Source organism: Burkholderia cepacia (assembly GCF_029962485.1).
In the GTDB taxonomy this organism is placed as follows: domain Bacteria; phylum Pseudomonadota; class Gammaproteobacteria; order Burkholderiales; family Burkholderiaceae; genus Burkholderia.
Genome location: NZ_CP073637.1, coordinates 3,122,261 through 3,236,945 on the forward strand (window position 1 = coordinate 3,122,261; position 114,685 = coordinate 3,236,945).

General features: G+C 66.3%; 103 protein-coding genes, 1 tRNA gene and 1 pseudogene (2 of these 105 cut by a window edge). 41 read left to right on the forward strand and 64 right to left on the reverse strand.

Annotated features, from left to right (window positions below):
• The 6 genes from mug to KEC55_RS14585 all read right to left on the reverse strand — a co-directional run.
• Positions 1-365: the 5' portion of a G/U mismatch-specific DNA glycosylase gene (mug, locus tag KEC55_RS14560; RefSeq protein ID WP_282505985.1), read on the reverse strand. It extends 166 nt beyond the left edge of the window; 365 of the gene's 531 nt are visible here — the first part of the coding sequence; the start codon lies at positions 363-365; the stop codon falls past the left edge of the window.
• 598 nt (positions 366-963) lie between these two features.
• On the reverse strand, positions 964-1,242 hold the full coding sequence (locus tag KEC55_RS14565) for a PAAR domain-containing protein (protein ID WP_348995072.1): 279 nt from the start codon (positions 1,240-1,242) through the stop codon (positions 964-966).
• A gap of 10 nt (positions 1,243-1,252) precedes the next feature.
• Positions 1,253-1,654: a hypothetical protein gene (locus KEC55_RS14570; protein WP_282505986.1), complete on the reverse strand. Its 402-nt coding sequence runs from the start codon at positions 1,652-1,654 to the stop codon at positions 1,253-1,255.
• On the reverse strand, positions 1,651-7,638 hold the full coding sequence (gene tssI, locus KEC55_RS14575) for a type VI secretion system tip protein TssI/VgrG (RefSeq protein WP_282505987.1): 5,988 nt from the start codon (positions 7,636-7,638) through the stop codon (positions 1,651-1,653). The genes KEC55_RS14570 and tssI overlap by 4 nt, the downstream gene beginning before the upstream one ends.
• Positions 7,639-8,236: 598 nt before the next feature.
• The gene (locus tag KEC55_RS14580) at positions 8,237-8,800 is read right to left on the reverse strand and encodes a single-stranded DNA-binding protein (RefSeq protein ID WP_282505988.1); all 564 of its coding nucleotides are present in this window, start codon (positions 8,798-8,800) and stop codon (positions 8,237-8,239) included.
• 100 nt (positions 8,801-8,900) lie between these two features.
• A complete protein-coding gene (locus KEC55_RS14585) occupies positions 8,901-10,088 on the reverse strand; it encodes an MFS transporter (protein ID WP_048025666.1) in 1,188 nt (395 codons plus the stop codon).
• A gap of 265 nt (positions 10,089-10,353) precedes the next feature.
• On the opposite strand from KEC55_RS14585, the gene uvrA reads away from it, so the two are divergent.
• Both uvrA and KEC55_RS14595 read left to right on the forward strand, forming a co-directional pair.
• Positions 10,354-13,239 carry an excinuclease ABC subunit UvrA gene (gene uvrA / locus KEC55_RS14590; RefSeq protein ID WP_176049655.1) on the forward strand — a complete coding sequence of 962 codons (2,886 nt, stop codon included), beginning with the start codon at positions 10,354-10,356 and terminating at the stop codon, positions 13,237-13,239.
• A gap of 244 nt (positions 13,240-13,483) precedes the next feature.
• On the forward strand, positions 13,484-14,569 hold the full coding sequence (locus KEC55_RS14595) for an AI-2E family transporter (protein ID WP_282505989.1): 1,086 nt from the start codon (positions 13,484-13,486) through the stop codon (positions 14,567-14,569).
• Positions 14,570-14,660: 91 nt separating this feature from the next.
• Here KEC55_RS14595 and purU read toward each other — a convergent pair whose 3' ends face one another.
• The 5 genes from purU to KEC55_RS14620 form a co-directional block, all read right to left on the reverse strand.
• The gene (gene purU, locus KEC55_RS14600; protein ID WP_282505990.1) at positions 14,661-15,545 is read right to left on the reverse strand and encodes a formyltetrahydrofolate deformylase; all 885 of its coding nucleotides are present in this window, start codon (positions 15,543-15,545) and stop codon (positions 14,661-14,663) included.
• A gap of 56 nt (positions 15,546-15,601) precedes the next feature.
• The gene (locus KEC55_RS14605; RefSeq protein WP_282505991.1) at positions 15,602-16,468 is read right to left on the reverse strand and encodes an NUDIX hydrolase; all 867 of its coding nucleotides are present in this window, start codon (positions 16,466-16,468) and stop codon (positions 15,602-15,604) included.
• 5 nt (positions 16,469-16,473) lie between these two features.
• A complete protein-coding gene (locus tag KEC55_RS14610; RefSeq protein ID WP_176049651.1) occupies positions 16,474-17,088 on the reverse strand; it encodes a LysE family translocator in 615 nt (204 codons plus the stop codon).
• Between the two features lie 42 nt (positions 17,089-17,130).
• Complete coding sequence (locus KEC55_RS14615; RefSeq protein WP_282505992.1) at positions 17,131-17,697, reverse strand: adenine phosphoribosyltransferase; 567 nt, start codon at positions 17,695-17,697, stop codon at positions 17,131-17,133.
• 82 nt (positions 17,698-17,779) lie between these two features.
• The gene (locus KEC55_RS14620; protein ID WP_282505993.1) at positions 17,780-19,786 is read right to left on the reverse strand and encodes a monovalent cation:proton antiporter family protein; all 2,007 of its coding nucleotides are present in this window, start codon (positions 19,784-19,786) and stop codon (positions 17,780-17,782) included.
• Between the two features lie 125 nt (positions 19,787-19,911).
• Between KEC55_RS14620 and kdsD the strand changes: the two genes are divergently transcribed.
• From kdsD to KEC55_RS14675, 11 genes are all read left to right on the forward strand, one after another.
• Positions 19,912-20,895, forward strand: coding sequence for an arabinose 5-phosphate isomerase KdsD (gene kdsD / locus KEC55_RS14625; RefSeq protein WP_282505994.1), 984 nt, complete (start codon positions 19,912-19,914; stop codon positions 20,893-20,895).
• The gene (locus KEC55_RS14630; RefSeq protein ID WP_176049647.1) at positions 20,895-21,431 is read left to right on the forward strand and encodes a KdsC family phosphatase; all 537 of its coding nucleotides are present in this window, start codon (positions 20,895-20,897) and stop codon (positions 21,429-21,431) included. The genes kdsD and KEC55_RS14630 overlap by 1 nt, the downstream gene beginning before the upstream one ends.
• 3 nt (positions 21,432-21,434) lie before the next feature.
• Positions 21,435-22,049, forward strand: a complete 615-nt coding sequence (gene lptC / locus KEC55_RS14635; protein WP_176049646.1) for an LPS export ABC transporter periplasmic protein LptC — start codon at positions 21,435-21,437, stop codon at positions 22,047-22,049.
• Positions 22,050-22,069: 20 nt separating this feature from the next.
• Complete coding sequence (gene lptA, locus KEC55_RS14640) at positions 22,070-22,735, forward strand: lipopolysaccharide transport periplasmic protein LptA (protein WP_282505995.1); 666 nt, start codon at positions 22,070-22,072, stop codon at positions 22,733-22,735.
• Positions 22,732-23,508, forward strand: coding sequence for an LPS export ABC transporter ATP-binding protein (lptB, locus tag KEC55_RS14645; protein WP_059233172.1), 777 nt, complete (start codon positions 22,732-22,734; stop codon positions 23,506-23,508). The genes lptA and lptB overlap by 4 nt, the downstream gene beginning before the upstream one ends.
• A gap of 170 nt (positions 23,509-23,678) precedes the next feature.
• Positions 23,679-25,184, forward strand: coding sequence for an RNA polymerase factor sigma-54 (locus tag KEC55_RS14650; protein ID WP_282505996.1), 1,506 nt, complete (start codon positions 23,679-23,681; stop codon positions 25,182-25,184).
• 158 nt (positions 25,185-25,342) lie between these two features.
• Positions 25,343-25,702, forward strand: a complete 360-nt coding sequence (hpf, locus tag KEC55_RS14655; protein WP_006477786.1) for a ribosome hibernation-promoting factor, HPF/YfiA family — start codon at positions 25,343-25,345, stop codon at positions 25,700-25,702.
• A gap of 195 nt (positions 25,703-25,897) precedes the next feature.
• A complete protein-coding gene (locus KEC55_RS14660; protein WP_034195643.1) occupies positions 25,898-26,410 on the forward strand; it encodes a PTS sugar transporter subunit IIA in 513 nt (170 codons plus the stop codon).
• 129 nt (positions 26,411-26,539) lie between these two features.
• Positions 26,540-27,508 (forward strand): HPr(Ser) kinase/phosphatase, encoded by a 969-nt coding sequence (gene hprK / locus KEC55_RS14665; RefSeq protein WP_011353227.1) that lies wholly within the window; start codon positions 26,540-26,542, stop codon positions 27,506-27,508.
• Positions 27,509-27,583: 75 nt separating this feature from the next.
• Positions 27,584-28,492, forward strand: a complete 909-nt coding sequence (rapZ, locus tag KEC55_RS14670; protein WP_282505997.1) for an RNase adapter RapZ — start codon at positions 27,584-27,586, stop codon at positions 28,490-28,492.
• A gap of 27 nt (positions 28,493-28,519) precedes the next feature.
• A complete protein-coding gene (locus tag KEC55_RS14675) occupies positions 28,520-29,155 on the forward strand; it encodes an LON peptidase substrate-binding domain-containing protein (RefSeq protein ID WP_176049642.1) in 636 nt (211 codons plus the stop codon).
• A 50-nt stretch (positions 29,156-29,205) separates the two neighbouring features.
• Here the strand turns inward: KEC55_RS14675 and mutY are convergent, their stop codons facing one another.
• Both mutY and mutM read right to left on the reverse strand, forming a co-directional pair.
• The gene (gene mutY / locus KEC55_RS14680) at positions 29,206-30,312 is read right to left on the reverse strand and encodes an A/G-specific adenine glycosylase (RefSeq protein ID WP_282505998.1); all 1,107 of its coding nucleotides are present in this window, start codon (positions 30,310-30,312) and stop codon (positions 29,206-29,208) included.
• Between the two features lie 24 nt (positions 30,313-30,336).
• Positions 30,337-31,164 carry a bifunctional DNA-formamidopyrimidine glycosylase/DNA-(apurinic or apyrimidinic site) lyase gene (mutM, locus tag KEC55_RS14685; RefSeq protein ID WP_176049640.1) on the reverse strand — a complete coding sequence of 276 codons (828 nt, stop codon included), beginning with the start codon at positions 31,162-31,164 and terminating at the stop codon, positions 30,337-30,339.
• 86 nt (positions 31,165-31,250) lie between these two features.
• Between mutM and KEC55_RS14690 the strand changes: the two genes are divergently transcribed.
• From KEC55_RS14690 to hisC, 8 genes are all read left to right on the forward strand, one after another.
• Positions 31,251-33,074: a tetratricopeptide repeat protein gene (locus KEC55_RS14690; protein ID WP_282505999.1), complete on the forward strand. Its 1,824-nt coding sequence runs from the start codon at positions 31,251-31,253 to the stop codon at positions 33,072-33,074.
• Entirely contained in the window at positions 33,074-33,697 is a 624-nt protein-coding gene (gene lolB, locus KEC55_RS14695; RefSeq protein ID WP_282506000.1) for a lipoprotein insertase outer membrane protein LolB, read from the forward strand. Before KEC55_RS14690 ends, lolB begins: the two co-directional genes overlap by 1 nt.
• Positions 33,698-33,722: 25 nt before the next feature.
• Positions 33,723-34,604, forward strand: a complete 882-nt coding sequence (ispE, locus tag KEC55_RS14700; RefSeq protein WP_282506001.1) for a 4-(cytidine 5'-diphospho)-2-C-methyl-D-erythritol kinase — start codon at positions 33,723-33,725, stop codon at positions 34,602-34,604.
• 55 nt (positions 34,605-34,659) lie between these two features.
• Positions 34,660-34,736: transfer RNA gene (locus KEC55_RS14705), tRNA-Gln, on the forward strand.
• A gap of 44 nt (positions 34,737-34,780) precedes the next feature.
• Positions 34,781-35,743: a ribose-phosphate pyrophosphokinase gene (locus KEC55_RS14710; protein ID WP_176049636.1), complete on the forward strand. Its 963-nt coding sequence runs from the start codon at positions 34,781-34,783 to the stop codon at positions 35,741-35,743.
• A 161-nt stretch (positions 35,744-35,904) separates the two neighbouring features.
• Positions 35,905-36,510: a 50S ribosomal protein L25/general stress protein Ctc gene (locus KEC55_RS14715; protein WP_176049635.1), complete on the forward strand. Its 606-nt coding sequence runs from the start codon at positions 35,905-35,907 to the stop codon at positions 36,508-36,510.
• A 120-nt stretch (positions 36,511-36,630) separates the two neighbouring features.
• Positions 36,631-37,230 (forward strand): aminoacyl-tRNA hydrolase, encoded by a 600-nt coding sequence (pth, locus tag KEC55_RS14720; RefSeq protein WP_006477776.1) that lies wholly within the window; start codon positions 36,631-36,633, stop codon positions 37,228-37,230.
• Between the two features lie 118 nt (positions 37,231-37,348).
• Positions 37,349-38,416, forward strand: coding sequence for a histidinol-phosphate transaminase (hisC, locus tag KEC55_RS14725; protein WP_282506002.1), 1,068 nt, complete (start codon positions 37,349-37,351; stop codon positions 38,414-38,416).
• A gap of 83 nt (positions 38,417-38,499) precedes the next feature.
• Here the strand turns inward: hisC and KEC55_RS14730 are convergent, their stop codons facing one another.
• The 3 genes from KEC55_RS14730 to rsmD all read right to left on the reverse strand — a co-directional run bounded on the left by KEC55_RS14730 (position 38,500) and on the right by rsmD (position 40,049).
• Entirely contained in the window at positions 38,500-38,766 is a 267-nt protein-coding gene (locus KEC55_RS14730; RefSeq protein ID WP_006477774.1) for a YfhL family 4Fe-4S dicluster ferredoxin, read from the reverse strand.
• A 59-nt stretch (positions 38,767-38,825) separates the two neighbouring features.
• Entirely contained in the window at positions 38,826-39,323 is a 498-nt protein-coding gene (gene coaD / locus KEC55_RS14735) for a pantetheine-phosphate adenylyltransferase (RefSeq protein WP_021163047.1), read from the reverse strand.
• A gap of 111 nt (positions 39,324-39,434) precedes the next feature.
• On the reverse strand, positions 39,435-40,049 hold the full coding sequence (rsmD, locus tag KEC55_RS14740) for a 16S rRNA (guanine(966)-N(2))-methyltransferase RsmD (protein ID WP_282506003.1): 615 nt from the start codon (positions 40,047-40,049) through the stop codon (positions 39,435-39,437).
• Positions 40,050-40,266: 217 nt separating this feature from the next.
• On the opposite strand from rsmD, the gene ftsY reads away from it, so the two are divergent.
• The gene (gene ftsY / locus KEC55_RS14745; RefSeq protein ID WP_282506004.1) at positions 40,267-41,424 is read left to right on the forward strand and encodes a signal recognition particle-docking protein FtsY; all 1,158 of its coding nucleotides are present in this window, start codon (positions 40,267-40,269) and stop codon (positions 41,422-41,424) included.
• An 85-nt stretch (positions 41,425-41,509) separates the two neighbouring features.
• Here ftsY and maiA read toward each other — a convergent pair whose 3' ends face one another.
• Positions 41,510-42,154 (reverse strand): maleylacetoacetate isomerase, encoded by a 645-nt coding sequence (gene maiA / locus KEC55_RS14750; RefSeq protein ID WP_282506005.1) that lies wholly within the window; start codon positions 42,152-42,154, stop codon positions 41,510-41,512.
• 179 nt (positions 42,155-42,333) lie between these two features.
• Here maiA and ybiB point away from each other — a divergent pair, with 179 nt between their 5' ends.
• Positions 42,334-43,308, forward strand: coding sequence for a DNA-binding protein YbiB (gene ybiB, locus KEC55_RS14755; protein ID WP_282506006.1), 975 nt, complete (start codon positions 42,334-42,336; stop codon positions 43,306-43,308).
• A gap of 368 nt (positions 43,309-43,676) precedes the next feature.
• Positions 43,677-45,326, forward strand: a complete 1,650-nt coding sequence (gene leuA / locus KEC55_RS14760) for a 2-isopropylmalate synthase (RefSeq protein ID WP_282506007.1) — start codon at positions 43,677-43,679, stop codon at positions 45,324-45,326.
• Positions 45,327-45,468: 142 nt separating this feature from the next.
• Here the strand turns inward: leuA and KEC55_RS14765 are convergent, their stop codons facing one another.
• Both KEC55_RS14765 and KEC55_RS14770 read right to left on the reverse strand, forming a co-directional pair.
• The gene (locus tag KEC55_RS14765; RefSeq protein WP_176049628.1) at positions 45,469-45,852 is read right to left on the reverse strand and encodes a nuclear transport factor 2 family protein; all 384 of its coding nucleotides are present in this window, start codon (positions 45,850-45,852) and stop codon (positions 45,469-45,471) included.
• Between the two features lie 44 nt (positions 45,853-45,896).
• Complete coding sequence (locus tag KEC55_RS14770; RefSeq protein ID WP_282506008.1) at positions 45,897-46,466, reverse strand: acyloxyacyl hydrolase; 570 nt, start codon at positions 46,464-46,466, stop codon at positions 45,897-45,899.
• A 362-nt stretch (positions 46,467-46,828) separates the two neighbouring features.
• Between KEC55_RS14770 and rpoH the strand changes: the two genes are divergently transcribed.
• From rpoH to KEC55_RS14800, 6 genes are all read left to right on the forward strand, one after another.
• Entirely contained in the window at positions 46,829-47,764 is a 936-nt protein-coding gene (gene rpoH, locus KEC55_RS14775) for an RNA polymerase sigma factor RpoH (protein WP_282506009.1), read from the forward strand.
• A 373-nt stretch (positions 47,765-48,137) separates the two neighbouring features.
• Positions 48,138-48,425 (forward strand): cytochrome oxidase putative small subunit CydP, encoded by a 288-nt coding sequence (gene cydP, locus KEC55_RS14780; protein ID WP_201752315.1) that lies wholly within the window; start codon positions 48,138-48,140, stop codon positions 48,423-48,425.
• Positions 48,415-49,995: a cytochrome ubiquinol oxidase subunit I gene (locus tag KEC55_RS14785; RefSeq protein WP_124452095.1), complete on the forward strand. Its 1,581-nt coding sequence runs from the start codon at positions 48,415-48,417 to the stop codon at positions 49,993-49,995. The genes cydP and KEC55_RS14785 overlap by 11 nt, the downstream gene beginning before the upstream one ends.
• A 31-nt stretch (positions 49,996-50,026) precedes the next feature.
• On the forward strand, positions 50,027-51,163 hold the full coding sequence (gene cydB, locus KEC55_RS14790) for a cytochrome d ubiquinol oxidase subunit II (protein ID WP_282506010.1): 1,137 nt from the start codon (positions 50,027-50,029) through the stop codon (positions 51,161-51,163).
• A gap of 57 nt (positions 51,164-51,220) precedes the next feature.
• Positions 51,221-51,343 carry a cytochrome bd-I oxidase subunit CydX gene (cydX, locus tag KEC55_RS14795; RefSeq protein WP_166723818.1) on the forward strand — a complete coding sequence of 41 codons (123 nt, stop codon included), beginning with the start codon at positions 51,221-51,223 and terminating at the stop codon, positions 51,341-51,343.
• 567 nt (positions 51,344-51,910) lie between these two features.
• On the forward strand, positions 51,911-54,394 hold the full coding sequence (locus tag KEC55_RS14800; RefSeq protein WP_282506011.1) for a family 20 glycosylhydrolase: 2,484 nt from the start codon (positions 51,911-51,913) through the stop codon (positions 54,392-54,394).
• A 153-nt stretch (positions 54,395-54,547) separates the two neighbouring features.
• Here the strand turns inward: KEC55_RS14800 and nagE are convergent, their stop codons facing one another.
• From nagE to KEC55_RS14855, 11 genes are all read right to left on the reverse strand, one after another.
• On the reverse strand, positions 54,548-56,317 hold the full coding sequence (gene nagE, locus KEC55_RS14805; RefSeq protein WP_282506012.1) for an N-acetylglucosamine-specific PTS transporter subunit IIBC: 1,770 nt from the start codon (positions 56,315-56,317) through the stop codon (positions 54,548-54,550).
• Positions 56,318-56,406: 89 nt separating this feature from the next.
• Positions 56,407-58,989, reverse strand: a complete 2,583-nt coding sequence (ptsP, locus tag KEC55_RS14810; RefSeq protein WP_282506013.1) for a phosphoenolpyruvate--protein phosphotransferase — start codon at positions 58,987-58,989, stop codon at positions 56,407-56,409.
• Positions 58,990-59,004: 15 nt separating this feature from the next.
• Positions 59,005-60,012 (reverse strand): SIS domain-containing protein, encoded by a 1,008-nt coding sequence (locus KEC55_RS14815; RefSeq protein WP_282507536.1) that lies wholly within the window; start codon positions 60,010-60,012, stop codon positions 59,005-59,007.
• Entirely contained in the window at positions 60,005-61,108 is a 1,104-nt protein-coding gene (nagA, locus tag KEC55_RS14820) for an N-acetylglucosamine-6-phosphate deacetylase (protein ID WP_282506014.1), read from the reverse strand. Before nagA ends, KEC55_RS14815 begins: the two co-directional genes overlap by 8 nt.
• 98 nt (positions 61,109-61,206) lie before the next feature.
• Positions 61,207-61,941: a GntR family transcriptional regulator gene (locus tag KEC55_RS14825; RefSeq protein WP_176049620.1), complete on the reverse strand. Its 735-nt coding sequence runs from the start codon at positions 61,939-61,941 to the stop codon at positions 61,207-61,209.
• A gap of 319 nt (positions 61,942-62,260) precedes the next feature.
• The gene (locus KEC55_RS14830) at positions 62,261-65,464 is read right to left on the reverse strand and encodes an error-prone DNA polymerase (protein WP_282506015.1); all 3,204 of its coding nucleotides are present in this window, start codon (positions 65,462-65,464) and stop codon (positions 62,261-62,263) included.
• Between the two features lie 6 nt (positions 65,465-65,470).
• Positions 65,471-66,994: a Y-family DNA polymerase gene (locus tag KEC55_RS14835; RefSeq protein WP_282506016.1), complete on the reverse strand. Its 1,524-nt coding sequence runs from the start codon at positions 66,992-66,994 to the stop codon at positions 65,471-65,473.
• On the reverse strand, positions 66,927-67,634 hold the full coding sequence (gene imuA, locus KEC55_RS14840; protein ID WP_059233139.1) for a translesion DNA synthesis-associated protein ImuA: 708 nt from the start codon (positions 67,632-67,634) through the stop codon (positions 66,927-66,929). The genes KEC55_RS14835 and imuA overlap by 68 nt, the downstream gene beginning before the upstream one ends.
• 270 nt (positions 67,635-67,904) lie before the next feature.
• Positions 67,905-68,699 (reverse strand): ABC transporter ATP-binding protein, encoded by a 795-nt coding sequence (locus KEC55_RS14845; protein WP_124452114.1) that lies wholly within the window; start codon positions 68,697-68,699, stop codon positions 67,905-67,907.
• A 1-nt stretch (position 68,700) separates the two neighbouring features.
• Entirely contained in the window at positions 68,701-69,597 is an 897-nt protein-coding gene (locus KEC55_RS14850) for an ABC transporter permease (protein WP_282506017.1), read from the reverse strand.
• Positions 69,598-69,736: 139 nt separating this feature from the next.
• The gene (locus tag KEC55_RS14855) at positions 69,737-70,702 is read right to left on the reverse strand and encodes an ABC transporter substrate-binding protein (RefSeq protein ID WP_282506018.1); all 966 of its coding nucleotides are present in this window, start codon (positions 70,700-70,702) and stop codon (positions 69,737-69,739) included.
• A 333-nt stretch (positions 70,703-71,035) separates the two neighbouring features.
• Here KEC55_RS14855 and KEC55_RS14860 point away from each other — a divergent pair, with 333 nt between their 5' ends.
• Positions 71,036-71,344 carry a VF_A0006 family four-cysteine protein gene (locus KEC55_RS14860; RefSeq protein WP_176049613.1) on the forward strand — a complete coding sequence of 103 codons (309 nt, stop codon included), beginning with the start codon at positions 71,036-71,038 and terminating at the stop codon, positions 71,342-71,344.
• 93 nt (positions 71,345-71,437) lie between these two features.
• On the opposite strand, the gene KEC55_RS14865 is transcribed toward KEC55_RS14860, so the two are convergent.
• On the reverse strand, positions 71,438-72,253 hold the full coding sequence (locus KEC55_RS14865; protein ID WP_174986233.1) for a MetQ/NlpA family ABC transporter substrate-binding protein: 816 nt from the start codon (positions 72,251-72,253) through the stop codon (positions 71,438-71,440).
• Positions 72,254-72,458: 205 nt separating this feature from the next.
• Positions 72,459-74,096 (reverse strand): methyl-accepting chemotaxis protein, encoded by a 1,638-nt coding sequence (locus tag KEC55_RS14870; RefSeq protein WP_282506019.1) that lies wholly within the window; start codon positions 74,094-74,096, stop codon positions 72,459-72,461.
• 214 nt (positions 74,097-74,310) lie between these two features.
• On the opposite strand from KEC55_RS14870, the gene KEC55_RS14875 reads away from it, so the two are divergent.
• The gene (locus KEC55_RS14875; RefSeq protein ID WP_282506020.1) at positions 74,311-74,601 is read left to right on the forward strand and encodes a YciI family protein; all 291 of its coding nucleotides are present in this window, start codon (positions 74,311-74,313) and stop codon (positions 74,599-74,601) included.
• 140 nt (positions 74,602-74,741) lie between these two features.
• On the opposite strand, the gene KEC55_RS14880 is transcribed toward KEC55_RS14875, so the two are convergent.
• The 5 genes and pseudogenes from KEC55_RS14880 to KEC55_RS14900 form a co-directional block, all read right to left on the reverse strand.
• Entirely contained in the window at positions 74,742-75,359 is a 618-nt protein-coding gene (locus KEC55_RS14880; RefSeq protein ID WP_282506021.1) for an SCO family protein, read from the reverse strand.
• Positions 75,360-75,377: 18 nt separating this feature from the next.
• Complete coding sequence (gene cyoE / locus KEC55_RS14885) at positions 75,378-76,280, reverse strand: heme o synthase (protein WP_176049610.1); 903 nt, start codon at positions 76,278-76,280, stop codon at positions 75,378-75,380.
• Between the two features lie 8 nt (positions 76,281-76,288).
• Complete coding sequence (locus KEC55_RS14890) at positions 76,289-77,401, reverse strand: COX15/CtaA family protein (protein ID WP_176049609.1); 1,113 nt, start codon at positions 77,399-77,401, stop codon at positions 76,289-76,291.
• A gap of 25 nt (positions 77,402-77,426) precedes the next feature.
• Complete coding sequence (locus tag KEC55_RS14895) at positions 77,427-78,053, reverse strand: SCO family protein (protein WP_282506022.1); 627 nt, start codon at positions 78,051-78,053, stop codon at positions 77,427-77,429.
• A gap of 60 nt (positions 78,054-78,113) precedes the next feature.
• A pseudogene (locus KEC55_RS14900) lies at positions 78,114-78,822 on the reverse strand (SURF1 family protein).
• Positions 78,823-78,906: 84 nt separating this feature from the next.
• Between KEC55_RS14900 and KEC55_RS14905 the strand changes: the two are divergent.
• Positions 78,907-79,116 carry a twin transmembrane helix small protein gene (locus KEC55_RS14905; RefSeq protein WP_282506023.1) on the forward strand — a complete coding sequence of 70 codons (210 nt, stop codon included), beginning with the start codon at positions 78,907-78,909 and terminating at the stop codon, positions 79,114-79,116.
• Between the two features lie 174 nt (positions 79,117-79,290).
• On the opposite strand, the gene KEC55_RS14910 is transcribed toward KEC55_RS14905, so the two are convergent.
• The 8 genes from KEC55_RS14910 to KEC55_RS14945 all read right to left on the reverse strand — a co-directional run bounded on the left by KEC55_RS14910 (position 79,291) and on the right by KEC55_RS14945 (position 86,362).
• Positions 79,291-80,148, reverse strand: a complete 858-nt coding sequence (locus tag KEC55_RS14910; protein ID WP_059233128.1) for a cytochrome c oxidase subunit 3 — start codon at positions 80,146-80,148, stop codon at positions 79,291-79,293.
• 138 nt (positions 80,149-80,286) lie between these two features.
• Positions 80,287-80,487 carry a DUF2970 domain-containing protein gene (locus KEC55_RS14915; RefSeq protein ID WP_021163748.1) on the reverse strand — a complete coding sequence of 67 codons (201 nt, stop codon included), beginning with the start codon at positions 80,485-80,487 and terminating at the stop codon, positions 80,287-80,289.
• Positions 80,488-80,503: 16 nt separating this feature from the next.
• Positions 80,504-81,112 (reverse strand): cytochrome c oxidase assembly protein, encoded by a 609-nt coding sequence (locus tag KEC55_RS14920; RefSeq protein ID WP_282506024.1) that lies wholly within the window; start codon positions 81,110-81,112, stop codon positions 80,504-80,506.
• Positions 81,113-81,147: 35 nt separating this feature from the next.
• Positions 81,148-81,288 (reverse strand): cytochrome oxidase small assembly protein, encoded by a 141-nt coding sequence (locus tag KEC55_RS14925; protein WP_282506025.1) that lies wholly within the window; start codon positions 81,286-81,288, stop codon positions 81,148-81,150.
• Between the two features lie 81 nt (positions 81,289-81,369).
• Positions 81,370-82,977: a cytochrome c oxidase subunit I gene (ctaD, locus tag KEC55_RS14930; protein WP_021163746.1), complete on the reverse strand. Its 1,608-nt coding sequence runs from the start codon at positions 82,975-82,977 to the stop codon at positions 81,370-81,372.
• A 43-nt stretch (positions 82,978-83,020) separates the two neighbouring features.
• On the reverse strand, positions 83,021-84,619 hold the full coding sequence (gene coxB, locus KEC55_RS14935; RefSeq protein ID WP_175847423.1) for a cytochrome c oxidase subunit II: 1,599 nt from the start codon (positions 84,617-84,619) through the stop codon (positions 83,021-83,023).
• Positions 84,620-84,676: 57 nt separating this feature from the next.
• Complete coding sequence (locus KEC55_RS14940; RefSeq protein WP_282507537.1) at positions 84,677-85,201, reverse strand: DUF2244 domain-containing protein; 525 nt, start codon at positions 85,199-85,201, stop codon at positions 84,677-84,679.
• Between the two features lie 195 nt (positions 85,202-85,396).
• Positions 85,397-86,362, reverse strand: a complete 966-nt coding sequence (locus tag KEC55_RS14945) for a methyltransferase domain-containing protein (protein ID WP_282506026.1) — start codon at positions 86,360-86,362, stop codon at positions 85,397-85,399.
• 81 nt (positions 86,363-86,443) lie between these two features.
• Here KEC55_RS14945 and KEC55_RS14950 point away from each other — a divergent pair, with 81 nt between their 5' ends.
• Both KEC55_RS14950 and trmL read left to right on the forward strand, forming a co-directional pair.
• Positions 86,444-87,241, forward strand: a complete 798-nt coding sequence (locus tag KEC55_RS14950) for a ComF family protein (protein ID WP_282506027.1) — start codon at positions 86,444-86,446, stop codon at positions 87,239-87,241.
• Positions 87,242-87,346: 105 nt separating this feature from the next.
• Positions 87,347-87,817 (forward strand): tRNA (uridine(34)/cytosine(34)/5-carboxymethylaminomethyluridine(34)-2'-O)-methyltransferase TrmL, encoded by a 471-nt coding sequence (gene trmL, locus KEC55_RS14955; protein WP_282506028.1) that lies wholly within the window; start codon positions 87,347-87,349, stop codon positions 87,815-87,817.
• A gap of 34 nt (positions 87,818-87,851) precedes the next feature.
• Here the strand turns inward: trmL and KEC55_RS14960 are convergent, their stop codons facing one another.
• From KEC55_RS14960 to KEC55_RS14980, 5 genes are all read right to left on the reverse strand, one after another.
• On the reverse strand, positions 87,852-88,376 hold the full coding sequence (locus KEC55_RS14960) for an O-acetyl-ADP-ribose deacetylase (RefSeq protein ID WP_282506029.1): 525 nt from the start codon (positions 88,374-88,376) through the stop codon (positions 87,852-87,854).
• 92 nt (positions 88,377-88,468) lie between these two features.
• Positions 88,469-89,467: an NAD(P)H-dependent glycerol-3-phosphate dehydrogenase gene (locus tag KEC55_RS14965; RefSeq protein WP_176049601.1), complete on the reverse strand. Its 999-nt coding sequence runs from the start codon at positions 89,465-89,467 to the stop codon at positions 88,469-88,471.
• Between the two features lie 25 nt (positions 89,468-89,492).
• On the reverse strand, positions 89,493-89,975 hold the full coding sequence (secB, locus tag KEC55_RS14970; protein WP_011353285.1) for a protein-export chaperone SecB: 483 nt from the start codon (positions 89,973-89,975) through the stop codon (positions 89,493-89,495).
• Between the two features lie 107 nt (positions 89,976-90,082).
• Positions 90,083-90,343, reverse strand: coding sequence for a glutaredoxin 3 (gene grxC / locus KEC55_RS14975; RefSeq protein WP_006477722.1), 261 nt, complete (start codon positions 90,341-90,343; stop codon positions 90,083-90,085).
• On the reverse strand, positions 90,340-90,762 hold the full coding sequence (locus KEC55_RS14980) for a rhodanese-like domain-containing protein (RefSeq protein ID WP_124452157.1): 423 nt from the start codon (positions 90,760-90,762) through the stop codon (positions 90,340-90,342). The genes grxC and KEC55_RS14980 overlap by 4 nt, the downstream gene beginning before the upstream one ends.
• Positions 90,763-90,896: 134 nt before the next feature.
• Between KEC55_RS14980 and gpmA the strand changes: the two genes are divergently transcribed.
• The 3 genes from gpmA (at position 90,897) to KEC55_RS14995 (ending at position 94,298) form a co-directional block, all read left to right on the forward strand.
• Positions 90,897-91,643: a 2,3-diphosphoglycerate-dependent phosphoglycerate mutase gene (gpmA, locus tag KEC55_RS14985; protein ID WP_282506030.1), complete on the forward strand. Its 747-nt coding sequence runs from the start codon at positions 90,897-90,899 to the stop codon at positions 91,641-91,643.
• A gap of 256 nt (positions 91,644-91,899) precedes the next feature.
• A complete protein-coding gene (locus KEC55_RS14990; protein ID WP_282506031.1) occupies positions 91,900-93,441 on the forward strand; it encodes a S41 family peptidase in 1,542 nt (513 codons plus the stop codon).
• 104 nt (positions 93,442-93,545) lie between these two features.
• Positions 93,546-94,298, forward strand: a complete 753-nt coding sequence (locus KEC55_RS14995) for a HesA/MoeB/ThiF family protein (RefSeq protein WP_282506032.1) — start codon at positions 93,546-93,548, stop codon at positions 94,296-94,298.
• A 68-nt stretch (positions 94,299-94,366) separates the two neighbouring features.
• Here the strand turns inward: KEC55_RS14995 and ptsP (KEC55_RS15000) are convergent, their stop codons facing one another.
• The 7 genes from ptsP (KEC55_RS15000) to KEC55_RS15030 form a co-directional block, all read right to left on the reverse strand.
• Positions 94,367-96,139, reverse strand: coding sequence for a phosphoenolpyruvate--protein phosphotransferase (gene ptsP / locus KEC55_RS15000; protein WP_282506033.1), 1,773 nt, complete (start codon positions 96,137-96,139; stop codon positions 94,367-94,369).
• 201 nt (positions 96,140-96,340) lie between these two features.
• Positions 96,341-96,610: an HPr family phosphocarrier protein gene (locus tag KEC55_RS15005; protein WP_011353292.1), complete on the reverse strand. Its 270-nt coding sequence runs from the start codon at positions 96,608-96,610 to the stop codon at positions 96,341-96,343.
• A 73-nt stretch (positions 96,611-96,683) separates the two neighbouring features.
• On the reverse strand, positions 96,684-97,154 hold the full coding sequence (locus KEC55_RS15010; RefSeq protein ID WP_282506034.1) for a PTS sugar transporter subunit IIA: 471 nt from the start codon (positions 97,152-97,154) through the stop codon (positions 96,684-96,686).
• 231 nt (positions 97,155-97,385) lie between these two features.
• Positions 97,386-98,342, reverse strand: a complete 957-nt coding sequence (gene gshB, locus KEC55_RS15015) for a glutathione synthase (RefSeq protein WP_282506035.1) — start codon at positions 98,340-98,342, stop codon at positions 97,386-97,388.
• 27 nt (positions 98,343-98,369) lie between these two features.
• Positions 98,370-99,659 (reverse strand): glutamate--cysteine ligase, encoded by a 1,290-nt coding sequence (gene gshA / locus KEC55_RS15020; RefSeq protein ID WP_282506036.1) that lies wholly within the window; start codon positions 99,657-99,659, stop codon positions 98,370-98,372.
• A 245-nt stretch (positions 99,660-99,904) separates the two neighbouring features.
• Positions 99,905-101,419 carry an ammonium transporter gene (locus KEC55_RS15025; protein WP_282506037.1) on the reverse strand — a complete coding sequence of 505 codons (1,515 nt, stop codon included), beginning with the start codon at positions 101,417-101,419 and terminating at the stop codon, positions 99,905-99,907.
• Positions 101,420-101,456: 37 nt separating this feature from the next.
• Positions 101,457-101,795 carry a P-II family nitrogen regulator gene (locus KEC55_RS15030; protein ID WP_038711752.1) on the reverse strand — a complete coding sequence of 113 codons (339 nt, stop codon included), beginning with the start codon at positions 101,793-101,795 and terminating at the stop codon, positions 101,457-101,459.
• A 355-nt stretch (positions 101,796-102,150) separates the two neighbouring features.
• On the opposite strand from KEC55_RS15030, the gene KEC55_RS15035 reads away from it, so the two are divergent.
• Together KEC55_RS15035 and KEC55_RS15040 are read left to right on the forward strand one after the other, a co-directional pair.
• A complete protein-coding gene (locus tag KEC55_RS15035) occupies positions 102,151-102,402 on the forward strand; it encodes an accessory factor UbiK family protein (RefSeq protein ID WP_006489451.1) in 252 nt (83 codons plus the stop codon).
• A 295-nt stretch (positions 102,403-102,697) separates the two neighbouring features.
• Positions 102,698-104,296, forward strand: a complete 1,599-nt coding sequence (locus tag KEC55_RS15040; protein ID WP_282506038.1) for a YifB family Mg chelatase-like AAA ATPase — start codon at positions 102,698-102,700, stop codon at positions 104,294-104,296.
• A 333-nt stretch (positions 104,297-104,629) separates the two neighbouring features.
• Here KEC55_RS15040 and KEC55_RS15045 read toward each other — a convergent pair whose 3' ends face one another.
• On the reverse strand, positions 104,630-105,202 hold the full coding sequence (locus tag KEC55_RS15045) for a hypothetical protein (protein WP_282506039.1): 573 nt from the start codon (positions 105,200-105,202) through the stop codon (positions 104,630-104,632).
• A gap of 161 nt (positions 105,203-105,363) precedes the next feature.
• On the opposite strand from KEC55_RS15045, the gene KEC55_RS15050 reads away from it, so the two are divergent.
• Positions 105,364-105,900 (forward strand): TlpA disulfide reductase family protein, encoded by a 537-nt coding sequence (locus KEC55_RS15050; RefSeq protein WP_043187181.1) that lies wholly within the window; start codon positions 105,364-105,366, stop codon positions 105,898-105,900.
• Between the two features lie 104 nt (positions 105,901-106,004).
• Here the strand turns inward: KEC55_RS15050 and KEC55_RS15055 are convergent, their stop codons facing one another.
• The 6 genes from KEC55_RS15055 to KEC55_RS15080 all read right to left on the reverse strand — a co-directional run.
• Positions 106,005-107,360, reverse strand: coding sequence for a sigma-54-dependent transcriptional regulator (locus KEC55_RS15055; RefSeq protein ID WP_282507538.1), 1,356 nt, complete (start codon positions 107,358-107,360; stop codon positions 106,005-106,007).
• Between the two features lie 105 nt (positions 107,361-107,465).
• Positions 107,466-109,496, reverse strand: a complete 2,031-nt coding sequence (locus KEC55_RS15060) for a sensor histidine kinase (protein WP_282506040.1) — start codon at positions 109,494-109,496, stop codon at positions 107,466-107,468.
• A gap of 4 nt (positions 109,497-109,500) precedes the next feature.
• A complete protein-coding gene (locus KEC55_RS15065; protein WP_282506041.1) occupies positions 109,501-110,790 on the reverse strand; it encodes a dicarboxylate/amino acid:cation symporter in 1,290 nt (429 codons plus the stop codon).
• Between the two features lie 375 nt (positions 110,791-111,165).
• The gene (locus KEC55_RS15070; RefSeq protein ID WP_282506042.1) at positions 111,166-112,860 is read right to left on the reverse strand and encodes a cation acetate symporter; all 1,695 of its coding nucleotides are present in this window, start codon (positions 112,858-112,860) and stop codon (positions 111,166-111,168) included.
• 11 nt (positions 112,861-112,871) lie between these two features.
• The gene (locus tag KEC55_RS15075; RefSeq protein WP_282506043.1) at positions 112,872-113,177 is read right to left on the reverse strand and encodes a DUF485 domain-containing protein; all 306 of its coding nucleotides are present in this window, start codon (positions 113,175-113,177) and stop codon (positions 112,872-112,874) included.
• A 414-nt stretch (positions 113,178-113,591) separates the two neighbouring features.
• A protein-coding gene (locus KEC55_RS15080) for a CaiB/BaiF CoA transferase family protein (protein WP_282506044.1) crosses the window boundary here: on the reverse strand, positions 113,592-114,685 show its 3' portion. Its footprint extends 112 nt past the window's final position; the window shows 1,094 of its 1,206 coding nt (coding positions 113-1,206); the start codon falls outside the window, past its right edge; it ends in the stop codon at positions 113,592-113,594.

Below are 114,685 nucleotides of genomic sequence, written 5' to 3' on the forward strand. Positions count from 1 at the left end.
CGCTGCCCCGACAGCGCCGAGTACGCGGCCTTGCCGAGAAAGGCGATGAAGCGCGGCCGGTAACGCACGATCTTCTGCTCGAACGCGGCGGCCGCGGCGACGAATTCCGCGCGAGAGAGTTGGTCGGCACTTGCCGTCGGCCGCGTCACGACCGCCGTCAGGCCGCAGCCGTACTGGAGGATCGCGCGATCGTCCTGCGGCGCGATTTCCGTCGGCGTGAAGCCCGCGAGATGGATCACGCGCCAGAAGCGGTTGCTTCTCCCCGCGAAGTGATGCCCGGTCGCGGCCGCGGTCAGGCCGGGATTGATCCCGCAGAACAGCACGTCGAGATGATCGACGATGAGGTCGGGAAGTTCGTCAGCCACGTTTTACCCGGAGTGCGATGTGCAGGAACAGGAACGCCGTAAACGAAGCAAGGCCCGAAGGCCCTGGCCAAGCAAACGGCTTGACTCGGACATTCGGGCCCATCGTGATGCGGGATGCCGACTGGGCGATCAGAATGATTAGCGGAACATGACGCTGTAAAAAATCTGCCAACCTCTTGAAACGCCACAAATTCCAATGACCGATGGTGGCCACATGTAACGAGCCTTCCAGCAAAGCCTTGGCAAGCCCTTTGTATGCTGACCGATGCGGTGGGAATCATGAACCCTCGCGCCCCGAACAGTGGGCTGCTCATCACCGAATCGACTACCTCGCTCAAGATTCATATCTTATAGGCAGCCGTATACGATAACAAGCGCATCATACTCTCGGCGCAGCGATTGCTTCATGACTAACTTCAGTCGAAGAACAAGCACTCCCGCAGAGACTCGCAAGGATATTCCCTTGTCGAAGGCTACGCTAGCCACCTCATCATTTAGCATATCTTACAAAACTTCGGTCCCAACAGAGACGTCGGTACCGCAGGCAGGCATTCGGTAACGGTAGCTCGGCTCCTCCGACAGCGAGAGCCTGTCAGATTCAACTACTCACGACAAACGTCTGTTGAGTCGCTATTAGCGCGGCACCACACGCGGTCTTCATCCCATCCAGTGCTACCGGCCGACCATCTATCGCATACTGGTTCGAACCCTGAACAATGGGAAAGACACCACTGCACTTCGGGCACGCAACCATATGTCCAATGCCGGCTGGCGGGCGACCGTTTAGGTCGGCACGCTCGAAGCCTTCAAGCACCAAGCCGCCGTGATCCGTTGAATCACCCTTGCGAATGATCGGCTTTGTCAATGCAGCCTCCACGTCGTGCTATCTATCCGAACAATTTACGTAGTCCTTCAAAAATCACGGACCTCTCAATGTACCCAAAAGCAGAAATCGCGCACACAACGCCAATTGCCGAGTACAGCAACACCATTTTGTTGATCGACACCATATCCGCCCATGATGCCTTTGTAAGCACCGCAAGAATAAGTGCCGCCGCGATACCACCAGCGATGATAACTACTGGAAAAATTGCGCCAGACGGAATCGCAGCCTTCACCCATGCCATCGGATAAGACAAAATCATTGCCGATAAAAATGCGACCACGAACGCAACGACGGCGAACAAAAGCGAGACAACCCCGAAATCCCGAATGGAGAGCACCCCAATCAATACCCCACCCACAATTGCAGCAGTCAAGCTTGCTCCAAGCAACTCAGAGAATCTCACTTTTTATCTCCTTGACACCCCATATACTTAAATATGTTTGCGTCAACTTTGCCCCACAGCGAATCTGCGGCCCATTCATTAATTTTCGGGAGATATCCGGTTCCCTCTCCGTATGTATGGATGCTGATCGAATTGCCGTCATCCGATACCCAGCGCCTGACAATCCCTGGCGAAAGCAAGTGACGCCCCGGCTCGGTAACGTTAATCACCGTCGCGCCACCGTCCTTGACAACATGATGCACGTACCCTACCGGTAGCGCAAAGCTTTCTTGTCCATTCTTGATGGGTTCCCCTGAAGCACCGGGAGCGGGATATCGAAGCAATCCTTCAACGGCACTCTTGTAGTTACATTTCGAGTTCGTCTTTTGACAAGAATTAACTACATTGTATGAATGGAACCTGGAATTTGATTCATCAAATGACGGAACTCCATCCGCATCAACACCGGTAACACCATCCTTACCTACCGTATACAATCCAAGCGGATCGTATTCAGAGGCCGGATTCGATTCCGCATAGGCAAATTTGTTTAAACCGCCAATGATCCCAATCGGATCTTGATTAATATACCGCCCCACTTGAGGATCGTAATATCGGTATCGGTTGTAGTACAAGCCGGATTCCAGATCACGATACTGCCCCGGGAATCGAATCGGGTTATCAATTTCATCCGCAATGTGCGTCCGTGCTTGACCATAGCCTTTGAGATCAACAGCCCACACCACCTTACGCTCGTCATCAACCAGTTCTTGCGGGGTACCTAAATGATCGCTTAGATAGTGATAGCGCTTACCACCCTCGAGCTTTGCCAGCGGGCCCTGATGGTCTGGATGGGGAATATACGTAATCACAGAATCATCGCGAGGCGACGCACCCGCGCGCACCTCCTGCAACATCCAATCACCATCCCAGGTGAACAACGTCGTTCGAGGTGCTTCGTTTGCTGGCGTGTGGATCTTCGCAATTCGTCGACCAATTGCGTCGTATCTGTATTCGGTTCGAGCGCCGTCAGCATGCTCAACTCTTGAGAGCTGATGCGCTCCGTCATACCAGTATCGCGTCGAGCGCGGCGCAATCGTGACTTCTTGCGCCGCTGACACATCTTGTCTGGACAATAGCCTACCCATCAAACTCGATGTGGATTGTGGAAGGGACTCTTCTCGCCCAGTTTGTACGGTCTGTCCGATCCGGTTGCCATGCCCGTCGTAAACGAACTCGAATAGCGTGCGCGTCTCGCCGTTCGCATCAACAAAACGCGATAGCCGATCGCCGATCACGTTCGGCCCAATCACAGCAGCGGACTCCAGCGTCGCGCCGTTTGCACTTTGCGCCAACAGGTTCCCCGCGTGATCGTACTGGAACGCTTCGTTTGTCACGTCGGCGCTTGCTTCCCCTCCTGTTTGGGCGATACCAATCAATCGGGCAAGCGGATCATAGTGGTAGCGCTTGTCACCACGCCAAGCGTCCGCCAGCCGGGTCAATTGACCACTTCGGTCATACTCCCATGTACGCCATGGTCGTGGTTCTGCGCGTGGCTCGCCGCGCTCGTCGAGGTCCTGCAATCGTTGTGATGCCAACTGACCGGCATCGGTGTATTGGAAAAGCTGCGCGACCGGCCCCTGCGTACTCTGGATCGTTCGATGCAGTTCATCTCGCTCAAAGCTCGCCAGTGCCCCGCCATCCAGCAGCAATCCGTGGATATGTCCGCGACCGTAGCGCTGCCAAGTCAGCACGCCCCCGTCCGGTAGCAGGGTCTGGCCGCGGTTGCCAATCGCGTCAAGTTGATGCTGGAGTCTCCAGACGCGACCGTGGTGCGCTTGCAGCTCTGCGACTCGTCGCCCTGCGGCATCGTATTCGTACGTGATTTGTGACTCATCGCCGGCCGCCGGTCGATGGCGCAGTTGCTTGAGCAAACCTCGTTCGTCATAGATGAACGCCGTGCTTGTCCCATCGCCAAGTCGCCGCTCGATCGGACGGCCAAGATTGTCGTACAGCAGGACTGTGCGCATTTGCCCGTCTTGGCCGTAATCGATTTGCTCGATCTGTTCACCTGCAGCGTTATATGCAACCTGCTGTCGACGGCCGTCAAATCCAGTCTGCTCCACGATACGTCCCTGAGCGTCGTAACGGAACGTACAGCGCTCGCCTTTCGCGTTCGTCAAACTCGCAAGCCGCCCGAGCTCATCGTATTGGAACGCGGTCCGCCCCCCCATTGGATCGAAGACGCCAACAGATTGGCCATACTCATCCCATGTCACACGCGTCGTCCGCCCAAGTGGATCGACATGTGCAATTGCCCGTCCTGCTTGATCGTACTCGGTCTTCCAGACGCCAAGCCCAGCGGGTTCCAGAGCTGCCGGCTTTCCTGCGGCGTTGCCGTGAAATTTGTTCGTTTGACCCAACGCATTCGTCTGGCTGGTTAGGCGACCGAATTCATCGTGAGAATATTGTGTCGTAAAACCCGAACAGTCTGTGCGGGCAATCAATTGACCAGCCTCGTTCCATTGCGTACGAGTCACGTTACCAAGCGCATCCGTGTGCGTGACCGGTAGGGCATTCTCGAACACGGTGCTTGCAGAATTCCCCAGCGGATCGATTTCCCTTACAAGATGCCCGTCAGCGTCGTACTCGCGCTGCCAGATCTGGCCAGCCGGATCCGTGATGCGCACGGGCAGGCTCAAATCGTTGTATTCGATTCGCGTCAAGTGACCCGCGGCATCCCGAATTGCGACCGGGCTACCCTGCGCATCGCATACCGCTTGAGTTGTTCGGCCAAGCGCGTCCGTCCGACCGACAATGTTGCCGGTTTCGTCAAATTCGGTCGTCTCGGTGCTGCCGTTCGGGTACGTGATCTGGTCGACCGCCCACAGCCCGTTGTACCGATATGTCGTAGCGTTCCCAAGCATGTCGGTGACACGCGTCATCCGAACCGACGCCTGGTAGTCGAAGCGTGTGTCGCGCGTGACTATTGGCTTGCCGTCTTCGTTTCGAGTATATGCGTAGGTGCGTACGCAGCGCGATTGCGGTGTATCGCCGTCCCATTCAGAGACGAAGACTGCGCCCGCCGGCATCTCGTAGCGAGTCAGCAGGTGATGCTGATACGCGTACCGCCAAGTTCGATTACTCTGATCGACCGCCTGGATCAGGTCGCCATTTTCATCGTAGCGATATGCAGCGAGTTTCCGTTTCGAATCGCCATGCCCATCTACCCAATGGACTTCAGTGATGCGGCCGGCTTCATCGTGTTGGCACGTCACCGTATGGACGTTATTTCGTACTTCCTGCAGGCTACCCGTCGACGTATAACCGAACGTCAACGCTTGGCCATCTCGCGTTTCATATCGAGCGAGTTGCCAACGCAACTCGTCGAGCGGGTGCTGTTCGTATGTTTCGACGATTCCGCTCGGGAAGCGAATCACGTAACGATGACCATTTTCGTTATCGTCGAGTCGTGCAAGAGTATATTTCTCGACTGGATGGAAATGTTCCTGGCCCAGTTCAAGTAGCGGGAACTGCAGTTGACGGCCGTCGATGTCAAAATAGACAAGCCTTGAAGCCCCAGCGGTCGTCTGCAGTTGAATTTCGGTTGAATACTGCAGCTTCCAAGCAACGCCAAAACCACCTGTCCGCTGATCGGCGCTGCGGTACCGCCGATTCCATCGGATCGGTACCCGCCCAGGTAGCGTGAAATCATCGTGCGTCAGCAGCTTCTGGCCGGTCGCTACATCGACAGGGTGCGCCGATTGAGTCTTTTTGGCACACTCCGCACAATCAGCCTCGGTCACGGGCGCAAGGCCCTTCGCGCTGCCGCCGCTTTGCGTTACCGGTCCTTCGAGATAAATGCCCTTGCCCTTGAGATGGATGCCTGCAGCATCAATCGTAACCGCCCCCCCGGGGCCGATCAGTTGCGCAGTCGACGAACCCGACAGACTCGCCTGGCCCTGATCTGTAATCCTGATCTGGTTGCTATCCGCGCTTGTGACGTGATCCGGGAGTTGCGGACTGAAATCCGGTGAGGCATCGAGCGGCGCATCCTGATCCTTCTTGACTGCGTCCCCGACCGCCTTGCCGCGCACCGTTACCGTATAAGTATGACCTACGTGCGCGGTCCAATCCTGTACGACGCGATCCGTTCGGCTCATTCCGACCGTGCTCGCCATCTGCAGCACGACATTGCGCAAGAACAGACCGCCGACGTTGACGTTGTAGGCAAGCCCAACGTTGAGCATCTTGCCGAGACCAACGCTTTGTACCGATGCCAGCCCAACCGTCTCGACCTTGACACCTCCGGTCGAAAGCGTCCAGTTCCGGCCGATCTGCGCTTTCTCGTCCTGTCCCACAGATTTTTGTCGATCGACACCAACCGAATGTGACTCGTCGTTTTCGACCTCGATGCGCTGATCCTTCTCCGCATGCAGCCACACTTCTTCCTGTCCCTTCCTGTCTTCGAAGCGAAGCGCGTTGGCTGTATTGACATCACCGCCCGTGCTTGAGCGCGTCAATATCCCGCTCTGCGTTGCGTTTGCCGGCAAACTCCACGGCGGCGTATTCCGGGCGTTGTAGACAGATGAGATGATCAGAGGACGATCAGGATTTCCGTCACCGAAAACGATGACGACTTCGTCGCCGATGCGGGGCAACTGAATCATCCCGAAGCCTGCGCTCGCCCATGGCTGTGAGACGCGCACCCAACACGAACTACCCTGATCGCTTTTGCCCAGCCGGTCCCATGGGAACTGCACTTTCACGCGACCGAGTTCGTCGGTGTAGATTTCCTGACCTTGAGGGCCAACCACGGTAGCGGTCTGGACGCCGATAATTGCCGGTCGAGGAATCGTCAGAAGTGGACGGTAAGGGATCTTCTTGCGAATGCAGCGGAATTCGTTGGTGTACGTTGCGACGCCGGGCTGCGCCTGATAGTTGTTCGTACCGTGATGTCGGACCCAGGTCACCAGAAACTGGCGATCCTCGGGCTGCGCGCGCTCATGGTCATAGTGGGCCTCGATCTGTACGTAGCGATCGGGCTCAATCCGCCGGCAATGAGTGGCGCCGACGAAAAACTTGCTGTGTGCGGCGAGTGCTTCAGTGCGGAACCTCGCCAACTGTTCGCCGCGGTCGCTGTCAGGGAAGCCGTGGGCGCCCAGATAATCATAGACTTCGTAGTTGTCGACTTCGCCCTGGTTGATGCCCGTGTCGCGCTCGACCAAGCGTCTCGCAGCCGGTGCCTTGTAGTCAGCGGTTTTGAGCATCGTGCTGCCGGACGTCAATTGCCGGCGCGCAACGAACGACGTGACCACTTGTTCATCGTCTAGTATTTCGTCGGTCGAGTACCGCAGCAAAGGACTACGCCCGGAGATCGGCTGGGCGTTCGTTGACGTATCGGTAATGATCAGTGTGTGAGCATCTTTCTTGTGTTCAAAATAGAAGAACAGGCCTTCTTCCTGTATGAGACGCAAAGCGAATGCCAGATCCGTTTCCTTGTACTGCGTACAGTAGCTGCGGTTCGCGGTCGGCTTCAGTAGTCGTATCTCTACATCGCCGAACTTTCGATAGCGTTGAAATACTGCAATCAGAATTTCTTCGACCGTTTGCTCTTGGAAGATTCTGATGTCCTGCCGCCGATCCATGAACGCGATCCATGGCCGAGCAGTCGCTTCGTAGATCGCGAGGCCACCGTCCATGCCTGTGTGCTCAAAATCCGTCACATAGCCGTGGAAGTAACGCTCCTCGGAGCTGGCAATCGCATCGGTCAATTGCAGGGTTACTGTGACCGGCTTGCCGATCAGCTTCTTGAGCTCGATGTTCGGATCCTGCGAAGCCAGCTTGAGCTGAATCTCGAACAACTGACCTAGCCCTTCCTCGCCTCGAAATTCAGTCAATACGAGGTCGGACCGTCCAGACAGCGGTGTCTTGATCGTGAAGAGTCGGTTATTTTGAAGCGCAAAGAATTGCTTCGCGATCTCGGCAAAGGAGAGCGGCGGCATACGTTATCGTCCTGTCTTGTTGGTCTAGCTGGACTTGGAGGCGGCCCGCCCCCTACAAACGAAATGCCCCCTACAAGTGGCGAGCATTCACACCATCATAAGATCATACCGAATGCTGATTGTCAGGAAGTGCAAACTTTTCGAGATAAACGGTGCCATATCATTTTTGCATCGCCATGAGATGGAATTTGTTTATCAGTGCGCGTCAACTTAGAGAGTGTTTCAAAAAGAGTGGTCTGGTCGCTGAAGCGTTCGCCAGCCCGAGCGCTTCGGCTCGATGGTGAATGCTCCTTAGTCGAAGCCCACGCGCACTGAGCTTCGCGACGAGATATTCCGCGATCTCTGGAACTGGCAAACCCAGTGGGTCTCCGTGCACCAAGAGAGGTTAGCGTTCGCCGTTCTCAAGACGAACTTCACGAATTGCGTATTGGGTCACGCTAGGCTCCATTCGACGAATGGAACCCATTTTTTACCGATTAGGTATGTTCCGCCTAGATCGAAAAATGTGTAAACGAAAAAAGACCCGAAGATCCAAGCTAAATCGTTGATTTAGCCCAAAAAATCGGGTCTATCCTTACACTAGGAACTAACGTTCCGCCTAGAACGGAATATCGTCGTCCATCTCGTCGAAGCCGCCGCCGGCCGGTGCGCTCGGACGGCTTTGCGCGCCGCCGCCAGTACCGCCACGCGCCGCGCCGCCGGCACGACCGCCGCCGCCACCGCCACGTTCCATCTGCTCGCCGCGACCGCCGCCGCCGCCGCCGCCGCCACCGTAGCCGCCGCCGTAACCGCCTTCGTCACCGCCGCCACCGCCGCCGCCGCCCGCACCGCGGCCGCCGAGCATTTGCATCTGTTCGGCCACGATTTCGGTCGAGTAACGATCCTGGCCGTCCTGGCCCTGCCACTTGCGCGTGCGGATGCGGCCTTCGATATAGACCGACGAACCCTTCTTCAGGTATTCGCTGACGATTTCCGCCAGACGGCCGAAGAACGCGACGCGATGCCACTCGGTCATTTCCTTGAAATCGCCGCTTGCCTTGTCCTTGTAGCGGTCGGTCGTCGCGAGACGGATGTTCGCAACCGCGTCGCCGCTCGGCAGGTAACGGACTTCAGGATCGGCGCCGAGATTGCCGACGAGGATGACCTTGTTGACGGATGCCATGTGTTTCTCCAGTAAATTCGATGCCGGGCCGCCGGCGCATATTGCCGGGACGGCCCACCGGGCAAGCCGGCGCGCGGCCGGCGCCTGCCCGAAATAAGGTTCAGGCCTTGCGCGGCGGCGCTTTCATGCTGGCCGCGATTATAAGCCACGCGGCCACGAGCCCCGAACACGTATAGAAGACCGTGTTGGCGCCCCCGTGCTTCAGCAGCCAGCCGCCCACGATGCCGCCGAGCGCGAGCCCGATCGACTGCGTGGTGTTGTAGACGCCCGTGGCCGCGCCCTTGCGCGAACCGGGCGCGAGCTTCGACACGAGCGACGGCTGCGACGCTTCCAGAATGTTGAAACCGAGGAAGTAGACGAAGAGAATCGCCGCCACAATCAGGATGGTATGCGGTGCGCTGCCGAGCAACAATTGGCCGATCAGGATAGCCAGAATGCCACCGAGCAGCACCGGCTTCATCTTGCCCCGTTTTTCCGCGACGATGATCGCCGGGACCATCATCACGAACGCGAGCCCCATCACCGGCAGGTAGACCTTCCAATGCGCGGCGACCGGCAGCCCGCCGTCGACCAGCAGGCGCGGCACGACGAGGAACAGCGCCGTCTGCGTCGCGTGCAGCACCAGCACGCCGAAGTTCAGGCGCAGCAGCTCGACGTTGTGCAGCACCTCGGCGAACGGCGCGGGCACGTGCACGGGCTTCGCCGCGTCGGGCACGATCCACAGCACGACGCCGATCGCGAGGATCGACAGCACGCCGACGATCGCGAACAACCCGCTCATCCCGACCCAGTGGAACACGATCGGCGCGCCGACGATCGCGACCGCGAACGACACGCCGATCGAGCCGCCGACCATCGCCATCGCCTTCGTGCGGTTCTGCTCGGAGGTCAGGTCGGCGATGAAGGCGAGCACCGCGGACGACACCGCGCCCATCCCCTGGATCACGCGGCCGACGATGATCCACGTGATGTCGTGCGCGGACGCGGCGACGAAGCTGCCGATCGCGAAGATCACAAGGCCCGTGGCGATCACCGGCTTGCGGCCGAACTTGTCGGACGCCCAGCCGTAGAAGATGTAGAACAGCGACTGCGTGACGCCGTAGGCCCCGAGCGCGAGGCCGACGAGCAGTACGTTGTCGCCGCCCGGGATGGTTTTCGCGTAGACCGAGAACACCGGCATGATCATGAACAGGCCGAGCATGCGCAGCGCGAAGATCGCCGCGAGCGACGTGGTCGCGCGCAGTTCGGGCGCAGTCATGCGGGAAGACGTGGCAGACGGATTGGACATCGGGAATGAATTTCGAATGATCGGAGTGTCCGCCCGGCGGCGGGCGGCGGAAGATCAGGACCGGCGGCCCGGGAGGCCTGGCGGGCGACACGTCGGGGCAGGATGCTGACGGCCCGCGGGCCGCCCGGAACCGTGCGGCGCGACCGCTTTCCCCGGTGCGGGTGTCGCCTTGCTGCCACCTGCTGTAAAGGCTGGGGGCCGTAAACGACGGTCTCGAAAAGCCGTTATAGTAGCAGGTTTGGTTCCCTCCATTTTCGCCAGGTTCATGGAACAGATCCGTATCCGTGGGGCGCGCACCCACAACCTGAAAAACGTCAATCTCGACCTGCCGCGCCACAAGCTGGTCGTGATTACCGGGTTGTCCGGGTCGGGCAAGTCGTCGCTCGCGTTCGACACCCTTTATGCCGAAGGCCAGCGCCGCTACGTCGAAAGCCTGTCCGCGTATGCCCGCCAGTTCCTGCAACTGATGGAGAAACCCGACGTCGACCTGATCGAGGGCCTGTCGCCCGCGATCTCGATCGAACAGAAGGCGACGTCCCACAACCCGCGTTCGACCGTCGGCACGGTCACCGAAATCCACGACTACCTGCGACTTTTGTACGCACGTGTCGGCACGCCTTACTGCCCCGACCACGAGATCCCGCTCGAGGCGCAGAGCGTGTCGCAGATGGTCGACGCGGCGCTCGCGTTGCCCGAGGAAACCAAGCTGATGATCCTCGCGCCCGTCGTCGCCGACCGTAAGGGCGAGCACGCCGAGCTGTTCGAGGACATGCAGGCGCAGGGCTTCGTGCGCTTTCGCGTACGCTCGGGCGGCGGCACCGCGAACGAAGGCGTCGCGAAGATCTACGAAGTCGAGTCGCTGCCGAAGCTGAAGAAGAACGACAAGCACACGATCGACGTCGTCGTCGACCGCCTGAAAGTGCGCCCGGACATGAAGCAGCGGCTCGCCGAATCGTTCGAGACCGCACTGCGCCTCGCCGACGGCCGCGCGATCGCGCTGGAGATGGACACCGACCGCGAACACCTGTTCAGCTCGAAGTTCGCGTGCCCGATCTGCTCGTACTCGCTGCAGGAGCTCGAGCCTCGCCTGTTCTCGTTCAACAACCCGATGGGCGCGTGCCCGGAATGCGACGGCCTCGGCCAGATCACGTTCTTCGACCCGAAGCGGGTCGTCGCGCACCCGTCGCTGTCGCTCGCCGCCGGCGCCGTGAAGGGCTGGGACCGCCGCAACCAGTTCTACTTCCAGATGCTGCAGAGTCTCGCGGCGTTCTACGAATTCGACATCGACGCCGCGTTCGAGGACCTGCCGGAAAAGATCCGGAAGGTACTGCTGTTCGGCTCGGGCAAGCAGACGATCCCGTTCTCGTACATCAACGAGCGTGGCCGCACGACGATCCGCGAGCACGTATTCGAGGGGATCATCCCGAACCTCGAGCGCCGCTACCGCGAGACCGATTCGGTCGCGGTGCGCGAAGAGCTGTCGAAGTACCAGAACAACCAGCCGTGCCCGTCGTGCGACGGCACGCGCCTGCGCCGCGAGGCACGCCACGTGCGGATCGGCACGGGCGACTACGCGCGCGGCATCTATGAAATCAGCGGCTGGCCGCTGCGCGACGCGCTCGGCTATTTCGACGGCCTGACGCTCGAAGGCGCGAAGCGCGAGATCGCCGACAAGGTGATCAAGGAAATCGTCGCGCGCCTGACGTTCCTGAACAACGTCGGCCTCGATTACCTGTCGCTCGAGCGCAGCGCCGAGACCCTGTCGGGCGGCGAGGCGCAGCGCATCCGGCTCGCGTCGCAGATCGGCTCGGGCCTGACGGGCGTGATGTACGTGCTCGACGAGCCGTCGATCGGCCTGCACCAGCGCGACAACGACCGCCTGATCGCGACGCTCAAGCACCTGCGCGACCTCGGCAACTCGGTGATCGTCGTCGAGCACGACGAGGACATGATCCGCACGGCCGACTACGTCGTCGACATGGGCCCCGGCGCGGGCGAGCACGGCGGCGTGATCGTGGCCGAAGGCACGCCGAAGCAGGTGCAGTCGAACCCGCAGTCGCTCACCGGCCAGTACCTGCTCGGCAAGCGCACGATCGAGTACCCGGACGAGCGGCTCGCACCCGATCCCGAGCGGATGCTGCGCATCGTCGACGCGTACGGCAACAACCTGAAGCACGTCGATCTCGAGCTGCCGATCGGCTTGCTGACCTGCATCACCGGCGTGTCGGGCTCCGGCAAGTCGACGCTGATCAACGACACGCTGTATCACGCGGTCGCGCGCCACCTGTACGGCTCGTCGGCCGAGCCGGCGCCGCACGAGGCGATCGAGGGCCTCGAGCACTTCGACAAGGTGATCAACGTCGACCAGTCGCCGATCGGCCGCACGCCGCGCTCGAACCCGGCCACCTACACGGGCCTGTTCACGCCGATCCGCGAGCTGTTCTCGGGTGTGCCGACCTCGAAGGAGCGCGGCTACGATCCGGGCCGCTTCTCGTTCAACGTGAAGGGCGGCCGCTGCGAATCGTGCCAGGGCGACGGCGTGCTGAAGGTCGAGATGCACTTCCTGCCGGACGTCTACGTGCCGTGCGACGTGTGCCACGGCAAGCGCTACAACCGCGAAACGCTCGAAGTGCAGTACAAGGGCAAGAACATCAGCGAAGTGCTCGACATGACGGTCGAGCACGCGTACGAGTTCTTCAGCGCGGTGCCGGTCATCGCGCGCAAGCTGAAGACACTGCTCGACGTCGGCCTCGGCTACATCCGCCTCGGCCAGTCGGCCACGACGCTGTCGGGCGGCGAGGCGCAGCGCGTGAAGCTGTCGCTGGAGCTGTCGAAGCGCGATACCGGCCGCACGCTGTACATCCTCGACGAGCCGACCACCGGCCTGCACTTCCACGACATCGCGCTGCTGCTCGAAGTGATCCACCGGCTGCGCGACCAGGGCAACACGGTCGTGATCATCGAGCACAACCTCGACGTGATCAAGACAGCCGACTGGGTGATCGACCTCGGCCCCGAAGGCGGCGCCGGCGGCGGCCAGATCATCGCGCAGGGCACGCCCGAGCAGGTCGCGAAGACGAAGGCGAGCTTCACCGGCAAGTACCTCGCGCCGCTGCTCAAGCGCACGGCCCGCAAGGTCGCGGCCGGCTGACGGCCGCCGCCTTCCCGCGCGCGGCCGCCCGGCCGCGCGCGCCCCTTCGCGCCGCGCAACCGGCCTCCCCTCGTTTTCCCTTCTGCGTTTACACCATGCGCCAAACGGCCCCATTGCGGACCATAATGGCAGCTATACTTTACGGTCGTAAGGTTCTCCGTACGCACCAATCCGGTGCGGCGCCGGGCGAACACGGCTCTGCCACGCATTCCGCGGCATGACACACGAACGACAGGAATCCACGATGGAGAAGCAACCAGACTCGTCGCGCGATGCGCAGAATCGCGAACCGCACCTGCGCAGCGTGCGGCTGACGAGCGACTTCAGCCTGCCGAAGCTGTCGGCGCTCGAGATCGGCAGCTACCTGTTCGCGATCCTGGCCATGTGGCTCGTGATCGAGCTCAAGCTGCTCGGCGGGCTGCTGGCCGGCCTGCTCGTCTACCAGCTGATCCACACGATCGCCCCCGTGATCGAACGCCACACCACGAGCATGCGCGCGCGCTGGGTCGCCGTCGTGCTGCTGTCGATCGCGATCGTCGGCGCGCTGACGAGCCTGACGATCGGCATCATCGAACACTTCGAGCGCACGGTGCCGAACCTGCAGAGCCTGCTCGACCAGCTGATGCAGATCGTCGAGCAAACCCGCGCGCGCACGCCGGCCTGGATCGCGAACCTGCTGCCCGTCGACGTCGAGCAGATGAAGACGAAGGCCGCCGTGCTGATGCACTCGCACATGGACCAGCTCCAGCAGAGCGGCAAGAGCGTCGCGCGCGGCTTCGGCCACATACTGTTCGGGATGATCATCGGCGCGATGATCGCGATCGGCGTCGAACACGGCAAGGTGCGCCGGCCGCTGTCGACCGCGCTGGTCACGCGCGTGTCGCGCTTCGCCGACGCATTCCGCCGGATCGTGTTCGCACAGATCAAGATCTCCGCGATCAACGCGGCGTTCACCGGCATCTACCTGCTCGTCGCGCTGCCGATCTTCCACCAGCGGCTGCCGCTGTCGAAAACGCTCGTGCTCGTCACGTTCATCGTCGGCCTGCTGCCCGTGATCGGCAACCTGATCTCGAACACACTGATCGTCGCCGTGTCGCTGTCGGTCAGCATGGGCACCGCAATCGCGTCGCTCGCATTCCTCGTGATCATCCACAAGCTCGAATACTTCCTGAACGCGAAGATCATCGGCGGCCAGATCGAGTCGCGCGCGTGGGAGCTGCTGCTCGCGATGCTGATCATGGAAGCCGCGTTTGGGCTGCCCGGCGTGATCGCCGCGCCGATCTTCTATGCGTACCTGAAACGCGAGCTGTACCTGCTGCGGCTGATCTGAAGACGCCCGCGCGCCCAGGCTCGAGCAATAAAAAACGCCGCACCCCGTAAAGGGTGCGGCGTTTTTGCTGGTACGGGCCCGCGCCAGTCAATCAGCGGAACACGACCGTCTTCGTCCCGTTCAGCACGATCCGGTGCTCGACGTGCCACTTCACCGCGCGCGCGAGCGTCACGCACTCGACGTCGCGGCCGATCGCGGTCAGCTGGTCGGGCGTCATGCTGTGGTCGACGCGCTCGACTTCCTGCTCGATGATCGGGCCTTCGTCGAGATCGGTCGTCACGTAGTGCGCGGTCGCGCCGATCAGCTTCACACCGCGGTCGAACGCCTGGTAGTACGGCTTCGCGCCCTTGAAGCTCGGCAGGAACGAATGGTGGATGTTGATCGCACGCCCGGCGAGCTGCTCGCACATGTTCGGCGACAGGATCTGCATGTAGCGCGCGAGCACGACGAGATCGGCCTGGTGCTCGTCGATCACTTCCAGCACGCGCGCTTCCTGCGCGGCCTTCGCGGCATCGGTCGAACCGCCGATCAGCGGAAAGTGATGGAACGGGATGTTGTAGCTCGCGGCGAGCTGGTAGAACTCCTTGTGGTTCGACACGATCGCCGGTATCTCGATCGGCAGCTGGCCGGTGCGATAGCGGAACAGCAGGTCGTTCAGGCAATGGCCGATCTTCGACACCATGATCACGACGCGCGGCTTCACGGCCGCGTCGTGCAGCTCCCAGCGCATCGAGAACTGCTCGGCGAGCGGTGCGAACTCCTTGCGCAGCGTGTCGAGCGCCGTCGCGGCATCCGTGCCGTCGCCGTCCTGCTCGAAGTGCACGCGCATGAAGAACTCGCTGGTGCGGCTGTCGCCGAACTGCGCCGAATCGAGGATGTTGTTGCTGCGGTCGAACAGGAAGCCCGAGACCGCGTGGACGATGCCGTGCCGGTCAGGGCACGACAGTTTCAAGATAAAGCTGTGATCGGTCGGCATGACCGCTACTCCCTTTGTTTCCGTATTCGTCAAATTGCCCGTTCGCCGCGCCTGCGTCACGCGGCCGGGGCGAACAGCGCGTCGATGCCGGCCGCGTCGGCCGCCGGAATCCAGCCGTGGCGCAGCAGCGTGTCGAGCGTCGCGAGGCTCGCGTCCATCGTCGCGCGGCCTTCACGCAGCCAGCCGATCACCTCGGGCACGCCGGCCAGCAGGTGCTCGGCCACTTCGCCGTCCTGGTTGCGCGGCGCGAAGTCGTTCGGCAGCGGCAGGTCGTACACGAAAATCAGTTCGGACTGCGTGCCTTCCGGCAGCGAGTTCAGCACCTGCACCGCTCGGCCCGCGATCGCGCGCGCGGCCAGTTCTGGCGGAATGCCGGCTTCTTCCCAGCACTCCTTCGCGAGCGTCTCGTGAACGCCCAGGCCCCAGCCGATGCCCCCCGCGACGACGTTGTCGAGCATGCCGGGGTCGGTGGCCTTGGTCTCGCTGCGGCGGCCGAGCCACATCTGCGGCACGGCCGCAGCGCGCGGCTCGCCCGGCGCAACCGCATATTCTACGATGCCGTTCACGTGCACCGCATAGGTCTGCGTGCCGAAGAAGCGCGACGCGGCGCGCTCGATGTACGCGAGCGGCGGATCGTCGAAGCGGTTGCGGATCGCGTAGATCTCGTCGCGCCAGCCGGGAATCGCGCCTTCGGCCGCGAGCGCGCCGATCGCACTTGCCAGCGCCATGCTGCGCGCGTCGACCGAGTCGTAGCGCGCCGACAGCACGACACGCTCGTCGGACAGCTCGAACACGTCGGGCCAGCGCGCGAGCTTCGCGACGTCCTGGCGGCGCACCCAACCGACCGCCTGGCCGGCGATCTCGAAACGCAGGTGCGCGGCCGGATCGAAACGGCGCGCGGCCGCGATACACGGAAACGTCATCGCGATCAGTCCTTCAGCGCGACGCGGATGCCGATCGCGATGAACGTCGCGCCGGCGATCCGGTCGAGCCACACGCCGGCCTTCGGGCGGCGCTTCAGCCATGCGCCGATCATGCCCGCGCCGACGCCGAACAGCGAGAAGACCACGGCCGTCTGTAGCATGAACAGCGCGCCGAGTTCGAACATCTGCAGCGTCACGCCCTGGGCGCCATGCGGATCGACGAACTGCGGCAGGAACACGACGAAGAACAGCGTGACCTTCGGGTTCATCAGGTTGCCGATCACGCTCTGCCGGAAGATCGTGCCGAGCGGCTGCGGCGGGCGCGCATGCGCGTTCGCGAGGCCCTGGCTGCGCAGCGCCTTGATACCGATCCACACGAGATAGGCCGCGCCCGCGAGCTTCAGGATCTGGAACGCGACCGGCGACGAACGCAGCACGGCCGCGACGCCGAGCGCCGCGAGCGTCGTGTGGAACAGGATCCCGGCGGTGAAGCCGAGCGCGGCGACGAAGCCGGCCGCGCGGCCCTGCGAGATGCCGCGCGCGAGCACCTGCAGGTTGTCGGGACCGGGCGCGAACGTGATCGCGATCGACGTGGCGAGAAACAGCATGAAGTTGGGCATCGGTGACCTCGCTGTATGACGGACGCTAACGCTGGCCTGCGCTCAGTGGCCGCCGAATTCGGTAACGGTATAGACGGGCAGGCCCGCGTTGCGCAGCAGCGCCGAGCCGCCGAGATCGGGCAGGTCGATGATCGCCGCGCCTTCGACGACCACCGCGCCGAGCCGCTGCAGCAGGTTGCGCCCCGCCATCATCGTGCCGCCGGTCGCGATCAGGTCGTCCATGATGATCACGCGGTCGCCGGGGCGGCACGCGTCTTCGTGGATCTCGACCGTCGCGCTGCCGTATTCGAGGTCGTACGATTCCGAGCGCGTCTTGTACGGCAGCTTGCCGACCTTGCGGATCGGCACGAAGCCCACGCTCAGTTCGTACGCGACGATCGGCGCGATGATGAAGCCGCGCGCGTCGAGGCCCGCGACGTAGTCGAGCTTCGCATCGACATAGCGTTCGACGAACAGGTCGACGAGGATGCGCAGCGCCTTCGGGCTCTGCAGCAGCGTCGTAATGTCGCGGAACTGCACGCCCGGCTGCGGCCAGTCGGGCACCGTGCGGATCTGGCTGTGGATGAAGGCGACCGGATCGAGCGGTGCGCCCGACGACGAATGCGGCATGAAACTCTCCGAAAAAAACGGTGCGCGAAGATCGGGCACCGTTTCGAATAAATACGGGTCAGGTTATCAAACCAAGCGCGGCTCAGGCGGCCGCGGCCGGCGGATCGCGCCGATGGCGGGACAACCGCTCCTCCGCGAGCGCGAGCGCCTCGGGCAGCCCGCGCAGCACCACGATGTCGCTCGCGCGCAGCTTGGTCTGCGGATCGGGTTCGACGCCGCGGATGCCGTGCCGGCGGATCGCCGTGACTTCCAGCCCGAGCGCATACAGCCCGAGCTCTTCCAGCGAACGCCCGACCGCGTCCGCGCGCGCATCGACCGGCACCGATTGTAGCCGCACCTGCTCGTGGTCGTCGTCGTCCGCGTCGTCCGCACCGCGGAAATAGCCGCGCAGCAGGCTGTAACGCTCGTCGCGCATTTCCTCGACGCGCCGCACGACCTTGCGCATCGGCACGCCGACCAGCACCAGCGTGTGCGACGCGAGCATCAGGCTGCCCTCGACGATCTCCGGAATCACCTCGGTCGCGCCTGCCGCGAGCAGCTTCTCGAGATCGGCATCGTCGACGGTACGCACGATCGCCGGCAGCGTCGGCTCGAGCTCGTGCACGTGGTGCAGCACGCGCAACGCCGACGGCGTGTTCGCATAGGTGATCGCAACGGCCGCCGCACGGTGGATACCGGCCGCGAGCAGCGACTCGCGGCGCGCCGCGTCGCCGAACACGACCGATTCGCCGGCCGTCGCGGCCGCGCTCACGCGATCGGGATCGAGGTCGAGCGCGACGTACGAAATGCCTTCCTGTTCGAGCATCCGTGCCAGGTTCTGCCCCGCACGGCCGTAGCCGCAGATGATCACGTGGCCGCGCTGCTTCAGGCTTTGCGTCGCGATCCGAGTCATCTGCAGCGACTGCTGCATCCATTCCGTCGACGACAGCCGCATCACGATCCGGTCGGCGTTCTGGATCAGGAACGGCGCGGCGAGCATCGACAGCAGCATCGACGCGAGGATCGCCTGCAGCAGCGTCGAATCGACGAGATGCCGGTCGAGGATCAGGTTCAACAGCACGAAGCCGAATTCGCCGGCTTGCGCGAGGCCGATGCCGGTGCGCATCGCGACGCCCGGCGTCGCGCCGAACAGCCGCGCAAGCCCCGCGATCATCGTCCCCTTGAACAGGATCTGGCCGACGAAGAAGCCCAGCACGAGCAACGGGTGCTCCCAGATCACGCGCGGATCGAGCAGCATCCCCGTCGTCACGAAGAACAAGCCGAGCAGCACGTCGCGGAACGGCTTGATGTCCTCTTCCACCTGATGGCGGAACGGCGTCTCGGAGATGAGCATCCCCGCGATGAACGCGCCGAGCGCGAGCGACAGGCCGAAGCGGTCGGTGATGAACGCGGCGCCGAGCGTGACGAGCAGCAGGTTCAGCACGAACAATTCCTGCGAGCGGCGCCGCGCGACGACGTTGAGCCAGCGCGTCATGAAGCGCTGGCCGATGACCAGCAGCAGCGTGAGTGCGATCACGATCTTCACGGCCGCGAAGCCGAGCGTGATCGCGAGGTCCTTCGACGATTCGGCGCCGAACGCGGCGATCACGATCAGCAGCGGCACCACCGCGAGATCCTGGAACAGCAGCACGCCGAAGATGTTGCGACCGTGCTCGGTCTCGATCTCGAGCCGCTCGGCGAGCATCTTCGACACGATCGCCGTCGACGACATCGCGAGCGCGCCGCCGAGCGCGATGCTGCCCTGCCACGTGATGTGCACCCAGTGCTCGAACACCATGCCGAGCACAAGCGCGAGCACGAGCGTCGCGACCACCTGCAGCAACCCGAGCCCGAACACGAGCCGCTGCATCGCCCTCAGCTTCGCGAGCGAGAATTCGAGGCCGATCGAAAACATCAGGAACACCACGCCGAACTCCGCGAGGTGCTCGGCCCGTTCGAGATCCGCGGCGATGCCGAGCGAATGCGGGCCGACCAGGATGCCGACGGTCAGATAGCCGAGCATCGGCGGCAGGTTCAACGAGCGGAATACGACGACGCCCACCACCGAGGCCAGCAGCAGCAGCAGGGTCATTTCGAGCGGGGAAATCACAGGCGAAGCGTCCTCGTTCGTCGGGGCCACGGCAATGCGGGCGCGGGTGGTGGCGGTGGACAGGCGACATCGGACGAGACCGAAGGCCCGGCGCGGCGAACAAACGCCTTTGCTATACTCCGCGCATGATAGCGAAAATCAATGATGACCGGGCGCTCGCGCTCGCCCGCGACGTGCTCGACATCGAGGCGGACGCCGTGCGCGCGCTGCGCGACCAGCTCGACGGCGGCTTCGTCCAGGCCGTCGCGCTGCTGCTCGGCTGCCGCGGCCGCGTGGTGGTGTCCGGCATCGGCAAATCGGGGCATATCGCCCGCAAGATCGCAGCCACACTGGCCAGCACCGGTACGCCGGCCTTCTTCGTCCACCCTGCCGAGGCCAGCCACGGCGACCTCGGGATGGTCACCTCCGACGACGTCTTCATTGGCATCTCCTATTCCGGCGAATCGGAAGAACTCGTCGCGATCCTGCCGCTCGTGAAGCGGATCGGCGCGAAGCTGATCGCGATCACGGGCCGCGCGGAGTCGAGCCTCGGCACGCTCGCCGACGTGAACCTGAACGCCGCGGTGTCGAAGGAAGCGTGTCCGCTGAACCTCGCGCCCACCGCGAGCACGACCGCCGCGCTCGCGCTCGGCGATGCGCTTGCCGTCGCCGTGCTCGACGCGCGCGGCTTCGGTTCGGAAGATTTCGCGCGCTCGCACCCGGGCGGCGCGCTCGGCCGGCGCCTGCTCACCTACGTGCGCGACGTGATGCGCTCGGGCGACGACGTTCCGTCCGTCGGGCTCGACGCGACGCTGTCGGACGCGCTGTTCCAGATCACCGCGAAGCGCCTCGGCATGACGGCCGTGGTCGACGCCGGCGGCAAGGTCGTCGGCATCTTCACGGACGGCGACCTGCGCCGCGTGCTCGCGCGCGACGGCGATTTCCGCACGCTGTCGATCACCGACGTGATGACGCGCGACCCGCGCACGATCGCACCGGATCATCTCGCGGTCGAAGCCGTGGAACTGATGGAGCGCCACCGGATCAACCAGATGCTCGTGGTCGATGCCGACGGCGCGCTGATCGGCGCGCTGAACATGCACGACCTGTTTTCGAAGAAGGTGATCTGATGAGCGCAGCGCTGACTGCGGCCGAACGCGCGAGCCGCGTGAAGCTCATGATTTTCGACGTCGACGGCGTGCTGACCGACGGCGGCCTGTTGTTTACCGCGGCCGGCGACACGATGAAGTCGTTCAATTCGCTCGACGGCCACGGTGTGAAGCTGCTCGGCGAAGCCGGCATCGCGACCGCGATCATCACGGGCCGCCGCTCGGATATCGTCGCGGCGCGCGCGAAGGAAATGAAGATCGCGCACCTGTTCCAGGGCGTCGAGAACAAGCTCACCGTGTTCGCCGACCTGATCGCGTCGCTCGGCCTCACCGCCGACGCGTGCGGCTACATGGGCGACGACTGGCCCGACCTGCCCGTGATGCTGCGTTGCGGCTTCGCGACGGCCCCCGCGAACGCGCACCCCGAGGTGATCGCCCGCGCGCACTGGGTGGCCGAGGCCCGCGGCGGCCAGGGCGCCGTGCGCGAAGTCTGCGACGCGATCCTGCGCGCGCAGCGCCGCTACGACGCGCTGCTCGCAGCGGCCTGCGGAGCCTGACGGATGAATACGCATTTCCGCTGGACCCAGCTGCTGCCGCTCGTCGCGGTCGCCGCGCTCGCGGGCATCACGTGGTGGCTGCTGCAGGCCACGCTGCCGCCGCCCGGCGAGGGCATCGTGCAGCCGAAGCGCCACACGCCCGACTATTTCGCGGACAACTTCTCGGTCACCGAGCTCGACCAGTCCGGCACGACCCAGTACCGGCTGACGGCCGCGAAGCTGATCCATTACGAAGACACTGAAAACAGCGACCTGACCGATCCGGCCATGCGCGCGTTCCAGCCCGGCAAGCCGGTCGTGACGACCACCGCGAAGCGCGGCACCGTCAACGGCGACGTGTCGATCGTCGATTTGTACGACAATGCGCGCATCCTCCGTGCGGCCGGCGGCGGCGATCCGCAGATGCAGGCTGATTCCCAGCATTTCCGGATCTTCGTCAATGACGATGTGATCCAGACCGAAAAGCCGGTTAAACTTCAGCGCGGCCTGTCGCTCGTCAACGCGACCGACGGCATGAAGTACAACAACGTCACCCGGGTCATCGAGCTTTACGGCAACGTGCGCGGCACGATCGCCGCCGCGGACACGTCCGGCGGCTCGAAAGGTCAACCCAAGTGACGCATCCCTCACGTGACTGCATGAACGAACCGTTCCCTCGACAGATTTCCGGCGGCGCTGCGCGCGCCGTCCGCGCCGCGCTCGCCGCGACGCTCGTGGCGCTCCCGCTGATCGGGCTGGCGCCGCTCGCCCATGCCGAGAAGGCCGACCAGAGCAAGCCGATCAACGTCGAGGCCGACAACCTGACCTATGACGACCTGAAGCAGGTCACGGTCGCGACCGGCAACGTCGTGATCACGAAGGGCACGATCATCATCAAGGGCGATCGCGTCGAAGTGCGCCAGGACCCGGAAGGCTATCAGTACGCAACGTCGTTCGGCAGCGGCAAGAAGCACGCGACGTTCCGCCAGAAGCGCGAAGGCCTCGATGAATACATCGACGGTGACGGCGAGCGCATCGACTACGACGGCAAGCAGGACCTGACCACGCTGACGACCGCCGCGACCGTACGCCGCCTGCAGGGCTCGTCGACTGTCGCCGATACCGTGCACGGCAGCGTGATCACGTACGACGGCCAGCGTGACTTCTATACCGCGAAGGGCGGCAAGGACGTCGCCGCGCCGGGCAACCCGAACGGCCGCGTGCGCGCGATGCTGTCGCCGAAGAATGGCGGCCCCGCGCCGCTGAACGGCGCGCCGGCAAAGCTGTCGCCGTCGACCACGATCCAGGGAGCGCCGGGCCAATGAACGCGCTACCGAACCGCCAGCCGGCCGGCACCACGAGCTCGCTCGTCGTCCGCAACCTGAAGAAACGCTACGGCTCGCGCACGGTCGTCAAGGACGTGTCGCTCGACGTGAAGAGCGGCGAAGTCGTCGGCCTGCTCGGCCCGAACGGCGCCGGCAAGACCACGTCGTTCTACATGATCGTCGGCCTCGTGCCGCTCGACGCGGGCGAGATCTCGCTGAACGGCAGCTCGATCAGCCTGCTGCCGATTCACAAGCGCGCGTCGCTCGGCCTGTCGTACCTGCCGCAGGAAGCGTCCGTGTTCCGCAAGCTCACCGTCGAGGAAAACATCCGCGCGGTGCTCGAGCTGCAGTACGGCGAAGACGGCAAGCGGCTGTCGAAGGACGCGATCTCGTCGCGCACCGAGGCACTGCTCGACGAACTGCAGATCGGCCACCTCCGCGAGAACCCCGCGCTGTCGCTGTCGGGCGGTGAGCGACGCCGCGTCGAAATCGCACGCGCGCTCGCGACCAACCCGAACTTCATCCTGCTCGACGAACCGTTCGCCGGTGTCGACCCGATCGCGGTGCTCGAGATCCAGAAGATCGTCAAGTTCCTGAAGCAGCGCAACATCGGCGTGCTGATCACCGATCACAACGTCCGCGAAACGCTCGGCATCTGCGATCACGCGTACATCATCAGCGACGGCTCGGTGCTCGCCGCCGGCGCACCGAGCGAAATCATCGAAAACGAAAGCGTGCGCCGCGTGTACCTCGGCGAACACTTCCGCATGTAACGCTCCCTCGTGGCTGGCTGCCCCCGCCCGGCATCGCCGCGCGGGGCGGCTCCCCGCTTTGCAACCATGCCCGCGGCCATGCCTGCGGCCGGGCCGCGCGCCGCGCGTAATCGCGGATGGCTCAATGCGCCTGGGTCGTGGCAAACTGCCGGTATGACTCCCTCCTTGCCATGAAAGCCAGCCTTCAACTCCGCCTGTCGCAACATCTGGCGCTGACGCCGCAGCTGCAGCAGTCGATCCGGCTCCTGCAGTTGTCGACGCTCGAATTGCAGCAGGAAGTCGCGATGGCCGTCGCGCAGAACCCGCTGCTCGAGAACGACGACGAATGGATCGCGAGCCCGCTGCGCGTCGCGGCGGACGGATCGCTGATCGCGCAGACGCCGCCCGCGCAGAACACCGAGCCGGCCTCGTCAAACGGCAGCAGCACGTCCAGTGATCGTACGGAGCGCGACGAGCGAGGCGGCGCCGACGATTACGACGGTTATGGGTCCGGCGACGGCAACGACGGCCCGCAATGGAATCTCGACGAGTTCGGCCGCGCGAGCGGCGCGTCCGACGACGACGATCTCCCACCGCTGCAGGTGCAGGAAGCCGCGACGTCGCTGCGCGACCACCTGTCCGCGCAGTTGCGCGTCACGCAGGCCGGCCCGCGCGATCGTGCGCTCGTGATGTTCCTGATCGAATCGCTCGACGACGACGGCTACCTGACCGCGACGCTCGACGAAGTGCTCACCGACCTGCCGCCCGAGCTGGAAATCGACTGCGACGAACTGAACGCGGCGCTCGCACTGCTGCACAGCTTCGACCCGGCCGGCGTCGGCGCGCGCTCGGCGTCCGAATGCCTGAAGCTGCAGCTGCTGCGCCTCGATCCGTCCCCGACACGCACGCTCGCGCTCGAGATCGTGTCGCAGCATCTCGAACTGCTCGCCGCCCGCGATTTCACACGGTTGCGCAAGCACCTGAAGGCAAGCGACGACGCGCTGCGCGACGCGCATGCGCTGATCCGCTCGCTGGAGCCGTTCCCCGGCGCCGCGTACGGCAAGGCCGAGGCCGACTACGTCGTGCCCGACATCATCGTGAAGAAGGCCGGCCAGGGATGGCTCGCGGAGCTCAATCCGGAGGTCGTGCCGCGCCTGCGGATCAACAACCTGTACGCGAACATCCTGCGCAACAGCCGCGGGGATCCGTCGGCCGGTTCGCTGAAGCAACAGCTCCAGGAAGCGCGCTGGCTGATCAAGAATATCCAGCAGCGATTCGACACGATCCTGCGTGTCGCGCAGGCTATTGTCGAGCGTCAGAAGAACTTCTTTGCGCACGGTGAAATTGCCATGCGCCCCTTGGTTTTGCGGGAAATAGCTGATACGCTGGGCCTACACGAGTCGACTGTCAGCCGTGTGACAACCGGGAAGTACATGCTGACCCCGTTCGGGACGCTTGAATTTAAGTACTTCTTCGGATCTCACGTCTCGACCGACACCGGTGGCGCCGCTTCGTCGACCGCCATCCGAGCCCTGATCAAGCAACTGATAGGAGCTGAAGACCCAAAATCGCCACTTTCGGATAGCCGCATTGCCGAGCTGCTGGCAGAACAGGGGTTCGTGGTCGCGCGCCGCACGGTTGCGAAATATCGCGAAGCCCTCAAGATCCCGGCCGTCAATCTGCGAAAGTCTCTTTAGGCCTGCTGCCTGCCCGGCGGCAGGCGTGTTCCGGCCACCGCGCACACGGGGAACAGGCCGGGCGACCTGTCAGCGATACGCCGCCACGTGCGGCAGGGGCAAGTCGACCGGAGCGCCGCCTCGATGCGGCCGGGTGGTCACTCGCTTGGAGAAGCACTATGAACCTGAAGATCAGTGGACATCATCTCGAAGTCACGCCTGCAATTCGCGAATACGTGATCACCAAGCTGGACCGGGTGCTACGGCATAGCGATCAGGTGATCGATGGCACTGTGATCCTCTCGGTCGACAATCACAAGGAAAAGGACAAGCAGCAGCGCGCGGAAATCAACCTGCACCTGAAGGGCAAGGACATCTTCGTCGAAAGCGCGAACGGCAACCTGTACGCTGCGATCGATTTGCTGATCGACAAGCTGGATCGCCAGGTCGTCAAGCACATGGAGCGCCTGCAAACGCACGCGCACGACCCGATCAAGCTTCAACCGTCGATCGACCAGATCGAACTGCCGCCGCAATAACCTTTACTGCAACACGCACGCCGCCCGGTTCGCCGGGCGTTTTTTTTGCGACTCCGCGCTATGGTGCAACCGGTCCGACCGTGCCGCGCCACGCACGCGGCTGTGCTCTATAATGTTTCGGTTATCGCCGGGGGGCGTTGGGTGCGGTAGCTGCGTAGCAGGTTGCCGATGCCACATGCCTTGATATCACCGAACATGGAAAATCAGTCTGCCGCAGCAAGGAGACCCCAGGCCGCCCAATCGCCTGCCAACATGAATCGCCTAGCCAAAATCCTGCCCATAGAGAACGTCGTCATCGACCTCTCAGTCACCAGCAAGAAACGCGTCTTCGAACAAGCCGGGCTGATGTTCGAGAATCAGAACGGCATCGCCCGCAGCACCGTCACGGACAACCTGTTCGCGCGGGAGCGCCTCGGTTCGACCGGGCTCGGCGAAGGGGTCGCGATTCCGCACGGTCGCATCAAGGGTCTCAAGCACCCGCTCGCCGCGTTCGTCCGCCTCGCCGATGCCATCCCGTTCGAAGCGCCCGACGGCCAGCCGGTCGGCCTCCTGATCTTCCTGCTCGTCCCCGAGCAAGCCACCCAGCAGCACCTCGAGATCCTGTCGGAAATCGCGCAACTGCTATCCGATCGCGACGCGCGCGAGCGTCTGCACAACGAAACGGATATCGCCGAGTTGCATCGCCTGCTCACTCAGTGGCAACCTTGAGTTGATCCGGGCGGAATTTTTTCCGGTACGAGGCGGCACATGCCGCCGTCCAGGGCCGCCCGGCGCCGGCTCGGCATGGCGACGCCCGTCGCCGCGCGCATGCACCGGCTCATTGGAGTGACGAGAGTCATGGATACGTCCAGCATCAACGCCCAGAGCATCTTCGACGACAACGCGGCCACGCTGAAACTGAGCTGGCTGACGGGGCATGAAGGCTGGGAGCGCGGCTTTTCCGCCGACACGGTCGGCAATGCGACGTCGAGCGCCGACCTTGTCGGCCACCTGAACCTGATCCACCCGAACCGGATCCAGGTGCTCGGCGAAGCCGAGATCGACTACTACCAGCGGCAGACCGACGAAGACCGCTCGCGCCACATGGCCGAGCTGATCGCGCTCGAACCGCCGTTCCTCGTCGTCGCCGGCGGCGCCGCGGCCCCGCCCGAGCTCGTGCTGCGCTGCACGCGCTCGTCCACCCCGCTGTTCACGACGCCGATGTCAGCCGCCGCGGTGATCGACAGCCTGCGGCTCTACATGTCGCGCATCCTCGCGCCGCGCGCGACGCTGCATGGCGTGTTCATCGACATCCTCGGGATGGGCGTGCTGCTGACCGGCGATTCGGGCCTCGGCAAGAGCGAACTCGGCCTCGAACTGATCAGCCGCGGCCACGGCCTCGTCGCCGACGACGCGGTCGATTTCGTTCGACTTGGCCCCGATTTCGTCGAAGGACGCTGCCCGCCGCTGCTGCAGAACCTGCTCGAAGTGCGCGGCCTCGGCCTGCTCGACATCAAGACGATCTTCGGTGAAACCGCCGTACGGCGGAAAATGAAGCTGAAGCTGATCGTCCAGCTCGTACGGCGCCCCGACGGCGAATTCCAGCGCCTGCCGCTCGAAAGCCAGACCGTCGACGTGCTCGGCTTGCCGATCAGCAAGGTCACGATCCAGGTCGCGGCCGGCCGCAACCTGGCGGTGCTGGTCGAGGCGGCCGTCCGGAACACGATCCTGCAGTTGCGCGGAATCGACACGTTGCGCGATTTCATGGATCGGCAACGACTCGCGATGCAAGATCCCGACAGTCAGTTCCCCGGCAAACTGGTGTAACCCGCACGCGCCGGCCGCGCAACGCCGACGCGTCGAGCCGGTGCTATGATGAAACGTCAGGATTCTCTGCTTCCCATGCGCATTGTCCTTATCACCGGCATCTCCGGCTCAGGCAAATCCGTCGCGCTGAACGCGCTCGAAGACGCAGGCTATTACTGCGTCGACAACCTGCCGCCGCACGTGCTCCCCGAACTCGCCCGCTACCTCGCCCAGAACGGCCAGCGTCGGCTCGCGGTCGCGATCGACGCGCGCTCGAGCGCGTCGCTCGACGAAATGCCCGGCCTGATCCGCGAACTGTCGGGCGAGCACGACGTGCGCGTGCTGTTCCTCAACGCAAGCACCCAGGCGCTGATCCAGCGATTCTCCGAAACACGCCGCCGCCATCCGCTGTCCGGCTCGCTGTCGCACGATGCGGACGTCGGCCTGCTGTCGTCGCTCGAGGAGGCGATCGAGCGCGAGCGCGACCTCGTCGCGCCGCTCGCCGAATTCGGCCACCAGATCGATACGAGCACGCTGCGCGCGAACGTGCTGCGCACCTGGGTCAAGCGCTTCATCGAGCAGAAAGACAACGACCTGATGGTGATGTTCGAGTCGTTCGGCTTCAAGCGCGGCGTGCCGCTCGACGCCGACCTGATGTTCGACGTGCGCGCGCTGCCGAATCCGTACTACGACCACGAGTTGCGCCCGCTCACCGGGCTCGACCAGCCGGTCATCGCCTTTCTCGACGCACTGCCGATCGTCCACCAGATGATCGACGACATCCATGCGTTCCTGATGAAATGGCTGCCGCACTTCCGTGATGACAACCGCAGCTACCTGACCGTCGCCATCGGCTGCACGGGCGGCCAGCATCGCTCGGTGTTCATCGCGGAAACGCTCGCCGCGCGCCTTGCGCACGAGGCGAACGTGATCGTGCGGCATCGTGACGCGCCAGTGGATGTCGACGCGTCGTCGCGGCTCGTCTCCGAGGTCACCCGACCCTAGCGACGCCCGCTCCCTTGTCAGCGCGCCATGTCCTCCCTATCGACCTCCCTGATCGACCTGCCGCTGTTTCCACTGCACACGGTATTGTTTCCGGGAGGCCTGCTCCCGCTCAAGGTGTTCGAGGCGCGCTATCTCGACATGTCCCGCGCGTGCCTGCGCGATGACGCGCCGTTCGGCGTGTGCCTGCTGAAGAGCGGGCCGGAGGTCGCGCAGGACGGTGCCGTGTCGGTGCCGGAGACCATCGGTTGCATGGCGCGCATCACCGAGTGCGATACCGGTGAATTCGGGATGCTGTATCTGCAGGCGGTCGGCACGCAGCGTTTCGAGCTGCTGTCGTATCGCGTGGAAGGCAACGGACTGCTGGTCGGCATCGCGGAGCCGCTGCCCGACGACATCCCGCTCGAAGGCGAGCAGACGCTCGCTCAATTCGGTTCGTGCGCCGAGGTGCTCGAGCGCATCATCAACGCGCTGAAGAAGTCCGATCCGGAGAAAATGCCGTTCGGCGAACCGTTCCGCCTCGACGATCCGAGCTGGGTGTCGAACCGCCTCGCGGAACTGCTGCCGCTCGACCTGCGTGCGCGGCAGAAGCTGATGGAGTTTCCGGACGTCGGCGCACGCATCGACGCCGTGCACCACGTGCTCGACCGGCACGGCTGGCTGTAAGCGTCACCGGCCCGGCGATTTCCGGGCAGCTCGGCGCCCTTCCCCCTTCGTTACAGCAGCGGCCCGCTCAGTGCGTCGAGCAGCTTGCGCACGGGCGCCGGCACGCCGTACGCATCGAGCCGGCTCAGCGGCACCCACGCGGTATCGGCGTCTCGTGCGGACGAAGGCAATCCGCCGCCGTCCGCCACGTCGCTCAGCCGCGGCTCGATCTCCAGCCGGAAATGCGTGAACGTGTGCATGAGCGGCGCGAGCGGCACCGTGCCGCCACCGCCGAAGCCGCGCGCGAGTTCCGCGAGTGCCGCATCGCCGTCCGCTTGCGGCAGGCTCCACAGCCCGCCCCAGATGCCGGTCGGCGGCCGCCGTTCCAGCAACACGGCGTCGCCGTCGCGCAGCACGAGCATCCAGGTCTTGCGCGTCGGCACGGCCTTCTTCGGCCGCGCGGCCGGCAGTTCGCGCTGGCGGCCCGTGGATTGCGCGACGCAATCGCCCGCGAACGGGCAGCGCGCGCAATCGGGCTTGCCGCGCACGCACAGCGTCGCGCCAAGATCCATCAGCCCCTGCGTATAGGCGCTCACGTCAGCCGCGTTCGCCGCGTCGGGCAGCAGCGATTCGGCGAGCGCCCACATGTCGTTCTCGACGCGCTTCTCGCCCGGAAACCCCTCGACGCCGAACACGCGCGCGAGTACGCGCTTCACGTTACCGTCGAGAATCGTCGCGCGCGCGCCGTAGGCGAACGACGCGATCGCCGCGGCCGTCGAGCGGCCGATGCCCGGCAGTTCGGCCAGCGCGTCGGGCGTTGCCGGAAACGCGCCGCCATGCTCGGCAACGACGACCTGCGCGCAGCGATGCAGGTTGCGCGCTCGCGAGTAGTAGCCGAGCCCCGCCCACAGCGCCATCACGTCGTCGGTCGGCGCGGCCGCGAGCGCGGCGACGTCGGGGTAGCGTTCGAGAAAGCGCGTGTAATACGGAATGACGGTCGACACCTGCGTCTGCTGCAGCATGATTTCCGACAGCCAGATCCGGTATGGATCGCGGGTGTTCTGCCACGGCAGGTCGTGGCGGCCGTGCTCGCGCTGCCACGCGACGAGGCGCGTGGCGAACGTGCGATGCAGCGGCGTGACGGGGAACGGAGCGGGGGCGATGCGGGGCGGCTTCAAGTTATCTAATCGTGAAAAATGGTTTCAACGCTGGCAGGTCGGGCAGAAATAGGTCGATCGCTGGCCCTGCACGATCTGGCGGATCGGCGTGCCGCATACGCGGCACGGCTGGCCTGCACGGTCGTAGACGAAGCAGTCGAGCTGGAAGTAGCCGCTTTCGCCGTTGCTGCCGACAAAATCGCGCAACGTGCTGCCGCCGCGCTCGATCGCGTCGGCAAGCGTCGCACGCACTGCGTCGGCCAGCCGCTCGTAGCGCGGCAGCGAGACCTTGCCGGCGGCCGTCGTCGGCCGGATGCCGGCACGAAACAGGCTCTCCGACGCATAGATGTTGCCGACGCCGACGACCATGTCGCCCGCGAGCAGCGCCTGCTTGACCGACACCGTGCGGCCGCGCGTGCGCGCGTGCAGCAGCGCGCCGGTGAACGCAGGCGAGAACGGCTCGACACCGAGGCTCGCGAGCAGCGGATGCGCGTGCACGTCGCCCGCTTCGCGCGGGTGCCACAGCACGGCGCCGAAGCGGCGCGGATCGCGGAACCGCAGCACGAATTCGTCGAAGATCCAGTCGATGTGGTCGTGCTTCGCGGCGACCGGCACGCCGGCCGCGGGCAACACGCGCAGCGTGCCCGTCATGCCGAGATGGACGATGAACCAGCCGGCGTCGACCTCGAACAGCAGATACTTGCCGCGCCGCTCGACGGCGATCACCTCGCGCGCGCGCAACTGCTCGGCGAGCCCCGCCGGCACGGGCCAGCGCAGCATCGCGGTACGGACGTCGACACGCTCGACGCGGCGGCCTGCGACAAAGGGCTCGATGCCCCGGCGCGTGACTTCGACTTCTGGCAACTCTGGCATGTTTTGCAGGTCTGAAACTGGATTCACGATCGTGCGTGTATTGTAGCGAGCGCGTTACAATCGGTTGAAACATCGAACGGATTTCCATGACCCTGCCCTCGAAGCTGCTTCAGAAGCGTCCCGCCGCCGTGCGCGGCGCGCGCGCCTTCCCGGTCCGCCGTGCACTCGGCGCCGCGTTGTTTGCCGCCTGGACCCTCACCGCCTTCCCGGCCCACGCGCAGGATCCGGCATCGGACGACGCGGAGTCGCAGGGCGCGTTCGAGCATGTGATGCCGGACGAGCAGAAGAATCTCCCCGGTGTACCGCTGACGAGCCAGATCGTCTACCAGGTGCTCGCCGCCGAAGTCGCGCTCCAGCGCAACCAGCCGGCGCCGGCCTACCAGACCTACCTCGCGCTCGCCCGCGACACGCGCGATCCGCGCATGGCGCAGCGCGCGACCGAAATCGCGCTCGGTGCGCAGAGCCCGGCCGACGCGCTGTCCGCCGCGAACCTGTGGCGCCAGTACGCGCCGGATTCGAACCGCGCGTCGCAGGTCGACGCCGCGCTGCTGGTGCTCGCCGGCAAGCCGGCCGACGCGCAGCCGATGCTCGCGCGCGAGCTGTCCCGCGCGACCGGCGAGACGCGCGGCCCCGCGATCCTCGCGCTGCAGGCATTGCTCGTGCGCGGCTCCGACCGCGTCGGCGGCCTCGCGGTGCTGAAGGACATGCTGAAGAACGACATGAACCGGCCCGAGGCACAGCTCGCGATCGCGCGGCAACAGCTCGCGGTCGACGACAAGGACGGCGCCGCGCAGTCGCTGAAGCAGGCGCTGGCGCTGCGCCCCGACTACCTGCCGGCGGCGCTGATGCTGTCGCAGATGGGCCCGGCGGAGCGCGCGGCCGGCATCGCGTCGTTCGAGAAATATGTTCAGCAGAATCCGAAGTCGCGCGATGCGCGGCTGGCGCTGTCGCAGCTGTATCTCGCCGACGATCGCCTCGAGGACGCGCAGAAGCAGTTCGAGACGATGCGCAAGCTCGACTCGAAGGATCCGACGCCGCTGATGGCGCTCGCGCTGATCAAGATCCAGCAGAAGAAGCTCGACGAAGCGACCGCCTACCTGAAGCAGTACGTGCAGCTCGGCGACAAGCAGCCGAACCTCGACGTCGGCCAGGGCTACATCTACCTCGCGCAGATCGCGATCGACCAGAACAACGACGCGCAGGCGTCGCAATGGCTCGACAAGGTCGACCAGACGAGCCAGCACTACCTGCCCGCGCAGATCACGCGCGCGCAGCTGCTGCAGAAACAGGGCAAGACCGACGAGGCGCGCAAGGTGCTCGACGACCTGCCGATCACCGATCCGCGCGACGCGGCCGTGGTCGCACGCACCGACGCGTCGATCCTGTTCACCGCGAAACGCTATCCGGAGGCCGAGGCACGGCTCGGGCAGGCGGTCCAGGACTTCCCGGACGATCCCGACCTGCGCTACGACTACGCGATGGCGGCCGAAAAGACCGGCCACTACACGACGATGGAAAAGCAGTTGCGCGAGCTGATCCGCACGCAGCCCGACAACCCGCAGGCGTACAACGCGCTCGGCTATTCGCTGGCCGACCGCAACCAGCGCCTGCCCGAAGCCAGCAAGCTGATCGACAAGGCGATGACGCTTGCGCCGAACGACGCCTACATCATGGACAGCCTCGGCTGGGTGAAGTACCGGATGGGCGACACGGCCGGTGCGACGAAGGTCCTGCGGCGCGCGTACGAACTGCAGCCGAACGCCGAAATCGGCGCGCACCTCGGCGAAGTGCTGTGGAAGAGCGGCGCGCAGGACGACGCGCGCACCGCGTGGCGTGACGCGCAGAAGCTCGAACCCGACAACGACACGCTCGTGCAGACGCTGAAGCGCCTCCAGGTCAACGGTCTCTGATGCGGATGTTCCCGAAGCTTTCCCTGTCCTCCCGCGCGCAGCGCACGCTGGCCGCGGCCGGCGCGGCGCTCGCGCTCGCCGGTTGCGCGAGTACGCCGCCGTCGGCCAGCGCGCCGACGACGGGCGCGGTGCTGCAAACGGCCGCGACACACGCATACCATGGCCGCTTCGCGGTGCAGTACGACGACCGTCTCGGCAAGCAGCAGCACGTGTACGGCAACTTCGACTGGCAGGAGCACGGCGACGACGTGTCGCTCGAGCTGCGCAGCCCGCTCGGCCAGACGCTTGCGATCGTGAAATCGACGCCGCAGGCGGCCTCCCTCGAACTGCCGAACCGTCCGACGCAATACGCACCGGATGTCGGCGACCTGATGCAGAAAACGCTCGGCTTCGAACTGCCGCTCGCCGGCCTGCGCTACTGGCTGCTGCCGACGGCCGCACCCGCGACGCAAGCGGAAACCGTGCGCGACCCGGCCGACAACACACGCGTCAAGCAGATCCGCCAGGACGGCTGGACGATCGACTACCTTGCCTACGCGGATGCCCCGGCCACGGGCGTCAAACGCGTCAACCTCGTGCGCGCGACACCGCCGCTCGATATCAAGCTCGTGCTCGACCAGTGAGCACCGGCCCAGCCCAGACATACGCATGACCGATTCGACCCGCTCGCTGCGCAACTGCCTTGCGCCCGCGAAACTCAACCTGTTCCTGCACATCACCGGCCGCCGCCCGAATGGCTATCACGATCTGCAGAGCGTGTTCCAGCTGCTGAACTGGGGCGATACGCTGCACTTCACGCTGCGCGACGACGGCCGTGTCGCGCGCGTCACCGACGTGCCCGGCGTGCCCGAGGAAAGCGATCTCGTCGTGCGCGCGGCCAACCTGCTGAAAGCGCATACGGGCACCGCGCACGGCGTCGACATCGAGATCGACAAGCGCCTGCCGATGGGTGCCGGCCTCGGCGGCGGCAGCTCCGACGCGGCGACGACGCTGCTCGCACTGAACCGCCTGTGGCAGCTCGACCTGTCGCGTGTCGAGCTCCAGTCGCTCGCGGTCAAACTCGGCGCAGACGTCCCGTTTTTTATTTTTGGAAAAAATGCGTTCGCAGAGGGTATCGGAGAGGAATTAGCTGAGGTACAATTGCCGACTCGCTGGTTCTTGGTTGTGACGCCAAGCGTTCATGTCCCGACCGCTGAAATATTTTCAGATGAGTTGTTGACAAGAGATACGAAGCCCGTCACAATTGCTGACTTTCTTGCACAGCAAACCAGCGATGCGGGATGGCCAGATAGCTTCGGCCGGAACGACATGCAGGAAGTTGTAACAAGGAAGTACGCGGAAGTTGCGCAGGCGGTTAAATGGTTGTATGATTTGACCCCCGCGAGGATGACCGGCTCCGGAGCAAGTGTGTTTGCAGCGTTTCACAGCAAGCACGCGGCAGAAGCGGCGAAAGCCAAGCTGCCCGCCAGTTGGAATGGCGCAGTTGCCGAGAGTCTGAACGAGCATCCGCTCTTCGCTTTCGCGTCATGAAGTTTTACTTTGCCGAACGGCCTACACGAGTTCGGTGAAGCAGTCAGTTAAGTGTAGGGGAGTCGCCAAGTTGGTCAAGGCACCGGATTTTGATTCCGGCATGCGAGGGTTCGAGTCCTTCCTCCCCTGCCAAAAATTTTCCCGCATTTCCCGCCCAAGCCTGAAGCAGGTGCACGATGAGCAGCCACAGCCATGATGGCCTGATGGTCTTTACTGGCAACGCGAATCCCGCGCTCGCCCAGGAAGTCGTCAATATCCTTGGTATTCCCCTCGGCAAAGCAATGGTCAGCCGTTTCTCCGACGGCGAGATCCAGGTCGAGATCCAGGAAAACGTGCGCGGCAAGGACGTCTTCGTCCTGCAATCCACGTGCGCACCGACGAACGACAACCTGATGGAACTGATGATCATGGTCGATGCGCTCAAGCGCGCATCCGCCGGCCGGATCACTGCAGCCATCCCCTACTTCGGCTATGCCCGTCAGGATCGACGCCCGCGTTCGGCACGCGTCGCGATCTCGGCGAAGGTCATCGCGAACATGCTGGAAATCGCCGGCGTCGAGCGGATCATCACGATGGATCTGCACGCCGACCAGATTCAAGGCTTCTTCGACATCCCGGTCGACAACATCTACGCAACGCCGATCCTGCTGGGTGACCTGCGCAAGCAGAACTACTCGGATCTGCTCGTCGTGTCGCCGGACGTCGGCGGCGTGGTGCGTGCCCGGGCACTCGCGAAGCAGCTCAACTGCGATCTCGCGATCATCGACAAGCGTCGTCCGAAGGCGAACATCGCCGAAGTGATGAACATCATCGGTGAAGTCGAAGGCCGCACCTGCGTGATCATGGACGACATGGTCGATACGGCCGGCACGCTCTGCAAGGCCGCACAAGTGCTGAAGGATCGCGGGGCGAAGCAGGTGTTCGCGTATGCGACGCACCCCGTGCTGTCGGGCGGCGCCGCGGATCGCATCGCCGCATCGGCACTCGACGAGCTGGTCGTCACCGATACGATCCCGCTGTCGGCCGAATCGCTGGCCTGCCCGAAGATCCGCTCGCTGACGAGCGCGAGCCTGCTGGCCGAGACGTTCTCGCGCATCCGCCGCGGCGATTCGGTGATGTCGCTGTTCGCGGAATCCTGATCGCGAATCGACTGAACAAAGTATGCGCGGAAAGCGAAGCGGCAACGCTTCGCTTTTTGCACAATCGGACGGGATAGACGAAACCCCGACCGTTTCATCAGGGGCCGCCGTTTGACGGCCCCGTTTTACTGCCTGGTCGCGGGCAGCTATTGGAGAATCATATGAAAGTCGTCGCTTTCGAGCGCCAAGAGCAAGGTACGGGTGCGAGCCGCCGCCTGCGCAACGCTGGTAAGACCACGGGTATCGTTTACGGTGGCGAAGCAGCCCCGCAAAAGATCGAACTCGATCACAACGCCCTGTGGCACGCCCTGAAGAAGGAAGCTTTCCACTCGTCGATCCTCGACCTCGAAGTCGCTGGCGCATCGCAACAGGTTCTGCTGCGCGACGTGCAATACCACCCGTTCAAGCAACTGGTGCTGCACGTGGACTTCCAGCGCGTTGACGCGAAGAAGAAGCTGCACACGAAGGCACCGTTGCACTTCCTGAACGCAGAAGTCAGCCCGGCCGTGAAGCTGTCGAGCGCGATCGTTTCGCACGTCGCGACGGAAATCGAAATCGAGTGCCTGCCGGCTGACCTGCCGGAGTTCCTCGAAGTCGACCTGTCGAAGATCGAAGCCGGTCAATCGCTGCACGCTAAGGACATCACGCTGCCGAAGGGCGTCGCGCTGGTCTCGCACGTCGAAGCGGAAAACCCGGTTGTCGCATCGGCGACGATCCCGGCTGGTGCCGTGTCGGACGCAGCCGAAGGCGAAACGCCGGCTGCCTAAGCGGCTGCCTACGCGCCCCATCGATCCGTTTCTCGAAACGGTCGACGCAACCCGCCGCGGCTTGCCCGGCGGGTTTTTCTTTTTCTGCGCCCAGGCGGCCGTTGCCGCCTTCGAAACGTCATGATCAAACTGATCGTCGGCCTCGGCAATCCCGGGGCGGAATACACCGCGACGCGCCACAACGCCGGCTTCTGGCTGATCGACCAGCTCGCCCGCGAAGCCGGCACGACGCTGCGCGACGAACGCCGCTTCCACGGCTTCTACGCGAAAGCGCGCCTGCACGGCGAGGAAGTCCATCTGCTCGAGCCGCAGACCTACATGAACCGCTCCGGCCAGTCGGTCGTCGCGCTTGCTCAATTCTTCAAGATCCTGCCCGACCAGATCCTCGTCGCACACGACGAGCTCGACCTGCCGCCCGGCACCGTGAAGCTGAAGCTCGGCGGCGGCAGCGGCGGCCACAACGGCCTGAAGGACATCACCGCGCACTTGTCGTCGCAGCAATACTGGCGGCTGCGGATCGGCATCGGCCATCCGCGCGACCTGATTCCGGAAAGCGCACGCGCCGGCGCGAAGCCCGATGTCGCGAATTTCGTGTTGAAGCCGCCGCGTCGCGAAGAGCAGGACGTGATCGACGCGTCGATCGAACGCGCGCTCGCCGTGATGCCGATGGTCGTCAAGGGCGAACTCGACCGCGCGACGATGCAGCTGCATCGCAACTGACCTGGCCTCGCACCGGCCCGGTGCATCGGGCCGTCCGGCGGCGTCGGGCGGCCCCGCCCGCCCCACCGCGACGCGCACATGCGGTAATCTCGACGTTTTGCCCGACAGGAGCCAAGCGGTGAGCCGTTACTGGAGCGACGTCGTTCAGCAACTCGTGCCTTACGTGCCGGGCGAGCAGCCCGCACTCGCGCACCCCGTCAAGCTGAACACCAACGAGAATCCCTATCCGCCGTCGCCACGCGTCGTCGCGGCGATCGCACGCGAACTCGGCACGACCGGCGACACGCTGCGCCGCTATCCCGACCCGGTCGCGCGTGCGCTGCGCGAGACGGTCGCGGCCCATCACCGCATCAAGCCCGAGCAGGTGTTCGTCGGCAACGGCTCCGACGAGGTGCTCGCGCACACGTTCCAGGCGCTGCTGAAGCACGACCGGCCGCTGCGCTTTCCGGACATCACGTACAGCTTCTATCCGACCTACGCGCGCCTGTACGGCATCGAGACCACGATCGTGCCGCTCGCGGAAGACTTCTCGATCCGCGTCGAAGACTATCTCGACGACGCCGGAGGCGTGCTGTTTCCGAATCCGAATGCGCCGACCGGGCGCGCGCTGCCGCTCGCGGACGTCGAGCGGATCGCGGCCGCGAATCCGTCGTCGGTCGTCGTGATCGACGAGGCGTACGTCGATTTCGGTGCGCAGTCGGCGATTACGTTGATCGACCGTCATCCGAATCTGCTCGTCGTGCACACGACGTCGAAGGCGCGCTCGCTCGCGGGCATGCGCGTCGGCTTCGCGTTCGGCGACGCGGCGCTGATCGACGCGCTGAACCGGGTGAAGGACAGCTTCAACTCGTATCCGCTCGACCGGCTCGCGCAGGTCGCGGCGCAGGCCGCGTATGAAGACATCGACTATTTCGACGCGACCTGCCGGCGCGTGGTCGACAGCCGGACGCGGCTCACGCATGCGCTCGACACGCTCGGCTTCGACATCGTGCCGTCGGCCGCGAATTTCGTGTTCGCGCGCCATCCCGCGCACGATGCAGGCACGATCGCGGCGAAACTGAAGGAACGGGAAATTTTCGTGCGGCACTTCCGGCTGCCGCGGATCGACCAGCACCTGCGCATCACGGTCGGCACCGACGCCGAATGCGACGCGCTCGTCGCGGCGTTGCGCGAGTTGCTGGCCTGATCAGGAAGAACCGGCGCCCGGGCGGCGCCGATCTGAAAGCGGAACGCGCGCTCGCCAATCAACGGGCGCGCGTCACCGCCGGGTCACGACGCGTCGTCGCCCTTCACGGCGATCAACGCGTGATACTTCTCCATCAATTGCGCGTGCGATTCGTCATGCTGCGGATCGCGCGGAATGCATTCGACCGGACACACCTGCTGGCACTGCGGTTCGTCGAAATGGCCGACGCACTCGGTGCACTTGTTCGGGTCGATCACGTAAATGTCCGGGCCCATCGAAATCGCGCCGTTCGGGCACTCGGGCTCGCACACGTCGCAATTGATGCACTCGTCGGTAATCATCAAAGCCATACTGATCTCACTTCTTCAGGCCGGCGACCGGCTTCGCAACGAAACCGGCCGGCGCCGCATTACGCGGCAGGGCCTCCCATCGCCGTCACTTTCTCGGTCAGCCACTTCTCGACGGACGGGAACACGAACTTGCTGACATCGCCGCCCAACTGCGCGATTTCGCGCACGATCGTCCCCGAGATGAACTGGTACTGATCGGACGGCGTCATGAACATCGTCTCGACGTCGGGCAGCAGGTAGCGGTTCATCCCTGCCATCTGGAACTCATATTCGAAATCGGACACGGCACGCAGGCCGCGCACGATCACGCGTGCATTGTTGGTCCGGACGAAATCCTTCAGGAGGCCGGTGAAACTCATCACCTTCACGTTCGGATAATGGCCGAGCACCTCGTTCGCAATCGTCAGACGTTCTTCGAGCGAGAAGAACGGCTTTTTCGCGCGGCTGTCGGCGACGCCCACAACCAGCGTATCAAAAATGCTCGACGCACGCCGCACGAGGTCTTCGTGCCCGCGTGTCAGCGGATCGAACGTACCGGGATACACGGCGACTACCATGTCGCTCCTCCTGTCATCACGCAAACGGGATGGCAGCCGCGCGATGCGCACGCCACTGCCGAGATGGGCATGCGTCGCCTTTGCGGCGCGCCGCCTCGTATGGAACGCGCATTATTCATCATTTTCGCGCCGCAGCAAATGATAGTGAACCGCACCTGCCTTGCCGTGCTTCTCCACCTGCCAGCCTGCGAGCGCCTCGTGCGCGGCGGGGTCGAGTTCCGCCCCCGTTTCGACGTAAAGCGCACCGCCCGCCGCGACGAGCGGCGCCGCCAGCGCGATCGCACGATCGAGCACGGCCGACTCACCGAACGGCGGATCGAGGAACACCACGTCGAACGCACCCGGCGTGAGCCCGGCCGCGAGCCGCAGCGCGTCGGCCTCCGCAACTTCGACCGCGCGCGCGCCGAGCTTGTCCTTGATCGCCCGCAGCTGCTGCGCGGCGCGCGGGTGGCGTTCGACCATCACGACGCTCGCCGCGCCGCGCGATGCCGCCTCGAAGCCGAGCGCGCCGGTGCCCGCGAACAGGTCGAGGCAACGGCGGCCTTCGAGATCCTGGCCGAGCCAGTTGAACAGCGTCTCGCGCACGCGATCGGGCGTCGGCCGCAGGCCGTCGAGATCGAGCACCGCGAGCGGCGTGCGCTTCCAGTCGCCGCCGATGATGCGGATCGTGTGCGGCTTGCCGCGGGCAGGAGGGGCCGCCGGGCGGCCGGAAGAGGAACGGGACATACGGAATATCGACGACGGAGGGACCGGGTACGCACAGGGGCGCACCGCCAAACAGGCGCACGTTACCACAGCGGCAGCGCGCACTGACGCGAGCGCCACGCCGCACTGATAAAATGCACGGTTTCGGCCGCCGTGCGCCGCGCCCGCGCGAACGCAGAACGGCCCGTCCGGCGCCCCGCCCCTCTCGGCGGGCCTGCCCTCTTCCCGACGTCAGACCATGTTCAGTTTCTTCAAACGATTCAAGAAATCGCAGGAGCCCGATCCGGCGGAATCGCAATCGGCCGACGCGCAGCAAGCGGACGAGCCGTCCGATGCGACGCCCGTGCTCGAGGCGCCGCCCGCGGCCGCTGTGCCGCAGGCGCCCGCGCAACCGGCCGCGCCGGCCGTCGTGATGACGGTCACGCCGACCAACGACGGCCGCGACGAAGTCGTCGAGACGGTCGAGATCGTCCCGCCGCCGCTGCAGGACGCCTCCGCGAAGAAGTCGTGGCTCGCGCGCCTGAAAACGGGGCTCGCGAAAACGGGCTCGAGCATCACCGGCGTCTTCGTCAACACGAAGATCGACGAGGACCTGTACGAGGAGCTCGAAGCCGCGCTGCTGATGTCCGACGCGGGTGTCGATGCAACCGAGTACCTGCTCGGCGCGCTGCGCGAAAAAGTGCGCACGGCCCGGCTGACCGATCCGCAACAGGTGAAGGACGCGCTGCACGACCTGCTCGTCGAGCTGCTGACGCCGCTCGAGAAATCGCTGATGCTCGGCCGCGCGCAACCGCTCGTGATGATGATCACCGGCGTGAACGGCGCGGGCAAGACGACCAGCATCGGCAAGCTCGCGAAGCATCTGCAGAGCTTCGACCAGTCGGTGCTGCTGGCCGCGGGCGACACGTTCCGCGCGGCCGCACGCGAGCAGCTCGCGATCTGGGGCGAGCGCAACAACGTGACGGTCGTGCAGCAGGAAAGCGGCGATCCGGCCGCGGTGATCTTCGACGCGGTGAGCGCCGCGCGCGCACGCAAGATCGACGTAATGATGGCCGACACGGCCGGCCGCCTGCCGACGCAGCTCCACCTGATGGAAGAGCTGAAGAAGGTGAAGCGCGTGATTTCGAAGGCGCACGACGGCGCGCCGCACGAAGTGCTGCTGGTGATCGACGCGAACACCGGCCAGAACGCGCTCACGCAGGTGAAGGCATTCGACGACGCGCTCGGCCTCACGGGCCTGATCGTCACGAAGCTCGACGGCACCGCGAAGGGCGGGATCCTCGCCGCGATCGCGCGGCAACGCCCGGTGCCCGTCTACTTCATCGGCGTCGGCGAAAAGGTCGAGGACCTGCAGCCGTTCAGCGCCGTGGAATTCGCGGACGCGCTGCTCGGCTGAACCTCGCCGGCACGCATCGCACGGGGCGCCTTCGGGCGCCCTTTTTCATGCGCGCCCGCTCACGTTCGCGGCGGGCGCGCCGCGCTCATTCCGCGTCGGGCTGCACGCCCGGCTCGGCGGCCTTGAATGCGTCGAGCGTCGCGGCATGGTCGACGATCCGCTGGATCGTCGGATAGCGCGTGGTATCGATCGAGAAGCGGTTCGCATTGAACACCTGCGGCACGAGGCACACGTCGGCGAGCGTCGGCGTGTCGCCGAAGCACAGCTTGCCGGTGCGCGGATCGCTCGCGAGGCGCGTCTCGAGCGTCTCGAAACCTGCCTCGATCCAGTGCCGGTACCACGCGTTCTTCGCCTCCTCGGGCACCTTCAGCGTGTGCTTCAGGTACTTCAGCACTCGCAGGTTGTTGAGCGGATGGATTTCGCACGCGATCTGCAGCGCGACCGCGCGCACATACGCGCGATCGACCGGCTGCGTCGGCAGCAGCGCGGGCTCGGGATGGGTTTCCTCGAGATATTCGATGATCGCGAGCGACTGCTGCAGCGTCGCCTCGTCGTCGATCAGCGTCGGCACGACCGCGTCCGGATTCAGCGCGCGGTACGCGTCCTTCAGTTGCTCGCCGCCGTCGCGCAGCATGTGCACGGGGACGTAGTCGAACGGCAGCTGCTTCAGGTTCAGGGCAATCCGCACACGGTACGACGCGGAACTGCGGAAATAGCTGTAGAGCTTCATGGGATGTCTCTCGTAGTCGTATTCGGCCGGCAACGGCACGGGCGCGGCGCAGCCGGCGCGCGCACCGCCGGGACCCAGAGTGTAGCGCGGCACGATGCGCGGCCGCGCCCGTGCGATACTCGGGGCATTCCTCACCGCTCACCGCGCGGCCCGATGCCGGCCGCCCGCCCCACGCCCCGATGACCGCTTCCCTCGATCCCGCCACCGTTCCGTTCCCGTGCGCCCGCTTCATCAAGGAAATCGGCCGCGGCCCGCACGGCGCGCGCGCGCTGTCCGCCGAGGACACGTTCGAGCTGTATCGCGCGATGCTCGACGCACGCGTGTCGGACGTCGAACTCGGCGCGATCCTGATCGCCTATCGGCTGAAGGGCGAATCCGCCGACGAACTGGCCGCGATGCTCGCCGCCGCGCAAACGTCGTTCGAGCCCGTGCGCGTGCAGGACGCCGCGTTCCGCCCCGTGGCAATCCCGAGCTACAACGGTGCACGCAAGCAGCCGAACCTCGTGCCGCTGCTCGCGCTGCTGCTCGCGCGCGAAGGCGTGCCGGTGCTCGTGCACGGTGTGGCGCGCGATCCGGGCCGCGTGACGAGCGCGGAGATCTTTTCCGCGCTGTCGCTCGCGCCGTCGACGTCGCACGATGCGATCGAGGACACGCTGGCCGAGCGCCGCGTCGCATTCGCGCCGATCGAAGTCCTGGCGCCGCGGATTGCACACCTGCTGTCGATGCGCAGCGTACTCGGCGTGCGCAACTCGACGCACACGCTCGTGAAAATCCTGCAACCGTTCGCTCCGGCCGGCCTGCGGCTCGTCAACTACACGCATCCGCCGTACCGCGACAGCCTCGCGCAATTGTTCCGCGATCATCCGGACGCCGCGCTCGGCGGCGCGCTGCTCGCGCGCGGCACCGAGGGCGAAGCCGTCGCCGACACGCGGCGCCAGGTGCAGGTCGACTGGCTGCACGACGGCGTGTGCGACACGCTGATCGAGGCCGAACGTTCGTCGTCCGATGCGCCGCCCGTCGCGCTGCCCGAATCGCGCGATGCGGCGACCACGGCCGCGTGGACGGACGCCGTGCTGCGCGGCGAGGTGCCGGTGCCGGACACCGTTGCGCGGCAGGTCGCGACGATCGTGCAGATCGCCCGTATCGCGCGCTGACGACCCGCCCCTTTATCCCGACCATTTGACACACTGCCGCATCCTGGCATAGAGTGGTCGCCATGCGTTCCTTTCCGAACACCCTCCGAATTACCTCCGGCCGCCTAGCGCGGCCGCTATCGCTACGACTAGCCTAAGGCTGTCGTAGCGCCGTGTGCTGTCCGCACGGTCCCTCCCAGCAGTTCCTCGCAGTACCCCTCTCGCAGTTTTTACAACCGAAGTCGTCAGCATTCGTCCGTCTATCCGTCGGCCGATTCGCGAAGATCATCCGCATCCGCGGCGCAATTGCGCGCGGCGGTGCGAGGCAGCGCCAACCGTCGCCCATGCCGCCCGTCTTCGCTCGCGACTTGAGACCCGAGGTCCAGAAGATGCAACGCAATCCGCAAGACAAGTACCGTCCGTTCGAGCCCGTCCGCCTCAATGGCCGCAAATGGCCATCGCGCACCATCGAGCGCGCGCCCGTGTGGATGAGCACCGACCTGCGCGACGGCAACCAGTCGCTGATCGAGCCGATGAGCATCGAGCAGAAGCTCGAATTCTTCGAGATGCTGGTTGCGATCGGGTTCAAGGAGATCGAAGTCGGTTTTCCGTCGGCGTCGCAAACCGACTTCGATTTCGTCCGCAAGCTGATCGACGACAAGCGGATTCCCGACGACGTGACGATCGAGGTGCTCGTGCAGGCGCGCGAAGACCTGATCGCCCGCACGTTCGACGCGCTCGAAGGCGTGCCGCGCGCGATCGTGCACCTCTACAACGCGGTCTGCCCGTCGTTCCGCCGCATCGTGTTCGGGATGTCGAAACACGACGTGAAGGCGCTCGCGATCGACGGCACGCGCATCATCAAGGAACACGCGGCCGCGCGCCCCGACACGCAGTGGACCTTCCAGTACTCGCCGGAAACCTTCAGCATGACCGAGCTGACGTTCGCACGCGAGATCTGCGACGCGGTCGCGCAGACGTGGCGCCCGACCCGCGACCACAAGATGATCGTCAACCTGCCGGCCACGGTCGAAGCCGCGAGCCCGAACGTGTTCGCCGACCAGATCGAATGGATGGACCGCAACCTCGCGTATCGCGACAGCATCGTGCTGTCGGTGCATCCGCACAACGATCGCGGCACCGCGGTCGCGGCAGCCGAACTCGCGCTGCTCGCGGGCGCCGACCGCATCGAGGGCTGCCTGTTCGGCAACGGCGAGCGCACCGGCAACGTCGACCTCGTCACGCTCGCGCTGAACCTCTACACGCAGGGCATCGACCCGGGCCTCGACTTCTCCGACATCGACGCGGTGCGCCGCGTCGTCGAGCGCTGCAACCAGATTCCCGTGCATCCGCGCCACCCGTACGCGGGCGACCTCGTGTTCACCGCGTTCTCGGGCTCGCACCAGGACGCGATCCGCAAGGGCTTCGCTCAGCAGCGCCCCGACGCGGTCTGGGAAGTGCCGTACCTGCCGATCGACCCGGCCGACCTCGGCCGCAGCTATGACGCGGTGATCCGCGTGAACAGCCAGTCCGGCAAGGGCGGCGCGACGTTCCTGCTCGAACGCGGAATGGGCTTCACGCCGACCCGACGCGTGCAGATCGAATTCAGCCACGCGGTGCAGACGCTCGCCGACGCGTCCGGCGAGGAAGTGACGGGCGATGCGATCTGCGCGCTGTTTGCGCGCGAATTCTTCGAGACCGACGGCCCGGCCGCGCGCCACGGCAGCGGGGCGCGCTGGCAGAACCGCGAGATCGCGGCGGCGGCACCCGCCGCCAATGCGATGCCCGAGGACACCGCGCGACGTTTCGCCGCGGCCTTCGCGGCGGCGGCCGGCGCCGCGATCGATGTCGCGTCGTGCGAATCCGTGCGTACGACCGACGGACGGTTCGCGGTATCGGTCGGCTGCCGGGTCGGCGATGCGCCGCTGCGGCACGGTGTCGGCCTGCATGCCGATGCGGCGAGCGCCGCGCTCGACGCCGTCGTCAGCGCCATCAACCGTTCGGCCTGGCACTGCACGGACCGCCGCGCGGCGGCCTGACGGCCGGGCATCGAATCAGGGTTGGACGTCAGCGAGCGGGACGTGACCGCCCGTGCGCCGCGCGATCCGCGCCGCACGGGCCAGCAAAAAGCGGCCCAGAAGGCCGCTCGGTTGGGGACATGAAAAGGAGCGCCACGCGCGCTCATGTCTCGGTCGCGCACCGCGTCGCCTGCCACGCGAGCAGGCACCAGCGCCCCTGCTCCTCGGTATGGACGCACGTATAGGCAATCGGAAAGACCAGGCCGCCGTTGTTCGTTTCCATCTCGATCAACGCGCGCCCGGTGACGATGCAGGTTTCGCCGCCGACCGGCAGGACGTCCTGCGACTGGATTTCGATCTGGCGATAGCGGCGGCGGCCGGCGACGATGGCATCGATGAACTGCTGCTTGGTTTCACGTTTGCCGTTGGTGTGCACGAAGAACACCTTGTCCGACAGCAGCGCGCCGAGCGCCTCACCGTCCCCGTCCACCATCGCCCGGAACCGATCGCGCTCGAGCGCGCGGATCGCATCGACCACCTTCGCCATCGCCTGACTCCTCGGCAACGCGCCCGCGTGCGCGGGCGTGCGGATCAGAAGTTGTATTGCACGTAGAACTGGTGGAAATTTATACCAGGATTCGGCTCTTTGATACCCGCGTTAGACACATGTTCAAAACGGTAGCCGACCTGATACTGTTGCCGTTGGCCGAACTGCACGCCGACGCCCGCGGTCGGTGCGAACTGGAACGCGGTCGACAGCGAGAAATTGTTCGAAATCGTCGGATGAGTCAGAAGCCGGACGCCGCCGCCCGCCTCGATGAACGGACGAATCTCCCCCGCGCTCTTGATGAAGCGGAACATCGGCGTCACACCGAATTCGCCGATGCTGCCGTGGACGTTGCCGCCCGTGTGCCAGTAGCCGACGTGCCCTTCGACGACGAACGCGAAGTGCCAGCCACCGACCTGCCACCAGTTCCAGCCCGGATCCCATACAACGCCGAGATCGCCCTTGTCGATTCCGCGACGATCCGAAAACCCGCCGCCCGCCTGGATCCCCCATCGATCCGCGAACGCCGCACCCGATCCGCCCAGAAGTGACGCCGCCAGTAACGCATGCAGCGCAAGCCGGCTGCGGGGCCGGCGATTCTTCTTATTGTTCATCTGACACTCCAACTTTTTGGGTTGAATGGAGCCTGCCGCGACGGCATGGCCCGAGCGAACTGAATGGTATGGTAAAGGACTTTTCCGATCGGCATCACGAAGCGAAATGGCTTCCTTCCAAAACAACAAAAATCGAAATCGTCTACTGATTACCATCAGAAACAACGGTTTACGGAACTTGGCGTCGCGCCCTCTGTCGCAGATTAGACTATCGACTCGACTTTCTTGATAGAAAAATCGGGAACTCGGATGTCCACGCCCGCTCTAAGGAATTAGCACTCGTCTTGCGGGAGTGCTAAGATGGCCCACGGAATTTCATTCGATACCGGGGGTTTGTCCCTGATTCCAAAGGAGTTTTTTTAGTGAGCAACGCCCTGACCCTCCCGAATACCCTGAGCCCGACGCCGGCCAAGGCCGAATCGGCAGGCTCGCTGGCGCTCGCAGCCCAATCGATGTTGCCCGGCCAGCTCGGCAACATCGACGCGTATATCCAGGCCGTCAACCGCATCCCGCTGCTGACCGCCGAAGAGGAACGCCAGTACGCAACCGAATTCCGCGAAGGCAACAACCTCGACTCGGCGCGCCGCCTCGTGCTGTCGCACCTGCGTCTGGTCGTGTCGATCGCGCGCAACTATCTCGGCTACGGCCTGCCGCACGGCGACCTGATCCAGGAAGGCAACATCGGCCTGATGAAGGCCGTGAAGCGCTTCGATCCGGCGCAGAACGTGCGTCTCGTGTCGTACGCGATTCACTGGATCAAGGCCGAGATTCACGAGTACATCCTGCGCAACTGGCGCATGGTGAAGGTCGCGACGACGAAGGCGCAGCGCAAGCTGTTCTTCAACCTGCGCAGCCACAAGAAGTCCATGCAGGCGATGACGCCCGAGGAAATCGACGGCCTCGCGCAGGAACTCAACGTCAAGCGCGAAGACGTGACCGAGATGGAAACGCGCCTGTCGGGCGGCGACATCGCGCTCGAAGGGCAGGTGGAAGACGGCGAGGAGTCGTACGCGCCGATCGCCTACCTGGCCGACTCGCACAACGAGCCGACCGCCGTGCTCGCCGCACGTCAGCGCGACATGCTGCAGACGGACGGCATCGCGCAGGCACTCGAGGCACTCGATGCGCGCAGCCGCCGCATCATCGAGGCGCGCTGGCTGCACGTCGACGACGACGGCTCGGGCGGCTCGACGCTGCACGATCTCGCGGCCGAATTCGGCGTGTCGGCGGAACGCATCCGCCAGATCGAAGCGAGCGCCATGAAAAAGATGCGCACGGCCCTCGCCGAATACGCGTAAATCGCTGCGATTTAGAGCGCTTCATCAAAAACCGCTGCCGGTCCGGCAGCGGTTTTTTTTCGCCCGTCTTTTTCGCATGCTTTCACGCGCTGGTACACGCGTTTCACCGCCCGTTTCTCCGCCCTTTTCTCTACTGATTAATTGACCTGATTCATCAGGTATTAGGCCGTTTGCGGGCCCCTTCCGCATAACCTTGATCTGCCTCAACTTTTGCCCCGCGTTTCGCGACGGTCTGCCGCAGCGCAGCACTCGGCATCGGAAAGCTGTCCTTTTAAAATTGGCATGTCAGGCGCAAAAGGATTAAAACAGCTTCACGGCCGTCATAAATCCGACGTAAAGTCGCCCCAAATCCGTCCTAAATCGATTCAGGATAATCGCCTTGATCTCGATCAATAAAGAGCCTGCGCCGCCGCCTCCCCCGCGGCCTGCCGGCACGATCGGCTGGCGCGCGCGCATCGCCGCGTGGGCACGCGGCCCGACCCTCGCCCGCGACATCACCCTGGTGCTGATCGTCAAGCTGATCCTCCTGATGTCGCTCAAATACGCATTCTTCAATCATCCGCAGGCCGAGCACATGTCGCTTCCGCCTGCCGCCGTCGCCGAGAAGCTGCTCTCGGTGCCGGCGCCTGCATCTACCGAGGGAGACCACCATGATAAGTAGTGAAGTCGTCGATCTGTCACGTCTGCAGTTCGGCATCACGGCGCTCTACCACTTCCTGTTCGTGCCGTTGACGCTCGGCCTGTCCTGGCTGCTCGTCATCATGGAAGCCGTCTACGTGATGACCGGCAAACAGGTCTACAAGGACATGACCCAGTTCTGGGGCAAGCTGTTCGGGATCAACTTCGCGATGGGCGTGACCACCGGCATCACGCTCGAATTCCAGTTCGGTACGAACTGGTCGTACTACTCGCACTATGTCGGCGACATCTTCGGCGTGCCGCTCGCGGTCGAAGGCCTGATGGCGTTCTTCCTCGAATCGACGTTCGTCGGCCTGTTCTTCTTCGGCTGGAACCGCCTGTCGAAGGTCAAGCACCTGATGGTCACGTTCCTCGTCGCGCTCGGCTCGAACCTGTCCGCGCTGTGGATTCTCGTCGCGAACGGCTGGATGAACAACCCGGTCGGCGCCGAGTTCAACTACCAGACGATGCGCATGGAGATGACGAGCCTGTTCGACGTGCTGTTCAACCCCGTCGCGCAGGTGAAGTTCGTGCACACGGTGTCGGCCGGCTACGTGTCGGCGGCGATGTTCGTGCTCGGCGTGTCGTCGTGGTACCTGCTGAAGAAACGCGACGTCGACTTCGCGCTGCGCTCGTTCGCGGTCGCGGCCGGCTTCGGCCTCGCGGCGACGCTGTGCGTGATCGTGCTCGGTGACGAATCGGGCTATACGACCGGCGAAGTGCAGAAAATGAAGCTCGCCGCGATCGAATCCGAATGGGAAACGCAGCCGGCGCCCGCATCGTTCACGCTGATCGGGATTCCGAACCAGGAGGAACAGCGCACCGACTACGCGATCAAGATCCCGTACGCGCTCGGCCTGATCGCGACACGCTCGATCGACGAACCGGTGATCGGCCTGCGCGAGCTCGCGAAGCACAGCGAGGAGCACATCCAGAGCGGGATGGTCGCGTACGGCGCACTGCAGAAGATCAAGCAGGGCGACACGAGCGACGCGACGCGCGCACTGTTCGACCAGCACAAGCAGTATCTCGGCTACGGGCTGATGCTCAAGCAGTTCACGCCGAACGTGGTCGATGCAACGCCCGAGCAGATCAAGGCCGCCGCGAAGAAGACGATCCCGCCGGTCGCGCCCGTGTTCTTCTCGTTCCGGATCATGGTGGCCCTCGGCTTCCTGTTCGTCGCGACGTTTATTGCCGCGTTCTGGTTCTGCGCGCGCCGCGAACTGCTGCAGGACAACCGTCGCTGGTTCCTGCGCTATGCGGTGTGGGCGATCCCGCTGCCGTGGATCGCGATCGAATTCGGCTGGATCGTCGCCGAGCTCGGCCGCCAGCCGTGGACGATCGCCGGCGTGCTGCCGACGCACCTGTCCGCGTCGAGCCTGCAGCCGTCCGACCTGTACCTGAGTCTCGCGGGCTTCATCCTGTTCTACACCGCCCTGTTCGTCATCGAGATCAAGCTGATGTTCAAGTACGCGCGCCTCGGCCCGTCGTCGCTGCATACCGGCCGCTATCACCACGAACTCGCGGCCGCCAGCGAGCGCGCCCCGGCGTGAGCACGCACCTGAAACGGAACAAGGAATCGCTATGGACTATGCAACTCTCAAGCTGATCTGGTGGCTGCTCGTCGGCGTGCTGCTGATCGGCTTCGCCGTCACCGACGGCTTCGACATGGGCGCGACCGCGCTGCTGCCGTTCCTCGGCAAGACCGACGACGAGCGCCGCATCATCGTCAACACGGTCGGCGCGACCTGGGAAGGCAACCAGGTGTGGCTGATCACGGCCGGCGGCGCGATGTTCGCCGCCTGGCCGCTCGTCTACGCGGCGTCGTTCTCCGGCTTCTACTTCGCGATGCTGCTCGTGCTGTTCGCGCTGTTCTTCCGGCCGGTGGGCTTCGACTACCGCAGCAAGCGGCCCGACCCGCGCTGGCGCGCGGGCTGGGACTGGGGCCTGTTCGTCGGCGGCTTCGTGCCGGCGCTCGTGTTCGGCGTCGCGTTCGGCAACCTGCTGCAAGGCGTGCCGTTCAAGTTCGACAGCGACCTGCGCGTGACCTACTACGGCGGCTTCTGGGCGCTGCTGAACCCGTTCGCGCTGCTGTGCGGGCTCGTCAGCCTCACGATGCTCGTCGCGCACGGCGCCGCGTTCATCAAGATGAAGACCGACGGCGTGATCGCGCGCCGCGCATCGATCGCGCTGCGCGTGGCGTCGTTCCTCGCGGTCGTGCTGTTCGCGCTGGCCGGCGTGCTGATCGCATCGTATGTCGGCGGCTTCCACATCACGCACGCCGCGCCGACCGACTCCGTCGCGAACCCGCTGCTCAAGGAAGTCGCCGCCGGTTCGGGCCTGTGGCTCGCGAACTACGGCGAATTCCCGTGGATGATCGCGGCGCCCGTCGTCGGCATCGCGGGCGGCCTGCTCGCGATGCTGCTGGCCGGCTCGAAGCAGGAGAAGACGGCCTTCTTCTGCACGGGGCTGATGATCGCGGGCGTGATCCTGACCGCGGGCTTCTCGATGTTCCCGTTCATCATGCCGTCGTCGCTCGACCCGCGCAGCAGCCTGACCGTATGGGATTCGACGTCGAGCCACATGACGCTGCAGGTCATGCTGTTCGCGGTGATCGTGTTCCTGCCGCTCGTGCTGCTCTACACGAGCTGGGTGTATCGCGTGATGCGCGGCAAGGTCACGCGCCAGACGCTCGAGGACAACAAGCACTCGATGTATTGAAGAACCGGGCCGGGGCGCGCCCGCGCCCTCGCCCACCGTTTCGCAAGGAGTCGGATCATGTGGTATTTCAGCTGGATTCTCGGTATCGGCGTCGCGCTGTCGTTCGGCATCGTCAATGCGATGTGGCTCGAAGCGCGGCAGAAGCCGCAGGAAGCGCCCGTACGCACACGCCGCGACTGACGCCCGCCTGACGCGTGCGGCCGAGCGCGCCGCCGCCGTCCGGAACGAACCTCGCTTCGCGCGAGGTTTTTTTTCGTCCGGCCCGTCCGGACGGGCGCCGCGCGTCGATGCCAATTTAGCGCCAGATTGATACCACTTGAATACCAATAAAAGGTTTCATAAGATCTTTGGACACGGCCGCTGACAGGCCGATTCCTTCTGGGTGGGGGAGACATGCGAATTCCGTGTGTGGCGCGCGCCTGCGCGCCGTATCGACGTCCGCGTACCGCGGCGTCCGCTGTCGCGCTCGCGCGCGGCCGGCCGAACAGGGTCGGCTGCGGCCGGCTCGCCGCCGCCGCCGCCGCCATTGTGGTGCGCCGCCGATGATCATGCGCACACCGCCCGGCCGATCCGATCGGCACGCGTGCCCGCCTCCCGTTCCGTAACGCACGCCCGCGCGTGCAGATTGCGCGCGGTGCAGTCGCATCGCCCCGCGTGCTGGTATCTCCCGCAGCTCCACTGAAAGACCCGATCGCAGCGACGTCGCTCCACGACGCCGCTACGCCCCCTTTTTTCTCAGGAGTTCGAATGAAGCGCATCATGCCCTCCCTTCTTGCAAGCCTGCTGGTCGCGGCGCTATCGCCGGCCGTGATCGCGGCCCAACCCGCACCGGCGGCTTCCGGCGCGACCGCCGGCACCGCGCTGGCTAGCGCACAAGCGGCCAGTCTCGCGACGCTGCTGTCGAACGGCCTCGCATTGCGCGTCGCCGTCGACAACAACCACGCGGCCACGGCCGGCGTGCCGTGCGCCGATCTTGGCGCCGACGGCGCGGCCTGCGCGACAGGCCGCCTGATCCTGCAGAACCGCGGCCACCAGGTAATCGCCGACGGCGGCTGGAAGCTCTACCTGCACAGCATTCGCCGGCTGCTGCGGATCGATCGCCCGGGCTTCGCGCTGCGGCGGCTCACCGGCGACCTGTACGAACTGACGCCGCAGCCGGGCTCGGTGCGGCTCGCACCCGGTGAACGCCTCGAACTGCCGTTCGTCGCCGAATACTGGCTGCTGCGCTACAGCGACGTGATCCCGCGCCCGTACGTGGTGGTCGATGGCGCGCCGCCCGCCGTGCTGCGCTACAACGACACCGACGACGAGCTGCGCTACGTCGAATCGCTGCCGGCCGACGCGCAGAACAACTCGACCGGCAATGCGCCGCCGGTGGCCGCACGACCCGACGCGAGCCGCGCGCTGCCGAGCGTGAAGCGCGAACAGCCGCTGCCCGGTACGCTCGACCTGCGCGGCGTCGAACTCGCGCTGCCGGACCTGCCCGACGCGCAGGTCGCGGCGCTGCGCGAACGCGCGACGACCCTCGGGCTCGACGGTGCGCGCGTGCCCGTCCGCGGCGCCGTCGCGCCGCGCCGGCTGCCGGCCGACATCGCGACGCCGGGCGGCTACCGGCTGGCGATCGGGCCGCGTGGCGTCCTGATCGAAGGCTACGATCGCGCGGGCCTCTACTACGGCGTGCAGACGCTCTACTCGCTCGCGCCGGCCGGCGGCGGCCCGATCCCGGCGATGCTCGTCGAGGATGCGCCGCGCTTCACCCATCGCGGGATGCACGTCGACCTCGCGCGCAACTTCAAGCACCCGGCGACGCTGCGCCGCCTGATCGACCAGATGAGCGCATACAAGCTCAACCGCCTGCACCTGCACCTGTCCGACGACGAAGGCTGGCGCATCGAGATTCCCGGCCTGCCCGAGCTGACCGAGATCGGTTCGCGCCGCTGCCACGACCCGAGCGAGACACGCTGCCTGCTGCCGCAGCTCGGCTCCGGCCCCGACAACCGTTCGGGCGGCGGCTACCTGACGCGCGACGACTACGTGGCGCTCGTGCGCTACGCGGCCGCGCACTTCGTGCAGATCATCCCCGAGATCGACATGCCCGCGCATGCGCGGGCGGCCGTCGTGACGATGGAAGCGCGCTACCGGCGGCTGCATGCGGCCGGCCGCGAACAGGAAGCGAACGCGTACCGGCTGCTCGATCCGCAGGACACGACGAACCTGACGACGGTGCAGTTCTACGACCGGCGCAGCGACCTGAACCCGTGCGTGCCGGGCGCGCTCAATTTCGCGTCGAAAGTGATTCGCGAGATCGCGGCGATGCATTCGGACGCCCAGGCACCGCTGCATACCTGGCACTACGGCGGCGACGAAGCGAAGAACATCTTCCTCGGCGCGGGCTTCCAGCCGCTGAACGGCACCGACCCGAACAAGGGGCGCATCGACCTCGCCACGCAGGACAAGCCGTGGGCGCGTTCGCCCGCGTGCACGGCGCTGCTCCAGCGCGGCGAGATCAAGTCGATCGACGAGCTGCCGACGCGTTTCGCGAAACAGGTGAGCGCGGCGGTCAACGCGAACGGGATCGACACGATGGCCGCGTGGCAGGACGGCATCAAGCATGCGAACGGGCCGCAGGACTTCAGCACGCGCCGCGTGATGGTGTCGCTGTGGGACACGATCTTCTGGGGGGCGTCGGACAGCGTGCGCGACCTGAGCGGCAAGGGCTACCTGACGGTGCTCGCGCTGCCCGACTACCTGTACTTCGACTTCCCGTACACGCTCAACCCGCGCGAGCGCGGCTACTACTGGGGCTCGCACGCGACGGACGAGTACAAGGTGTTCTCGCTCGCGCCGGAGAACCTGCCGCAGAACGCGGAAGTGATGGGCGACCGCGACGGCAACCCGTTCGAGGTCACCGGCACGGGTCCCGCGCCGCGTATCGAAGGCATGCAGGGCCAGGCGTGGGGCGAGGTGATGCGCAACGACACCTTCCTCGAATACATGGCCTACCCACGGCTGCTCGCGCTCGCCGAGCGCGCGTGGCACCGGGCCGACTGGGAGCTGCCGTATGCGGCCGGCGTGCGTTTCAAGCGCGGCGACACGCATCACGTCGACACGGCCGCGCTGCAGCGCGACTGGGCCGGTTTCGCGACGCTGCTCACGCAACGCGAATTGCCGAAGCTCGACCGCGCCGGTGTCGGCTACCGGAAGCCGACCTTCACGCTGACGAATCCGTGATCGGCTGAACGCCCGGACGACGTGCGATGCAAACGCATGCATCGCGCAATCGCCCGGACCAAAGAAAAACGGCTTGCGACACATACGTCGCAAGCCGTTTTCGTTTTACTGCCCGGCCGAACCCGCCACGCGGATCAGGCCGGCTTCATCACATCAGGCCGGTTGCGCGGCCGCCGCGCTGCCCGACGGCGGCAGGCGCGCGCCGAGCTGTTCGGCATAGCGCGCGGCCGCGTTGCCGCAGACGATGTGGAACGTGTCGAGCGACACCCATGCAACGTCGAGCGCACCGAGGCGATCGCGATCGACTGCCGACGGATCGCGCACGACCACACGCAGGCGCGTGGTCGCCACCGCGTCGAGCGATGCGACGTTGGTCGCGCCGCCGAACACCGCGAGCCAGCGCGTCGGTTCCGGATCGAGCGGGCCGGCGGCCGCGCCCGTGACAGGCTGCGCGGCGGCGGCCGTCGCGGTCGACGCGGCGCCGGTCGCGCCGCTGCCGATCGCGACACGCATCTCGTCGGCAATGATGTCTGCCTCGGGCCCGATGATCACCTGCACGCTGTTGCCGCCGCGCTTGAGCACGCCGCGCGCGCCGATCGACTTCAGTTCCGGCTCCGAGACCTTCTCCGGATCGACGACGGTCAGGCGCAGGCGCGTCGTGCATGCGTCGACGACCGACAGGTTGCCCGCACCGCCGAGTGCGGCGATGTAGCGTTGCGCGCGCGGTGCGGCGGCCGTCGCGGCCCCCCCCGCAGCCGGTGCGACGAAGCCGCCCGATGCGTACGATTCGGCAGGCGCATCGGCCGATGCCGGCTCGCGGCCCGGCGTCGCCATGTTGAACTTGCGGATGAAGAAGCGGAACAGCCCGTAGTACGCGGCGCCGTACGCGATGCCGAGCGGAATCGCGATCCAGCCCTTCGTCGACAGCCCGTAGTTCAGCACGTAGTCGATTGCGCCGGCCGAGAACGTGAAGCCGAGCTTCACGTCGAGGATCTGGCAGATCGCGAGCGACAGCCCCGTCAGCACCGCGTGGATCACGTACAGCACCGGCGCGAGGAACATGAAGCTGAATTCGATCGGTTCGGTCACGCCGGTCAGGAACGACGTGAGCGCCATCGAGAACAGCAAGCCGCCGACCATCGCGCGGCGCTCCTTCGGTGCCTCGTGCAGCATCGCGAGACACGCGGCCGGCAGGCCGAACATCATGATCGGGAAGAAGCCGGCCATGAAGGTGCCCGCGGTCGGGTCGCCCGCGAAGAAGCGGTGCAGGTCGCCGTGCACGATCTCGCCGCCGGCAGGCGGCGTGAAGTTGCCGAACACGAACCATGCGAGCGAGTTGATGATGTGGTGCAGGCCCGTGACGAGCAGCAGGCGGTTCAGGAAGCCGAACACGAACGCACCGATCGCGCCCGCCGTCGTCAGCCACTGGCCGGCCGCGTCGATCAGATGCTGGACCGGCTGCCACACGTACCCGAACACGATGCCGAGTATCACGCACACCAGCCCCGTGATGATCGGCACGAACCGTTTGCCGCCGAAGAACGCGAGGTAGTCCGGCAGCTTGATGTCCTTGTAGCGGTTGTACAGCAGGCCCGCGACGACACCCGCGATGATCCCGGACAGCACGCCCATGTTCAGCTTGGGATCGATGTCCTTCATGATCGCGGTTTCGATCAGGTAGCCGATCGCGCCCGCGAGCGCCGCCACGCCGTTGTTGTCCTTCGCGAAACCGACCGCCACGCCGATCGCGAACAGCAGCGGCAGGTTGTCGAAGATCGCGCCGCCGGCATCGGCGATCATCTTGATGTTGAACACGTCCGGCTGGCCGAGTCGCAGCAGGATGCCGGCAACCGGCAGTACCGCGATCGGCAGCATCAGTGCCCGGCCCAGGCCCTGTATTTTCAGAAACGGATTCCCGTTCATTCAGTCCTCCAATCCTTGTCTCGTCGTTAATCGTCGTTGACCTAATTACGCTCTTGTACCGAAACGGGCCGCGCGCCCGCCGCCGACGTTCAGTCGAGCGGCCAGACCTCGCGGCTTGCTGCCCTTACCGCCTGTGCCGAATCGAGCGCGAGCAGATCCTGCGCGCGCTGACGGCACAACTGGTAATCGAGACGGCGCACACGCGCCTTGATGCCCGGCACCGAAACGGGGTCGACCGACAGTTCGGTCACGCCGAGGCCCACCAGGATCGGCACCGCGAGCGGATCGCCGCCGAGCGCGCCGCATACGCCAACCCACTTGCCGTGCTTCGCGGCGCCGCGCACCGCGATGTCGATCAGGCGCAGCACCGCCGGGTGCAGGCCATCGGATTGCGCGGCCAGATCGGCCTGGCAGCGGTCCATCGCGAGCGTGTACTGGGTCAGGTCGTTGGTGCCGATCGACAGGAAATCCGCGTGCTGCGCGAGTTGGTCGGCCAGCAGCGCGGCCGACGGCACCTCGATCATCACGCCGACCTCGATCGGCTCGGTACGGCCCTGCGCGCGCGCGAATTCGTCGATGCGCTTGCGCAGCCGCACGAGTTCACCTGCGTCGGTGACCATCGGCAGCAGGATGCGCACCGCGCCGAACGGCTTCACCGCGAGCAGGCCCTGCAATTGATCGTCGAGCAGATCGGGGCGCACCTGCGCGAGGCGGATGCCGCGCAGGCCGAGCGCCGGGTTCGGTTCGGGCGGCAGCGTCAGGTAGTCGACTTCCTTGTCGGCGCCGACGTCGAGGGTGCGGATGATCGCGGTGCGACCCTGCAGCGCATCGACGATCGACTGGTAGCTCTGCTGGTGTTCGACGACCGTCGGCGCGGCCTGGCGATGGATGAACATCAGCTCGGTGCGCAGCAGGCCGACCGCGTCGGCGCCGTTGTCGACCGCGGTGTTCGCGTCGTCGAGCGTCGCGATGTTCGCGGCGACCTCGATCGCGCGACCATCGACGGTCTCGGCGGCAACGCCTGCCAGTTGCCGGTTCGCCTCGCGCACGCCGTCCAGGCGCTGGCGTTCGTGCCGCGCACGCTCGACGTCGAGCGCGGTCGGCGCGTGTTCGAGCCGGCCCGCGCTCGCATCGACGACGACCTGCGTGCCGTCCGGGATCGCATACAGCGCATCGCCGACCGCGACCAGCGCCGGAATGCCGAGCTGCCGCGCGATGATCGCCGCGTGCGACGTCGCGCCGCCACGCGCCATCACGAGCGCGGTCACGCGCTGGCGATCGAGCGACGACAAGTCCGACGGCGTGAATTCCTCGGCCGCGAGCACGGCTTCGTCGGGCAGCGCACGCGCGGCGCCGTTCGTGTGGCCGAGCGCGCGCAGCACGCGCTTCTCGATGTCGCGCAGGTCGGCCGCACGTTCGGCGAGCAGCGCATCGTCGAGCTTCGACAGCGTGTCGATCTGCGTGCGGATCGTCGCGCGCCACGCGAAGCCCGCGCTCTTGCCGAGACTGATCAGGTCGCGCGCCGCATCGATCAGCGTCGGGTCTTCCAGCAGCACGCGATGCACCGCGAAGATGCCCGCTTCACCGACCGCGCCGCGCGCGGATGCGTTGCGCACCGTTTCGTCGAGTTCGGCGTCGACCGCCTTCAGCGCCTGGTCGAGCTGGCGGCTTTCCGCAGCCGGCGTGCCCGAAGCCTGCTCGGGCGGCACGATTTCCGCATCGTCGAGACGCACCAGCGTGCCGACCGCGATGCCGGGCGCCGCGCACACACCTGCGAGCGTGTTCGGGTCGATTGGCGCGCCGGTGTTGCGCGCGACCGTCTGCGGTGCGGGCGACCTCAGCCGCGCCGGTTTTTCCTCGACTTCGCCGTGCGCTTCACGCAGCAGCTCGTGCTCGACCGCATCGACAGCCTGTTGCGCGTGCGCGCCGCGGCCGACCAGTTCGACCGTCGCGCCTTCGCCGGCGCCGAGGCCGAGCAGGCCAACGACGCTCGCGATCGATGCCTTGCGTCCGTCGAACAGCACGTCGACACTCGCGTCGAACCCGCGCACCGCTTCACGCGCACGCGCGGCCGGCCGCGCGTGCAGGCCGCCCGGCTGTGCGAGCACGATCTCGCGGCGCACTTCGTTCGTTGCCGCCGCACCGGTTCGTGCCGCCTGCGCAGCCGCTTCGCCCTTGCCGCGCAGCGCGAGCAACGGCGTCTCGCCGGCCGTCGCGAAACCGCTCGCGCGATCGACGACCTCGAACGCGTCGGAGTTTGCGATCGCGATCACCGACACGAGCGAATGCGCGCTGCGCGCCACCGCGTCCTGGTCGAACTCGATCAGCAACGCACCTGCCTCGACACGCGCGCCGGCCTCGACGTGTGCGATGAAGCCCTGCCCGTTCAGCTCGACGGTATCGATGCCGATGTGCAGCAGCACTTCCGCGCCTTGCGGCGTCGTGATCGTCACCGCGTGGCCCGTGCGCGCGAGATGCGACACGACGCCCGCGCACGGCGCGACGAGCTTGCCCGCGAGCGGGTCGATGCCGATGCCGTCGCCGAACATCCCGCCGGAGAACACCGGATCGGGCACGTCGGCCAGCGCGACGATCGGCCCCGTCAAGGGGCTAAGCAGGACGATCTGATCATGGGTGGAACTCTTCAACTGGGACTCCTCGGCGCGTCTCATCGGCTGTCTCGGCTATCAGTGCGTTTCGGTGACTTTGTTCAGGTGGCGCGGCGTGTCGGGGTTGCGGCCGCGCGCGACGGCGAGATCCGCCGCCATCACGTAGAACGAAAGAATGGCGGCGATCGGGTCGAGCGCCGGATGGGCGGACTGCGCGAGCGGCAGCGTCGCACCGGGCGTGCCGGCCGGCACCGCGAGCATCACGGCGGCGCCGCGTGCGCGCATGTCTTCGGCAAGCTGCAGCAGGCCGGCCTGCTCGGGCCCCGGCGGTGCGAACACGAGCAGCGGATAGTCGCGATCGATCAGCTCCATCGGGCCGTGACGGACTTCGGCACTCGAGAACGCCTCGGCCTGGATGCCGGACGTTTCCTTCAGCTTCAGCGCGGCTTCCTGCGCAATGGCGAGACCGAGGCCGCGGCCGATCACGATCATCCGCTCGACACCTGCGAGCGCGGCAACGGCCTGCGACCAGTCGAGCTGGCCGGCCCGCGCGAGCACGTCGGGCAGCCCACGCAGCGCGGTCATCAGCGCGGCGTCGCGCTGCCAGTACGCGACGATCTGCGCGGACAGCGACAGCATCGCGATATAGCTCTTCGTCGCGGCGACCGACAGTTCGGGGCCGGCGAGCAGCGGCAACTGGTGCTCGCATGCATCGGCGAGCGGCGACGGCAGCACGTTCACGGCGGCGACGGTACGCGCGCCGGCTTCGCGCAGCGCGGCCATCGTGTTGACGAGGTCGGGGCTCTTGCCCGACTGGGAGAAGGCGATCGCGAGTTGATCCTGCACCTTCAGCGGCGCCTGCTGCAGCGTCGCGACCGACATCGGCAGCGACGCGACCGGCACGCCGAGGCGGCTCATCGTCAGGCTCGCGAAATAGCTCGCGGCGTGATCCGAGCTGCCGCGTGCGACCGTCAGCGCAACGGCCGGCGGGTGATCGAGCAATTGGCCGGCGAGCGCTTCGACGCGCGAGGTGTCGGCGATCTGCGCGGCGACGACCTGGGCGGACTCGCGCGCTTCCTTAAGCATATTCGACAATCGATTCTCCTTCGACGTAGGTCGCGGTGAGGTTCAGGTCGCGGTCGAACACCGCGAGGTCGGCCCATGCGCCGCGCTCGAGGCGGCCGCGATCGGTGACGCCGAGGTAGTCGGCCGCGTAGCGCGACATCCGGTTCGACACGTCGGCGATCGGCAGGCCGAGCGACACGAGGTTGCGCAGCGCCTGGTCCATCGTCAGCGTGCTGCCGGCGAGCGTGCCGTCGGCCAGCCGCACGCCACCGAGGCACTTCGTCACGTGCTGGCTGCCGAGGCGGTATTCGCCGTCGGGCATGCCCGTTGCGGACGTGCTGTCGGTCACGACGTACAGGCGCGGGATCGCACGCAGCGCAGCACGAATCGCGCCCGGGTGCACGTGCAGCAAGTCGGGGATGATTTCCGCGTATTCGGCATGCGCAAGCGCCGCGCCCACGAGGCCCGGGTTGCGGTGATGCAGCGGCGACATCGCGTTGAACAGGTGCGTGAAGCCGCATGCGCCGTGCTTGAGCGCGGCGACCGCGTCGTCGTAGGTCGCGAGCGAGTGGCCGAGCTGCACGCGTACGCCGCGTGCGGCCATCTCGCCGATGATCTCGATGTGGCCGGCGATTTCCGGCGCGAGCGTGACGACGCGGATCGGTGCGATCGACAGGTACTTCAACACTTCGTCGAGCACGGCCGACACGGCCGCGTCGGGCTGCGCGCCGAGCTTGCCGGGGTTGATGTACGGCCCTTCGAGGTGCACGCCGAGTACGCGCGCGCCGCCCGGCGTGCGGGTGCGCGCGACGCTGCCGAGGTTGCCGACGACTTTCATGAGTTCGTCGCGCGGCGCGGTCATCGTCGTCGCGAGCAGGCTCGTCGTGCCGAATTGCGCGTGCGTGCGGGCGATCGTCTCGATCGCGTCGCCACCTTCCATCACGTCGGCGCCACCGCCGCCGTGCACGTGCAGGTCGATGAAACCGGGCAGGATGTAAGGCGCGTCGTTCTTCGCGGGATCGACGGGGGTGCCGTCGAGCGTGGTGATGCGGCCGTTCTCGCTATCGAGCGAACCGTGAATCCAGCCTTCGGGGGTGAGGATGTTTCCAGTCAGCATGACGTTCTCTTGATGATCTGGTGACGCGGGCATCCGCGTCGTGATTTGCAAATTCGTGTCGTTGCTTCTCGTCTGTCGCGCGCGGGCAGTCTCGCGCGTCAGCGTTTCAGTTCGGCGACGAAGTCGTAGTAGTCGTCGCGGCAATACGTTTCGCTCACTTCGATCGCGCGCTGGTCGGCGCCGTAGCCGATCCGCGTGATCACCAGCAGTGCCGAGCCCGGCTTCACCGCCATCCATTTCGCGATCGCGTGCGTCGCGTTCGCCGCGCGAAAGTGCTGCAGCGCGCGCACGACGGTCATGCCGCGCGCCTCGAGGTATTCGTACAGCGACGCGCCGAGCACCTGCGGATCGGGCACCACCGCGGCCGGCAGCGTCGAGTGCTCGACGGCCATCACGATGCCGTCCGCGCGGCGCAGCCGTTCGAGCCGCGCCACCGTCGCGCCGGGCGCGAGGCCGAGACGCGCGATCTCGTCGCGGCTCGCGGCGCGCAGCGTACGCGACAGCCACACCGAATCGGGCACGAAGCCGCGCTGCCGCATCTTCGCGGAGAAGCCGACGAGACGCGACAGCGGATCGGCGACGCGCGGCGTGATGAAACTGCCCGCCCCGCGCGCCCGCTTGATCAGCCCCTGCTCGACCAGCAGCGCCAGCGCGCGACGGGCCGTGATCCGCGATACGCCGACCGACACCGACAGCAGCCGCTCCGACGGCAGCGCCTCGCCGGCGCGCCACGCGCCGCCATGAATCGCGCTCGCCAGGTTGCGGGCGAGCTGCAGATAGAGCGGCGTGTCGTCGAGGGGATCGGGCGCCAGTTCGGACCAGCCGGTTTCCATGTGCCTCCGGGTGTCGGACGACGATCTCGGACCGTCGAAAGTGAACGCATTATATAACCACCATAATACCAGTCAACGAACTGGTATTAGCCTCGCGAAAATCCCCGAAAGCCTTGCCCCGCAAGCGTTTTAGTAGCGACAAAGCCTTTGTTTACAAAGGAGTACGGGATAGGGATTTACCCGAATTGGTATGCAAGGGGACAGTTCCAGTGCTGGATTTGCCGGGTCTGGAGGGCTGGAAACGATACCGAAATAGAACCAGTTCGGACGATTGGTATGCACCGGACTGCAGCCCACGGGCAGCGTGCCGGCGCTTGCGTCAGTGGAACTCGCGGCTCGATGTGCGCAGGCCACCGAGCAGCGGCGTCAGATCCTCGAAATGCTGCACGACGAGGTGCCTCACGTCGCTCGCGACCTGCCACACGCCGGACGCCGCGAGCAGCCGCGAATCGAGGGTCTCGCGGCGCTGCCGTGCGAGCAGCTCGGGCCGGACGATCAGGTTCACGCAACCCGTTTCGTCCTCGAGCGTCATGAACATCACGCCTTTCGCGGTGCCCGGCATCTGCCGTGCGGTCACGAGCCCGCATGCACGTGCAAGCCGGCCGTCGGGGCGGTCGTGCAATTCGGCCGCGGACGACAGCCGCCGCGCGCGCAGCGCGGGCCGCAGCAGCGCGACGGGGTGGCGGTTCAGCGTGAGGCCGGTGGTGTGATAGTCGGCGAGGATGTCGTCGGCTTCCGACGGTGCGCCGAGTGCCGGCTTCTCCGCTTCATCGATCGGTGCGGCGGCGAGCAGGTCGCGCTCGGGTGCCGCCGCAACCGCTTGCCACAACGCATCGCGGCGGTGGCCGGCGAGCGTCGCGAGCGCGTTCGCGGCGGCGAGCGCTTCGAGATCACGGCGTTCGAGCTGCGCACGGCGCGCGAGCGTGTCGACGTTCTCGAACGGGCCCGCCGCGCGTGCGGCTTCGATCCTGCGGACAGCGGCTTCTCCCAGACCGCTCACGAGCGACAGCCCGAGCCGAACGGACGGCTGGCCATGTGGGGGCGGCTGGCCGGGCAGCGCTTCGAGCGACGCCTCCCAGCCGCTTTGCGTCACGTCGATCGGCAGCACCTGCACGCCGTGGCGCTTCGCATCCTGCACGAGTTGCGACGGCGGGTAGAAACCCATCGGCTGGCTGTTCAGCAGCGCGGCGAGGAAGATTGCCGGTTCGTGGCATTTGAGCCAGCTGCTGGCGTAGGCGAGTTTCGCGAAGCTGGCTGCGTGGCTCTCGGGGAAACCGTAATCGCCGAAGCCCTTGATCTGCTCGAAGATCTGTTCGGCGAACTCGGGCGGATAGTCGCGCTCGCGCATCCCGTCGACGATCTTGCGGTGATATTTCTCCAGATTGCCCTTGCGCTTCCACGCGGCCATCGCGCGGCGCAGCTCGTCGGCCTCGCCCGGCGTGAAGCCTGCCGCGATCATCGCGATCTGCATCACCTGTTCCTGGAAGATCGGCACGCCCTGCGTGCGTTCGAGCGCCGGCTTCAGGTCCTCCTTTGGATAACTGACCTTTTCGATGCCCTGACGCCGTTTCAGATAGGGGTGTACTGCCCCGCCCTGGATCGGCCCCGGCCGCACGATCGCAACCTCGATCACCAGATCGTAATAGGTGCGCGGCCGCAGGCGTGGCAGCATCGACATCTGCGCGCGCGATTCGATCTGGAACACGCCAACCGTGTCGGCGCGGCAGATCATGTCGTAGGTCGCTTTGTCATCCTGCGGAATGTGCTTCAGCGTGAACGGCTCGCCATCCGGCTCCGGCGGCCCGCGCCACGCGGTACGCATGTCGAATGCGCGATGCAGCGCCGACAGCATGCCGAGCGCGAGCACGTCGACCTTCATCAGCCCGAGCGCCTCGAGATCGTCCTTGTCCCACTGGATCACGCGCCGCCCGTCCATCGCCGCGTTCTCGACCGGCACGAGCCGTGTGAGCTTGCCGCGGCTGATCACGAAACCGCCCGAGTGCTGCGACAGATGGCGCGGAAAGTTCAGCAGCCGCGCGGCAAGCCGGGCCCACGCCTGGATGAGCGGCGTCGCGGGATCGAGCCCGGTCGTCGAGAATTGCTGCAGCAGGTCGCGGCTGCCGTCGAACCAGCGGTGCGCTTTCGCGACGCGATCGACCAGCATCGGATCGACGCCGAGCGCCTTGCCGGTTTCGCGCAGCACGCCGCGCGGACGATAGGTCGAGACGGCGGCCGCCAGTGCGGCGCGGTTGTGCCCGTACTTCTTGTAGATATGCTGAATCACCTCTTCCCGGCGCTGATGCTCGAAATCGACATCGATATCGGGCGGCTCGCCGCGTTCCACGCTGATGAAGCGCTCGAACAGCATCGTGCTCTGATCGGGATCGACCTCGGTGATGCCGAGGCAGAAGCAGACGACGGAGTTCGCCGCCGAGCCGCGCCCCTGGCACAGGATGTTCTGGCTGCGCGCGTATTTGACGATGTCGTAGACGGTCAGGAAGAACGGTTCGTAGCTCAGTTGTGCAATCAGGTCGAGTTCATAGCGGATCTGCTTTTCGACTTTCTCCGGAATACCCTGCGGATAGCGTCCAGCCGCCCCTGCCAGGGTTTCCTGTTCCAGATAGCTCGTCGGCGTGAGCCCCTTCGGCACGATCTCGTCGGGATACTCGTAGCGAAGCGAGCTGAGTTTGAAATCGCACGCATCGAGAATCGCGCACGTCTGCGCGATCTCGTCCGCCGAATACAACTGCCCGATTCGCTGCCGCGAACGCAAATGCTGTTCCGCATTTGGCGCCAGCGCATAGCCGCACTCCGAAACCGGCATCCCGACGCGGATCGCCGTCATCACGTCCTGCAGTTCCTTGCACGAGCGCCGGTGCATCGTCACGTCGCCCAGCGCGACGATACGTACGCCCCGCCGCTCACCGGCCGCACGAATCTCCTCGCGCTGCGCACCATCCAGCGCGCGCTGCAACTGCACGAGCCCGAGCCGCGCACGTTCGCCGAACGTCGTGCGAAACCACGCAACCTGTGCATCGAGCACGTCGGCCCGCACCGGGTACGTGGGCACGAGAATCGCGAAGCAATCGGGCATGCCGCGCAAGTGTGCGAACTTCGAGGGCGGCGCCGACAGCATCCGCGACGTCAGCGTGTAGGTCCCCTTCGGCGCTTCCATCCGCCGCCACGAAATCAGCTCGGAAAGATTGCCGTACCCCTCGCGATTCTGTGCAAGCAACACGAGCCCGAACGCACCGGGGCCCGGATCGTGGCCGGGCGCGACTTCATCCGGCGTGACGTCGAAGTACGAACCGATGACGAGCGGCAGCCCTTTCGCTTTCGCCGCGACGTGCATGCGCGGTGCACCGGCGAGCGAGCATTCGTCGGTGATCGCGATCCCGCGATAGCCGAGTTCCGCCGCACGCTCGACCAGTTCTTCCGCATGCGACGCGCCATGCAGGAACGAAAAGTTCGAACGGCAGAACAACTCCGCGTAATCGGGCAGCCAGCTGAATTCCGCAACCATCTCCGTTCACCCGAACAAGCCGTGCAGGAACCAGTGCGGCTCGGACTCGCTCCCCGCCCGCTCCTTGAATACCCAGTAGCACGCCCCGGCCTCGTCCTGCGCAACGCAGTAATCGCGTGCAGCAAACTGACCGTCGAACCACCCGGCCTCGATCCGTTCCACCGACGACATCATCCTGAGCGGCGTATGAAATACCGGCCGGTCCCCGCGCATCAACAGCGGCAGCGGCTCGGCGAGCAGCCACGCGGGCCGCGGCGGCACCGCAGGCGGCCCGCCGGCCGGCTTGCCGGCGTGCGCATCGAGCGGCAGCCAGCGGTTCGCGGCCTCGGGCCGGTGATCGGCGACGGGTGCCGCACGCAATACGTTCTCCGCGCCCAGCCGCGCGACCAGCAATTCGAACAACCGCGCACGCGTCTCGCGCGTACCGCCCGGCTCCGGGAAAAGATCGTCGGCCGGCGGCGCGACCGATTCGACGCGCGTCGCCTTCAGGCGCACCGCGATCACCGCGGCCGGCAACTCGACGCGCGCGAGCCGCTCGCCGAGCAGCCGCATGAAATGCGCCTCGTCGCGCACGGGTGCGGCGAACGCGAGCTCGAGCGGTGTCGGCGGCACGGCCTGGCGGCCGCGCTCGTGTTCGAGATCGAACGTCATCGCGGCCAGCGACAGCTGCCGCGCAGCGAGCCAGCCGCACAGCTGCACGACGAGCCGGCGCGCGGCGAACAGCACGGCTTCCGCGTATTCGACGCGCTCCGGCAATTCGAGCCGCACGTCGAACACCGGCGGCACCGCCATCCACGCCAGCGGCTCGACCGCGTCGCCGTATGCGCGATCGAGCGCGGCCAGCAACGCGGGGCCGCAGCGGCGCTGCAACCCCGCGCGCGGCAGGCCGCGCAGATCGGCGAGCGTGCGGCAGCCGAGGCCGTCGAACCAGCCCGCATACGGACGCGCATCGGGCAGCAGCACGCAGGGCAGCCGGTCGAGCGAGCGGACGAGCGATGCATGGCCGGCAACGCGGCGGCGGATGCGTGCGCGCGCGGACGTACGCGCAAGCAGCCACGCACCGCGCCCGGTCGGTGCGGCGGACAAGCGCGCCGCATAACCGAGCGCCGCGAGCGTCGCACGCACCTGGCGGCACAGCGACGGCAACCCGCCGAACAGCCGCAGGCTCGGGCCGACGTCGACGATCAGCGTGGCTTCGTCGTCGAGCGCGACGCACGGCGAAAAGCGCAGCAACGCGAGCGCGACCGCGCGCAGCGCATCGGCCTCGCGCGCGGGATCGCGTTCGACGAGCTGCGTGTGCGGCGCGAGCGTGAGCACGCCGCCGCGCTTCATGCCCGCGCGCACGCCGTGCCGGCGCGCGGGCGCATCGGCAATCAGCACGACGCCTTGTTCGAGCACCGCGCAGCCTGCTTCGTCTGCTTCGTCTGCTTCGTCTGCTTCGCCTACGCCTTGCGCCGCGTCGTCAGACGGCGGCGGGGCGCACACGTCGAGCGGCAGGCGCGGCAGATGGATGCCGAGCAAGACGCGCATAGCGGCTCTCCACGATGGGCGACGGCAGGTCGAGCACGAGCGGCTCGCTGCGCGCGGGGCCGCGACGCTTGACGATGTCGAGCGACACGCCGCCCGGCACCGGATACAGCGCGACACGCAGCACGGCCGGCGACGGTTGCCGCGCAGCCGACAGCGGCCGCAACATCACGAACAGCGTGTCGCCCGTGCGTGCGGCCGCGAGATGCAGGCGCCGCAGCGCATCGGGACGCGCGTCCTGCCAGAGCAGCAGCGCGCCGCAACAGCCGGTCCTGAGCGCCTGCTCGGCGGCCCACAACGCATCGGTGCGGCTGCCGGCGCGCAGCCACAGCAGCGCGTCGGCCGGCACGCCGAGGCTGGCGAGCGCGGTTGCATGCGGCGATTGCGGCGGCGCGACGAGCGCGAGCGGACGCCGGGCGCTGACGGTGCGGGCCAGCGCGGGCGCGAGCAGCCGCATCTCGCCGCAGCCCGGCTGCGCGGCCAGCAGTTCGACGAGCCCGCCGACCGGCCAGCCACCGCCCGGCAGCTCGGCCGACAGCGGTGCGAAGCCCGTCTCGATCGTGCGCGGGCCGCCGCGCGCGAGCTGGGAGCCGCGCCAGAGGGACGGATGAAGGGATTCGGGAGAAATGGAGGATGCGAGCATGACGCCACCCACAACTGTATGGATATACAGTATATGGCAATGTGCTCGCGTCGCACAGCACCGGTGCGAAACCGGTTTTCGTCAGAGGAAAAACGACCGAAAAGCCGGCGCGACCGTCATGTTACGCCGCACCACAGCGGGCGCGGCCGGATCGTGCAGCCCGAACGCGCTCCACCGCCATCCGGCCCGAATCGACGGGCCGGCACGCCAACCCGCCGGCGAACCGGCACGACGCAGCACCCCGCACCGCGCCGGCCCGCCGGCCGCCCATCAGCCGAGCAGCAATGCGTCGTCGTCGAGCTGCTCGTGGCGCACCTTCTCGAACATCTGCAGCAGGTCCGGCACATCGAGACCCTTGCGTGCGTCGCCCGACACGTCGAGCACGACCTGCCCCTGGTGCAGCATCACCGTGCGGTCGCCGTAGTCGAGCGCCTGCCGCATGCTGTGCGTGACCATCATCGTCGTCAGCTTGCTCTCGGCGACGATGCGCGCGGTCAGCTCCAGCACGAACGCGGCCGTTTTCGGATCGAGCGCGGCCGTGTGCTCGTCGAGCAGCAGGATCCGCGACGGCCGCAGCGACGCCATCAAGAGGCTCACGGCCTGCCGCTGGCCGCCGGACAGCAGCCCGATCCGGTCGGTCAGCCGGTTTTCCAGCCCGAGGTTCAGGAGCCGCAGCTTGTCGCGGAACAGCTCGCGCGACGGCCGGTCGAGCGCCGCGCGGAAACCGCGCCGCACGCCGCGCGCCATCGCGAGCGCCATGTTCTCCTCGATCGTCAGCGCCTCGCAGGTGCCGGCCATCGGATCCTGGAACACGCGCGCGACGAGGTGCGCGCGATCCCACGCAGCCTTGCGCGTCACATCCGTGCCGTCGATCGCGATACGCCCCGCATCGACCGGCTGATCGCCGCTGACCGCATTGAGGAAGGTCGACTTGCCGGCGCCGTTCGAGCCGATCACCGCGACGAACTGGCCGTCGGGAATCTCGAGCGACAGCCCGCGCAGCGCGCGCGTCTCGATCGGCGTGCCGGGATTGAACGTGAGTTTGAGATCTTGTGCGGACAGCATGTCATGCCCCTCCGTTCTTGCGCGCGAACAGCTTCTTGCGCGTCGCCGGCAGCACCAGCGCGATCGTGACGAGCGCGGCCGTCACGAGGTTCAGGTCCTGCGCCTTCAGCCCGATGAATTCGCTGTTCAGCGCGAGCGCGATGAAGAAGCGGTAGACAATCGCGCCGAGCACGACCGCGAGCGTCGTCAGCACGAGCCGGCGGGCAGGCAGCAGCGTTTCGCCGATGATCACGGCGGCCAGCCCGATCACGATCGTGCCGATCCCCATCGAGATGTCCGCGCCGCCCTGCGTCTGCGCGAACAGTGCGCCTGCGAGCGCGACGAGCGCGTTCGACAGCGCCATCCCGGCGAGCGTCGCACGGCCGGTCGCGATGCCTTGCGCACGCGCCATCCGCGGGTTCGCGCCGGTCGCGCGCATCGCGAGGCCGAGCTGCGACGAGAAGAACCAGTCGAGTCCGAGCTTCGCGACCACGACGACGATCGCGAGCAGCGCCGGGCGCAGCACGTAGTCGGGCATCCAGTCGGGCTGCAGCACGGTGAACAGCGTCGGCTCGGTGATCAGCGGCACGTTCGGCCGGCCCATGATCCGCAGGTTCACCGAATAGAGCGCGATCATCATCAGGATACTGGCGAGCAGATCCATGATCTTCAGGCGCACGTTCAGCCAGCCGGTGATGAAGCCGGCCGCCGCGCCCGCGACGATGGCGAACAGCGTCGACGTGAACGGGTCGTAGCCGGCCGAGATCAGCGTCGCGGCGACGGCGCCGCCGAGCGGAAAGCTGCCGTCGACGGTGAGGTCGGGGAAGTTGAGGATGCGGAACGAGATCAGCACCCCGAGGGCGACGAGACTGAAGATCAGGCCGATCTCCAGCGCGCCCAGAAACGAGAACAGAGACATGATGGGGAAATCCTGTTGCTTCCCGGCCGGACGTGTACGGCCGGGCGAAGCGAACGGGCGGCCCCGGGTGGGAGCCGCCCGTCCGGCGGTGTCGTTCAGGCCCGGATCGGGCCCGCAAGCGCGGCGGTCGGACCGCGGCTTACTTGATGACCGTCTTCGCGTCCTTGAGCAGATCCGGCGACAGCGTCACGCCCTGCTTCGCGGCCGCGCCCGTGTTCGCGAACAACTCGAGGTTGCTGCTCGTCTCCGACGCGATCGCGCCCGGCTTCTCGCCCTTCAGGATGCGCGCGACGACCTTGCCCGTCTGGCGGCCGAGGTCGCCGTAGTTGATGCCGAGCGCCGCGATGCCGCCGCGCTTCACGCTGTCGGTGTCGCCGGCGACGAGCGGGATCTTCGCTTCGTTCGCGACCTTCACGAGCGCTTCGTACGCGGACACGACGTTGTTGTCGGTGTTCGTGTAGATCACGTCGACCTTGCCGATCAGGCTCTTCGCGGCCGGGCCGATGTCGACGGTACGCGGTGCGGCCGCTTCCTTCAGCGTCATGCCCTGCTTCGCGAGGATCTCCTTGAGCTCCTTCACGACGACGACCGAATTCGCCTCGCCCGGGTTGTAGACCATGCCGACCGTCTTCGCATTCGGCACGACGCGCTTGATCAGCGCGACCTGGCGATCGAGCGGCAGCTTGTCGGACACGCCCGTCACGTTGGTGCCCGACGGGCCCCAGCCCTTCACGAGCTGCGCGGCGACCGGATCGGTGACGCCCGAATAGACGACCGGCACGCTCTTCGTCGCGGCGACGACCGACTGCGCGGCCGGCGTCGCGATCGCGACGATCACATCGGGCTTGTCGCCGACGAACTTGCGCGCGATCTGCGCGGCCGTGCCCGTGTTGCCCTGTGCGCTCTGGTATTCCCACTTGAGCTTGTCGTCGCCGTAACCTTCCGCCTTCAGTTCGGCGCGCACGCCGTCGCGGATCGCATCGAGCGCCGGATGGTCGACGATCGACAGCACCTTGACGGTCTGTGCATGCGCGGCACCGGCCAGCGCGAGTGCGGCCACGCCGGCCGTGATCGAACGGATCGCGAAAGTCTTGAATCGCTTCATGGGTGAGTCTCCCCCGTATTGTGTCGGTTCTGGATGATGGATTCCCGCCGCCGTCGGGCGGGCGCCGCCGCGCGTGCGACACGCCGGCGATCGGCCCGCACACGCTCCGGGAAAGCGTGCAGCGGCGAACGCACGAGGATACCATTTCAGCAGACCACCGCCTGACTCCGCGCTTTCGCGCGGCACGCCGGATCGCGGCCCGCGCCGACGCCCGGCGACCGCGTGCAAGGCCCGCCCGGCGGCGGCTCCGGCCCGCGTCGGCCAACGCGTCAGCCGTGCTCGCGGCTTTACGTTATGCTGTCGGCCGACCCAATCCACTCCATCGGAGGGCAGATGAAACGGGGGATCCGAGCCATCGTATTCGCGGCCGTCGCGCTGGCGCTGCCGGGTGCGGCGTTCGCGCTGACCGACGGCAGCGCGCAATACGACGACTGCATGCTCAACGCGCTGCGCGAAAGCCGCAACGGCGCGGCGGCGCAACTGATCCAGCGCTCCTGCGACGCGCTGTATCGCAACAACGCGATGCTGCTGCCGCGCGAGCGGCGCTTTCACGAGTGCGTCGTGCAGTCACTGCCGGGCGTGCGCGACAACTATGCGATCCAGCAGATCATGTCGATCTGCTCGCGGCGCGGCGAGATGTGAACGGACACCGGACGCCGAACACCGCGCGCCAATGAAAAAGGGCCTGCGCGATGCAGGCCCTTTGCGTTCAGCGGTCCGACCGGTGTGCGGCGTTCAGAACGACGCGACCATCGAGCCCTTGAACTGCTTCTTGATGAACTCCCGCACTTCCGGCGACTGGTACGCCTTGACCAGCTTCTTCACCCACGGCTGATCCTTGTCCTTCGCGCGCACGGCGATCAGGTTCGCATACGGGCTCGTCAGCGCTTCGAGTGCGATCGCGTCCTTGGTCGGCTGCAGGTTCGCGGCCAGCGCATAGTTCGTGTTGATCACGGCTGCGTCGACGTCCGACAGCACGCGCGGCAGTTGCGCGGCGTCGAGTTCGGAGATCTTCAGCTTCTTCGGGTTCTCGGCGATGTCGAGCACCGTCGCGTTGTTGCCGCCCGTGCCGGCGCCCGCCTTCAGCTTGATCACGCCTTGCGTCTGCAGCAGCAGCAGCGCGCGGTTCTCGTTCGACGGATCGTTCGGCACCGCGAGCTTCGCGCCTTGCGGCAGGTCCTTCAGCGCCTTGAACTTCTTCGAGTACACGCCCATCGGCGAGATGTAGGTCAGGCCGGCGCTGACGATCTTGTAGCCGCGCTGCTTCACCTGGCTGTCGAGGTAGGGCTGGTGCTGGAAGCTGTTCGCGTCGAGGTCGCCCGAGTCGAGCGCCGCGTTCGGCTGCACGTAGTCGTTGAACTCGATGACCTTCACGTTCAGGCCTTCCTTCTCCTTCGCGACCTTCTGCACGAGCTGCCACACTTCCGAATCCGGGCCGGCGACCGTGCCGACCTTGATCACCTTGTCTTCGGCGTGCGCGCCTGCCGACAGCGTCAGCGCTGCGCCGGTGGCCAGCACGGAAAATACCTTCAGGAGACTGCGACGCTTCATCTGTTTCTCGCTTTCTTGCTTACTGGAAATGGGGCGCGATACGGGTAAGCCCCGACTCGCAGGAAGGGGCAAATGGTGTCACAGGATCGGCGGGAAGTGAAATACATCCCGCTCATATGGGTATGCACCGCAGCGGTGCCGGCGGCCGTCGCGCGACCTGGCCGTTAGTTGCGTTTAAAACGTGTCGCGCGTCGGCCGGCACGCGTCACATCACCACCGCCCTGTCGGCCGCCTTCGTGCCGAACGCGGGTTCGGCCACCCGCTCGCCGGCCCGGCGCGACGCCAGCCCGCCCGCGTCACTGACGCGGAACGCGCCGATCGCATCGCGCAGCCGCGCGGCCTGTTCCTGCAGCGACGCGGCCGCCGCGGCAGCCTCCTCGACGAGCGCCGCGTTCTGCTGCGTCACCTGGTCCATCTGCGTGACCGCGCGCCCGACCTGCGTGATGCCGCTCGCCTGCTCCTCGGACGCGGCCGCGATCTCGCCCATGATGTCGGTCACGCGCGCGACGGCCTGCAGGATCTCGCCCATCGTCGTGCCGGCCTGGCCGACCAGTGTCGACCCGTTGCGCACGCGCTCGACCGAGTCGACGATCAGCTCGCGGATCTCCTTCGCGGCCGTCGCGCTGCGCTGCGCAAGCGAGCGCACTTCGCCCGCGACCACCGCGAACCCGCGGCCCTGCTCGCCCGCGCGCGCGGCTTCGACCGCCGCGTTCAGCGCGAGGATGTTGGTCTGGAAGGCGATACCCTCGATTACACCGATGATGTCGGCGATCTTGCGCGAACTGTCGTCGATCTCGCCCATCGTGCCGATCACGCGGTTCACGACGTCGCTGCCGGTGCGCGCGATGTCCGATGCGTTGTTCGCCAGCCCGCTCGCCTGCCGCGCGTTGTCCGCGTTCTGCTTCACGGTCGCGGTCAGCTGCTCCATGCTCGCGGCCGTTTCTTCAAGCGACGCGGCCTGCTCCTCGGTGCGCTGCGACAGGTCGTCGTTGCCGGCCGAGATCTGGCGGCTCGCCGACGCGATCGATTCGGCCGATTGACGGATCCCGCCGATCGTCGCCTGCAGCCGCGTCTGCATGTCGTGCATCGCGGCCATCATGCTCGTGCGGTCGCCTGCGCGCACGGGTACCGGCTGCGTCAGGTCGCCCTGCGCGATGCGCGCCGCGAGCGCGGCCGCTTCGTCGGGCTCGCCGCCCAGGCTGCCACGCACGTTGCGGATAATCACCAGCATCGCCGCGCTGATCACGAAGCCGATCACGAACACCACCGCGAGGTGGACCAGAAGCGTCCGGTAATAGAGGGTGTCGATGTCCTTCAGGAACACGCCGCTCGAGATGTTCCAGTCCCACGGCGCGAACCGCGTGACGTAGCTGATCTTCGGCACGGCCGTCTCGCTGTGCGGCAGCCGCCCGCGATATTCGGCGAAACCGCTGCCGGTCGCCTTCGCGGCGTTCAGGATCGTCACGAACAGCGGCTTGCCGTCCGGATCGAGATAGTCGCCGACCTGCGTGTTGACGAGTTTCGGCAGCGTCGGATGCATCAGCACGACCGGCTTCGAGTCCATCACGAACACGTAGCCCGAATCGCCGTAGCGCATCGCGGCAAGGCTCGCGAGCGCGTCGCGCTTCGCGTCGGCCTCGGGCAGCGTGCCGTTCTGCGCGAGCGCGTGATACGCCTTCACGATGCCGGCCGCCGAATCGACGAGATTCGCGATGCCCGCCTTGCGTTCGTCCAGCATCGTTGCGCGCGTCTCGTACGCGCTCCATGCGCCGACGCCCAGGAGACCGATCCATACCAGCGCAAGCGCGAGCCACAGCTTGCGATTCAAACTCATTCTGCTCATCTGCGTGCCTTTGTCGATGTCGATGCGCGCGAACGGCCTGTCCCGCGCAAACGGTTGCTCTTTTATTTACGGCAACGAGGCTTACAACTTGAATACGCGACGGCACGGCGAGCCGGCGGGCGACGGACCGTGCCGGCGCGACAGCCCCGATCCGCTGTGCTACAAAGACCGGCCGACCGGTGCGCAACGCGCCGGCGTCATTCCAGGGCCACCCATGTACGTCATCGACATCCACTACACCGCGTCGCTCGAGTGCATCGACGACGCGCTCGAACGCCACCGCGCATATCTGCAGCCGCAGTTCGACAAGGGCATCTTCATCGCGGCAGGGCCGAAGGTGCCGCGCGAAGGCGGCGTGATCCTCGCGGCCCGCATCGATCGCGACGAGCTGGACGCGATCCTCGCGACCGATCCGTTCGTCACCGAGGGGCTCGCCACGTATCGCGTGACGGAATTCCGGATGACGCGCGCCGCATCCGGCTTCAACGTGCCGGCGCTGCCGTAACGCGACGCCTGCGCGACGTGCGCGCAAGCCGACGCGCCGCCCGACGGGCAGCGCATGCAGACAACGGGAAATGGGGGAAAGCGTGACGGCGCAGATTGGCCGTCACGTCGTCGCCGGGCCGTGCGCCCGGCGGCTGCCGGTCAGTTGACGAGCAGCTTCAAATCGTGGACCCACGGGCCGGGGCCCTGGCCGTCGCGCACGAACAGACGCAGCTTGCCGTCGCGATCGAACACGTAGCTCGCGGCCGTGTGATCCATCGTGTAGCTGCCGGGCGTCTTGCCGGGCACCTTCGCGTAGTACACGCGGAAATCCTTCGTGACCTTCTTCAGCGCCGCTTCGTCGGCCGGCCGCAGGCCGATGAACGACGGATCGAACGCGGGCACGTACTGGCCGAGCAGCGCCGGCGTGTCACGCTCCGGATCGACGGTGACGAACAGCACCTGCACGCGTTTCGCGGCATCGGGCCCGAGCTGCTTCAGCGCTTCGGACAGCTCGGCCATCGTCGTCGGGCATACGTCCGGACAGTGCGTATAGCCGAAGAACATCACGACCGCCTTTCCCTTGAAGTCGGCGAGCGTGCGCACCTTGCCGGCCGTATCGGGCAGCGAGAAGTCGCTGCCGAACTGCGTGTTGCCGGTGATGTCGAGATTCTGGAATTTCGGCGCGTTGTCGCATCCGGCGAGCAGCAATGCTGCCGTGAATGCGCACGCGAGCATCCAGCCTTGGCGCGCGCGGCGCCCGAACCGTGAATGGAGCATTGCGTTCAAACCGTGCGGTTACACGCCGAGCAGCGGGCGTGCGTAGTGATCGACGAGTAGCGCGGCGAACAGCAGCGACAGGTAGACGATCGAGTAGCGGAAGGCCTTGCGGGCGAGTTCATCCGAATAGTCGCGGTAGATCTTCCACGCATACGCGAGGAACACCGCGCCGAGCAGCACCGCGCTCGTCAGGTAGACGGCCCCGCTCATCCCGGAGATGAACGGCATCAGCGTGACCGCGAACAGGATCACCGTATACAGCAGGATGTGCAGCCGCGTGAACTTCTCGCCGTGCGTGACGGGCAGCATCGGCAGCCCCGCGTTCTCGTAATCCTTGCGGCGATACAGCGCGAGCACCCAGAAATGCGGCGGCGTCCAGACGAAGATGATCAGCACGAGGATCCACGCGTCGCCCGGCACCGCGCCGGTGACGGCGGCCCAGCCGAGCGCCGGCGGCATTGCGCCCGACGCGCCGCCGATCACGATGTTCTGCGGCGTCATCGGCTTGAGCAGCAGCGTGTAGATCACCGCGTAGCCGACGAAGGTGGCGATCGTCAGCCACATCGTCAGCGGGTTCGTAAACGTATAGAGCGTCCATGCGCCGACGCTGCCCAGCAGCGCCGAGAACAGCAGGATCTGCGGCGTCGTGATCTCGCCGCGCGCGGACGGGCGCCATGCGGTACGGCGCATCATCGCGTCGATCTTCTGTTCGACGAGGCAGTTGATCGCGAACGCGGCGCCGGCCAGCAGCCAGATGCCGACCGTGCCGCCGATCAGCACATGCCAGGGCACCATGCCCGGCGTCGCGAGGAACATGCCGATCACCGCGCAGAACACCGCGAGCTGCGTGACACGCGGCTTCGTCAGCGCCATGTACTGGGAGAAGCGGCTACCGGGCGATTGGGAGAGGGTGCTTTGCATGGGGACGGTCACGCCGGGGCGGCGTCGCGCGCGGGCTGCGCGACACGGCCGGGGCGGCTTGAAAGGATGCGAAAGTTTAACATGACGACGAGCAGCAGCAGGATCGCGGCCCCGCCGTTGTGTGCGACGGCGACCGGCAGCGGCCACTGCAGCACGATGTTGGTCAGGCCCGTCACGAACTGCAGCAGCACGACCAGCAGCACGCCGTTCGCGGGCCGCCGCAGCGATTCGAAGCGACGCATCTTCAGCGCGAACGCGACCAGGTACGCGACCACGACGAACGCGAACGTGCGGTGCGTCCAGTGGATCGCGACCAGCGCGTCCTGCGTGATCGCCTCGCCGTCCTTCGTCATCCCGAGCGCGCGCCACAGGTGGAAGCCGTGCTCAAAGTCCATCGGCGGGATCCACTGGCCGTTGCAGGTCGGGAAGTCGGTGCACGCGAGCACCGCGTAGTTGGTGCTCACCCAGCCGCCGAGCGCGATCTGCACGACCAGCAGCACGAGCGCCGCGAGCGCGGCAGCGCGATAGCGGCCGGCCTCCGGGTCATGCGACGGCAGCGGCGTCTGCCGCGCCGCGAGCCAGCCGAGCGTGCCGAGCAGCGTGAGGCCGAGCAGCAGGTGGATCGTGACGATCACCGGCTGCAGCTTCATCGTGACCGTCCACGCGCCGAACGCGCCCTGCACGAGGATCAGCAGCAGCAGGCTCGTCGGCCACCACGGCGACACGTGCAGCGGGCGGCGGCGCAGGCGCGCGGCCCATGCGATCACGACCTGCGCGATGATCAGCACGCCGATCGCCATCGCGAAATAGCGGTGGATCATCTCGATCCACGCCTTCGACATGCTGACGGGGCCCGTCGGCATCGCCTGGTGCGCGGCCGTGATCGCGGCGTGCGCGATGAACGGCGACGACGTGCCGTAGCAGCCGGGCCAGTCAGGGCAGCCGAGCCCCGAGTCGGTCAGCCGTGTGAAGCCGCCGAACATCACGAGGTCGAGCGTCAGGAAGGTGGTGATCCACACCAGCTTGCGAAACTTGTTGTCGTCGGCCTTCACCCACACGTACGACAGCGGCAGCAGCGCGATGCAGAAGCCGATCAGGCCGAGTTGCAGTAGATACGACATCGGAATGGTGCCTCGTTCTCTTGCCTTAACCGATGCTCGACCACTTCAGCAGCTTCGTCACGTCCGACTTGATCTTGCTGGGATTCGGGTCTTTCGGGAAACGCATCATCAGGTTGCCGTTCGGGTCGACCATGTAGATGTGGTCGCTGTCCTTCGTGCCGGTGTCGGCCGGCAGCCATGCGGCAACCGCCGCCGGATCGGCGACGAGCCGGCGCGTGTCCGGGTACGCGTCGAGCACCTTCTGCGGCATCGCGCCGGCATCGCTGCGCAGCCACACCATCGTGATCCGGTGCCGCTCGCCCGCCTGCGTGACGCGGATCTGACGCATAAAATAGAGCTTCTGCGCGCACGCGTCGTCGCACGCGCTGCTGTCGGTCATCACGAACAGCCACACGCCGCGCAGCGACGACAGCGGCACGGTCTTGCCGGTTTCGTCGGTCACCTGCAGACCGGCCGGGATCGGTCGCTGCGGCTCGATCAGCGTGCCGTAGTTCGTCGATCCGCCCTTCGGCTTGATCACGTAATAGGTGAAATACGACGCGATCATCGGCGCGGCGCACACGAGACCCAGCAGCACGAGCATCCAGCGGCCGCGCTTGCGGGCCGCAGGCGAGATCGGCGCAGCGGCCGGACCCTGACGGGAAGATTGCATGGACAAATCAGACCTCTCGAAACGAACCCGCGGCGCCAGCGCCGCGTCCTGGCATGGCGCTCATGCGCCGGCCGACTTCTTCGCCGCACGCCGCGCGGCGTACAGGCCGAAGCCGAGCGCGGCTGCCGCCATCGCCCACCACTGAAACATGTAACCGTAATTGCGCTCGACGCCGGTCGTTGCCGCCGGCCAGTCGCGCACGAGCTTGTCGCCGTCGTCGCTGGTCTGCTGGATCACGAACGGCTGCAGCGGCAGCCCCGTTTCCTTCGCATACCCGGCGACGTCCAGGTTCTGCCGGATCTTCTGATGCGCGCGACCCGCCTTCACCAAGCTCGAACGCACGCGATGCGTCGGCACGCGCGATGCCGACGATCTCCACGTCGCCCGCCGGCGTCGCGAACGGCTCGATCGCCGTGCGATCGGAAATATTGCGCGGCAGCCAGCCGCGGTTCACGAGCACGACGCCGCCGCCCGTGAGTTTAAACGGCATCACCACGTAAAAACCCGGCTGGTCGTTATACGGCCGATTGTCGAGGAACACCGCCTGCTCGGGCAGAAACCGGCCCTTGGCCCGCACGCGATGGAACTCGATCGACGCGAGCGGCATCGGCTGCGCGCCGACGTCGACGGGCGAAGCCTGCTCGTAGCGCGCGATGCTCGCCTGCAGCGCTTCCTTCTGGTGCGCACGGTCGCGCTGCCAGAAGCCGAGCCGGATCGTCACGGCGACGACGACGAGAATCAGCAGCGCGGGCAGCCAGCGGATCTTCATCATGCGGCCCGCCCGGCACATGCGCGAAAGCGAAGTGCGATAATTATCCTCTTCCTTTCGAATTGCCGTCGTCCGGTTCGTGTCATGCACATCCTCGTTCCCATCGCCTTCGTCCTCATCATTGCCAGCATGGGCTCGGCGCTCTACTTCATGATGCACGACCGCGGCCACACGAAGCGCATGGTCTGGTCGCTCGCCACCCGCGTCGGGCTGTCGGTGTCGCTGTTCCTGCTCATCCTGATCGCGAACCAGATGGGCTGGATCCATTCGACCGGCCTGCCGATCGGGCGTTGATCGATTCGACGCCGCGGCCGCTGTGACATTTCGCCGCACGGCCGCGCCACCAAGCAAAAGCGCCGCCTGACTGAGTCGCGGCGGCGCCAGGGTGGTGTCGCTCGCAGCCTCGCTGCCGCGCCCACGACACCAATGAAAACGGCCCGCGCATTGCTGCGCGGGCCGTTGTTCCATTTACAGCCAGTAGACGACGACGTACAGGCCAAGCCAGACGACGTCGACGAAGTGCCAGTACCACGCGGCGCCTTCGAATGCGAAGTGATGATCGGGCTTGAAGTGGCCGCGGATCATCCGCACCAGCACCACCGCGAGCATCGTGCCGCCGAGGAACACGTGGAAACCGTGGAAGCCCGTCAGCAGGAAGAACGTCGAACCGTACACACCCGAGTTCAGCGTCAGGTTCAGTTCGTTGTACGCGTGGTAGTACTCGAAGCCCTGCAGGAACAGGAAGCAGATACCGAACGCGAGCGTCGCAGCCAGCCAGGCGATCGCCTTCTTGCGATGATCGTCACGCAGTGCGTGGTGCGAGATCGTCAGCGTCACGCCCGACGACAGCAGGAACGCGGTGTTCAGCGTCGGGATCGGCCACGGGCCCATCGTCTTGAAGTGACCGGCGAGCGCGGCTGGGCCTTCGTTCGGCCACACGGCGGAGAAATCCGGCCAGATCAGCTTGTAGTCGAGGCTGCCGAGCTGGTGCAGTGCGATTTCACGCGCGTAGAACAGCGCGCCGAAGAACGCGCCGAAGAACATCACTTCCGAGAAGATGAACCAGCTCATGCTCCAGCGGTACGACTTGTCGACGTTCTTGCCGTAATGACCGCCTTCCGATTCGGCGATCGCGTCGCCGAACCAGTGATACAGCGTGAAGAGCAACCACAGCAGGCCGAGCAGCGCCGTAAACGGCGCCCAGTCGTGACCGTTGATCCACAGCGCCGCCGATCCGAGCATGACCAGCAGGCCGATGGCCGCACTGATCGGATGGTGCGACGGATGCGGCACGAAATAGTACGGGGTCTGGTTTTGACCGCTCATGCTTGATTCTCCACTTCTGTCCAATTTGTGTACCGGAAACCGCTCCGGCTTTATTTCTTGCGCGGCACGACTGCTACCGCTCTTTCCTGCACGCAGCGCCGTGGCGCCGCGCACTGCATTCTTTCGTGACCGCGGGCCTCAGCCCACGACGGCGCGCACGATCAGGATCAGCACGCCGATGAACACGCCGGCCGCGAGCAACGCAACGATCAGCACGTGCAGCGGATTCAGTTGCGTCGCGTCAGCCTCCAGGTCGCGCCGCTTGCGCACCCCGAAGAACGACCACAACACGGCTTTCAGCGCCTGGCCGAACGACCCGCCCCGCTTGACCTCCGTCATCGCCCCGCCTCCGTCGTCATGCGTCCGGCTTCGCCGCGCCCTGCGCCGCGGTGCTCCGCTGCGCCGGCGCCGGCGTGGCCGGCGTATTCAGCTCGAAGAACGTGTACGACAACGTGATCGTCTTCACATCCTTCGGCAGTTTCGGATCGATCACGAACACCACCGGCATCTTGCGCGATTCGTTCGCGGCCAGCGTCTGCTGCGTAAAGCAAAAGCACTCGATCTTCTTGAAAAACTCCGTCGCCTGCTTCGGCGCGTAGCTCGGAATCGCCTGCGCCACGACCGGCCGGCCCTGCCCGTTCGTCACGTCGTACACGATCGTCATCAGTTCGCCCGGGTGCACGTCGAGACTGTTGTGCTCCGGCTTGAAACCGAGCGGCCCGCGCGCGTTCGCATCGAACTCGACCGACACCGTGCGGCTGTAGTCGACCTGCGAGTTCTTCACCTCGCGCTCGCTGACATCGCGCTGCACCAAGTTGTTGATGCCGGTGATCTGGCAGATCGCCCGGTACATCGGGATCAGCGCGAAGCCGAAACCGAACATCAGCCCGGCCACGACGAAGAGCTTCACCAGCATCGAACGATTGAACGCGCGATCGACGGCGCCCTCTTCCGGCTTCGACATACGACTACTTCCTCGCTACTGCGTCTATTGCTGCATCAGTGAGTGGACAGCCACCACTGCTTGATCACGACACCCACAAAGAAAACGGCGGCGATGATGAGCAGAATGAGGCCGAGCCGCTTGTTGCCCGCGCGAATCTGCTCGGGCGTTCGTCTTTCTTGTGGATTCCGGTTCATCTGAAACTTCGCTGAAATCTCGATTCCGCACCCCGCCGCGCCTGCCTGCGCGGCAGGCAGCGGCGGAGCGCTGGGTGAAACTTACTCGACGTGCGGCGGTTGCTCGAACGTGTGGAAGGGAGCCGGGCTCGGCACCGTCCACTCGAGGCCCGTCGCGCCATCCCACGGCTTGTCCGACGCCTTTTCCAGTTCGCCGCCGCCACGGTAGGCCGGCAGCGCGACTGCGAACAGGAAGTACACCTGCGCGAGGCCGAAGCCGAATGCGCCGATCGTCGCGACCTGGTTGAAGTCCGTGAACTGCGCCGGGTAGTCCGCATAACGACGCGGCATGCCGGCGAGACCGACGAAGTGCATCGGGAAGAACGTCAGGTTGAAGAAGATCATCGACGCCCAGAAGTGGATCTTGCCGCGCGTCTCGTTGTACATCCAGCCCGTCCACTTCGGCGCCCAGTAGTACCAGCCCGAGAACAGCGCGAACAATGACCCGGCCACCAGCACGTAGTGGAAGTGCGCCACCACGAAGTAGGTGCCGTGATACTGGATGTCGAGCGGCGCCATCGCGAGCATCAGGCCCGTCAGGCCGCCGAACGTGAACACGAACAGGAAGCCGATCGCGAACAGCATCGGGGTTTCGAACGTCATCGAGCCGCGCCACATCGTCGCGAGCCAGTTGAACACCTTCACGCCCGTCGGCACCGCGATCAGCATCGTCGCGTACATGAAGAACAGCTGGCCGGTGACCGGCATGCCCGTCGCGAACATGTGGTGCGCCCAGACCATGAACGACAGGATCGCGATCGAAGCCGTCGCATACACCATCGAGCTATAGCCGAACAGCGTCTTGCGTGCGAACGCCGGGATCACCTGCGACACGATCCCGAACGCCGGCAGAATCATGATGTACACCTCGGGGTGGCCGAAGAACCAGAAGATGTGCTGGTACATCACCGGGTCGCCGCCGCCTGCCGCGTTGAAGAACGACGTGCCGAAGTGGCGATCGAACAGCACCATCGTGATCGCGCCTGCCAGAACCGGCATCACCGCGATCAGCAGGTACGCCGTGATCAGCCACGTCCATGCGAACATCGGCATCTTCATCAGCGTCATGCCCGGTGCGCGCATGTTCAGGATCGTCACGACGATGTTGATCCCGCCCATGATCGACGATGCGCCCATGATGTGGACCGCGAAGATCGCGAAGTCCATGCCCGGGCCCATCTGCGTCGACAGCGGTGCGTACAGCGTCCAGCCGGCAGCCGTCGCGCCGCCCGGCGCGAAGAACGAGCCGACCAGCAGCACGGCCGCGACCGGCAGCAGCCAGAAGCTGAAGTTGTTCATCCGCGCGAACGCCATGTCGGATGCGCCGATCTGCAGCGGAATCATCCAGTTCGCGAAGCCAACGAACGCCGGCATGATCGCGCCGAACACCATGATCAGGCCGTGCATCGTCGTGAGTTCGTTGAAGAACTCCGGACGCATGATCTGCAGGCCCGGCTCGAACAGCTCGGCACGGATGCCGAGCGCCATGACGCCGCCCGAGAGGAACATGATGAACGAGAACAGCAGGTACAGCGTACCGATGTCCTTGTGGTTGGTGGCGAACAGCCAGCGCCGCCAGCCGTGCGGCATTTCGTGCGCGTGGTCGTCGTGCGCGTGGTCCGCGGCTACGTCGTGCCCGATGCTAGACATGAGAATCTCCTAATGCGAATACGTCGACTAACTCAGCGACACGTCAAGCCGCCGGACCGATCTCGACCCGCCGGGCTTCCTTAGCGTCAGCCCCGCCCGTGATCGTTTCCGGCTTTTTCATGATGATGTGGTCTTCCGCCACGCCTGCTGCCTTCAGCGCATCGCGCACGGCCTGTGCACGATGCTTCGCCAGCTCGGCGTTCGCGTCGGCCGAGCCCGTCTTGTCGGTGAAACCCGACAGCGCGAGCTTCGCGTCCGGATGTGCCTTCGCATAGTCGGCCGCAGCGGCGATCGCCGCTTTCGCGTCGGCCGGCAGCACGCTCTTGCCCGTTTCGAAGTAGATCGTCGACAGCGCGGCCGATGCCGCTGCTGCTGCCGGCTGCTCGGCGGCGCCCGACGCGGCTTGCGCCGGTGCCGAAGCCGCTTCAGCCGGTGCCGCTGCCGCGCCCGCCGCGTCTTCCGGCATCTTGCCGTTGCGCGCATCAGCCACTTGCTTCGGCTGCAGCAGGTCGTTCTTGTGGTTGCCCCACGAGTTGCGTTCGTACGTGATGACCGAAGCGATGTCGAGATCCGACAGCGACGCCCACGACGGCATCGCGCCCTTGCCGTGCAGCACGCGCTCGACGTGGCCGGCGATCGGGCCGTTCACGATCGGGCTGCCGTCCATGGCCGGGAATGCGCCGAGGCCCTTGCCGCTCACCTGGTGGCAGGCCGCGCAGTTCGCCTTGTAGACTTCCTCGCCGTGCGCGACGAGTTCAGCCATCGTGTAGACCTTGTTCGGATCGACTGCGGCGCTGGCCAGCTTGGCCTTCTGCGCGGTCACCCACTTCGCGTAGTCGTCTTCCGACAGCACTTCGACGACGACCGGCATGTACGCGTGTTCCTTGCCGCACAGCTCGGTACAGAAACCGCGGAACGTACCGACCTTGTCGGCCTTGAACCACGTGTCGCGCACGAAGCCGGGGATCGCATCCTGCTTCACGCCGAACGCGGGCACGTACCACGAGTGGACGACGTCGTTCGCGGTCGTGATGATGCGGATCTTCTTGTTGACCGGCACGACGAGCGGGTTGTCGACTTCCTGCAGATAGGTGTCGGTGATCGGCTTCTTGCCCATCACTTCGTCACGCGGGGTGCTGAGCGTCGACAGGAAGCCGATGCCCTCGCCCGGGCCCTTCACGTAGTCGTAGCCCCACTTCCACTGGTAGCCGGTGACCTTGATCGTGAGATCGGCGTTCGTCGTGTCCTTCATCGCGACGACGGCCTTCGTCGCCGGCAGCGCCATCAGCACGACGATGACGAACGGCACGATCGTCCAGATGATCTCGACGGTCGTGCTTTCATGGAAATTGGCGGCCTTGTGGCCTTTGGATTTGCGGTGCGCGAAGATCGAATAGAACATCACGCCGAACACGCCGACGAAGATCACCGTACACAGGATCAGCATCATCGTGTGGAGATCGTAGAGCTCCTCGGCGATCTTCGTGACAGGCGGCTGAAAGTTGATCTCGTTGACACGGGGGCCGCCCGGGCTATCACCGACCGCCAGGGCCGCACCGGCAAAGAGCAATCCGCTGCATGCCAGCACGCCCGCGAGGGCTCGCTTGATTGTTTTCATAGCATCCTTACCCAAAATTTCCATTCAAACCCTCCCCCGTCGCAAGTCGCCGGCCTGTTTCCGGCCGGTGCCCGCGCCTCGTCAGCCGCAGCGCCTGAGCGACACGCGCAGTTCGTCGGCGAACTGCGCACGCTTGTACTGCGCGAGATGCTGCCCGATTACGACGGTCTGCCCGCGCGATACCAGTCGAATCGGATCGCGTGGCGTCGCACCCGGCTCGACCCGCACCCAGCGCGGGTTGAATTCGATCTGCGTGAGCCGCTCCGCATCCATCCGCTCGATCACGAGCCGATGCGGAAACAGCCTGATGCGCTCGTAATCGACCGCATGGCGAGCATAAACCGCAAATGCGACACCCACCGCCAGCAACTCGATTCCGGTAAAAGGCATGACGAGCCAAGCCCCTATCCACATCAGCAACGTCGCGATCACCAGCGAGAAGCCCGCGAGCGACGCGTAAAACAGCACGAACTGGCGTGGCGACACCGAACAGTTGCGTTTCATCAGCCAGTCTTCGAGGACCGGCTCGCCGTTCGTCGTCTCCGCCAAAACCCTCGCTGCTTCCATCGCCGCCTCACGCGAATGGCATGCGATGCATGCCTGCATCGGACTCGTCGCCCCGTATTGCGGGGACCCCGGGACGACAAGCTGACGCATTATAGGCGGGTTCAATGGCATCCACAAGCAAGCGCCTATCGCCCCGCAAGCCAAGCGCGACAAGCTTTTCGGCCGTTTTTCGCGCTAATTCGACCCCGCTTTGCGCCGCTAATTTCAGACATAACAAAACCCCTCTTTACCGCTTTACCGATTCTTCGGACGCCCCTTGCCGATATCCTCGATGCGCACGATCCCGTGCCCTTCGGCGGTCGTGCGCGGTACGGCCTTCCAGGCGTGGCCGTAGATCACCTCGAAGGTCAGCGGAATCGTGCCGTCCTCGCGCCGGCGCGCCTCCAGCGCGTCGCCGAGTGCCGCGCGAAAGCGCCGCGTCGCGTGCTGCGGCGCCGTGCGCTCGAACGGATAGGCGCCCCAGCGGCGCACGTCGGCCAGCAGGGAATCGGGGGATTTGTAGGTGACGGTCAGCACTTCCTGATCCATCACGGGAATCTCGAAGCCGCTCTCGACGAGCATGTCGCCGAGGTCGTGCATGTCGACGAAATCGATGACGCGCGCGGCCGGCGGGGCCATGCCCAGCGCCGCTTCGGCGTCCGCGCAGGCCGCGCGCAGCTCGCGCAGCGTGTCGGGGCCGAGCGTGCTGAACATCAGCAGGCCGTTCACGCGCAACACGCGCTGCCATTCGGGCAGCACCGCATCGGGGCGCGAATGCCAGTGGAGCGCGAGATTTGACCAGATCAGGTCGAACGCGCCGCCCGGGAACGGCAGCGCGGCGAAGTCGGCCTGCGCGACGCGCGGGCCGCGCTGGCCCAGCGCGCGACCGAGCGACGCCGGCAGCCAGCGGCGCCAGTTGGTCTGCTCGACCTCGCGCTGACCGGCCCGCGCGAGCATCGCGCCGGACAGGTCGACGCCGAACACGGGGGCTTCCGGAAAGCGCGCACGCAGCGCCGGCAGGTCGTCGCCCGGGCCGCAGCCGGCATCGAGCACGGCCGTGGGGCTCACCTTGATGTATTCGAGACGCTCGTTCATCCGCTGCGCGATCTCGCGCGGCAGGAACGCGACCGCATCGAACGTGGCGGCACGGCGGTCGAAGATCCGCCGCAGCCGCCTGGCGTCATTGGCCGGACGGCCGGTGGAAGTCGAAGCTGGGGACATGTCGGGCACACTGGCGAAGAGCCCGAAGTATACTCGCTCGCCCCGGAAGCTTCATTGAGGCGGGGTGGCAGGAGTGTTGCGATGATCCGCAGTTCCGCCGAGCGCACGATGCGCGTCGTTTTGTCGCAGGTTCGCGTGCTGGCGGTGAAGGTCGCCGCGGCCGCACTGCCGAATCGCTGCGCACTGTGCGGCAATTTGTCACACGCCGTGATATGCGATGCTTGCGACGCCGCGTACTGGAATGAAGCGCGCTTGCGCTGCGATGCCTGCGCGCTGCCGCTGGGCGCCGGGCAGACGCGTTCGCGCGGCGGCGGCCGGACCGGCGCCGGCCACCCGGCCGCGTACCGGTGCGACGCGTGCCGCACCGCGCCGCCGCCGTTCGACGCCACGCTCGCGCTCGCGGATTACCGCGCGCCGCTCGACGGGCTCGCGCGCGGCCTGAAGTTTCATGCGCGACTCGCACTCGGCGCAGAATTCGCGGCCCGGCTCGCGCGACTGGTCGACGATACGCGCGGCGTGGACCGTTTCGACCTGGTCGCACCGGTGCCGCTGTCGCACCGGCGGCTCGTCGCGCGCGGCTACAACCAGGCGTGGGCGATTGCACGCCCGCTCGCACGCCGGCTCGACGTGCGAGCGGACGCGTCACTGCTCGCGCGCGTCGCCCACACGGCACCGCAGTCGCGGCTCGACCGGCAGGCACGGCGCGACAACGTGACGGCCGCGTTCGCGGTAACCGGTGACGTCACCGGTCGCCACGTCGCGCTCGTCGACGACGTGATGACGTCCGGCGCGACGCTCGCGGCGGCCGCGCACGCGCTGCAGGCGGCAGGCGCCGCGCGCGTGACGAATCTGGTTGCGCTGCGCACCGCCAGGGATTAATTAGATAGAGAGGCCGGCCGCGCCAACGTGGCCACGGCCGTCACGAACCGGCCAGCCGGGAACGCGCACGTTGCGCCGCCCCGGCCGGCCCAGCCAAACCGAAACATGTTCAACGTCGTCCTCGTCGCCCCCGAAATTCCGCCGAACACCGGCAACGTGATCCGCCTGTGCGCCAATACGGGCGCGCACCTGCACCTGATCGAACCGCTCGGCTTTCCGCTCGACGACGCGCGGATGCGCCGCGCCGGCCTCGACTATCACGAGTATGCGCAGATGCGCGTGCACCGCGACTGGGATGCGTTCCTCGCGTCCGAAGCGCCCGATCCCGCGCGGATGTTCGCGTTCACGACACGCGGCTCGGGCCGCTTCCACGATCATGCGTTCCTGCCGGGCGACTGGTTCGTGTTCGGCTCGGAAACCCGCGGCCTGCCCGCCGAGCTGCTCGAACGCTTTCCGAACGAACAGCGCGTGCGCCTGCCGATGCGGCCGGACAACCGCAGCCTGAACCTGTCGAACACGGTCGCCGTGGTCGTGTTCGAGGCATGGCGCCAGGCCGGCTTCGAAGGCGGCGCCTGACGCTCGCCGGGCGCAACCCGCGAGGCAGAATGCATCAGGCTCGCGTGAGCCGCACGCGATACAGGTCGTAAATGTCGGGGGAAAAGCACGCGAACACCACGCGTGCGAGGCTCGGCGCCTGCGGCAGCATTTCGGCGACGGCGCCCACTGCGATGCCGACGGCCTCTTCGACCGGATAACGGTAGATTCCGCAGCTGATTGCGGGGAACGCGATCGACGTTGCGGCGACCTCCTCGGCCAGCTCGATCGCCCGCCGGTAGCACGACGCGAGCAGGTCGGCCTCGCCGCGCCCGCCGCCGTACCACACGGGGCCGACCGCATGAATCACGTAGCGCGCCGGCAGCGCGTGGCCACGCGTGAGCTTCGCGTCGCCCGTGTCGCAGCCGCCGAGCGTGCGGCACTCGGCGAGCAGGCCGGGGCCGGCCGCGCGGTGAATTGCGCCGTCGACGCCGCCTCCGCCGAGCAACGAGCCGTTCGCGGCGTTGACGATCGCGTCGACATCGAGCGTCGTGATGTCGACGACCTGCGCGTCGAGCGTGGTGGAACCGATCTGCAGCATGACACCCTCCCGGAACGCCGGAGACTGTTCAAGCGTAGTCCGCTTTGGCGCCGCACGCCCGGCGCAACCGCACCGGGCAGCGCCGGTTCGCGCTACTCGGCGCGCGCGTCGCGCCGCAGCAGGCCGCTGACCGCGTCGCGCGGTGCGATGCCGTCGAACAGCACGCCGCATACGGCTTCGGTGATCGGCATTTCGATCGACTGCGCGCGCGCAAGCGCCAGCACGGCCTGCGCGCAGCGTACGCCTTCGGCCACGTGGCCGAGCGCACCGAGGATGTCGTTCAGCGTGCGGCCGGCCGCCAGTTGCAGGCCGACCGTGCGGTTGCGCGACAGGTCGCCCGTCGCGGTGAGGATCAGGTCGCCGAGGCCCGTGAGGCCCGTGAAGGTTTCCGCGCGGCCGCCGAGCGCCACGCCGAGCCGCGACATTTCGGCGAGGCCGCGCGTGATCAGCGCGGCGCGCGCGTTCAGCCCGAGGCCGAGGCCGTCGGCAATGCCGGTCGCGATCGCCAGCACGTTCTTCACCGCGCCGCCGACCTCGACGCCGACCACGTCGTCGCCTGTATAGATCCGCATTGCGCCATGGTGGAACGCGGCAAGCGTGCGCTCGCGGCACGCGGCGGACGCGCTCGCCACCGTCAGCGCGACGGGCAGCGACTGCCCGACCTCGCGCGCGAAGCTCGGGCCCGACAGCACGCCGTTGCTCTGCTGTTCGGGCAGCTCGGCCGCGATCACCTGGTGCGGCAGCAGATGCGTATCGGCCTCGAAGCCCTTGCAAACCCAGACGATATGCGCAGGCACACAGCCTGCGTCGCGCATCGCGTGGCACAGCGTGCGCAGCCCGGCCACCGGCGCGGCGATCACGCACAGTGCGTCGTCCGCGGCGCCATGCGCGAGCGCGACGCCGAGATCGGCGTCGTAGCGCAACGCGTCAGGCAGCGCGATGCCGTCCAGATAACGGGAATTTTCGTGCCGGGCCTGCAGCCCGGCGATGAGCGCGGCGTCGCGCGCCCACAGAAGCGTATCGTGCCGCGCGGCCAGATGGCCCGCGAGCGCGGTGCCCCAGGCACCGGCGCCGAGAACGGCTACTTTCATACCCAGCACCGGTCCGAGTGAAACGTCAGTTCAGCGTCGTGCCGTTCGGCGCGCCTGCTGCTGCGCCGGCCTGCTGCTGAAGCTGCGCGAGACGCTGCTCGTACAGCGCCTGGAAGTTGATTTCCGCCAGGTGGATCGGCGGGAAGCCTGCGCGCGTGATCGCGTCGGCGATGTTCGAACGCAGGTACGGGAACAGGATCGTCGGGCATGCGATGCCGACGAGCGGGTCGAGCTGTTCGTCCGGAATGTTGCGGATGTCGAAAATGCCGGCCTGCTTCGCTTCGATCAGGAACGCGACCTTGTCCTTCACCTTCGCCGTGACGGTACCCGACACGACGACTTCGAACACGCTTTCCGCGAGGCGGTCGGCCTTCACGTCGACTTCGACCTCAACCGACGGCATGTCCTGCTCGAGGAAGATCGCCGGCGAATTCGGCTGCTCGAGCGACATATCCTTCAGGTAGACGCGCTGAATGTTGAAGAACGGTTGGTTTTCGACGTCGGACATGGTGTTTCCCTAAAAGTGGTGACGGGGCGGCCCGGCTTCTCGCCGGCCGCCACGGATGAATCCTGCGCGCCCAAGCCGCGGCGCGGCCGGCGGCCATTCTGCCCTAATCAGGCTGCTTGCAGAAGCGGAACGAGCCCGCCTTCGCGGTCGAGCTTCGACAGATCGTCGTAGCCGCCGACGTGCGTGTCGCCGATATAGATCTGCGGCACCGTGCGGCGCCCCGTGCGCGTCATCATTTCCTCGCGGCGGGCCGGATCGCGATCGATCAGCACCTTCTCGATCTGCTCGACACCGCGCAGCTTCAACAGGCGCTCGGCCTGCATGCAATACGGACACACCTGCGTGCTGTACATCAAAACCTTGTTCACTTCGCCACTCCTTGTTTGACGACCGGCATCCCGGCCTGCTGCCAGGCGGCCACACCGCCTTCGAGCACGTGCACCTCGGCGTAACCCGCCGCCTCGACCTCGCGCGCCGCCTTCTGCGACTGCTGGCCGTTCTGGCAGACGAGCAGCACCGGCGTGCTCTTGTTCTTCGCGACCTGCGCGATTTTCGCGCCGATCTCGCCCGCGGCGACCTGGCGCGCCGACGGCAGGTGGCCGGCAGCGAAATCGGCCGCGGCGCGCACGTCGATCACGATCGCGTTGCGGCGGTTGATGAGTTGCGTCGCTTCTGCGGCCGACAGGCCGCCACGGCCGCGGCGCAGTGCAGGCCAGGCCAGCAGGCCGCCGGAGACCACGAGGATCGCGATAAGGGCCAGGTTCGTGTAATCGGTAAAGAACGTCACGGAATTCCGCCGGAAAAAGAGAAATCGGATGAGGACAATCCCGCCATTATAAAATAACCGTCTTGCGCGATGGCGGGCCCCGGTCGGGTCCCGTGCGATGCGCCCCGCTTCCTTCACTACCGACCGCAAGATCCATGTACAAACTCGTTCTCATCCGCCACGGCGAATCGACGTGGAACAAGGAAAACCGCTTCACCGGCTGGGTCGACGTCGACCTGACCGAACAGGGTCGCAACGAGGCCTACCAGGCCGGCGAATTGCTCAAGGAGTCCGGCTACACGTTCGACATCGCGTACACGTCGGTGCTCAAGCGCGCGATCCGTACGCTGTGGCACGTGCAGGACCGGATGGACCAGATGTACCTGCCGGTCGTCCATTCGTGGCGCCTCAACGAGCGCCACTACGGCGCGCTGTCCGGCCTGAACAAGGCGGAAACGGCCGCGAAGTTCGGCGACGACCAGGTGCTCGTGTGGCGCCGCAGCTACGACACGCCGCCGCCCGCGCTGGAGCCGACCGACGAGCGCGCGCCGTTCAACGACCCGCGCTACGCGAAGGTGCCGCGCGAGCAGCTGCCGCTCACCGAGTGCCTGAAGGACACGGTCGCGCGCGTGCTGCCGCTGTGGAACGAGTCGATCGCGCCGGCCGTCCGCGCCGGCAAGCAGGTGCTGATCGCCGCGCACGGCAACTCGCTGCGCGCGCTGATCAAGTACCTCGACGGCATCTCGGACAGCGACATCGTCGGCCTGAACATCCCGAACGGCGTGCCGCTCGTGTATGAACTCGACGAGAACCTGAAGCCGATCAAGCACTATTACCTCGGCGACCAGGAAGCGATCGCGCAGGCGCAGGCCGCCGTCGCGAAGCAGGGCAAGGCGGGCTGACGCCCATCGCGCCGGGCGTGCCGCGTCCGGCGCGACGTGCCCGGCCACCGTCAGGCACGCCGCGCGAACCTTCGCGCGCCCGGCGCTGTCGAATCCGCTTTCGAACCCGCAGCGCGTCCGGCGGTGCCCTGCCGGGCTTGCTCCAGGCCCTTTTCGACGCTTTTCGCGCCGTTCCACTGAGTCATCGGACGAACAGTTATACTTGTCCGCTACATCCCCGCTACCGCCACGCGCTTCCCGACCGCACCAGATCTCTATGCGAATGAAATTGAAGAACATCGGCCTGATTGCCGCGGGCCTCGCCACGGGCGTGTTCGCCACGCTGCAGGTTTCCGCATCGGCCGAGCAGACCGCCACGGCGCCGCTTCCCCTCGACCAGCTCCGCCTGTTCGCGGAAGTCTTCGGCCAGATCAAGCGCGAGTACGTCGAACCGGTCGACGACAAGAAGCTGCTGACGGCGGCGATCAAGGGCATGGTGTCGAGCCTCGACCCGCACTCGTCGTTCCTCGACAAGACCGACTATGACGAGCTGCAGGAGCAGACGAAGGGCCGCTTCGCGGGTCTCGGCATCGAGATCTCGCAGGAAGACGGCCTCGTCAAGGTGATCTCGCCGATCGAAGATACCCCGGCATTCCGCGCCGGCATCCGTCCGGGCGACCTGATCACGCGCATCAACGACAAGCCGGTGCGCGGCATGACGCTCGACAAGGCCGTCAAGCAGATGCGCGGCGAGCCGGGCACCAAGGTCACGCTGACGATCTTCCGCAAGAGCGACGACCGCACGTTCCCGGTCACGGTCACGCGCGCGATCATCAAGGTCCAGAGCGTGAAGATGAAGATCCTCGATCCGGGCTACGCGTATGTCCGCATCACGAGCTTCCAGGAGCGCACGACGCCCGATCTCGCGCAGAAGCTGCAGGACATCGCACGCCAGCAGCCGAACCTGAAGGGCCTCGTCCTCGACCTGCGCAACAACGGCGGCGGCCTGCTGCAGAGCGCGGTCGGCGTGGCCGGCGCGTTCCTGCCGCCCGACTCGGTCGTCGTGTCGACCAACGGCCAGATCCCCGATTCGAAGCAGGTCTACCGCGATACGTACGACAACTATCGCCTGCCGTCCTTCGACGGCGATCCGCTGAAGAACCTGCCGCCGGTCTTCAAGACCGTGCCGATGATCGTGCTGACGAACGCGTATTCCGCGTCCGCGTCGGAAATCGTCGCCGGTGCGCTGCAGGATTCGAAGCGTGCGCAGATCATGGGCAAGACGACGTTCGGCAAGGGTTCGGTCCAGACGGTCCGCCCGATGACGGCCGACACCGCGCTGCGCCTGACCACCGCGTACTACTACACGCCGAGCGGCCGTTCGATCCAGAACAAGGGCATCACGCCGGATGTGCCGGTCGATCAGTACGCGGACGGCGATCCGGACGACGTGCTCGTGACGCGCGAGGTCGATTACACGAACCACCTCGCGAACACGCAGGATCCGAACGAGAAGAAGGAACAGGAAGAGCGCGAGCAGCGCCGGATGGATCAGCTGCGCGTCCTCGAAGAGCAGAACGACAAGAAGACGCCGGAGCAGCGCCAGAAGGATCGCGATCGCAAGCCGATCGAGTTCGGCAGCGCCGACGACTTCATGATGCAGCAGGCGCTCAACAAGCTCGAAGGCAAGCCGGTGCAGGAATCGAAGTCGCTGCTCGCCGAGAGCACGACGAAGAGCCCGGCCGGCAAGGCCACGTCCGCCACGAAGGCGTCGGCCACCAAGGCCGCCGCACCGAAGGCCGCGTCGGCACCGCAGTAAGCGCCGACCGGCATCCGACGGGCCATCGCGGGAAGACCGCGATGGCCCGTTTTTCATGCGCGCCTAAAATAACGACACGTACGCCGCCTCGCCCACGACTCCCCATGAACGACGATCAACTCCTTCGCTACTCCCGTCACATCCTCGTCGACGAAATCGGCATCGAGGCGCAGCAGCGCTTTCTCGATGCGCATGCGATCGTCGTCGGCGCGGGCGGCCTCGGCTCGCCCGCCGCGATGTACCTCGCGGCCTCGGGTGTCGGCACGATCACGCTTGTCGACGCCGATACGGTCGACCTCACGAACCTGCAGCGGCAAATCCTGCACGCGACGGCATCGGTCGGCCGCAGCAAGGTCGAATCGGGGCGCGACACGCTCGCGCAACTGAATCCCGGCGTGAAGGTGAATGCGGTCGCGGAGCGCGTCGACGACGCCTGGCTCGATGCGCACGTGCCGCGCGCGACCGTCGTGCTCGACTGCACCGACAACTTCGCGACGCGCCACGCGATCAACCGCGCGTGCGTCGCGCACGGCGTGCCGCTCGTATCGGGCGCCGCGCTGCGTTTCGACGGCCAGATCAGCACGTTCGACTTCCGCGATCCGGCCGCGCCCTGCTATGCGTGCGTGTTCCCGGAAGACCAGCCGTTCGAGGAAGTCGCGTGTGCGACGATGGGTGTATTCGCACCGACGGTCGGCATCATCGGCGCGATGCAGGCCGCCGAAGCGCTGCGCGTGATCGGCGACATCGGCCGGACGCTCAACGGGCGGCTGATGATGCTCGATTCGCTGCGGATGGAGTGGACGACGATGAAAATCGCGCGCCAGGCCGACTGCCCCGTCTGCGGGGGCCGGCACTGACGCGCGACGGGCATGCGCCGAACGGCGCATGCGTGACACGCCGCTACGGTTAGCGGCGGCGGGAACGCCTAGGCAGCCGCATCCGCGCGCGGCACGGCGACAGACAGGCGCTGCAACGCCGCCTGCACTTCTTCCGGCTCGAACGCGGCCAGCACGTCGGCCGTCGGCTTCTCGAGCGCCTTCAGGTGCGCGCGCAGGATCTCCTGTTTCACGACGAGCAGCTGGCTCGGGTGCATCGAAAACTCGGTGAGCCCCATCCCGAGCAACAGGCGCGTGAGCGCCGGATCGCCGGCCATCTCCCCGCATACCGACACCGACACTCCCGCGCGCTTCGCTTCGCGCAGCGTATAGGAGATCAGGTGCAGCACGGCCGGATGCAGCGGGTCGTACAGGTGCGCGACCGCGTTGTCCGCGCGGTCGATCGCGAGCGTGTACTGGATCAGGTCGTTCGTGCCGATCGACAGAAAATCGAACCGCTTCAGGAACAGCGGCAGCGCGATCGCCGCGGCCGGAATCTCGATCATCGCGCCGATGCGCACATTCGGATCGTAGGCGAGCCCCGCATCGTCGAGCTGGTGCTTTGCCTCGCGGATCAGGTCGAGCGTCTGGTCGATCTCCTGCGCGTGCGCGAGCATCGGAATCAGGATCTTCACCTGGCCGAACGCGGACGCGCGCAGGATCGCCCGCAGTTGCGTGAGGAACATCTGCGGCTCGGACAGGCTCCAGCGGATCGCGCGCAGGCCGAGCGCCGGGTTCGGCGCCGTCTCGTAGCCTTCGTCGAGCGCTTCGAGCGGCTTGTCCGCGCCGACGTCGATCGTGCGGATCGTCACCGGCATGCCCTTCATCCACTCGACGGCGCGCTTGTACGCGGCGAACTGCTCCTCCTCTTCCGGCATCTCCTTCTGATGCATGAACAGGAACTCGGAGCGGAACAGGCCGACACCGACCGCGCCGGCCTCGACGGCCGCCTTCGCGTCGTCGGGCAGCTCGATGTTCGCGTACAACTCGATCTTGGTGCCGCACAGCGTCTGCGTCGGCGAGAACTTCAGACGCTGCAGCTTGCGTTGCTCCAGCAGCTTCTCGGACTGGCGGTACGAATATTCCTCGAGGACGATCGGCGCGGGATCGACGATCACGATGCCCTGGTCGCCGTCGACGATGATCAGGTCGTCCTGGCGGATCAGCGCGCTTGCATGCTGCACGCCGACCGCGGCCGGGATGCCGAGGCTGCGCGCGACGATCGCGGTGTGCGACGTGCGCCCGCCGAGGTCGGTGACGAACGCCTGGAACGACTGCGTCTTGAACTGCATCATGTCGGCCGGCGCGATGTCGTGCGCGACGACGATCATCTCGTTCGTGCCGTTCTTGGCCGCGCGGTCCAGCGCCTGCGACGCGGACGGCGCACCGGCGAGCGCCTTCAGCACGCGCTCGACCACCTGCTCGATGTCGGCCTTGCGCTCGCGCAGGTATTCATCCTCGATATCGTCGAAATGACGCGTGAGCAGCTCCAGCTGCTCGGTCAACGCCCATTCGACGTTGTAACGGCGCGTGCGGATCAGGTCGATGGTTTCCTGCACGAGCATCTCGTCGCTCAGGATCATCGCGTGGACGTCGATGAATGCGGCGACTTCGCTCGGGGTGTCGTCGGTCAGGTCGGCACGCAACGCTTCGAGTTCGTGATGCACGACGTCGAGCGCCGTGCGGAAGCGCTCGACCTCGGCGTCGATCAGGGGTGCCTCGACCAGGTAATGGGCGACGTCGAGCGCCGCCGGCGCGATCAGATACGCTCGCCCGATCGCGATACCACGTGAGACGGGAATGCCTTGCAGCGTGAAGGACACGCGCACCTCCTCTGTACAAGTAAAGCCGCGGCACACTGCTGCGATGCGCTTATGACCCCGGTTAGCGATTATAAATTCCGCGACTCCCTGCTGACTGCATGCACCGCAGCATTGCGCATTTCGCATCAATGCTGCCGACGAAAAAAATGCCGCGAAAACCGCGGCATTCCGACTGGAAACGGCAACGATCCCGCGTGGCGATCACTGGCCTTCGCCGAACTTGTCGGCGATCAGCTTCAGCAGCGCGTCCATCGCTTCCTGCTCGTCGGACCCTTCGGTCTCGATCGTCACGGTGCTGCCGATGCCGGCCGCCAGCATCATCACGCCCATGATGCTCTTCGCATTGATCTTGCGCCCGTTGCGCGTCATCCAGACTTCCGACTGGAAGTTGCCGGCCAGTTGCGTGAGCTTGGCCGATGCGCGCGCATGGAGCCCCAATTTATTGACGATGGTGGTTTCTTGTTGAAGCATGATTCTCGGTCGGGTCGGTCGGGGCCGCCGGCGGCGCGCGTCGGCGGCGTTGTCTGAAACGGAAAACGGGTAATCAGTGCGATTCGGTGCGCGGCTGCGGTTCGGGCGGAATCGGTGCGCACTGGCCGCAGCCGGTTTCCGACGGCGGCGGCGGCGTGCCGGACGACACCTCGTGGACGCCCTTCGCGCCGCCGGACAGCGCCTTGTCGACCAGCTTGTCGAGCGGTACGGTGCGGTAGCAGACGGCCCGCACGAGCATCGGCAGGTTCACGCCCGCCAGCACACGCACGTTGTCGATTTTCGCGAGCTGGCCGGCGATGTTCGCGGGCGTCGCGCCGTACATGTCGGTCAGCACGATCACGCCGTTCTCTTCCTTGAGCCGCGCGAGTTCCGCGTGCGCGAACGCCATCACCTGGGTCGGGTCGTTATCCGGCAGCACGTCGATGCAGCCGATACGCGCGGGCACGCCGCCGTAGATGTGCGCGATGCAATCCCGCAGCGCGGTGGCGAGCGGGGCGTGCGCGATGATCAGGATCCCGGCCATGTCAGATCGCTCCCGGCCGCCCCTGGCGGGCCGACACCCCGCGGCGGGGCAATGAGCGTAGCGAGTGTGGGAAACGTTTCATGTTCAGCCTTGCAACAGTATCGGCCCGACCGCCGGGCCTTCGGTGCGCCGATCACGGCACCGGGCAAGCGGGCATTGTAGCAGGCCGGTCAAACTGCTCCGGCGACGGGGGACCTGCGCGGCCGCCGCCGGGGTTGCGCGGAATGCGGCCTACCCGGCCGCACGCTCCAGCGCGTCGATGAACATCGCGGCGACGTCGAAGCCCGTTTGCTCCATGATCTCGCGGAAGCACGTCGGGCTCGTGACGTTCACCTCGGTCAGCCAGTCGCCGATCGCATCGAGGCCGACCAGCAGCAGCCCGCGCGACGCGAGCACCGGGCCGAGCGTCTCGGCGATCTCGCGATCGCGGGCCGTCAGCGGCTGCGCGACGCCCAGCCCGCCAGCGGCCAGATTACCGCGCACCTCGCTGCCCTGCGGAATCCGCGCGAGCGAATACGGCACGGCCTCGCCGCCGATCAGCAGGATGCGCTTGTCGCCGGCCTTGATCTCGGGAATGAATTTCTGCGCCATCACCGAGCGCGTGCCGTCGTGGCTCAGCATCTCGATGATCGAACCGAGGTTCATGCCGTCCGGCTTCACGCGGAACACGCCCATCCCGCCCATCCCGTCGAGCGGCTTCAGGATCACGTCGCCGTGCTCGGCGTGGAACGCGCGCAGCCGTTTCGCGTCGCGCGTGACCAGTGTCGGCGCGACGAACTGCGGAAACTCGCCGATCGCGAGCTTCTCCGAATGGTCGCGGATCGACTGCGCCTTGTTGAACACGCGGGCGCCCGCGCGCTCGGCGAGTTCGAGCAGCCAGGTCGACGTCACGTACTCCATGTCGAACGGCGGATCCTTGCGCATCAGCACCGCGCCGAACGATTCGAGACGGCGCGCATCGACCGGGCCCGCGTCGAACCAGGTCTCGCGATGCAGGTCGTCCAGCTCGCCGACGAACGTGATGCGCCGCACGTCGGCCTCGACCGAGGAACCCGTCCACGCGAGGTGGTTCGGCTCGCATGCGTACACCGCATGCCCGCGGCGCACGGCCTCGGCCATCATCGCGTAGGTCGAATCCTTGTAGATCTTGAAGCGCTCGAGCGGGTCGGCGATAAAGAGAATGTCCATGCGGGTCCTGTACGTAGCGAAGGTCCGTTATACCTGGATGGCTTCGGGATCGGTCTTTTCCAGTTCGATCGACGACGCGATCAGCGACAGCCGCGCGACGACGCCGTACATGTAGAAACGGTTCGGCGGCGCGGCACCCGGCTTCGCGCCGGCATCCGGCAGCGCGGTGTGCTCGAAGCCGAGCGGCACGTAGTGCATGCCGGGCGCGTTCAGGTTCTGGTCGCGCTCGCGGCCGCCGTGCGTGCGGTAGAAACCGCCGACCACGTAGCGGTCGATCATGTACACGACAGGCTCGGCCACTTCGTCGCCGACGCGCTCGAACGTATAGACGCCTTCCTGCACGATCACGTCGCGCACCGCGAGGCCGGCCTTCGACTCGGCCATCTGCGCGCGCTCGGCCTTCGACATCCGGCCGATCTCGGCCGCGTCGTGCACCGTCATCACGCCGCGCCCTGCGGTGCCCGCGTCGGCCTTCACGACGACGTACGGCTTCTCGCTGATCCCGTATTCGCGGTACTTGCGCGCAATCTTCTTCAGTACGCTGTCGATTGCTTCGGCGAGCGCCTGCTCGCCTTCATGCGCCTGCCAGTCGACGCCTTCCACGTGCGAGAAATACGGATTCACCATCCACGGATCGACGCCGACCATCTTCGCGAACTTCTTCGCGACGTCGTCGTAGCACGAAAAATGCGTCGACTTGCGACGCACGGCCCAGCCCGCGTGCAGCGGCGGCAGCAGGTACTGCTCGTGCAGGTTTTCCAGCACGGCCGGGATGCCGGCCGACAGGTCGTTGTTCAGCAGGATCGAGCACGGATCGAAATTCTTCAGGCCGAGGCGGCGCTGCGAACGATCCAGCGGTTCGAGCACGATCTTCTGGCCGTCAGCCAGCGTGATCGGCGTCATGTCGGTGATGCTCGGGTCGAGCGAGCCGAAACGCACGTTCAGGCCGGCCTGGCGCATGATCGTCGCGAGGCGCGCGACGTTTTCGAGGTAGAACGCGTTGCGGGTCGGCAGCTCGGGAATCACGAGCAGGTTCTTCGCGTCCGGGCAGATCTTCTCGATCGCGGCCATCGCCGCCTGCACGGCAAGCGGTAGCACTTCGGACGGCAGATTGTTGAACGCGCCGGGGAACAGGTTCGCGTCGACGGGCGCCAGCTTGAAGCCGGCGTTGCGCAGGTCCACCGAACAATAGAACGGCGGGGTGTGTTCCTGCCATTCGAGCCTGAACCAGCGTTCGATTGCAGGCGTCGCGTCGAGGATCTTCTGCTCGAGCTCGAGCAGCGGACCGTTCAACGCGGTAACGAGGTGGGGAACCATGAATCACTCGCGAGCGGGAGAATGAAGATTGTAGAGCAATTGCCTTGCCCATTTGGGGATTGTTCCCGGCTTCGCAAGGGTTTGGAGGAAGTTTTCGGCTATTGACCCGATAGCGCGCAGGGTTATGCGCTACGGCAGTGGGTGGCAGGAGAAAAAAAGCCCGCCGGGTGGGGCGGGCCGAAGTCGCTGCGCTCATTCAGTGGCGGGCGCCGTCTTTGCGGCGGCCCGCCGGTCATCCTTATGACTTATTCGACATGCTCGCCGTGCAGGACCACGTCGAGGCCTTCGCGCTCTTCCTCTTCGGACACGCGCAGGCCCATCGTGATGTCGATCAGCTTCAGCAGCACGAAGCTCAGCACGCCGCTGTAGACCAGCGTGATCAGCACGCCCTTGGCCTGCAGCAGCAGGCTGCCGTCGGCGCCGCCGATGTCCTTGACCGCGAACACGCCCGTCAGCAACGCGCCGAGAATCCCGCCCACGCCGTGCACGCCGAACGCGTCGAGCGAATCGTCGTAGCCGAGCTTCGACTTCAGCCACGTCGCGGACCAGAAGCACACGACACCCGCGGCGATACCGATCACCAGCGCACCCGGCACGCCGACGAAACCGGCCGCCGGCGTGATCGCAACCAGACCCGCGACCGCGCCCGACACGATGCCGAGCACCGACGGCTTGCCGTGCGTGAGCCATTCGGCAAACATCCAGCCGAGCGCCGCGCAGGCCGTCGCGACTTGCGTCGTCAGCATCGCGAACCCGGCACGGCCATCGGCCGCGACCGCGGAACCCGCGTTGAAGCCGAACCAGCCGACCCACAGCATCGAGCCGCCGATCATCGTCAGCACGAGGTTGTGCGGCGCCATCGATTCACGGCCGAAGCCGACGCGCTTGCCGAGCATCAGGCACGACACGAGGCCCGCGATACCGGCGTTGATGTGCACGACGGTGCCGCCCGCGAAGTCGAGCACGCCGTCCGACGACAGCCAGCCGGTCGGCTCCCACACCATGTGCGCGATCGGCACGTAGACGATCAGCGACCAGAGCGTCATGAACACGAGCATCGCCGAGAACTTCATCCGGTCGGCGAACGCGCCGCAGATCAGTGCCGGCGTGATGATCGCGAACGTCATCTGGTAGACGAAGTAGACCGATTCCGGAATCGTCGGCGCCAGGTGGCTGACGGTCAGCGTCGTCGCCTTGTCGCCGTGGATGTAGTTCATCCCGTGCAGGAACGCGCGCGACAGTCCGCCGATGAAGCCGTTGCCCGGCGTGAACGCGAGGCTGTAGCCGACCACCGTCCACAGCACCGTGATCACCGCGGTGATCGCGAAGCTCTGCATCACGGTCGCGAGCACGTTCTTCTTGCGGACCATGCCGGCGTAGAACAGCGCGAGACCGGGGATCGTCATGAACAGCACGAGCGCGGTGGAGGTCAGCATCCACGCGGTGTCGCCCGAGTTGATCTTCGACGAATCGACGGAGAACGGTGCGGTCGGTGCGGCGGGGGCGGCCGGTGCCGACGCGGCGGCGGCGGCCGACGCGTCGGTGGCGCCCGAGGCCGGTGCGGCGGCAGCGGCAGTCGCCGATGCGTCGGTGGCAGCCGGTGCCGAAGCGGCCGGCGCGGCAGCGGCCGATGCGTCGGAAGCCGTGGCGGCGGGCGCGGACGCAGCCGCGGCGGACGCCGCGTCGTCGGCGAGCGCGGGGCCGACGCCAGCCGCAATCAGCGAGCCGGCCATCAGCAGGGACATCAAAAGTTTGCGCATCTTGGGTTTCCTCTTGTCGCTTGTCTTGTCTGTTCTGTTACAGCGCGTCAGCGCCGGTCTCCCCGGTGCGAATCCGGATTACCTGCTCGATCTGCGTCACGAAGATCTTGCCGTCGCCGATCTTGCCGGTGCGCGCGGCCCGCTCGATCGCTTCCACCGCCTGGTCGACGAGATCGTCCGACACGGCCGCCTCGATCTTCATCTTCGGCAGGAAATCGACCACGTATTCGGCGCCGCGATACAGCTCGGTGTGCCCCTTCTGGCGCCCGAACCCTTTCACCTCCGTCACCGTGATGCCGGAGACGCCGAGGGCCGACAGCGCCTCGCGCGTCTCATCGAGCTTGAACGGCTTGATGATTGCGGTAATGAGTTTCATGAAGTCCTCTCGCTGGGTTGTCCCGTCGAATTGGTTGGAATGTTGTAACGGACTCTTCTCAGCAACTCGCATGCCATGTTCGTCCGAGCACCGTCTCGAAGGGCTCGGGAACGGGGTCGCATCCCGTGATGTAAGGCGCGGAAGCCCGGCCGAATGGCCAACGTGGCCCGGTTTGCTGGCGCGGCGAAAGGAACGTTGCTAGAGTGCACGCACGTCCCGGATCGCCGGGCCATTCACCCATGCCGGCGCCATGCCCGGAATTCGCGCCCCCGGCGCACCATTTCCGGTCATGCGTGCATCATGGGCACGTACGCAACTGAAGATGCACATTTTTTGTGCAAGGAAGGGGAATCACATGAAGCAACCCAGCGACGTTTTCAACGATCTGCAGTCGCGCGTCAGCGACCTGCTGAAAAACTCGCCGGCCAAGGACGTCGAGCGCAACGTGAAGGCCATGCTGTCGCAAGGCTTCTCGAAGCTCGATCTCGTCACGCGCGAGGAATTCGACACGCAGGCCCAGGTGCTCGCCCGCACCCGCGTGCGCCTCGAGGAACTCGAAAAGCGCGTCGCGGAACTCGAGCAGAAGCTCGCCGCGCCGCAGGCCTGACGCCCCACCCGGCCACAAGGTCGGGCGCGGGCCGCCTCGCGCGGCCCGCGCCCGCCGCCCCGACAGTGTTCCACCGCTCCCCGTAGTCCGTCGTTCTTCGCAGCCCCCCGCTCTTCGCAGTCCATCGCTCTTCGCAGTCCATCGCTCTTCGCAGTCCATCGCTCTTCGCAGTTCGTCGTTCCGCAGTCCCTCGTTCTTTCCCCGCGCCACGCCGGCACGCGCGCACCGATTTCTCCGATTCCCGCGGCATGCGGCCCCGAACGGCCGTCGTCCGTCTGCTTACAGGAGCCTCGCCATGTCGCTTGCCGTGGTGCGCAGTCGCGCGCCTGCCTCCGGCCGCGCGCCGGACGTTACCGTCGAAGTCCATCTCGCCAACGGGCTGCCGTCGTTCTCGATCGTCGGCCTGCCCGATCTCGAAGTCCGCGAAAGCCGCGAGCGCGTCCGCGCCGCGCTGCAGAACTGCGGATTCGAGTTTCCCGTGCGCCGCATCACGGTCAATCTCGCACCGGCCGATCTGCCGAAAGAGTCGGGCCGGTTCGACCTGCCGATCGCGCTCGGCATCCTTGCCGCGAACGGCCAGATCCCGGCCGACGCGCTGGCCGGCCGCGAATTCGCGGGCGAACTGTCGCTGACAGGCGCGCTGCGGCCGATGCGCGGTGCGTTCGCGATGGCGTGCGGCGCCGCGCGGGACTGGCGTGCGGGCGAATCAGGATCGGGATTGGGCTCGGGCCCGGACGCCGTCACAACGCAGGGACCCGCGGCGGCATCACAAGCGCCCGAGCTCTATCTGCCGTTCGACAGCGCGGCCGAGGCCGCGCTCGTGCCGGGCGTGACCGTGTTCGGCGCACGCGACCTGCCCGCGCTATGCGCGCACCTCGCCGATGCGCCCGACGGACGGCTCACGCCGGTCGCGGCGCCCTGCCTCGACGGCCTGCCTGCGCCGGCCGCGCCCGACCTCGCCGACGTGGTCGGCCAGCGTGGCGCCCGGCGCGCGCTCGAAGTCGCCGCCGCGGGCGGTCATCACATGCTGATGGTCGGGCCGCCAGGGGCCGGCAAGTCGATGCTGGCCGCGCGGTTGGCCGGCCTGCTGCCGCCGTTGACCGACGACGAGGCGCTGACGTCGGCGGCGCTCCTGTCCGCGAGCCGCCTCGGCTTCTCGCCCGCGCAGTGGCGCCGGCGGCCGTTTCGTTCGCCGCATCATTCGTCGAGCGCCGCCGCGCTGGTCGGCGGCCGCAATCCGCCGCAGCCGGGTGAAATCACGCTCGCGCACCTCGGCGTGCTGTTTCTCGACGAGCTGCCCGAATTCGACCGGCACGTGCTCGAAATGCTGCGCGAGCCGCTGGAAGCCGGCCGCATCACGATCTCGCGCGCCGCCCAGCAGGCCGACTTCCCGGCCGCGTGCCAGTTGATCGCCGCGATGAACCCGTGCCCGTGCGGCTGGCACGGCGATCCGTCCGGGCGCTGTCGCTGCTCGCCGGACGTCGCCGCGCGCTACCTGCGCAAGCTGTCGGGGCCGCTGCTCGACCGCATCGACATCCAGATCGACCTGCCCGCGCTGTCGCCGGCCGAACTCGCGTCGCGCACGGCGGCGCCCGGCGAGCCAAGCGCGGCGGTGGCCGCACGCGTCGCACAGGCGCGGGCGCTGCAGCTCGACCGGCAGGGCAAGACGAATCACATGCTGAGCGGCCGCGAGACCGACGACCTGTGCCGGCCGACCGACGAAGGCGAACGACTGCTGCGCGAAGCCGGCGAGCGCTTCGGCTGGTCGGCGCGCGCATATTTCCGCGTACTGAAGGTCGCACGGACGATTGCCGACCTGGCCGGCGACCCGCTGCCGACGGCCGCGCAGATCGCCGAGGCGATCCGCTACCGGCGCGCGCTCACGGCGCTCTGAGCGCCCTCGGAGGACAAAATCCGGCTGTCAAGACTTGACTTATGCACAATTTCACGAATCCGGCCCCGGATCAGGGCTCGCCGGCACCGCCTCGAGAGAGAGTCCGTATCCCATTGTTTTTATTGATTTTTCTCAAACACCGGGAGCGCAACCAAACGTGCCGGAGGGCCGTCCGGCGCGGCTCAGCGGGAAATCCGGGCAACTTTTCAACAAAGTTATCCACATGCGCTGTGGATAGTCGAAAAAACCTCGCAAAATCCGGTCACTAGCGTCGAAAGCTGCGAATGAACTTTCAATTGTCACAGAGTGCCCGGGCACCCTCGACGGCGGTGATCAATCGAGTTTGAACGAGCCGAAAAACTGGTCGAGCTGCTCCTGCGTGAGCGACCCGTCGGCGATCACGACGGCCTGGTACGCGTGCCGGCCGCGCGCGGCAAGCCGTGCGACGATCGTCTTGCGTGCGCGATCGCCGCCGGCAGCCGCCCCCGCGATGCGCAGCTCGATCCCGTTCACCGCGCCGCCGGCCGCGAGCGGCACCGGCACCGACACCGTCTGCGGCGCGCCTTCGAGGTTGCGCGACAGCCCGGCGCGCAGGAATTCGAGCGCGGCGCGGCGCGTGTCGTCGCGGTCATCGGGCAGCGTCAGCGTGCCGACCGCGAACACCGCGCCGTCGACGTGCGCGGCCTGCATCCGCATCGGCATCGACGTGCCGCCGACCGCCACCGGCTGCTCCTCGACGGTCGGCTTCGCCGGCAGGTCGATCGTGTAGCCGGCGTCGTTGTGCAGCGTACGCCAGTCGAACGACGGCGAGCACGCGGCCAGCGCCGCGCTCACGCACGCGAGCGCGGCGAAGTGTCGCAGCGGACGAAAAAGGGGGCACAACGAATCGATGACTTCCTTCGGCATGGCGTGAATCGGGCAGGCAAAAACGGGCATTATCCGCCGAACCTGAAAACCGGGATGTGTGGCGGCCGCCGGTGCGCGCGCCGCATTCGCGTTAAAATGAGCGCCGAATTTCGACGTCCTTTGCATCGACCCGCGTCATCGACCGACTCCGAGAGCACCAGATGAACACCACGCCTCCCGCCCGCCGCAGTGCCGGCCCCGTCCGCTACATCGTCGCGGCTGCCGTCGTCGCGGCCATCGCCGTCGCCGGCTTCTTCGCGTTCAACGGCAAGTCCAGCGTGCCGGACGCGACGTTCACGCTGCTGTCGGGCCAGAAAGTCTCGACCGCCGGCGACCTGAAGGGCAAGGTCTATCTCGTGAACTTCTGGGCGACGAGCTGCGCGACCTGCATGCAGGAAATGCCGCAGATGGTCGATACCTACAATCGCTTCAAGGGTCAGGGTTTGGAATTCGTCGCGGTCGCGATGAACTACGATCCGCCGATGTACGTCGCGAACTACGCGCAGACACGCCAGTTGCCGTTCAAGGTCGCGCTCGACGACGGCAGCGTCGCGAAGCAATTCGGCAACGTGCAGCTCACGCCGACGACCTTCGTCGTCGACAAGGACGGCAAGATCCTGAAGCGCTACGTCGGCGCACCGCAGTTCGCGGAACTCGACGCGCTGCTCAAGAAAGCGCTCGGCAGCAACGCGGCCTGAGCGCCGCCAGATCCGGGATCCGGCTCGAAGGGCAGCACGCCGCGCCCTTCCCGCACCAACGGACCGTACGACCGGGCAACCCGGTTCTACGGTCCGTTTGCTTTTCAGCGCTCGGTTTCGCCTTTCGCCGACAGCCCGTAGCGCTTCATCTTCTCGTACAGCGTCGCCTTGCCGACATGCAGCCGGTCGGCCGTCGCGGCGACCGCGCCACCCGTCTGGTTCAGCGCCTCGGCAATCACCGCGCGCTCGAATTGCTCGATGCGCTCCTTCAGCGTCTGATCGTTGTCGGCGTCGTCGCCGCCCGCGCCCGTTTCCTGCGGCATGTCGGCCACGCCGAGCACGAAGCGGTCGGCCGCATTGCGCAGCTCGCGTACGTTGCCGGGCCAGTCGCGCTGCATCAGGCTCGCGCGCTGCCGGTCGGTCAGCACCGGCGCGGGACGCGCGTAGCGCACGGCCGCGTCGAGCATGAAGTGCTCGAACAGCGGCACGATGTCCTCGCGACGCTCCGCAAGTGGCGGCAGCGCGATCGTCACGACGTTGAGCCGGTACAGCAGGTCGCGCCGGAACGTGCCGGCCGCGACGAGCTCGCTCATGTCGCCCTTCGCGGCCGCGACCACGCGGCAGTTCACGCGGATCGGCTGGTTCGAGCCGAGCCGCTCCAGCACGCCGTCCTGCAGCACGCGTAGCAGCTTCACCTGCAGCGCGAGCGGCATGCTTTCGATTTCGTCGAGGAACAGCGTGCCGCCGGACGCATATTCGAGCTTGCCGACGCGCCGTTTCGCCGCGCCCGTGAATGCGCCGGGCTCGTAGCCGAACATCTCCGATTCGAACATTGGCTCGGGCAACGCGCCGCAATTCACCGCGATGAACGGCTTGTCGCGGCGCGGCGACAGCTCGTGCAGGCTGCGCGCGATCAGCTCCTTGCCGGCGCCCGTGTCGCCGTTGATCAGCACCGACGCGTCGGTCGGCGCGACGTTCGCAATCAGCTTGCGCACCTGCTCGATCGCAGGGCTGCGGCCAATGATGCGCGGCGCGACGACGTTCTGCCCGGCCAGCTCGCGCCGCAGTGCGTGGTTCTCGAGCACGAGCTCGCGGCGCTCCAGCGCGCGGCGCACCGTCTCGATCAGGCGCTCGGCCGCGAACGGTTTTTCGATGAAGTCGTACGCGCCGTCGCGCATCGCCTGCACGGCCATCGAGATGTCGCCGTGACCGGTGACGAGGATCACCGGCACGTCGGGCACGCGCTCGCGGCACTGCGCGAGCACGTCGAGACCGCTCGCGCCGGGCAGCCGGATGTCGCTGACGATCGCGCCGGCGGTATCCGCGACGATCGCCTTCTCGGCCGCTTCGGCCGACTCGAAGCCGGCGACGTCGAAACCCGCCAGCTGAAGGCTCTGCACGCTCGCCCGGCGAACGAGCGCATCGTCTTCGATATAGATCACTTGCAGCCGGTTGGCCATCGTACTCACTTGCTCCTGACAGGCCGCGCGGCGGTCTCGCGCGCGGCTGCGTTGATACCGGTCGTGCGCCGACCGGGCCTGCGACGGGTCCAGGGCCTGTTCGCGCTAATAACGGGCTTGCGCTGGCCCTGGCGAGCCCGCCGGCTCGGACACGGAGTCCGGATGATGCGTGCGTGCGCGCCGCAGCGTCAAGACGAACAGCGCGCCGCCCGACGGCGCATTTCGCGCGGTCAGCGCGCCGCCCGCGTCGCTCGCGATCGACGACGAGATCGCAAGGCCAAGGCCGAGCCCGCGCCCCATTTCCTTCGTCGTGAAGAACGGTTCGAACAGCCGCGGCAGCAGGTCCGGCGCAATGCCGGAGCCGTTGTCGCGCACTTCGACCGCGAGCGTCGCGGCCGACACCGCGATCGTCACTTCGATCGCCGGCGCAGCGACGCCGGTCACCGCGTCGAGCGCGTTGCCGAGCAGGTTGATCAGCACCTGTTCGAGGCGCAAATCCTCGCAGCGCGCGACGAGCTCGGGATAGTCGCGTGCCAGGTCGAGCGGCTCATCGTGCGCGGGCGACACGGTCGCGTCCTGCAGCGTCAGCGTGAGCGCGACGCCGCTCAGGCGCTCGCCAAGCAGCGACAGCACGCTGCGCAGCGCGCGCACGACGAGCGCCCGCTCGTTGCGCGGCTTCGCGCGGCCGACGAACAGCTTCAGCTGGTTCGTGATCTTGCCCATCCGCTCGGTGAGCGCCGCGATCGCCTCGAGGTTCTCGCGCGCGGCCGCCTGCTCGCCGCGATCGAGCAGCACGCGCGTGTTGTCCGAGAAACTGCGCAGCGCCGCGAGCGGCTGGTTCAGTTCATGCGTGATGCCGGCCGCCATCTGGCCGAGCGCCGCGAGCTTGCTCGCCTGGATCAGTTCGTCGTGCGCGGCGCGCAGCTCCTGCTCCGCGCGGATCCGGTCGCCGACTTCCTTCTGCAACTGTTCGTTCGCCTCCGACAGGTCGGCCGTGCGCTCCTCGACGCGCTGGTTCAACTCCGCGTACGCCTGCTGCAACAGCGCGCGGCCGCGGATCATTTCGCGCACGCGCGCACGGCGCATGCGCCAGTAGAACGCGAGCAGCACGACCGACACGAAGCCGAAGCCCGTGACGATCGTCGCGTTGCGCGCATCGGTATCGATGGGTGCGATCGGCGCGAGCGTGACGAGCAGCCAGTCGGGCTCGCCGATCCGGCGCTTGCTGGCGAGGAAACGTGGTGCGCGCCGGCCAGGGCCGAGGCGCACGATCTCCGCATCGGCGCCGAGCGTCTGCTCGATGCGCAGCGGCAGCGGTGTGACAGGTTGCTGGGCGTACTGGCGCGTCTCGTAGATCGACGCGGTGACGGGGCCCGTGAGCGGGCGCAGCGTGTGGTACTTCCACGCGGGCACCGACGACAGGAACACGACGCCGTGATCGTCCGCGACGACGAGCGGCTCGGACGCATCGGCGCCCTGGAACCATTCGAGGTTGAGCTTCACGACGACGACGCCCGCGATCTTGCCTTCACGCCACACGGGCTGCGAGATGTAGTAGCCGGGGTCGCGCGAGATCGTGCCGATCCCGAAGAAGCGGCCGACCTGGCCGTTCATCGCGTCGACGAAATACGGGCGGAAGCGGTATTCGATCCCGACGAAGCTGTCGGGCGCGCGCCAGTTGCTGGCGGCGACGCACAGGCCGTCCGCGCCGATCACGTAGGTGACGGTCGCGTGTGCGTGTTCGTTGAGATCTTCGAGATAGCGGTTGACGCGCGCGGTGTAGTCGCCGCGCTTCGGCTCGGCGAGCAGGTCCTGCACGTACGGATGACTGCCGAGCAGATAAGGCAGCGACTCGTAGCGGTCGAGCGTGCTCTTGAGCGCGTTGGTGGTGCGGTCGACGCGCACCGCGGCATTGCGCTGCAACTCGGCGACGCCGCGTCGCCAGGTGATCGTCCACGTCAGCGCGCACGCCGCGACGAGCGCGGCGGCAAGCACGACGAGGATGAGCAGGCGGCGCGTCACGGTCGAGGCTTCCTGGCGATGCGGATCGCCTATTGTGTCATAGGCCTCCGCATCCCCGCGTCGATCGCCGCGTGCCGCGCCGCCGGCGGGCGGCGGCGCCACCTGCTCCTTCATGACGTCAGACGCCGGCCGTCTCGGTCGGCGTGACTTCGCCGCCGCCCTTCAGCGCCTGGCGCAGCTTGTTGCGGTCGAGCTCCTTCTCCCATGCCGACACGACGACCGTCGCGACGCCGTTGCCGACGATGTTGGTCAGCGCGCGGCATTCGCTCATGAAGCGGTCGATGCCGAGGATCAGCACCATGCCCGACAGCGGGATCGTCGGCACGACGGCCAGCGTCGCGGCGAGCGTGATGAAGCCCGCGCCCGTCACACCGCTCGCGCCCTTCGACGTCAGCATCGCGACCGCCAGCAGCGTGAGCTGCTGCATCCACGTCAGTTCGATGTTGGTCGCCTGCGCGATGAACAGCACGGCCATCGTCATGTAGATGTTGGTGCCGTCGAGGTTGAACGAATAGCCGGTCGGCACGACGAGGCCGACGACCGAACGCGAGCAGCCTGCCTTCTCGAGCTTTTCCATCAGCTGCGGCAGCGCGGCTTCCGACGAGCTCGTGCCGAGCACGATCAGCAGCTCTTCCTTGATGTACGACACGAAGCGGATGATCGAGAAGCCCGTGAAGCGCGCGATCGTGCCGAGCACGACGAGCACGAACACGACCGACGTCAGGTAGAACGTGCCGATCAGCTTGAGCAGCGGCACCAGCGAGCCGACGCCGTACTTGCCGATCGTGAACGCCATCGCGCCGAACGCGCCGATCGGGGCCAGCTTCGTGACGATGTGCACGATGCCGAACAGCACGCGCGTGAGCCCGTCGATGAAGTCGGTGACGACGCGGCCGCGCTCGCCGAGGTGCGCAAGCACGCTGCCGAACAGCAATGCGATCAGCAGGATCTGCAGGATTTCACCCTGCGCGAACGCGTCGACCATCGTGTTCGGGATGATGTGCATCAGGAAGTCGACCGTCGACTGCCCGTGCGCCTTCGCTGCGTACGACGCGACGGCCTTGCCGTCGAGCGTCGCCGGATCGATGTTGAAGCCGACGCCCGGACGCAGGATGTGCGTGGCCGCGAGGCCCAGCAGCAGCGCGAAGGTCGACACGATCTCGAAGTACAGCAGCGCCTTGCCGCCGACGCGGCCCACCTTCTTCATGTCCTCCATGCCGGCGATGCCGGTGACGACCGTACAGAAGATGATCGGACCGATCACCATCTTGATCAGCTTGATGAAGCCGTCGCCGAGCGGCTTCATGTCGGTGGCGAGCGCCGGGTAGTAGTGGCCGAGGATCACGCCGACGATGATGGCGAAGATCACTTGCACATAGAGCACTTTGTAGAAGGGTTTCTTCTTCACGATGGTTCCTGCTGAAGTGGATGAGCCGGTGGAAACGGCGTCACGCGCGCAGAAAGATGACGCTGAAGGGGGGCAATGCCCCCCCCTGGGCCATTCGCCTGCGCGGCTGCCGTGCCGCAACAAGCGATGCCTCAGGACATCCGACAGGGGAGGAAGGCATTGGTCATCGATTGTCTCCTTGCTTGCTGTAGTAGTTCGGCCGGGGGGTGGCCGTGCGTTTTATATCGCAAGGTCGATGCCAGGTTCCCGTAACCCCTCAAACCGTTGTTTTCATTGTATTTCTCATAATGCGGCAGGCAAGGAAATCCGGGTTTCCGGATTTCCGGAAAATATCCGTCCGGGGATTCGGACGGATGGGCGCATTCTTCCGATGAATCAGTGTTGCACGGCCTCGCCCGCCAGCACCCCCGTCTGCGCATAAAACTCCTGCCGCTCAAACGCGTCACGCTCGCGCCGTGCGCGCTCGCCGCGATCCGCGAGCGAGCCGACGATGATCCCGATGAACGCGAGCGGCACCGACACGAGCGCCGGATTGTCGAGGAACACCGGCGCGTGCGCGTGGTGCAGCACGTCGACCCACACCGACTTCGACAACACCGTGAGCGTGACCGCCGACACGAGGCCGAGGCCGCCGCCGAGCACCGCGCCGCGCGTCGTCATCCCGCGCCAGAAGATCGACATCGCGAGCACCGGGAAATTCGCGCTCGCGGCCACCGCCGCGACGAGGCCGACCATGAACGCGACGTTCACGTGCTCGAACAGGATCGACAGCCCGATCGCGATGGCCGACAGCACGATCGTCGCCGCGCGCGAGATGCGCATCTCGAGGCGCTCGTCGGGCTTGCCGCGCGCCCACATCTGCGCATACAGGTCGTGCGAGATCGTCGTCGCGCCGGCCAGCGTCAGGCCCGCGACCACCGCGAGGATCGTCGCGAACGTGACGGCCGCGATGAATCCGTAGAACCAGTTTCCGCCGACCGCTTGCGCGAGCTTCACCGCGACCATGTTCGAGCCGCCGAGCAGGTCGTGCGTCAGGTTGAACGAGCCGTTGGCGCCCAGCTTGAAGAATTCCGGATGCTGCGCGAGCAGCACGATCGCCGAGAAGCCGATCACGAAGGTCAGCAGGTAGAAGTAGCCGATGAAACCGGTCGCGTAGAGCACCGACTTGCGCGCCTCCTTCGCGTTCGGCACCGTGAAGAAGCGCATCAGGATGTGCGGGAAGCCGGCCGTGCCGAACATCAGCGCGATGCCGAGCGACAGCGCGTTGGCCGGATCGCGGATCAGCTTGCCGGGGCCCATGATCGACAACGCGCCCGGATGCACGGCCACCGCGCGACGGAACATCTCGTCGACGCTGAAACCAAATTCGGCGAGCGCGAGCACGACGAGCACCGTCGCGCCGCACAGCAGCAGCACGGCCTTGATCACCTGCACCCAGGTCGTCGCGGTCATCCCGCCGAAGAACACGTAGACGACCATCAGCACGCCGACGATCAGCTCGGCCGTGCCGTACGACAGCCCGAACAGCAGCTGGATCAGCTTGCCCGCGCCGACCATCTGCACGACGAGGTACAGCACGACGATGGTCAGCGAATTCGCGGACGTCAGTAGCCGGATCGGCCGCTGCGCGAAGCGGTACGCGACGACGTCGACGAACGTGAACTTGCCGAGGTTGCGCAGCGGCTCGGCGATCAGGAACATCACGAACGGCCAGCCGACCAGGAAGCCAATCGAGTAGATGAGCCCGTCGAAGCCGAACATGAACACCATGCCGGACAGCCCGAGGAACGACGCGGCCGACATGTAGTCGCCCGCGATCGCGAGCCCGTTCTGCAGCCCGGTGATGCCGCCGCCGGCCGTGTAGAAGTCGCGCGTCGAGCGCGTGCGGCGCGCGGCCCAGCGCGTGAGCGCGAGCGTCGCGAACACGAACGCGAAGAACATCCCGATCGCGACCGGGTTCAGTTCGACCTTGTCGGGCATCGGGCCCGCGACCGATACCGCGTGCGCGGCGGAGGAAAGGAGAGCTACGGGAACGGCCAGCGCGCCGAGCGCAATCGAGGTGCGTCGCATGTCGGCCTCCGTTACGAACGCTGCAGGATCGCGTCGACGCGGCGGTCGAACGCATGGTTCGCGCGCAGCACGTAGCACGCGGTCAGCCCGATCGCGACGAGGATGATCGCGACACCCGCGGCGATCCCGACCGTCGTCGTCGCGCCGCGGTACAGCGGCGCCGCGAGCACGTGCGGCGCGAGCGCGACGAGCAGGATGAAGCCGTAATACGTGGCGATCATCAGCGCCGTGAGCGTGAAGCTGAAGCGGCGCCGTGCGCGCACGAGTTGCCGGTAGTCACGGCGCGCCGTGACCGATTCGATGACGGAAAGCTCCATGGTGTCTGTCTCCTGTCGACCAGAGTTGGCGCTTTAGCGCTTACTCTGGTCCCATGCTTCGCGGTCGACTGGAGTTGGCGCTTTAGCGCCTTACTCTGGTCCCATGCTTCGCGGTCGACCAGAGTTGGCGCTTTAGCGCCTTACTCTGGTCCCATGCTTTGCGGTCGACCAGAGTTGGCGCTTTAGCGCTTACTCTGGTCCCATGCTTCGCGGTCGACCAGAGTTGGCGCTTTAGCGCTTACTCTGGTCCCATGCTTCGCGGTCGACCAGAGTTGGCGCTTTAGCGCCTGCTCCGGTCCCGCCGAGTGCCCTCGTCGTTTCGCGAGGGATGTTTTGTGGATGGCCGGCGCGTCGACCGATCCGCCCGCGCCGCAGCGGAGAAAGGCAATCCGGTGAAAAGGACGATGCGTGCGGTCAGACCACCCGATCCGCACGCAGCCGCGCGACCTCGTCGGCCGACATCCCGAGCCAGCCGCCGAGCACCGCATCCGTATCGGCACCGAGCACCGGTGGCGCACCACGCACCGGCAGCCGTGCGCCGTCGAACCGGTACGGCGGCGCCAGCACGTCGACGCCGCCCGCGACCGGGTGCGGCTGCCGCGTAACGAGCCCCGCGCTCGTCGCGCGTTCCGACTTCAGCGCTTCGTGCAGCCCGAGCACTTCGCCACACGGAATGCCCGCGTCGGCGAGCGCCGCGAGCAACGTCGCGCGCGAGCGGCGCGCGAGTTCACGACGAATCTCGGGCAGCAGGTCGGCGCGATTCTCCGAGCGGCCGAGGTTGGTCTTGTAGCGCGCGTCGGCCGCGAGGTCGGGCCGCTCGATCGCGTCGCAAAAGCGTGCGAACTGCGTGTTGTTGCCGACCGTGATCACGAGCGGGCCGTCGCCCGCGTCGAACACGCCGTACGGCACGATCGACGGATGTGCGTTGCCGTAGCGCGGCGGGTCCTCGCCCATCAGCAGCGCGTCGAGCCCGTAGTAGGCGGTGATCATCAGCCCGCAGTCGAACAGCGCCATCTCGATGCGCCGCCCGCGCCCGGTTGCATGGCGTTCGTACAGCGCCGCGAGAATCGCCTGCGCCGAGTACATGCCGGTGAACAGGTCGACCGCCGCGACGCCGAACTTCAGCGGCGGCTGGCCGGCCTCGCCGTTCAGCGCCATCAGCCCGGCCTCGCCCTGCACGACGAGGTCGTAACCGGGCCGCGCGGCTTCGGCGCCCGACCGGTCGTAGCCGGAGATCGCGCAGTGCACGAGGCGCGGATTCAGTTCGGCCAGCGCGTCGTAGCCGAGCCCGAGCTTTTCCGCGCCGCCGAACTTGAAGTTGTGAAGCACCACGTCGGCCTGCGTGGCCAGCTCGCGCGCGAGCCGCCGCCCTTCGTCGGTCTGCAGGTCGAGACAGATCGAGCGCTTGCTGCGGTTCACACTGTTGAAATACGTGGTTTCGGTATCGCCGATCCTCAAGCCCCAGTCGCGCGTATCGTCGCCGCGCGCCGGATGCTCGACCTTGATCA

Excerpts from the sequence above, each read along its gene's own strand:
- KEC55_RS14785 (WP_124452095.1), top strand. The coding sequence starts at position 48,415 with ATGATAAGTAGTGAAGTCGTCGATCTGTCACGTCTGCAGTTCGGCATC.
- ftsY (WP_282506004.1), top strand. The coding sequence starts at position 40,267 with ATGTTCAGTTTCTTCAAACGATTCAAGAAATCGCAGGAGCCCGATCCG.
- KEC55_RS14660 (WP_034195643.1), top strand. The coding sequence starts at position 25,898 with ATGGAAAATCAGTCTGCCGCAGCAAGGAGACCCCAGGCCGCCCAATCG.
- KEC55_RS14860 (WP_176049613.1), top strand. The coding sequence starts at position 71,036 with ATGAAACGGGGGATCCGAGCCATCGTATTCGCGGCCGTCGCGCTGGCG.
- KEC55_RS15035 (WP_006489451.1), top strand. The coding sequence starts at position 102,151 with ATGAAGCAACCCAGCGACGTTTTCAACGATCTGCAGTCGCGCGTCAGC.
- KEC55_RS14800 (WP_282506011.1), top strand. The coding sequence starts at position 51,911 with ATGAAGCGCATCATGCCCTCCCTTCTTGCAAGCCTGCTGGTCGCGGCG.
- lptB (WP_059233172.1), top strand. The coding sequence starts at position 22,732 with ATGAACGCGCTACCGAACCGCCAGCCGGCCGGCACCACGAGCTCGCTC.
- kdsD (WP_282505994.1), top strand. The coding sequence starts at position 19,912 with ATGATAGCGAAAATCAATGATGACCGGGCGCTCGCGCTCGCCCGCGAC.
- KEC55_RS15060 (WP_282506040.1), bottom strand. The coding sequence starts at position 109,496 with ATGAAGGAGCAGGTGGCGCCGCCGCCCGCCGGCGGCGCGGCACGCGGC.
- KEC55_RS14925 (WP_282506025.1), bottom strand. The coding sequence starts at position 81,288 with ATGAACCGGAATCCACAAGAAAGACGAACGCCCGAGCAGATTCGCGCG.
- KEC55_RS15050 (WP_043187181.1), top strand. The coding sequence starts at position 105,364 with ATGAACACCACGCCTCCCGCCCGCCGCAGTGCCGGCCCCGTCCGCTAC.
- KEC55_RS14945 (WP_282506026.1), bottom strand. The coding sequence starts at position 86,362 with ATGTCCCCAGCTTCGACTTCCACCGGCCGTCCGGCCAATGACGCCAGG.
- KEC55_RS14880 (WP_282506021.1), bottom strand. The coding sequence starts at position 75,359 with ATGCTCCATTCACGGTTCGGGCGCCGCGCGCGCCAAGGCTGGATGCTC.
- KEC55_RS14845 (WP_124452114.1), bottom strand. The coding sequence starts at position 68,699 with ATGCTGTCCGCACAAGATCTCAAACTCACGTTCAATCCCGGCACGCCG.
- coaD (WP_021163047.1), bottom strand. The coding sequence starts at position 39,323 with ATGGTAGTCGCCGTGTATCCCGGTACGTTCGATCCGCTGACACGCGGG.
- lptC (WP_176049646.1), top strand. The coding sequence starts at position 21,435 with ATGAATACGCATTTCCGCTGGACCCAGCTGCTGCCGCTCGTCGCGGTC.
- gshB (WP_282506035.1), bottom strand. The coding sequence starts at position 98,342 with ATGGACATTCTCTTTATCGCCGACCCGCTCGAGCGCTTCAAGATCTAC.
- hprK (WP_011353227.1), top strand. The coding sequence starts at position 26,540 with ATGGATACGTCCAGCATCAACGCCCAGAGCATCTTCGACGACAACGCG.
- KEC55_RS14765 (WP_176049628.1), bottom strand. The coding sequence starts at position 45,852 with ATGGCGAAGGTGGTCGATGCGATCCGCGCGCTCGAGCGCGATCGGTTC.
- KEC55_RS14995 (WP_282506032.1), top strand. The coding sequence starts at position 93,546 with ATGAACGACGATCAACTCCTTCGCTACTCCCGTCACATCCTCGTCGAC.
- KEC55_RS14835 (WP_282506016.1), bottom strand. The coding sequence starts at position 66,994 with ATGCGCGTCTTGCTCGGCATCCATCTGCCGCGCCTGCCGCTCGACGTG.
- maiA (WP_282506005.1), bottom strand. The coding sequence starts at position 42,154 with ATGAAGCTCTACAGCTATTTCCGCAGTTCCGCGTCGTACCGTGTGCGG.
- hpf (WP_006477786.1), top strand. The coding sequence starts at position 25,343 with ATGAACCTGAAGATCAGTGGACATCATCTCGAAGTCACGCCTGCAATT.
- KEC55_RS15075 (WP_282506043.1), bottom strand. The coding sequence starts at position 113,177 with ATGGAGCTTTCCGTCATCGAATCGGTCACGGCGCGCCGTGACTACCGG.
- KEC55_RS14690 (WP_282505999.1), top strand. The coding sequence starts at position 31,251 with ATGACCCTGCCCTCGAAGCTGCTTCAGAAGCGTCCCGCCGCCGTGCGC.
- KEC55_RS15055 (WP_282507538.1), bottom strand. The coding sequence starts at position 107,360 with ATGGCCAACCGGCTGCAAGTGATCTATATCGAAGACGATGCGCTCGTT.
- ptsP (WP_282506013.1), bottom strand. The coding sequence starts at position 58,989 with ATGAGACGCGCCGAGGAGTCCCAGTTGAAGAGTTCCACCCATGATCAG.
- lptA (WP_282505995.1), top strand. The coding sequence starts at position 22,070 with ATGAACGAACCGTTCCCTCGACAGATTTCCGGCGGCGCTGCGCGCGCC.
- KEC55_RS14950 (WP_282506027.1), top strand. The coding sequence starts at position 86,444 with ATGATCCGCAGTTCCGCCGAGCGCACGATGCGCGTCGTTTTGTCGCAG.
- KEC55_RS15010 (WP_282506034.1), bottom strand. The coding sequence starts at position 97,154 with ATGGCCGGGATCCTGATCATCGCGCACGCCCCGCTCGCCACCGCGCTG.
- KEC55_RS14870 (WP_282506019.1), bottom strand. The coding sequence starts at position 74,096 with ATGAGCAGAATGAGTTTGAATCGCAAGCTGTGGCTCGCGCTTGCGCTG.
- mutM (WP_176049640.1), bottom strand. The coding sequence starts at position 31,164 with ATGCCAGAGTTGCCAGAAGTCGAAGTCACGCGCCGGGGCATCGAGCCC.
- KEC55_RS15040 (WP_282506038.1), top strand. The coding sequence starts at position 102,698 with ATGTCGCTTGCCGTGGTGCGCAGTCGCGCGCCTGCCTCCGGCCGCGCG.
- lolB (WP_282506000.1), top strand. The coding sequence starts at position 33,074 with ATGCGGATGTTCCCGAAGCTTTCCCTGTCCTCCCGCGCGCAGCGCACG.
- cyoE (WP_176049610.1), bottom strand. The coding sequence starts at position 76,280 with ATGCAAAGCACCCTCTCCCAATCGCCCGGTAGCCGCTTCTCCCAGTAC.
- KEC55_RS14920 (WP_282506024.1), bottom strand. The coding sequence starts at position 81,112 with ATGTCGAAGCCGGAAGAGGGCGCCGTCGATCGCGCGTTCAATCGTTCG.
- KEC55_RS14910 (WP_059233128.1), bottom strand. The coding sequence starts at position 80,148 with ATGAGCGGTCAAAACCAGACCCCGTACTATTTCGTGCCGCATCCGTCG.
- KEC55_RS14965 (WP_176049601.1), bottom strand. The coding sequence starts at position 89,467 with ATGAAAGTAGCCGTTCTCGGCGCCGGTGCCTGGGGCACCGCGCTCGCG.
- nagE (WP_282506012.1), bottom strand. The coding sequence starts at position 56,317 with ATGAACGGGAATCCGTTTCTGAAAATACAGGGCCTGGGCCGGGCACTG.
- leuA (WP_282506007.1), top strand. The coding sequence starts at position 43,677 with ATGCAACGCAATCCGCAAGACAAGTACCGTCCGTTCGAGCCCGTCCGC.
- KEC55_RS15070 (WP_282506042.1), bottom strand. The coding sequence starts at position 112,860 with ATGCGACGCACCTCGATTGCGCTCGGCGCGCTGGCCGTTCCCGTAGCT.
- KEC55_RS14580 (WP_282505988.1), bottom strand. The coding sequence starts at position 8,800 with ATGGCATCCGTCAACAAGGTCATCCTCGTCGGCAATCTCGGCGCCGAT.
- gshA (WP_282506036.1), bottom strand. The coding sequence starts at position 99,659 with ATGGTTCCCCACCTCGTTACCGCGTTGAACGGTCCGCTGCTCGAGCTC.
- KEC55_RS14630 (WP_176049647.1), top strand. The coding sequence starts at position 20,895 with ATGAGCGCAGCGCTGACTGCGGCCGAACGCGCGAGCCGCGTGAAGCTC.
- KEC55_RS14940 (WP_282507537.1), bottom strand. The coding sequence starts at position 85,201 with ATGCAGGCATGCATCGCATGCCATTCGCGTGAGGCGGCGATGGAAGCA.
- imuA (WP_059233139.1), bottom strand. The coding sequence starts at position 67,634 with ATGCTCGCATCCTCCATTTCTCCCGAATCCCTTCATCCGTCCCTCTGG.
- KEC55_RS15005 (WP_011353292.1), bottom strand. The coding sequence starts at position 96,610 with ATGCTTCAACAAGAAACCACCATCGTCAATAAATTGGGGCTCCATGCG.
- KEC55_RS14595 (WP_282505989.1), top strand. The coding sequence starts at position 13,484 with ATGGAGAAGCAACCAGACTCGTCGCGCGATGCGCAGAATCGCGAACCG.
- KEC55_RS14960 (WP_282506029.1), bottom strand. The coding sequence starts at position 88,376 with ATGCTGCAGATCGGTTCCACCACGCTCGACGCGCAGGTCGTCGACATC.
- KEC55_RS14865 (WP_174986233.1), bottom strand. The coding sequence starts at position 72,253 with ATGAAGCGTCGCAGTCTCCTGAAGGTATTTTCCGTGCTGGCCACCGGC.
- tssI (WP_282505987.1), bottom strand. The coding sequence starts at position 7,638 with ATGCCGCCGCTCTCCTTTGCCGAGATCGCGAAGCAATTCTTTGCGCTT.
- KEC55_RS14610 (WP_176049651.1), bottom strand. The coding sequence starts at position 17,088 with ATGCCCAACTTCATGCTGTTTCTCGCCACGTCGATCGCGATCACGTTC.
- KEC55_RS14615 (WP_282505992.1), bottom strand. The coding sequence starts at position 17,697 with ATGCCGCATTCGTCGTCGGGCGCACCGCTCGATCCGGTCGCCTTCATC.
- KEC55_RS14715 (WP_176049635.1), top strand. The coding sequence starts at position 35,905 with ATGAAAGTCGTCGCTTTCGAGCGCCAAGAGCAAGGTACGGGTGCGAGC.
- KEC55_RS14915 (WP_021163748.1), bottom strand. The coding sequence starts at position 80,487 with ATGACGGAGGTCAAGCGGGGCGGGTCGTTCGGCCAGGCGCTGAAAGCC.
- KEC55_RS14675 (WP_176049642.1), top strand. The coding sequence starts at position 28,520 with ATGTCCTCCCTATCGACCTCCCTGATCGACCTGCCGCTGTTTCCACTG.
- KEC55_RS14905 (WP_282506023.1), top strand. The coding sequence starts at position 78,907 with ATGCACATCCTCGTTCCCATCGCCTTCGTCCTCATCATTGCCAGCATG.
- KEC55_RS14895 (WP_282506022.1), bottom strand. The coding sequence starts at position 78,053 with ATGCAATCTTCCCGTCAGGGTCCGGCCGCTGCGCCGATCTCGCCTGCG.
- pth (WP_006477776.1), top strand. The coding sequence starts at position 36,631 with ATGATCAAACTGATCGTCGGCCTCGGCAATCCCGGGGCGGAATACACC.
- KEC55_RS14875 (WP_282506020.1), top strand. The coding sequence starts at position 74,311 with ATGTACGTCATCGACATCCACTACACCGCGTCGCTCGAGTGCATCGAC.
- KEC55_RS14825 (WP_176049620.1), bottom strand. The coding sequence starts at position 61,941 with ATGGAAACCGGCTGGTCCGAACTGGCGCCCGATCCCCTCGACGACACG.
- KEC55_RS15030 (WP_038711752.1), bottom strand. The coding sequence starts at position 101,795 with ATGAAACTCATTACCGCAATCATCAAGCCGTTCAAGCTCGATGAGACG.
- KEC55_RS14855 (WP_282506018.1), bottom strand. The coding sequence starts at position 70,702 with ATGAAGCGATTCAAGACTTTCGCGATCCGTTCGATCACGGCCGGCGTG.
- KEC55_RS14650 (WP_282505996.1), top strand. The coding sequence starts at position 23,679 with ATGAAAGCCAGCCTTCAACTCCGCCTGTCGCAACATCTGGCGCTGACG.
- rapZ (WP_282505997.1), top strand. The coding sequence starts at position 27,584 with ATGCGCATTGTCCTTATCACCGGCATCTCCGGCTCAGGCAAATCCGTC.
- KEC55_RS14830 (WP_282506015.1), bottom strand. The coding sequence starts at position 65,464 with ATGGTTGCGGAATTCAGCTGGCTGCCCGATTACGCGGAGTTGTTCTGC.
- KEC55_RS14605 (WP_282505991.1), bottom strand. The coding sequence starts at position 16,468 with ATGACGTTTCCGTGTATCGCGGCCGCGCGCCGTTTCGATCCGGCCGCG.
- secB (WP_011353285.1), bottom strand. The coding sequence starts at position 89,975 with ATGTCCGACGTCGAAAACCAACCGTTCTTCAACATTCAGCGCGTCTAC.
- ybiB (WP_282506006.1), top strand. The coding sequence starts at position 42,334 with ATGACCGCTTCCCTCGATCCCGCCACCGTTCCGTTCCCGTGCGCCCGC.
- KEC55_RS14730 (WP_006477774.1), bottom strand. The coding sequence starts at position 38,766 with ATGGCTTTGATGATTACCGACGAGTGCATCAATTGCGACGTGTGCGAG.
- ctaD (WP_021163746.1), bottom strand. The coding sequence starts at position 82,977 with ATGTCTAGCATCGGGCACGACGTAGCCGCGGACCACGCGCACGACGAC.
- coxB (WP_175847423.1), bottom strand. The coding sequence starts at position 84,619 with ATGGAAATTTTGGGTAAGGATGCTATGAAAACAATCAAGCGAGCCCTC.
- KEC55_RS15045 (WP_282506039.1), bottom strand. The coding sequence starts at position 105,202 with ATGCCGAAGGAAGTCATCGATTCGTTGTGCCCCCTTTTTCGTCCGCTG.
- trmL (WP_282506028.1), top strand. The coding sequence starts at position 87,347 with ATGTTCAACGTCGTCCTCGTCGCCCCCGAAATTCCGCCGAACACCGGC.
- KEC55_RS14850 (WP_282506017.1), bottom strand. The coding sequence starts at position 69,597 with ATGTCTCTGTTCTCGTTTCTGGGCGCGCTGGAGATCGGCCTGATCTTC.
- uvrA (WP_176049655.1), top strand. The coding sequence starts at position 10,354 with ATGGAACAGATCCGTATCCGTGGGGCGCGCACCCACAACCTGAAAAAC.
- cydB (WP_282506010.1), top strand. The coding sequence starts at position 50,027 with ATGGACTATGCAACTCTCAAGCTGATCTGGTGGCTGCTCGTCGGCGTG.
- KEC55_RS14710 (WP_176049636.1), top strand. The coding sequence starts at position 34,781 with ATGAGCAGCCACAGCCATGATGGCCTGATGGTCTTTACTGGCAACGCG.
- gpmA (WP_282506030.1), top strand. The coding sequence starts at position 90,897 with ATGTACAAACTCGTTCTCATCCGCCACGGCGAATCGACGTGGAACAAG.
- purU (WP_282505990.1), bottom strand. The coding sequence starts at position 15,545 with ATGCCGACCGATCACAGCTTTATCTTGAAACTGTCGTGCCCTGACCGG.
- KEC55_RS15025 (WP_282506037.1), bottom strand. The coding sequence starts at position 101,419 with ATGCGCAAACTTTTGATGTCCCTGCTGATGGCCGGCTCGCTGATTGCG.
- KEC55_RS14890 (WP_176049609.1), bottom strand. The coding sequence starts at position 77,401 with ATGTCGTATCTACTGCAACTCGGCCTGATCGGCTTCTGCATCGCGCTG.
- KEC55_RS14815 (WP_282507536.1), bottom strand. The coding sequence starts at position 60,012 with ATGCTTAAGGAAGCGCGCGAGTCCGCCCAGGTCGTCGCCGCGCAGATC.
- KEC55_RS14990 (WP_282506031.1), top strand. The coding sequence starts at position 91,900 with ATGCGAATGAAATTGAAGAACATCGGCCTGATTGCCGCGGGCCTCGCC.
- ispE (WP_282506001.1), top strand. The coding sequence starts at position 33,723 with ATGACCGATTCGACCCGCTCGCTGCGCAACTGCCTTGCGCCCGCGAAA.
- rsmD (WP_282506003.1), bottom strand. The coding sequence starts at position 40,049 with ATGTCCCGTTCCTCTTCCGGCCGCCCGGCGGCCCCTCCTGCCCGCGGC.
- KEC55_RS14585 (WP_048025666.1), bottom strand. The coding sequence starts at position 10,088 with ATGTCCAATCCGTCTGCCACGTCTTCCCGCATGACTGCGCCCGAACTG.
- nagA (WP_282506014.1), bottom strand. The coding sequence starts at position 61,108 with ATGCTGACTGGAAACATCCTCACCCCCGAAGGCTGGATTCACGGTTCG.
- cydX (WP_166723818.1), top strand. The coding sequence starts at position 51,221 with ATGTGGTATTTCAGCTGGATTCTCGGTATCGGCGTCGCGCTGTCGTTC.
- KEC55_RS14770 (WP_282506008.1), bottom strand. The coding sequence starts at position 46,466 with ATGAACAATAAGAAGAATCGCCGGCCCCGCAGCCGGCTTGCGCTGCAT.